General features: G+C 64.7%; 91 protein-coding genes, 1 tRNA gene and 1 pseudogene. 54 read left to right on the forward strand and 39 right to left on the reverse strand.

Going from position 1 to position 87,400, the window contains the following annotated elements; all coding sequences use genetic code 11:
* Window positions 1–131: 131 nt before the first annotated feature.
* Both O7A60_RS25475 and lepA read right to left on the reverse strand, forming a co-directional pair.
* The gene (locus tag O7A60_RS25475; protein ID WP_337108528.1) at window positions 132–644 is read right to left on the reverse strand and encodes a hypothetical protein; all 513 of its coding nucleotides are present in this window, start codon (window positions 642–644) and stop codon (window positions 132–134) included.
* 432 nt (window positions 645–1,076) lie between these two features.
* Window positions 1,077–2,882 carry a translation elongation factor 4 gene (gene lepA / locus O7A60_RS25480; RefSeq protein ID WP_337108529.1) on the reverse strand — a complete coding sequence of 602 codons (1,806 nt, stop codon included), beginning with the start codon at window positions 2,880–2,882 and terminating at the stop codon, window positions 1,077–1,079.
* Between the two features lie 207 nt (window positions 2,883–3,089).
* Here lepA and O7A60_RS25485 point away from each other — a divergent pair, with 207 nt between their 5' ends.
* The 5 genes from O7A60_RS25485 to msrA all read left to right on the forward strand — a co-directional run bounded on the left by O7A60_RS25485 (window position 3,090) and on the right by msrA (window position 7,030).
* A complete protein-coding gene (locus tag O7A60_RS25485; RefSeq protein ID WP_337108530.1) occupies window positions 3,090–4,172 on the forward strand; it encodes a TadE/TadG family type IV pilus assembly protein in 1,083 nt (360 codons plus the stop codon).
* A gap of 255 nt (window positions 4,173–4,427) precedes the next feature.
* Window positions 4,428–4,799 carry an endonuclease domain-containing protein gene (locus O7A60_RS25490; RefSeq protein WP_337108531.1) on the forward strand — a complete coding sequence of 124 codons (372 nt, stop codon included), beginning with the start codon at window positions 4,428–4,430 and terminating at the stop codon, window positions 4,797–4,799.
* Between the two features lie 156 nt (window positions 4,800–4,955).
* The gene (locus O7A60_RS25495) at window positions 4,956–5,660 is read left to right on the forward strand and encodes a DUF1223 domain-containing protein (protein WP_337108532.1); all 705 of its coding nucleotides are present in this window, start codon (window positions 4,956–4,958) and stop codon (window positions 5,658–5,660) included.
* 129 nt (window positions 5,661–5,789) lie between these two features.
* Window positions 5,790–6,059 carry a hypothetical protein gene (locus O7A60_RS25500; RefSeq protein WP_337108533.1) on the forward strand — a complete coding sequence of 90 codons (270 nt, stop codon included), beginning with the start codon at window positions 5,790–5,792 and terminating at the stop codon, window positions 6,057–6,059.
* Between the two features lie 245 nt (window positions 6,060–6,304).
* Window positions 6,305–7,030, forward strand: coding sequence for a peptide-methionine (S)-S-oxide reductase MsrA (gene msrA / locus O7A60_RS25505; RefSeq protein ID WP_337108534.1), 726 nt, complete (start codon window positions 6,305–6,307; stop codon window positions 7,028–7,030).
* Between the two features lie 235 nt (window positions 7,031–7,265).
* Here the strand turns inward: msrA and O7A60_RS25510 are convergent, their stop codons facing one another.
* Both O7A60_RS25510 and O7A60_RS25515 read right to left on the reverse strand, forming a co-directional pair.
* Window positions 7,266–8,270 (reverse strand): cytochrome d ubiquinol oxidase subunit II, encoded by a 1,005-nt coding sequence (locus tag O7A60_RS25510; RefSeq protein WP_337108535.1) that lies wholly within the window; start codon window positions 8,268–8,270, stop codon window positions 7,266–7,268.
* 4 nt (window positions 8,271–8,274) lie between these two features.
* Window positions 8,275–9,636: a cytochrome ubiquinol oxidase subunit I gene (locus O7A60_RS25515; protein ID WP_337108536.1), complete on the reverse strand. Its 1,362-nt coding sequence runs from the start codon at window positions 9,634–9,636 to the stop codon at window positions 8,275–8,277.
* A gap of 320 nt (window positions 9,637–9,956) precedes the next feature.
* On the opposite strand from O7A60_RS25515, the gene O7A60_RS25520 reads away from it, so the two are divergent.
* Together O7A60_RS25520 and O7A60_RS25525 are read left to right on the forward strand one after the other, a co-directional pair.
* Window positions 9,957–10,883: an ABC transporter ATP-binding protein gene (locus O7A60_RS25520; RefSeq protein WP_140715732.1), complete on the forward strand. Its 927-nt coding sequence runs from the start codon at window positions 9,957–9,959 to the stop codon at window positions 10,881–10,883.
* 14 nt (window positions 10,884–10,897) lie between these two features.
* Window positions 10,898–11,659, forward strand: coding sequence for an ABC transporter permease (locus O7A60_RS25525; protein WP_337108602.1), 762 nt, complete (start codon window positions 10,898–10,900; stop codon window positions 11,657–11,659).
* Between the two features lie 51 nt (window positions 11,660–11,710).
* Here O7A60_RS25525 and O7A60_RS25530 read toward each other — a convergent pair whose 3' ends face one another.
* Window positions 11,711–12,748: a phosphatidylglycerol lysyltransferase domain-containing protein gene (locus tag O7A60_RS25530; protein WP_337108537.1), complete on the reverse strand. Its 1,038-nt coding sequence runs from the start codon at window positions 12,746–12,748 to the stop codon at window positions 11,711–11,713.
* Between the two features lie 443 nt (window positions 12,749–13,191).
* On the opposite strand from O7A60_RS25530, the gene O7A60_RS25535 reads away from it, so the two are divergent.
* Window positions 13,192–14,376: a flavin-containing monooxygenase gene (locus O7A60_RS25535; protein WP_337108538.1), complete on the forward strand. Its 1,185-nt coding sequence runs from the start codon at window positions 13,192–13,194 to the stop codon at window positions 14,374–14,376.
* Here O7A60_RS25535 and O7A60_RS25540 read toward each other — a convergent pair.
* Window positions 14,368–14,592, reverse strand: coding sequence for a hypothetical protein (locus O7A60_RS25540; protein ID WP_337108539.1), 225 nt, complete (start codon window positions 14,590–14,592; stop codon window positions 14,368–14,370). The genes O7A60_RS25535 and O7A60_RS25540 overlap by 9 nt on opposite strands.
* Before the next feature lie 132 nt (window positions 14,593–14,724).
* The gene (locus tag O7A60_RS25545; RefSeq protein WP_337108540.1) at window positions 14,725–16,728 is read right to left on the reverse strand and encodes a PhoX family protein; all 2,004 of its coding nucleotides are present in this window, start codon (window positions 16,726–16,728) and stop codon (window positions 14,725–14,727) included.
* A gap of 278 nt (window positions 16,729–17,006) precedes the next feature.
* On the opposite strand from O7A60_RS25545, the gene O7A60_RS25550 reads away from it, so the two are divergent.
* Window positions 17,007–17,477, forward strand: a complete 471-nt coding sequence (locus O7A60_RS25550) for a hypothetical protein (RefSeq protein WP_337108541.1) — start codon at window positions 17,007–17,009, stop codon at window positions 17,475–17,477.
* A 191-nt stretch (window positions 17,478–17,668) separates the two neighbouring features.
* Here O7A60_RS25550 and O7A60_RS25555 read toward each other — a convergent pair whose 3' ends face one another.
* Window positions 17,669–18,331: a response regulator transcription factor gene (locus O7A60_RS25555; protein WP_337108603.1), complete on the reverse strand. Its 663-nt coding sequence runs from the start codon at window positions 18,329–18,331 to the stop codon at window positions 17,669–17,671.
* Complete coding sequence (locus O7A60_RS25560; protein WP_337108542.1) at window positions 18,328–19,719, reverse strand: sensor histidine kinase; 1,392 nt, start codon at window positions 19,717–19,719, stop codon at window positions 18,328–18,330. Before O7A60_RS25560 ends, O7A60_RS25555 begins: the two co-directional genes overlap by 4 nt.
* A 168-nt stretch (window positions 19,720–19,887) precedes the next feature.
* Here O7A60_RS25560 and O7A60_RS25565 point away from each other — a divergent pair, with 168 nt between their 5' ends.
* From O7A60_RS25565 to O7A60_RS25580, 4 genes are all read left to right on the forward strand, one after another.
* Entirely contained in the window at window positions 19,888–20,229 is a 342-nt protein-coding gene (locus O7A60_RS25565) for a hypothetical protein (RefSeq protein ID WP_337108543.1), read from the forward strand.
* Between the two features lie 8 nt (window positions 20,230–20,237).
* Entirely contained in the window at window positions 20,238–20,939 is a 702-nt protein-coding gene (locus O7A60_RS25570; RefSeq protein WP_337108544.1) for a phosphatase PAP2 family protein, read from the forward strand.
* 285 nt (window positions 20,940–21,224) lie between these two features.
* A complete protein-coding gene (locus O7A60_RS25575; protein WP_140715716.1) occupies window positions 21,225–21,488 on the forward strand; it encodes a helix-turn-helix domain-containing protein in 264 nt (87 codons plus the stop codon).
* An 83-nt stretch (window positions 21,489–21,571) separates the two neighbouring features.
* Window positions 21,572–23,314, forward strand: coding sequence for a SulP family inorganic anion transporter (locus O7A60_RS25580; RefSeq protein ID WP_337108545.1), 1,743 nt, complete (start codon window positions 21,572–21,574; stop codon window positions 23,312–23,314).
* Here O7A60_RS25580 and O7A60_RS25585 read toward each other — a convergent pair.
* The 3 genes from O7A60_RS25585 to O7A60_RS25595 all read right to left on the reverse strand — a co-directional run bounded on the left by O7A60_RS25585 (window position 23,304) and on the right by O7A60_RS25595 (window position 25,244).
* A complete protein-coding gene (locus O7A60_RS25585; RefSeq protein ID WP_337108546.1) occupies window positions 23,304–23,930 on the reverse strand; it encodes a DNA-3-methyladenine glycosylase in 627 nt (208 codons plus the stop codon). The two genes, O7A60_RS25580 and O7A60_RS25585, sit on opposite strands and share 11 nt — an antisense overlap.
* On the reverse strand, window positions 23,909–24,289 hold the full coding sequence (locus O7A60_RS25590) for a nuclear transport factor 2 family protein (protein ID WP_337108547.1): 381 nt from the start codon (window positions 24,287–24,289) through the stop codon (window positions 23,909–23,911). Before O7A60_RS25590 ends, O7A60_RS25585 begins: the two co-directional genes overlap by 22 nt.
* A 100-nt stretch (window positions 24,290–24,389) precedes the next feature.
* Window positions 24,390–25,244, reverse strand: coding sequence for an SMP-30/gluconolactonase/LRE family protein (locus O7A60_RS25595; protein ID WP_337108548.1), 855 nt, complete (start codon window positions 25,242–25,244; stop codon window positions 24,390–24,392).
* A gap of 113 nt (window positions 25,245–25,357) precedes the next feature.
* Between O7A60_RS25595 and O7A60_RS25600 the strand changes: the two genes are divergently transcribed.
* From O7A60_RS25600 to O7A60_RS25610, 3 genes are all read left to right on the forward strand, one after another.
* Window positions 25,358–25,555 carry a helix-turn-helix domain-containing protein gene (locus tag O7A60_RS25600; RefSeq protein ID WP_337108549.1) on the forward strand — a complete coding sequence of 66 codons (198 nt, stop codon included), beginning with the start codon at window positions 25,358–25,360 and terminating at the stop codon, window positions 25,553–25,555.
* Window positions 25,552–26,157 carry an XRE family transcriptional regulator gene (locus O7A60_RS25605; RefSeq protein ID WP_337108550.1) on the forward strand — a complete coding sequence of 202 codons (606 nt, stop codon included), beginning with the start codon at window positions 25,552–25,554 and terminating at the stop codon, window positions 26,155–26,157. Before O7A60_RS25600 ends, O7A60_RS25605 begins: the two co-directional genes overlap by 4 nt.
* A 357-nt stretch (window positions 26,158–26,514) precedes the next feature.
* On the forward strand, window positions 26,515–27,891 hold the full coding sequence (locus O7A60_RS25610) for an adenylate/guanylate cyclase domain-containing protein (RefSeq protein ID WP_337108551.1): 1,377 nt from the start codon (window positions 26,515–26,517) through the stop codon (window positions 27,889–27,891).
* Window positions 27,892–27,979: 88 nt separating this feature from the next.
* On the opposite strand, the pseudogene O7A60_RS25615 reads toward O7A60_RS25610, so the two are convergent.
* The 3 genes and pseudogenes from O7A60_RS25615 to O7A60_RS25625 all read right to left on the reverse strand — a co-directional run bounded on the left by O7A60_RS25615 (window position 27,980) and on the right by O7A60_RS25625 (window position 30,044).
* Window positions 27,980–28,573: pseudogene (locus O7A60_RS25615) on the reverse strand (hypothetical protein).
* Window positions 28,574–28,629: 56 nt separating this feature from the next.
* Window positions 28,630–29,574 carry a CHAD domain-containing protein gene (locus O7A60_RS25620; protein WP_337108552.1) on the reverse strand — a complete coding sequence of 315 codons (945 nt, stop codon included), beginning with the start codon at window positions 29,572–29,574 and terminating at the stop codon, window positions 28,630–28,632.
* The gene (locus O7A60_RS25625) at window positions 29,571–30,044 is read right to left on the reverse strand and encodes a CYTH domain-containing protein (RefSeq protein WP_337108553.1); all 474 of its coding nucleotides are present in this window, start codon (window positions 30,042–30,044) and stop codon (window positions 29,571–29,573) included. The genes O7A60_RS25620 and O7A60_RS25625 overlap by 4 nt, the downstream gene beginning before the upstream one ends.
* 91 nt (window positions 30,045–30,135) lie before the next feature.
* Between O7A60_RS25625 and O7A60_RS25630 the strand changes: the two genes are divergently transcribed.
* The 4 genes from O7A60_RS25630 to O7A60_RS25645 are packed head-to-tail and all read left to right on the forward strand — an operon-like array spanning window position 30,136 to window position 33,836.
* Window positions 30,136–30,819 (forward strand): CerR family C-terminal domain-containing protein, encoded by a 684-nt coding sequence (locus O7A60_RS25630; protein ID WP_337108554.1) that lies wholly within the window; start codon window positions 30,136–30,138, stop codon window positions 30,817–30,819.
* Window positions 30,820–30,832: 13 nt separating this feature from the next.
* On the forward strand, window positions 30,833–31,786 hold the full coding sequence (locus tag O7A60_RS25635) for an HlyD family secretion protein (RefSeq protein WP_337108555.1): 954 nt from the start codon (window positions 30,833–30,835) through the stop codon (window positions 31,784–31,786).
* On the forward strand, window positions 31,783–32,703 hold the full coding sequence (locus O7A60_RS25640) for an ABC transporter ATP-binding protein (protein WP_337108556.1): 921 nt from the start codon (window positions 31,783–31,785) through the stop codon (window positions 32,701–32,703). The genes O7A60_RS25635 and O7A60_RS25640 overlap by 4 nt, the downstream gene beginning before the upstream one ends.
* Complete coding sequence (locus O7A60_RS25645) at window positions 32,700–33,836, forward strand: ABC transporter permease (RefSeq protein ID WP_337108557.1); 1,137 nt, start codon at window positions 32,700–32,702, stop codon at window positions 33,834–33,836. The genes O7A60_RS25640 and O7A60_RS25645 overlap by 4 nt, the downstream gene beginning before the upstream one ends.
* Here the strand turns inward: O7A60_RS25645 and O7A60_RS25650 are convergent.
* A complete protein-coding gene (locus O7A60_RS25650; protein WP_337108558.1) occupies window positions 33,833–34,306 on the reverse strand; it encodes a MarR family winged helix-turn-helix transcriptional regulator in 474 nt (157 codons plus the stop codon). The genes O7A60_RS25645 and O7A60_RS25650 overlap by 4 nt on opposite strands.
* Window positions 34,307–34,464: 158 nt before the next feature.
* Here O7A60_RS25650 and O7A60_RS25655 point away from each other — a divergent pair, with 158 nt between their 5' ends.
* The gene (locus O7A60_RS25655; RefSeq protein WP_337108559.1) at window positions 34,465–34,959 is read left to right on the forward strand and encodes a methyltransferase family protein; all 495 of its coding nucleotides are present in this window, start codon (window positions 34,465–34,467) and stop codon (window positions 34,957–34,959) included.
* A 126-nt stretch (window positions 34,960–35,085) separates the two neighbouring features.
* Here O7A60_RS25655 and O7A60_RS25660 read toward each other — a convergent pair whose 3' ends face one another.
* Entirely contained in the window at window positions 35,086–36,063 is a 978-nt protein-coding gene (locus O7A60_RS25660) for a threonine/serine dehydratase (protein WP_337108560.1), read from the reverse strand.
* Window positions 36,064–36,207: 144 nt separating this feature from the next.
* The gene (locus tag O7A60_RS25665) at window positions 36,208–36,531 is read right to left on the reverse strand and encodes a hypothetical protein (protein ID WP_337108561.1); all 324 of its coding nucleotides are present in this window, start codon (window positions 36,529–36,531) and stop codon (window positions 36,208–36,210) included.
* A 173-nt stretch (window positions 36,532–36,704) separates the two neighbouring features.
* Between O7A60_RS25665 and mbfA the strand changes: the two genes are divergently transcribed.
* The gene (gene mbfA / locus O7A60_RS25670; protein WP_337108562.1) at window positions 36,705–37,688 is read left to right on the forward strand and encodes an iron exporter MbfA; all 984 of its coding nucleotides are present in this window, start codon (window positions 36,705–36,707) and stop codon (window positions 37,686–37,688) included.
* Between the two features lie 173 nt (window positions 37,689–37,861).
* On the opposite strand, the gene O7A60_RS25675 is transcribed toward mbfA, so the two are convergent.
* The 3 genes from O7A60_RS25675 to O7A60_RS25685 form a co-directional block, all read right to left on the reverse strand.
* Window positions 37,862–38,206: an antibiotic biosynthesis monooxygenase family protein gene (locus tag O7A60_RS25675; protein ID WP_337108563.1), complete on the reverse strand. Its 345-nt coding sequence runs from the start codon at window positions 38,204–38,206 to the stop codon at window positions 37,862–37,864.
* Window positions 38,203–38,535, reverse strand: a complete 333-nt coding sequence (locus tag O7A60_RS25680) for an NIPSNAP family protein (protein ID WP_140749876.1) — start codon at window positions 38,533–38,535, stop codon at window positions 38,203–38,205. The genes O7A60_RS25675 and O7A60_RS25680 overlap by 4 nt, the downstream gene beginning before the upstream one ends.
* Before the next feature lie 92 nt (window positions 38,536–38,627).
* Complete coding sequence (locus tag O7A60_RS25685; RefSeq protein WP_337108565.1) at window positions 38,628–38,843, reverse strand: DUF1127 domain-containing protein; 216 nt, start codon at window positions 38,841–38,843, stop codon at window positions 38,628–38,630.
* A 68-nt stretch (window positions 38,844–38,911) separates the two neighbouring features.
* Here O7A60_RS25685 and O7A60_RS25690 point away from each other — a divergent pair, with 68 nt between their 5' ends.
* Entirely contained in the window at window positions 38,912–39,586 is a 675-nt protein-coding gene (locus O7A60_RS25690) for an ArsR/SmtB family transcription factor (protein WP_337108566.1), read from the forward strand.
* A 209-nt stretch (window positions 39,587–39,795) separates the two neighbouring features.
* Here the strand turns inward: O7A60_RS25690 and ligD are convergent, their stop codons facing one another.
* The 3 genes from ligD to O7A60_RS25705 form a co-directional block, all read right to left on the reverse strand.
* Window positions 39,796–42,318, reverse strand: coding sequence for a DNA ligase D (ligD, locus tag O7A60_RS25695; protein WP_337108567.1), 2,523 nt, complete (start codon window positions 42,316–42,318; stop codon window positions 39,796–39,798).
* 9 nt (window positions 42,319–42,327) lie between these two features.
* Window positions 42,328–43,197 carry a non-homologous end joining protein Ku gene (ku, locus tag O7A60_RS25700; RefSeq protein WP_337108568.1) on the reverse strand — a complete coding sequence of 290 codons (870 nt, stop codon included), beginning with the start codon at window positions 43,195–43,197 and terminating at the stop codon, window positions 42,328–42,330.
* A 106-nt stretch (window positions 43,198–43,303) separates the two neighbouring features.
* The gene (locus O7A60_RS25705) at window positions 43,304–43,810 is read right to left on the reverse strand and encodes a YciE/YciF ferroxidase family protein (protein WP_027142569.1); all 507 of its coding nucleotides are present in this window, start codon (window positions 43,808–43,810) and stop codon (window positions 43,304–43,306) included.
* Between the two features lie 402 nt (window positions 43,811–44,212).
* On the opposite strand from O7A60_RS25705, the gene O7A60_RS25710 reads away from it, so the two are divergent.
* The 3 genes from O7A60_RS25710 to O7A60_RS25720 all read left to right on the forward strand — a co-directional run bounded on the left by O7A60_RS25710 (window position 44,213) and on the right by O7A60_RS25720 (window position 45,830).
* Window positions 44,213–44,353, forward strand: coding sequence for a hypothetical protein (locus O7A60_RS25710; protein ID WP_084636462.1), 141 nt, complete (start codon window positions 44,213–44,215; stop codon window positions 44,351–44,353).
* Between the two features lie 339 nt (window positions 44,354–44,692).
* A complete protein-coding gene (locus tag O7A60_RS25715; protein WP_337108569.1) occupies window positions 44,693–45,250 on the forward strand; it encodes a dihydrofolate reductase family protein in 558 nt (185 codons plus the stop codon).
* A 325-nt stretch (window positions 45,251–45,575) separates the two neighbouring features.
* The gene (locus O7A60_RS25720) at window positions 45,576–45,830 is read left to right on the forward strand and encodes a DUF4166 domain-containing protein (protein WP_337108570.1); all 255 of its coding nucleotides are present in this window, start codon (window positions 45,576–45,578) and stop codon (window positions 45,828–45,830) included.
* Here the strand turns inward: O7A60_RS25720 and O7A60_RS25725 are convergent.
* From O7A60_RS25725 to O7A60_RS25735, 3 genes are all read right to left on the reverse strand, one after another.
* Window positions 45,743–46,126 carry a DUF1850 domain-containing protein gene (locus tag O7A60_RS25725; protein ID WP_337108571.1) on the reverse strand — a complete coding sequence of 128 codons (384 nt, stop codon included), beginning with the start codon at window positions 46,124–46,126 and terminating at the stop codon, window positions 45,743–45,745. The genes O7A60_RS25720 and O7A60_RS25725 overlap by 88 nt on opposite strands.
* A 76-nt stretch (window positions 46,127–46,202) precedes the next feature.
* Entirely contained in the window at window positions 46,203–48,317 is a 2,115-nt protein-coding gene (locus O7A60_RS25730; protein ID WP_337108572.1) for a TRAP transporter permease, read from the reverse strand.
* Window positions 48,318–48,382: 65 nt separating this feature from the next.
* Window positions 48,383–49,342: a TAXI family TRAP transporter solute-binding subunit gene (locus O7A60_RS25735; RefSeq protein WP_337108573.1), complete on the reverse strand. Its 960-nt coding sequence runs from the start codon at window positions 49,340–49,342 to the stop codon at window positions 48,383–48,385.
* 257 nt (window positions 49,343–49,599) lie between these two features.
* Here O7A60_RS25735 and O7A60_RS25740 point away from each other — a divergent pair, with 257 nt between their 5' ends.
* Together O7A60_RS25740 and O7A60_RS25745 are read left to right on the forward strand one after the other, a co-directional pair.
* Window positions 49,600–49,968, forward strand: a complete 369-nt coding sequence (locus tag O7A60_RS25740; RefSeq protein WP_027142565.1) for a YciI family protein — start codon at window positions 49,600–49,602, stop codon at window positions 49,966–49,968.
* A 7-nt stretch (window positions 49,969–49,975) separates the two neighbouring features.
* Window positions 49,976–51,220: an RNA polymerase sigma factor gene (locus O7A60_RS25745; protein ID WP_337108574.1), complete on the forward strand. Its 1,245-nt coding sequence runs from the start codon at window positions 49,976–49,978 to the stop codon at window positions 51,218–51,220.
* A gap of 36 nt (window positions 51,221–51,256) precedes the next feature.
* Here O7A60_RS25745 and O7A60_RS25750 read toward each other — a convergent pair whose 3' ends face one another.
* From O7A60_RS25750 to hrcA, 6 genes are all read right to left on the reverse strand, one after another.
* Complete coding sequence (locus O7A60_RS25750; protein WP_337108575.1) at window positions 51,257–51,883, reverse strand: glutathione S-transferase family protein; 627 nt, start codon at window positions 51,881–51,883, stop codon at window positions 51,257–51,259.
* A gap of 289 nt (window positions 51,884–52,172) precedes the next feature.
* Entirely contained in the window at window positions 52,173–53,153 is a 981-nt protein-coding gene (cysK, locus tag O7A60_RS25755) for a cysteine synthase A (protein WP_337108576.1), read from the reverse strand.
* A gap of 177 nt (window positions 53,154–53,330) precedes the next feature.
* Window positions 53,331–53,948: a LysE family translocator gene (locus O7A60_RS25760; protein WP_337108577.1), complete on the reverse strand. Its 618-nt coding sequence runs from the start codon at window positions 53,946–53,948 to the stop codon at window positions 53,331–53,333.
* Window positions 53,949–54,077: 129 nt separating this feature from the next.
* Complete coding sequence (locus O7A60_RS25765) at window positions 54,078–55,424, reverse strand: PQQ-dependent sugar dehydrogenase (RefSeq protein WP_337108578.1); 1,347 nt, start codon at window positions 55,422–55,424, stop codon at window positions 54,078–54,080.
* An 83-nt stretch (window positions 55,425–55,507) separates the two neighbouring features.
* Entirely contained in the window at window positions 55,508–55,705 is a 198-nt protein-coding gene (locus tag O7A60_RS25770; protein ID WP_015314792.1) for a hypothetical protein, read from the reverse strand.
* Between the two features lie 140 nt (window positions 55,706–55,845).
* Entirely contained in the window at window positions 55,846–56,928 is a 1,083-nt protein-coding gene (gene hrcA, locus O7A60_RS25775) for a heat-inducible transcriptional repressor HrcA (RefSeq protein WP_337108579.1), read from the reverse strand.
* Between the two features lie 268 nt (window positions 56,929–57,196).
* Here hrcA and rph point away from each other — a divergent pair, with 268 nt between their 5' ends.
* From rph to O7A60_RS25800, 5 genes are all read left to right on the forward strand, one after another.
* Window positions 57,197–57,913: a ribonuclease PH gene (gene rph, locus O7A60_RS25780; RefSeq protein WP_027142558.1), complete on the forward strand. Its 717-nt coding sequence runs from the start codon at window positions 57,197–57,199 to the stop codon at window positions 57,911–57,913.
* Window positions 57,914–58,095: 182 nt separating this feature from the next.
* Window positions 58,096–58,506, forward strand: coding sequence for a VOC family protein (locus O7A60_RS25785; RefSeq protein ID WP_337108580.1), 411 nt, complete (start codon window positions 58,096–58,098; stop codon window positions 58,504–58,506).
* Window positions 58,506–59,183 (forward strand): RdgB/HAM1 family non-canonical purine NTP pyrophosphatase, encoded by a 678-nt coding sequence (rdgB, locus tag O7A60_RS25790; RefSeq protein WP_337108581.1) that lies wholly within the window; start codon window positions 58,506–58,508, stop codon window positions 59,181–59,183. The genes O7A60_RS25785 and rdgB overlap by 1 nt, the downstream gene beginning before the upstream one ends.
* Window positions 59,180–60,358 (forward strand): radical SAM family heme chaperone HemW, encoded by a 1,179-nt coding sequence (hemW, locus tag O7A60_RS25795; protein WP_337108582.1) that lies wholly within the window; start codon window positions 59,180–59,182, stop codon window positions 60,356–60,358. The genes rdgB and hemW overlap by 4 nt, the downstream gene beginning before the upstream one ends.
* Window positions 60,359–60,361: 3 nt before the next feature.
* Entirely contained in the window at window positions 60,362–60,685 is a 324-nt protein-coding gene (locus O7A60_RS25800; RefSeq protein ID WP_337108583.1) for a low molecular weight protein tyrosine phosphatase family protein, read from the forward strand.
* Window positions 60,686–60,743: 58 nt separating this feature from the next.
* Here the strand turns inward: O7A60_RS25800 and O7A60_RS25805 are convergent, their stop codons facing one another.
* A complete protein-coding gene (locus O7A60_RS25805; RefSeq protein WP_027142553.1) occupies window positions 60,744–60,932 on the reverse strand; it encodes a hypothetical protein in 189 nt (62 codons plus the stop codon).
* 7 nt (window positions 60,933–60,939) lie between these two features.
* Window positions 60,940–61,125, reverse strand: a complete 186-nt coding sequence (locus O7A60_RS25810) for a hypothetical protein (RefSeq protein WP_337108584.1) — start codon at window positions 61,123–61,125, stop codon at window positions 60,940–60,942.
* 168 nt (window positions 61,126–61,293) lie between these two features.
* On the opposite strand from O7A60_RS25810, the gene rsmI reads away from it, so the two are divergent.
* Entirely contained in the window at window positions 61,294–62,190 is an 897-nt protein-coding gene (gene rsmI, locus O7A60_RS25815) for a 16S rRNA (cytidine(1402)-2'-O)-methyltransferase (protein WP_337108585.1), read from the forward strand.
* 105 nt (window positions 62,191–62,295) lie between these two features.
* Complete coding sequence (locus tag O7A60_RS25820; RefSeq protein ID WP_027142550.1) at window positions 62,296–62,673, forward strand: YraN family protein; 378 nt, start codon at window positions 62,296–62,298, stop codon at window positions 62,671–62,673.
* A 59-nt stretch (window positions 62,674–62,732) separates the two neighbouring features.
* Here the strand turns inward: O7A60_RS25820 and O7A60_RS25825 are convergent, their stop codons facing one another.
* Complete coding sequence (locus O7A60_RS25825) at window positions 62,733–63,539, reverse strand: undecaprenyl-diphosphate phosphatase (protein ID WP_027142549.1); 807 nt, start codon at window positions 63,537–63,539, stop codon at window positions 62,733–62,735.
* 321 nt (window positions 63,540–63,860) lie between these two features.
* Here O7A60_RS25825 and O7A60_RS25830 point away from each other — a divergent pair, with 321 nt between their 5' ends.
* The 11 genes from O7A60_RS25830 (at window position 63,861) to O7A60_RS25880 (ending at window position 74,835) form a co-directional block, all read left to right on the forward strand.
* Window positions 63,861–64,553 carry a glutathione S-transferase family protein gene (locus O7A60_RS25830; RefSeq protein ID WP_015314714.1) on the forward strand — a complete coding sequence of 231 codons (693 nt, stop codon included), beginning with the start codon at window positions 63,861–63,863 and terminating at the stop codon, window positions 64,551–64,553.
* Window positions 64,534–65,688 (forward strand): tRNA epoxyqueuosine(34) reductase QueG, encoded by a 1,155-nt coding sequence (queG, locus tag O7A60_RS25835; RefSeq protein WP_337108586.1) that lies wholly within the window; start codon window positions 64,534–64,536, stop codon window positions 65,686–65,688. The genes O7A60_RS25830 and queG overlap by 20 nt, the downstream gene beginning before the upstream one ends.
* A complete protein-coding gene (locus O7A60_RS25840; RefSeq protein ID WP_337108587.1) occupies window positions 65,685–66,599 on the forward strand; it encodes an SDR family oxidoreductase in 915 nt (304 codons plus the stop codon). The genes queG and O7A60_RS25840 overlap by 4 nt, the downstream gene beginning before the upstream one ends.
* Window positions 66,600–66,658: 59 nt before the next feature.
* Complete coding sequence (gene mepA, locus O7A60_RS25845) at window positions 66,659–67,750, forward strand: penicillin-insensitive murein endopeptidase (RefSeq protein ID WP_337108588.1); 1,092 nt, start codon at window positions 66,659–66,661, stop codon at window positions 67,748–67,750.
* 187 nt (window positions 67,751–67,937) lie between these two features.
* Window positions 67,938–68,984, forward strand: a complete 1,047-nt coding sequence (locus O7A60_RS25850; RefSeq protein WP_337108589.1) for a glucokinase — start codon at window positions 67,938–67,940, stop codon at window positions 68,982–68,984.
* A 78-nt stretch (window positions 68,985–69,062) separates the two neighbouring features.
* Window positions 69,063–70,922, forward strand: a complete 1,860-nt coding sequence (locus O7A60_RS25855) for an ABC transporter ATP-binding protein (RefSeq protein ID WP_337108590.1) — start codon at window positions 69,063–69,065, stop codon at window positions 70,920–70,922.
* A complete protein-coding gene (dapB, locus tag O7A60_RS25860; protein WP_337108591.1) occupies window positions 70,919–71,764 on the forward strand; it encodes a 4-hydroxy-tetrahydrodipicolinate reductase in 846 nt (281 codons plus the stop codon). The genes O7A60_RS25855 and dapB overlap by 4 nt, the downstream gene beginning before the upstream one ends.
* A 91-nt stretch (window positions 71,765–71,855) precedes the next feature.
* Window positions 71,856–72,476, forward strand: a complete 621-nt coding sequence (locus O7A60_RS25865; protein ID WP_337108592.1) for a 2,3-bisphosphoglycerate-dependent phosphoglycerate mutase — start codon at window positions 71,856–71,858, stop codon at window positions 72,474–72,476.
* A 123-nt stretch (window positions 72,477–72,599) separates the two neighbouring features.
* Window positions 72,600–72,684, forward strand: a tRNA-Leu gene (locus tag O7A60_RS25870).
* A 151-nt stretch (window positions 72,685–72,835) separates the two neighbouring features.
* On the forward strand, window positions 72,836–74,527 hold the full coding sequence (locus O7A60_RS25875) for an FAD-dependent oxidoreductase (RefSeq protein WP_337108593.1): 1,692 nt from the start codon (window positions 72,836–72,838) through the stop codon (window positions 74,525–74,527).
* On the forward strand, window positions 74,527–74,835 hold the full coding sequence (locus O7A60_RS25880; RefSeq protein WP_140507000.1) for a UBP-type zinc finger domain-containing protein: 309 nt from the start codon (window positions 74,527–74,529) through the stop codon (window positions 74,833–74,835). Before O7A60_RS25875 ends, O7A60_RS25880 begins: the two co-directional genes overlap by 1 nt.
* Window positions 74,836–74,872: 37 nt before the next feature.
* On the opposite strand, the gene O7A60_RS25885 is transcribed toward O7A60_RS25880, so the two are convergent.
* Window positions 74,873–75,049, reverse strand: a complete 177-nt coding sequence (locus O7A60_RS25885; RefSeq protein ID WP_337108594.1) for a hypothetical protein — start codon at window positions 75,047–75,049, stop codon at window positions 74,873–74,875.
* 97 nt (window positions 75,050–75,146) lie between these two features.
* Complete coding sequence (locus O7A60_RS25890; protein ID WP_337108595.1) at window positions 75,147–77,147, reverse strand: transcriptional regulator; 2,001 nt, start codon at window positions 77,145–77,147, stop codon at window positions 75,147–75,149.
* Window positions 77,148–77,395: 248 nt separating this feature from the next.
* On the opposite strand from O7A60_RS25890, the gene O7A60_RS25895 reads away from it, so the two are divergent.
* The 3 genes from O7A60_RS25895 to O7A60_RS25905 are packed head-to-tail and all read left to right on the forward strand — an operon-like array spanning window position 77,396 to window position 80,390.
* Window positions 77,396–78,484 (forward strand): PLP-dependent cysteine synthase family protein, encoded by a 1,089-nt coding sequence (locus O7A60_RS25895; protein WP_337108596.1) that lies wholly within the window; start codon window positions 77,396–77,398, stop codon window positions 78,482–78,484.
* 11 nt (window positions 78,485–78,495) lie between these two features.
* Window positions 78,496–79,983 carry a pyridoxal phosphate-dependent decarboxylase family protein gene (locus O7A60_RS25900; protein ID WP_337108597.1) on the forward strand — a complete coding sequence of 496 codons (1,488 nt, stop codon included), beginning with the start codon at window positions 78,496–78,498 and terminating at the stop codon, window positions 79,981–79,983.
* A 50-nt stretch (window positions 79,984–80,033) separates the two neighbouring features.
* Window positions 80,034–80,390 (forward strand): hypothetical protein, encoded by a 357-nt coding sequence (locus tag O7A60_RS25905; protein ID WP_337108598.1) that lies wholly within the window; start codon window positions 80,034–80,036, stop codon window positions 80,388–80,390.
* Between the two features lie 34 nt (window positions 80,391–80,424).
* On the opposite strand, the gene O7A60_RS25910 is transcribed toward O7A60_RS25905, so the two are convergent.
* A complete protein-coding gene (locus tag O7A60_RS25910; protein ID WP_337108604.1) occupies window positions 80,425–81,945 on the reverse strand; it encodes a winged helix-turn-helix domain-containing tetratricopeptide repeat protein in 1,521 nt (506 codons plus the stop codon).
* A 221-nt stretch (window positions 81,946–82,166) separates the two neighbouring features.
* Here O7A60_RS25910 and O7A60_RS25915 point away from each other — a divergent pair, with 221 nt between their 5' ends.
* From O7A60_RS25915 to O7A60_RS25935, 5 genes are all read left to right on the forward strand, one after another.
* Complete coding sequence (locus O7A60_RS25915; protein ID WP_140506988.1) at window positions 82,167–82,406, forward strand: DUF1127 domain-containing protein; 240 nt, start codon at window positions 82,167–82,169, stop codon at window positions 82,404–82,406.
* A gap of 117 nt (window positions 82,407–82,523) precedes the next feature.
* Window positions 82,524–82,895, forward strand: a complete 372-nt coding sequence (locus O7A60_RS25920) for a hypothetical protein (RefSeq protein ID WP_140715639.1) — start codon at window positions 82,524–82,526, stop codon at window positions 82,893–82,895.
* A gap of 109 nt (window positions 82,896–83,004) precedes the next feature.
* The gene (locus tag O7A60_RS25925; RefSeq protein WP_337108599.1) at window positions 83,005–83,631 is read left to right on the forward strand and encodes a CDGSH iron-sulfur domain-containing protein; all 627 of its coding nucleotides are present in this window, start codon (window positions 83,005–83,007) and stop codon (window positions 83,629–83,631) included.
* Between the two features lie 191 nt (window positions 83,632–83,822).
* Entirely contained in the window at window positions 83,823–85,865 is a 2,043-nt protein-coding gene (locus tag O7A60_RS25930) for a hydantoinase/oxoprolinase family protein (RefSeq protein WP_337108600.1), read from the forward strand.
* 127 nt (window positions 85,866–85,992) lie between these two features.
* On the forward strand, window positions 85,993–87,400 hold a 1,408-nt coding region (locus O7A60_RS25935), incomplete at its 3' end, for a malate synthase G (RefSeq protein WP_337108601.1).

The raw sequence follows: 87,400 nt of genomic DNA on the forward strand, positions 1-87,400 counted from the left end.
CACGCGATGCGCGAAGCGAGTTCGCAAATGCAACTTGACACCTCAGATAGTCGCTCATCCGTCTCGGCGCTACGCGCCGATCCACCTTCCCTCACAAGGGGGGAAGGAAGAGGCGTCGCGCCCCTCCGCCCTCACCGTTCAGGCCTCAGCAGCGTCCAGATCCACCCGGCGAAGGTCGCCACCAGGAAGGGATAGCCTGCCGCCGGCAGCGGCGCCGAGGTCGGCAGCAAGGGCGCGCCCCACAGCACCATGCCCACCGACCCCAGGAACAGCACGGCGGCGATGAACGCGGTCAGCCGCATCCACAGCGCGAAAGTGTTCGGCACGCTGACCATGATCAGCGCCGCCGCCCAAAGCGAGATGCCGCCGACATAGGAAGGCACGCTGGCAGGCAAGCCCGCCGCATTGCCGGCCAGAAGCAGGCTCTCGCCCGCAAGAAAGGTCAGGAAGCCCGCAGCGACGCAATCATTGCCGAGGCGCTGGTACTTCATCGTCAGAAGTGCGGCCGCCACCACCAGCGCCACGCCATCGATCGCCCACAGCGTCTCGCGCAACGCATCGCTCGCCACGAAAGTGCCGACAAGGCCGAAGATGCCGCCGATGGCGAGGCCGATGGAGGCGGTGGTGTCTGGAGTGGTGCGCATTTGATGCCCCCAAGTTAGGAGGAGGATACGCCGGCAAAGGACGTTCTCAAAGGGTGCCCTTAGCCCTAGCCCGCCCGGCGGCGTGATGCGAATGGTCCCAGACCGCTTGCACGATGGTAACGTGCCACGCCGACAAACGGTGCGATTACCTAGAAAGCATTGCTGAATTTGCTGTCGCAGATTCCACGAGGGCGGAAGATGCACAAGGCGGAGGTTTCAGGATCGCCGCGGCAGCAGCATGAGGCAACATGTAGATTACTACTCCGATGCTGAGCCCGAATATCGCCTCTCAGATAGGGACAATCCCCACCGCGCAGCGTCAGCGCCGCGCTGGCGGGCGCCCGCTGCCTCCGGCAGCTCCCCCGGTTTCGAAGCCTGCCATCGATCCACTGGATCGACGTCTTGGGGCTATGCGCGCCAAGGCCGATCTTCTCAATCGCCCATTTTCAGCGCCTGGATAAACGCCTCCTGCGGGATATCCACCTTCCCAAATTGCCGCATCCGCTTCTTGCCCTCTTTCTGCTTGTCCAGCAGCTTGCGCTTGCGGCTCACGTCGCCGCCGTAGCATTTCGCCGTCACGTCCTTGCGCAGCGCCGAGATGGTTTCCCGGGCGATGACCTTGCCGCCGATCGCGGCCTGGATCGGGATCTTGAAGAGGTGGTGCGGGATCAGCTCCTTCAGCTTCTCGCACATCTGCCGGCCGCGCTTTTCGGCCGCCGTGCGGTGCACCAGCATCGACAGCGCGTCGACCGGCTCCTCATTCACCAGGATCGACATCTTCACCAGGTCGCCCTCGCGGTAGTCGGTCAGGTGGTAGTCGAAGGAGGCGTAGCCTTTTGAGATCGACTTCAGCCGGTCGTAGAAATCGAAGACGACTTCGTTGAGCGGCAGGTCGTAGGTCAGCATGGCGCGTTTGCCGACATAGGAGAGGTCGGCCTGGATGCCGCGCCGGTCCTGGCAGAGTTTCAATATGCCGCCGAGATAGTCGTCGGGCGTCAATATGGTGGCGCGGATCCACGGTTCCTCGATGGCCGAGATTTTCACCACGTCGGGCATGTCGGCCGGGTTGTGCAGTTCCTTCACCGAGCCGTCATTGAGGAGCAGCCGGTAGACGACTGATGGCGCGGTGGCGATCAGGTCGAGGTTGAACTCGCGCTCCAGCCGCTCCTGGATGATTTCCAGATGCAACAGGCCAAGGAAGCCGCAGCGATAGCCGAAGCCGAGCGCCGCGCTGGTTTCCATTTCATAGGAGAAGCTGGCGTCGTTGAGGCGCAACTTGCCGACGGCGGCGCGCAAATCCTCGAAATCGGCGGCGTCGACCGGGAACAGGCCGCAGAACACCACCGGCTGCGCCGGCTTGAAGCCGGGCAGGGCGTGCGCGGTCTGGCGCTTGTCCTCGGTGATGGTGTCGCCGACGCGGGTATCGGCCACTTCCTTGATCGAGCCGGTGAAGAAGCCGAACTCGCCGGGGCCGAGCTCCTCGACATTGATGCGGGCGGGCGTGAACACGCCGGTGCGCTCGACCAGGTATTTGGCGCCCGTGCCCATCATGCGGATGGTCTGGCCCTTCTTCAGCACGCCGTCGATGATGCGCACCAGCACGATGACGCCGAGATAAGCGTCGTACCAGCTGTCGACCAGCATCGCTTTGAGCGGGGCCGTGGCATCGCCCTCGCGCGGCGGCGGCAATTGGTGGACGATGGCCTCGAGCACGTCGGGAATGCCGAGGCCTGTCTTGGCCGAGATCAGCACGGCGCCCGAGGCGTCGATGCCGATCACCTCCTCGACCTGCTCGCGGATGCGCTCGGGCTCGGCGGCCGGCAGGTCGACCTTGTTCAGCACCACGACGATCTCGTGGTTGTTGTCGATCGCCTGGTAGACATTGGCCAGCGTCTGCGCCTCGACGCCCTGGGAGGCGTCGACGACCAGCAGCGAGCCCTCGCAGGCGGCGAGCGACCGCGACACTTCATAGGCGAAGTCGACATGGCCGGGCGTGTCGATCAGGTTGAGGACATAGTCCTCGCCATTGTTGGCGCGGTATTTCAGCCGCACCGTCTGCGCCTTGATGGTGATGCCGCGCTCGCGCTCGATGTCCATCGAGTCCAGCACCTGCTCCTTCATGTCGCGCAGCTCCAGCCCGCCGGTGGACTGGATCAGGCGGTCGGCAAGCGTGGATTTGCCATGGTCGATATGGGCGACGATGGAAAAATTGCGGATGTGGTCGAGGGGCGTGCTCATGCCGCGCGCTTTAGCAGGGGCGGCAATCGGCGGCAAGGCTTGCGGCGCAAGGGCTGCCTTGCGGGTCACAAAGCGGTGACATCGGCCAAAAAACCGGGAAAACCAGCCCGCGGGCCAAGAATGCGTAAACTTTGATCGATCACATTAGACCTTGGTTTGCCGGCTGTGTGGTAAATGCACGAACGCTAATGGCTGTTGGGGGTCGAAATGTTCAGGGTTTTGCGCGGCTTTGCCCGCTCCCGCAGCGGGTCGATGATGCCGCTCTTCCTGGTGATGCTGATGCCGCTGATCGCGGCCGTCGGCTTCTCGGTCGACTATACAAGCGCGGTCCAGACCAAGTCCAACCAGCAGCAGGCGCTGGATGCCGCGATCCTGACGATCACCACTATGGACACCACGGCGACGCTTTCGCAGCGCCAGACGATGCTGCAGGATTCCTTCATCGCCAACGGCGGACAAGGCACCGCGACGCTGACCAACTTCGTGGGCGGCACCGCCACCACCGCCACCACCGCGCGGGCCACGGCAAGTTTCGCCATGCCGACCGTCTTCATGACCATCGCCAGGATTGACACCGTACCGATCGCCGTGGCCTCGGCGGTCAGCAAGCCGCCGGCGCTGGTCAAGGCGGACTTCAAGGTCACCGGGGTGTCGGGTTACTGGAACAAGACGATGACGCTCTACGGCACGCAATTCGGCGCGACGCTGGCCAAGCCGCTGATGACGATCGCTTACGTCTATGGCGGTACTGGGGACCCGAAGGGCTATGGCACCACCACCACCAGCATCCTTACGACTGATTCAACCGGCAAGACTGTCAGCACGGTGGCCCAGACGCAGGTCTGCAAGCTCGCCGGCTCCAACCCGCCCGCCGGTGCGGTGATCCAGACCGACAAGTTTCTGACGAAATTTTACTGTGTCGACACGATGTATCCCGCCAATGGCACCGGCGCGTCCATCGATGTCAGCCAGATGGGTGGCCTCAGTTTGCAGATGTATGTGCCATCAGGGAACCCGCAATACCTCAAGACGAATGATCCGGCCACCTCCAACCGGCTCTACAGCGGGATCAAGGATCCACAGACCGGCACTGTCACCTATAATGAGACCGCGACCGGCCAGGTCGTCGATATCTTCGGCCTCGTGCCTTGCGGCTCGACAGCCTATCAGGCCTGGGAAGACGGCGGCAACCCGGTCCCGGCGCTTGTCGGCAACGCCGACTTCTTCTACAACGTCACCGGCAAATGCGACTTCAACAAGCGGCCCTCGGACACGGCGCTGACGCAGTGACGTGGACGCTTTTCCTTCTCCCCTTGTGGGAGAAGGTGTCGCCGAAGGCGACGGATGAGGGGTGTTCCAGGGAACGCCAGCGTCTCACTCCGCTGGAACACCCCTCATCCGTCTCGGCGCTGTCGCGCCGATCCACCTTCCCCCACAAGGGGGGGAAGGAAGACGCGCCTCGCCCGCCCTTCGGCCCAGAAGGAAATGCGTGCCTTTTGCCACCGGGGCTGTAGACGGACCGCGGCGTTCGACTAACCTCACGTCATGCCGCATCAACCCGTCCTCTCCGCCAAACGCAATTTTGCTCGTTCGCTTCGCCGTGCCATGACGGAGGCTGAAGACAGGCTCTGGCAAGAATTGCGCGACCGCAGGCTCGACGGGATAAAATTCCGGCGCCAACCGCCATTTGGAAAATACATCGCGGATTTCGTTTGCATCGAAGCCAGCCTGATCATCGAGATAGACGGGAGCCAGCACGCGGATTCGGATTCGGACCGCAGCCGTGACGCCGACCTGAAGGCGAGGGGCTTTCGCATCCTGCGCTTCTGGAATGACGACGTCCTGAGAGATATGAACGCCGTCTGCGACACGATCCTCGCCTATGTGCGGGATACCAGTCTGCAGCCCTGGCGGTAGCTAGCGGCGACGCTTCTTCCTTCTCCCACAAGGGGAGAAGGAAAAAGCGCTGGCGTTCTTCAATCACAAAGCGGTGAGCGCTGTAACGAAGCTCGTGGTGGCGGCGAAGTGGGGACATGACGGGCGCATCGTGGCGCCGTCCCACGGAGGAAGCCGATGTCGCCAGTCATATCCAGCAGGTTTCTCGCACTGTCCGGCCTCGCCGCGCTGGCGCTCGCCGCCTCGCTCGGCGCGGCAGCCGCCCAGCCGCTCACCGTGGTCGAGCTGTTCACCAGCCAGGGCTGCTCGTCCTGCCCGCCGGCCAATGCAAACCTCATCAAGGTCAAGGACCGGCCAGGCGTGCTGGCGCTGTCCTTCAACGTCACCTATTGGGACTATCTCGGCTGGAAGGACACGTTCGGAAAGCAGGAGTTCACCCAGCGCCAGGTTTCCTACGAGCGCCCGCTCGGCCATGACGGGCCGTTCACGCCGCAAGTGGTGGTCAACGGCCATGCCGACGTCGTCGGCGCCGCGCCCGGCCAGATCGAACATCTGATCGCCGCCACCGGCAAAACCGGCGGTCCCTCGCTGTCGCTCGAGGGCGGCAAGGTCGCGATCGGCGCCGGCTCAGCACCAGGCGGACACGCCGATGTCTGGCTGGTGCGCTACACCAAGGGTGTCGTCGAGGTGCCGGTGGCGCGCGGCGAAAACACCGGCCGCACCTTGCCGCACGCCAATGTCGTGCACGCGCTGACAAAACTCGGCAGCTGGACCGGCGAGGCCAAGGCGTTCGGTCTGCCGGCAGCGTCTGGCGGCCTCAGCACCGCCGTGCTGGTGCAGTCGCCCGGCGGCGGGCCGATCCTGGCCGCCGCCGCCAACTAGATCACGTCCAAGTAGAGATTTGCCGAGCAGGAATTTGCCAAGCAGAGATTTGCGCCGCCGCACGGGCAGCGACGCAACAGCCCGGCCGCCCAGAAAGGGCGCGCCACCAACCCCACAAGGAAGCCTATCATGACCAATTTCTCCCGCCTGACGCTGCCGGCGCTCGCTCTTGCTCTCTGCTCGACGGCGCTGTTTGCCGGCGGCATCGCGCGCGCCGATGACGCCATCAATGCGATGAAGCCCAACGCCATGGCGCCTGCCGCGGACGCCATGAAGCCGGCCGACCCGATGGCCACCAACGCCATGAAGCCCGCCGCCGATGCCATGAAGCCCGCGACGGACGCGATGAAACCGGCGACCGATGCGATGAAGCCGGCAACGGATGCCACGGCCAATTGATAGCCAATTGAGATTGGTGCCTGGCCTTCTGTCCCTGGCGGGCTCCCTGTCCAGCCGGGGACAGTTGCCGGAGCAATCCCGGAAATCTTGAAGCGGTTATGCGTCGGGAATGACGTCAAGGCAAAAGTCCGGACCGCACGCGAATGTGAGCCTCCGCCGCAACTCGCGCATCGCGCCACGGCAGCTGATCCAATAGACTGATCCCCAATGGACTGATCCCAGGGGAAGCCATGAGGAGTGCAACCATGACCAATATCAACAATCGTTCGACCGGCTTTGTCCGCGGCGGGCTCGCCGCACTCGCCCTTGCCGTCGCGGGCGCCGGCTTCTGGCTGACGCCCGCCATCTCCGCCGAGGACGCGGTGAAAATCCCGCCGCCGGCAATCGACGAAAAGGCGGCTCCAGGCAGCGAAAAGGCCATCTTCGCCGGCGGCTGCTTCTGGGGCGTGCAGGGCGTGTTCCAGCACGTCAAGGGCGTCAGCAAGGCGGTCTCGGGCTACACCGGCGGCGCCAAGGACGACGCCGTCTACGAGACGGTCGGCACCGGCCGCACCGGCCACGCCGAATCCGTCGAGATCACCTACGATCCGTCCAAGGTGACCTATGGCCAGCTGCTGCAGGTCTATTTCTCGGTCGCCCACAATCCGACCCAGCTCAACTACCAGGGTCCGGACTCGGGCACGCAGTACCGCTCGACGATCTTTGCCGAAAACGACGCCCAGAAGAAGATCGCGCAGAGCTATATCGCCCAGCTCGACAAGGCCAAGGTGTTTTCCGAACCCATCGTCACCACGCTGGAGACCGGCAAGACCTTCTACCCGGCCGAAAACTACCACCAGGATTTCCTGACGCTGAACCCGACCTACCCCTACATCGTCTACAACGACTTGCCCAAGGTGGCGAATTTGAAGACGCTGTTCCCGTCGCTGTACAGCGAAAAGCCGGTGCTGGTGCTGTCGGCGAGCAATTGAGGTTCTCGGCGGGGCGCGAGAGCGCGATAGGCCGGCGGGGCAGCGCCCCCCTCTGTCCTGCCGGACATCTCCCCCTCAAGGGGGGAGATTGGCAGCGTCGACCCCGCGCCTTTGCGACGTCGGAAATTGGCGAAAGCAATCATGACATCCGATCTCCCCCCTTGAGGGGGAGATGGCCGGCAGGCCAGAGGGGGGCGCCTCGCCGTGACCTCGAAATCAACCGCTCTACCCACCCTCAATCATAGGTCAGATCCGTCGCCTTGCCGCCGAACACGCGGTAGGCGTAGAACGAATAGAAGATGATCACCGGCAGCACCACCACGGTGCCGGCCAGGATGATGGCCAGGCTTTCGGTCGCCGACGCCGCCTGCCAGATGGTCAGGCGATCGGGCACCACATAGGGATAGAACGACCAGGCAAGGCCGGCAAAGCCGAGCGCGAAGATGGCGGCGAGCGTCAGGAACGGCGTCAGCGCATGGCGGTCGCCGGGCCGCGGCAGGTGGAAGGTCTGCCGCCACAGCCAGAGAAACAGCAGCGCCGACAGGATCGGCAGCGGCGACAAATAGAGCATCTGCGGCCAGTCGAACCATTTGGCGAAGATGCGCGGGCTGGCGAAGGGTGTCGCCAGCGACACGGCGGCCATGCCGAGCGCGGTCAGCACCAGCGCCGTGCGCAGCCAGAGCACCGCCTTCTTCTGCAACTCGCCCTCGGTCTTGTAGATCACCCAGGCAGCGCCCATCGCTGCATAAGCTGCAGCAAGACAGAACGCCACCAGCACGCCGAACGCCATGCCGCCCGGCCCGACATCGAGGCCGAGCACATAGACGCCCAGCATGTAGCCCTGCGCCAGCGAGGCGGTGAGCGAGCCCAGGAAGAAGATACGGTTCCAGCGGTGCTTGCGGCCGGCCGGCACCTTGGCGCGGAAATCGAAGGCGACGCCGCGCAGGATCAGTCCGACCAGCAGCACGAAGACCGGAATGTAGAGCGCGGTGAGGATGACGCCATGCGCCAGCGGAAAGGCGACCAGCAGCAGGCCGACGGCCAGCACCAGCCAGGTCTCGTTGGCGTCCCAGAACGGGCCGATCGCCGCGATCATCGTATCCTGCTCGGTGTCTTCGGCGGCGGCGAACAGCATGCCGATGCCGAGGTCGAAGCCGTCGAGAATGACGTAGATCAGAATGGCAAGGCCCATCAGGCCGGCGAAGATGAGGGGGAGCAGGGTTGGCCAGTCGTAGCTCATCTTTTCACTCCCCCGCCGCCGGTTGCGACATGGCCGTCCTCATCACGCCCGGCAGCGGTGAGGTGTCGCCATCCTTGGCCGCCTTCAGCGCCAGGTGCACCAGCACGCCGAGATAGGCGATCAGCAAAAGCACGTAGAGGAGAAGATAGACGGCGAGCGTCAGCGCGACATGGCTGCCGGCCACCGGACCGACGGCATCGGCGGTCTTCAGCACGCCGGTCACCAGCCAGGGCTGGCGGCCGATCTCGGTCGTGTACCAGCCGGCCAGTGTCGCCAGCCAGCCCGACAGCGCCATCGGCACCATCAGCAGCGCGAGCGGTTTGGGCAGCGAATGCCGGCGCTTGAGGAAGAAGGCGGCCGACCACGAGACGGCGAGCATCAAGAGCCCGGTGCCGACCATGATGCGGAAACTCCAGAAGAGCGGAAAGACCGGCGGGTGGTTGCCCGGAAAATCGTTCAGCCCCGGCACGACACCGTCGATGCTGTGCCGCAGGATAAGGCTGGCGCCGTCGGGAATCGCGACCTCGAACCTGTTTTCCCTGGCCGCCTCGTCGGGCAGCGCGAACAGCACCAGCGGCACGTTGGGGCCGGTGTTCCAGTTGGCCTCCATGGCGGCGATCTTCTGCGGCTGGTGCTCCAGCGTGTTCAGCCCGTGCTGGTCGCCGGCCAGGATCTGGATCGGGATCAGGATGGCGGCGGTGAAGACGCCGGTGCGCAGCGCCTTCCACATCGATTCCGAACGGTCGCCCTTGAGGTAGCGCAGCGCCGACAGGCCAGCGATCAGGAACGACACCGTCAGCCCCGAGGCGAGCAGCATGTGCACCAGCCGGTAGGGCATGGACGGGTTGAAGACGATGGCCCACCAGTCGACGGCGTGCGCGACGCCGTCGCGCATTTCGAAACCGGCCGGGGTCTGCATCCAGGAATTGAGCGCGATGATCCAGAAGGCCGATAGCGTGGTGCCGCCGGCGACCAGCACCGTCGCCAGCGTGTGGACGCGGTTGGAAACGCGGCGGAAGCCGAACAGCATGATGCCGAGGAAGGCCGCTTCAAGGAAGAAGGCGGTGAGGATTTCGTAGGCGAGCAGCGGTCCGGCGATGTTGCCGACATGCTGCATGTAGCCCGGCCAGTTGGTGCCGAACTGGAAGCTCATGGTCACGCCCGAAACCACGCCCATGGCAAAGGACAGCGCGAACACCTTCACCCAGGTGAAATAGGCGCGCATCCAGGCGGAATCATTGGTCGCGTTGTAGCGCAGCTTGAAGAACAGCAGCACCCAGCCAAGGGCAATGGTGATCGTCGGAAACAGGATATGGAACGAGATATTCGCGCCGAACTGCATGCGCGAGAGAATAAGCGGGTCCATGGCGGGCTCCGGCTGCTTATTTATTTTGACGCAATTCCCTAGGGAAAGCGTTATGCGTTTTTCCCGGGAAAACCGCTTCACACTTTTCCTGGAATTGCTCCAATACTGGCGAAGGATAGGCCCGAAGCCGGGTCAGGTCAAAGCGGCGTCCCGCCGCGAGGCTGAACGCCACAGGACAATTTTACCGAATAGAAGCCACCCATTTCCAACCGGCCCCCGGCTTCAATGTCGAGAACTGGCAGCAGGGCATTGACTTGCGGTTGCACTGGGCGACAACAGGCCTATATCAAGACACCTCTTTCAAGCAGCCGTTTTCAGCCATGCCCTCCATTCTTTCCATTTCCGGGGTCTCCAAGACCTACGCCACCGGCTTCACCGCGCTCAAGGAAGTCAGCCTCGACATAGCGCGCGGCGAGATCTTCGCGCTGCTCGGTCCCAACGGGGCCGGCAAGACGACGCTGATCTCGATCGTCTGCGGCATCGTCAACCGCTCGTCGGGCACCGTCACCGTCGACGGCCACGACATCAACAAGGACTACCGCGCCGCGCGCAGCCTGATCGGGCTGGTGCCGCAGGAACTCACCATCGACGCCTTCGAGAGCGTCTGGGCAACCGTCAATTACAGCCGCGGCCTGTTCGGCAGGCCGGCCAATCCGGCCTTTGTCGAGAAGGTGCTGCGCGATCTGTCGCTGTGGGACAAGAAGGACGCCAAGGCGATTACGCTCTCGGGCGGCATGAAGCGGCGGCTGATGATCGCCAAGGCGCTGTCGCACGAGCCGCGCGTCCTGTTCCTCGACGAGCCGACCGCCGGCGTCGACGTCGAACTGCGCCAGGACATGTGGGCGATGGTGCGCCGGCTGCGCGAGGATGGCGTCACCATCATCCTCACCACGCACTATATCGAGGAAGCCGAGGCCATGGCCGACCGCGTCGGCGTCATCAACCGCGGCGAGATCATCCTGGTCGAAGACAAGGCCGAACTGATGCTCAAGCTCGGCCGCAAGGAGATGAGGCTGGAGCTGCGCGCGCCGCTCGGCAGCGTGCCCGAGGGCCTCTCGAATTACGCGCTCGAACTGTCGCCGGACGGCAACCAGCTCACCTATACCTATGACAACCAGAGCGACCGGCCGGGCGTCGCCTCGCTGATCCGCGATCTCGAGGCGGCCGGCATTCAATTCCGCGATCTCGACACCAAGAACAGTTCGCTCGAAGAGATCTTCGTCAATCTCCTGAGGCAAGAGCCATGAACCCGCGCGCGGCCATGAATCTACGTGCGGTGTGGGCAATCTATCGGGTCGAGATGGCGCGTGCGTTCCGCACCGTGCTGCAGAGCATCATCTCGCCGGTCATCTCGACATCGCTCTATTTCGTCGTCTTCGGCTCGGCCATCGGCTCGCGCATCACCGAGATAGACGGCATCAGCTACGGCGCCTTCATCGTGCCGGGACTGATCATGCTGTCGCTCTTGACGCAGTCGATCTCCAATGCCTCCTTCGCCATCTATTTCCCGAAATTCGTCGGCTCCATCTACGAGCTTCTGTCGGCGCCGGTCTCCTATCTGGAGATCGTCATCGCCTATGTCGGCGGCGCGGCCACCAAGTCGATCATCCTCGGCCTGATCATCCTGGCCACGGCCTCGCTGTTCGTGCCGCTGCACATCGAACATCCGTTCTGGATGCTCGCCTTCCTGATCCTGACGGCGGTGACCTTCAGCCTGTTCGGCTTCATCATCGGCATCTGGGCGAAAAGCTTCGAGCAGCTGCAGCTGGTGCCGCTGCTGATCGTCACCCCGCTGACCTTCCTCGGCGGCAGCTTCTATTCGATCCACATGCTGCCCGGCATCTGGAAGACGATCACGCTGTTCAACCCGGCGGTCTACCTGATCAGCGGTTTCCGCTGGAGTTTCTACGGCAAGGCCGACGTCTCGGTCGGCATCAGCCTCGGCATGACGCTGGTGTTCCTGGCCGTCTGCATCGCGATCGTCGCCTGGATCTTCCGGACCGGCTACCGGCTGCGGAACTGATCGGCTGGGACTTGGTTGCTCCCCGCCGCGCGGGGCGAGAAAGGGCAGATCTCAAATCGCCTTGACCAGCCGCAGCAACCCCAGCATCTCGATGTAGGTCCCCTCGCGAAAGGCGATGTAGACCGGCTCCTCGGCGCCGTGGAAGCGGCGCTTGAATGCCGCCTGGCCCTGCAGGTTGAACCTGCGGCGGTTGACCCAGGGCGAATCGTAGGCGCGCTGGAAGGTGTTGCGCCAGAATTCACTTTCGGCAAATCCGCTGGGACCCACATCGACGAGCGGCGACAGGCCGAGCGTCACCACCGAGATACCCTCCTCGCGAAACCGGTCGACGGCGAATTTGGTCAGGGCGATCTCGGCATGCGGGGAGGCATCGATATGCTTGCGCTTGAAGGCAGTGGTGTAGCCGATCACCTTGCCGCCGGCGAACATCGGATCGAAGTCGAGCAGGGCGACCAGGTCGCCATCGGGACCGTGCAGCACGAAACGGCGCATGTCGCTGCCGAGCTGATCGTAAAACGGACGGTTGAGGAAACCCATCTCCCATCGCTTGACGATGCGGTCGCCGCGCCAATTCTGGGAGAGCCGGGAGATCTCGTCGAGGTTGATCGTGCGCTTGTCCTCCTCGAACGAAAAGCCTTTCTTCAGCAGCCAGCGCTCGGAATAGCGCACCGTCTCGTTTCGCTTGCCGGAGAAATCATGGTCGGGCAGCGGCAGGCGGGTATCGATGCCCAGCCGGTTGATCTTGTAGCCGAGGCCGGCAAGGACCTGGGCGGTCTGTTCGCCGATCTGCACGAACCATGGCCCGTCGGCACTCTCGACGAAGCGTCTGATATAATCGGGCCGCTGCGCCGGCGCCGCCACCGGATCGCCGAGCGCGAAATGATGCTTCATCTTGGTGCCGAAGGCGATGTAGCCGTCGGCGTCGCCAAAATAGGAAAGCTTGTGCTGCACGGCGGTGGAATAGGCGAGCGAGAAGTCGCCATGGCGGCGCACCAGCGCCAGCCGCTCGACATGTGTCAGCGCTCGGCGTTCGACCTTGGGCGAGGCCCCCTCGAGGATGTTGTCGAAATAGATCCGCAAGGAGGGCATGGTCGAGATTCCGCGTGCCGTTTGTGGCGCGACGTGCCGGTCGACACGCAAGACGCGCCACGGCGTCTTGATTTCTCGCGGGTAGTCGAAATCGGTTGCCGGTTTCGAATGCCCACGTCTGTGACGAGATCCCCAGCCCCCGGACCTCGAATCAATCACTTTGCCGCGACCTGATTATCGCCGATGCCGCCGATATGCCATATAGGGCTGGATGTATTCGGACAGAAGCGGGTAATCCGCTCCATGTCGTTGTTTTGGCCGCGGTGCCGCGACCGGCTGTTTCCACCGGGCGGTGGAATGCTCCGGAGCGAGATCGCGCCTCGGCGCGGGGCCTTCGAAGATCGGCATCGAGTTGCCGTTCGGGTCCTGCACGCGATCAAGCTGTTACAACGGCCTGCGAGCCTTTCGGGGTTGCCGCAAGGGCGAATGGGATTCGAGAGTGAATGGCTGATACGACACCCGGGACGATGATGGAGCAGATGGTGGCGGTCGAGCCGGCGATCGTCATTGGCGCTGGCGTCGCCGGGCTGGCTGTCGCGCGGGCTTTGATGAAGGCCGGCGTGGCGACGGCGGTCCTCGAGAAGGAAAGCCGGCTGGCCGAGCCCTGGCGCCGGCGCCACGAGCAGCTGCATCTCAACACCCACCGCGATCTCTCGGCGCTGCCCGGACTTGCCTATCCAAAGGGGACCCCCGCCTTTCCGCACCGGGATGTCGTCATCCGCCATATGAACGATTTCCATGAGGCGAACCGTTTGCCGGTGGAGTTTGGCGTTTCCGCCGAGGCCATCATGTTCGCGGGCGACCACTGGATCGTGCGCACCAGCGCCGGCTCGCGCCTGGCGCGTCACGTCGTTGTCGCCACCGGCCGCGACAGGGAGCCCTACACGCCGCAATGGAAGGGCATGCGGGCGTTCGCGGGCCGGATCATCCATTCGGCCGATTTCGGCGACGCCCGGGCCTATGCGGGCAAGAAGGTGCTGGTTGTCGGCGCCGGCAATTCGGGCTTCGACGCCCTCAATCACCTGGCGGGCGTCGACACCGCCGCTGTCTGGCTGTCGGCTCGCAACGGTCCCGCCCTTTTGCCCAAGCGCGTCGGCAAGATCGCCGTGCACCGCCTCTCGCCGCTCATGGCGCGCTTGCCGCTGCGCGTCGCCGATGCGGTTATGGCGGTGACGCAGCGCCTGGTTTTCGGCGATCTCACCAAATTCGGCATGCCGCCGGCACCCGCCGGCGGCGCCAGCCGCCTGACTTCGGACTATACCGCGATCGCCGCGGACGACGGCGCCGTCGATGCCATCAAATCGGGCAGGATCGTGGTCGTGCCGGCGATACGGGAGTTCACCCGCGATGGCGTCATCCTGGCCAATGGCAGCATGGTTGCTCCCGACATCGTCATTGCCGCGACGGGCTACCGTACCGGGCTGGAGCGCATGGTCGGCGATCTCGGCGTGCTCGACGAGAAGGGCGTTCCGCTCTTCAACGGCGGCCAGGCCGACCCGAAACTGCCCGGCCTGTGGTTCACCGGCATGCGGCCGAGCATCCGCGGCTGCTTCGCCAATGCCGCCATATTGGCCAGGGCGATCGCCAAGCGGATCGCCGGTCCCGGTCAGCCGGGCACCTCACGCTGATTTCGGCTCCAGCCGCCGGAAACCGACAGCCTCGGTCAGCATCTCCTCGTCGACCATGCCGGCATTGTAGAGGGCGAGCAAGGTGAGAGCCAATTCACGCGCCTCGGCGGATTCGGGATGCGCTTCGCGTCGGCGGCAGGCCTCATCGAAGACACGTTGCAAGGTGGCCACTTCGCCAGGTTTGAGCAGGCCACGGTCGTAGATCGACTTGGGCATGGCGATGATCTCCTAGGCGCGATCTAGGGCGCCACATGTAAATTGCCAATCTTTCCCGAGGCTTGAATACAATGCCACACAAAAAGAGGGGCTTCGGATGCCCGGAGCCTCTCTCGTTTGTCTCGCCCGACGTCAGACGGCGATCTTGCCGCCGCCCTGTTTGGTGATCGCCACGACCGCCGGCCGCACCGGCATGTCCGGCTTGAAATCGGGCCAGCGGGTCGACGGGTCTTCGTAGTAGGAGGGCCGGCCGAACGCATCCCAGTCCTCGCCGCCGTCACCCGGATGCTGGACGGCGACGAAGGCGGTCTGGTCGTCCGGCGCGAACAGCGGGCCGCACATTTCGGCGCCGATCGGCACCCGGAAGAACAGTTTCGAGGTCGCCCGCGCCGATCCTTCCGTGTCCACCGCCCACAGGCCGTCGGTGCGGCCGGTGGCCTTCGGGCCCTGGCCGTCGGTGGCGACCCACAGCCGCCCGGCCGAATCGATCGCGCAATTGTCGGGCATGCCGAACCAGCCATGGGCCGTCGTCGCGGTGGAGAAGGTGGCGCCGACATCGGCTACCGCCGGATCGCCGCATTTCAGCAGCACTTCCCATTTGCCCTTCGTGGCGGCGAAATCGCCGCCGTCCTCGACGATCTCGATGATGTGGCCGAAGGCATTCCCGGCGCGCGGGTTGGCGGCATCGACCTGATCGGCCTTGCGCTTGGAATTGTTGGTCAGCATGACATAGACCTTGCCGTTGCCGGCGTTGGGCTGGATGTCTTCCGGCCGGTCCATCTTGGTGGCGCCAAGCAGGTCGGCGGCGCGGCGCGTCTCGATCAGCACGTCGGCCTGGCCGGCAAAACCGTTTTCCGCCGTCAGCGGACCCTGCCCGAACACGATCGGCATCCATTCGACCGAGCCGTCCTCGGCGAATTTGGCGACATGCAGCGTGCCGTCGTCGAGCAGGTCCTTGTTGGCCGCGCGGTCGCCAGCGTTGAACATGCCCTTGGTGACGAACTTGTAGACATAGTCGAAGCGCTCGTCGTCGCCGAGATAGAAGACGACGCGGCCGTCCTTGGCGACGATCGATTCTGCACCCTCATGCTTGAAACGGCCCATGGCAGTACGCTTGAGCGGTACCGAATTCGGGTCGTTGACATCGACCTCGACGATCCAGCCGAAGCGGTTGGGCTCGTTCGGCTCCTTGGCGAGGTTGAAGCGGTCATAATGCGCGCCCCATTCATAGGCGCCTTCCGGTATGCCGAGGCGCTTGTAGTTGGCGGCTTCCTTGTGGCCCTCCGGCAGCTCGCCGGAGAAATAGCCGTGGATGTTCTCCTCGGCCATCACATAGGTGCCCCAGGGCGTGACGCCGCCGGCGCAGTTGTTGATCGTGCCGAAGACTTTCGTTCCGGACGGATCGGCATTGGTCTTGACGCGGTCATGGCCGGCGACCGGGCCGGACAGCGCCATCTCGGTGTTGGAGGTGATGCGGCGGTTGAGCTTGCCGTCACGCACCACCTGCCATTTGCCGCCGTCCTTGCGGATCTCGACGATGGTTCCGCCATGGGCGGCCATCTCGACATCGACCTGCTCCTTCGAGAGCGGCGCCACCTCGGCCGACTTCTTGCCGTCCTTCTCCACGATCTTGACGATGCCCGGGAACATCAGATGCGGGTTGGTGTATTCGTGGTTGACGACCAGCAGGCCGTGTTCCGCCGAGCCGTCGATCGCGATATAGCCGACATAGTCGTTGTTATAGCCGAACTGCCTGGCCTGGGCTTGCGCCGACTGCCTGATCGGGTCGAATTCCGGCGAATCGGCAAACAGCGGATCGCCCCAGCGCAACAACACGTCGGCGTCGTAGCCCGGCGCGACATGGTGCTTGTCGTCGATACCGGCCTCCAGCTCGTCGAATGTGAAGGCGGAGCCTTCCGCGGCGCGAGCATCGTCGGCGGCGATCATTGCCAGCGGGCTGACGGTGGCGGCGATCGCCGAGACGGCAAGCGAACCCTTGAGGAAGCCGCGGCGCGAGAACCGCGCGGCGATAATCTCGCCCATCGTGCGGTTATCGCTGGGATTGTTGGCCGGGCCTTCGTTTTCCTCGAGCAGGCTGGTGCGGAATCGGGCATCGGTGGGGCGATGTTCGGTCATGGGAACCTCTGGCTTGGATTTGGCTGGATTTTGTTGCCTGTTCGACCGCCTTACCGTCGACTGATCACATTTTCGTGACATCGTATCCGCGCTGCCGCTCCCTCACGATACCGGTTTTCACGCCGGGGCCTGGGACTTTAGTCCAATCTTGCGCCTGCAAAGGTCCTGGGGGACAAACGCAACGGTCGGAGGCCGCTTTCGGTCACCATGTCTTTCGGCGATGTTGGTTGCACTGCAACGTTGGGGTGAGCGCGCCGGCTCAATCGACGGAGATCAGTATGCACGGATCGATTACGGCCCGTTGTTGTCGCCTGGCTCTGAGATCGGCGGCGCTTCTGGCGCTGACCGTCGCTCCCTATGGAATTGCCTTCCATGGATTCGTGCCTGGAATCGATGCCGCGACCGCACATGCCGACAGGGGTGGTGGCAATGGTGGCGGTGGCAACGGCGGTAATGGCGGCAACGGCGGCGGTAACAGTGGCGGCAGCGGGAATAGCGGGAACAGTAACGGGAATAGCGGCGGCGGGAACAACGGAAATGGCAAGGGCCAGCGCGACAAGAGCAGCCATGTCAACGCCACCACTGGCGACGAGGTCGACGTGGACGGCAACAAGATTACAGTTCAGCACCCCGACGGTATGACGGAAAACATCGAGAACGGCCGTTTCAGGATGAAGGATGCGCTCGGCCGCACCATCATCGACCGCCCGGCCACACCGGCCGATGTCAGCCGTCTCAAGGCGCTGTGAATTTCGGCTCTGTGAATTCGGCCTTGTGAAGCTGGTCAACAGGCAACGACCAGTTTCACACGTCACCTCCGCCGCCCCCCGGCGGAGGTGACCTCCTTTGCGCGGCATTCCAAATGCCCCGAGGGCTTATTCCAGGAAAAAACGGTTTGCAGCGCTTTCTCCTGGCGGAATTACGCAGACGCTGAACCGCTCTATGAGCGGTCCGTCTCGCGGTCGCGAAACTCGCGCATCATGAGGGCTGCTTCCGTGCGGTTTCGCACGCTGAGTTTCGACAGCACCCCCGTCATGTGGTGCTTCACGGTCTTCTCCTGCAGTTCCAGGCGCAAGGCAACTTCCTTGTTGCTCAGTCCCTCCGCCACCAGCCGCAGGATTTCGGTCTGACGGCCGGTGAGTTGCCGCAGCCGGTCCGCCACGCCGTTGGCAGGCTGCAGGGACTGCACATCGGAAAGCAGCCGGGCCGACAACATCGGCGAAAGATAGCTTTCGCCGGCCGCCACGTTGCGCAGGATATCGGCAAGCGAGCGCGACCCGACGCCTTTGAGGACATACCCGCGCACGCCCGCGTTCAGGGCCTTGGTCACATCGCCATTGGCCTCTGAAACGGTCAATAGGACGATCTTCTGGGCGGGATGGTCGGCAAGGATGCTTGCAACCGCGGCCAGGCCGCCGCCCGGCATCGAAATATCGAGCAGCAATATGTCGGGCTGCATGGTCGAGACGATGCGTTCCGCGTCCTGCGCGGTCGCACCTTCTCCGGCCATCTCGAAGCCTCCGATCTCCGACAGGCTGCGGGTCACGCCTTCGCGGAACAGCGGATGGTCGTCGACAATGGCGATGCGAATGGCGTCCATTATGCTTGCTCCTCGACTGAAAGACGGATCACCAGCTTTGTGCCTTTCGGCCCGGTCAGGGTTTCGAATTGTCCGCCGATGCTTTCAACGCGCTCCCTGAGGCCGGCCAGCCCCAACCCCTCGGCCCGCGCCGGATCGAAGCCCGGCCCGCCATCCGACACTTCAACGAAAAGCCTGCCGTTTTTCATTCCTGCATGCACCGCCTGATCCTTGCCCCGCCCGTGGCGGTAGGCATTGTTCAGCCCCTCCTGCACGAAGCGATAGATGCTGATCTTCTCAGAAGCGCCGGGTTCGGGCAAATGTCCGGGCAGGGTGAGCCTCACCGACGTGCCCGTCCGGTGCTCATGTTCCTCGACGGCCAGCCGCAACACGTCCGCGGCCGCCGCCGTTTCTATCTGCGGCAGCACCAGGCCGGTGCAGATGCCGCGTATTTCGCGCATCGCGTCCTCGAGCGTCTTGCGGATCATGGCGACCTCGGTCGAGCGGCCTTCACTGCCATGGCCGTCGCCGGTGAACACCGGACTGTCCATGCGCAGCGCCGCCAGGGCCACGAGCTGGGCCGGGCCGTCATGCAGGTCGGCGCCGATCCGGCGCAGGTATCTTTCGTTGAGTGCGGTGGCGCGGCGGGACGCCCGCTGCACGCGTTGCCGCAAGGCGCTGTTCTGCGTCACCAGCCCTTGCAGCTCCGACACCTGGCGGCGCAGCGCCCCGCGCTGGTCGTCGATGGTGCGGCTGGCGCGCAGGACGATGCTCGACAGAAGCAGGAATGCCGTCAAGGTGGTGCCGGCAACCACCAGCCAGCTCGACAGCAGGGCGGAAGCCAGGGTGGCTTTGAAATCGCTGGCGATCTCGTAGAATTCGGTGACGGCGACCACGTCGCCGGACCAGGGTTCGCGCACGGGATTGTAGATCTCGAGCAACGGCACGCCCGCGGCCCGCTCCTTGTCTTCGTTCTCGTCGAACGTATCGAACTGGGCAACGACACTGCCCTGGAAGGCGGAACGCAGATTTTTGTTCAGGTCGAAGCGGCGGCCGATCAAATCCGCGTCCTTCGCGTAGAGCACCGTGCCGTCGCGGCGCCAAAGCCTGAACGATGCCAGGCGTTTGCCGAGAGCGCCCTGGCCGAGCGTCTCGTCGAGCGCCTGTTTGACGGATTCGCTGAGCTCCTCGCTCTTGCGCAGGTCGGGCAGTAGCGGCGCAATCACGCTATCGACATAAAGCGCCGTCGTGGCAGCCGAATTGCGAATGATGCCGTCCCGGATCTGCGTCGTCACCCAGGTCCCTACGACCAGCATGACGACCAGAAGCCCAAAGCCGCCGGCAACGACGAATTGCAGGGCAAGGGAAAGCTCGCTCCAGCGCCGCGCCAAGTTCTGAAGAATACGAATCATGGTCCCCTGACCGCCCTTCTATCGACATGCCGGGCGATTCCAGCACATTGAGCCTCAGTCTCGCCGTTGCCAAGACCTTCGTTGGAAACGACGTCGCTTGACGTCCCGGCGCGCTTCGGAAACATGGTCCGCGACATCAGGCGAAAGCCGCTTCGAGGGGGACGGACGTTGAGTTTTTCGGGACTGCTGCAGCTTGGCCTTTCGACGGTGATCTTCCTGCTGGCGGCGACCGCCGCCAAGCAATGGGGGCTGGCACCGAGCCTGGGCAGGATCCTGCTGACGCTGGCGCTCTATTCGCTGGGCAATCTGATCATGCTGCGGCTGATCCGCGAGTTCGGCATGTCGGTGTCTTTCAGCCTCTCGGCGGTGATCCAGCTGGTCTCGGTCAACGTCGTGGCGCTGGTGTTCTTCGGCGAGCGCGTCAACGCGCTGCAGGCCGCCGGCATCGCGCTGGCGATCGCCGCCGTGGCGCTGATCACGCTTGGACCCTATCTGCAAGGGCGGTTGTAACGGTGCCGATGAAGAACGCTGCGAAAGCTCTGCTCAACCGGGTCGAATTCCCGGTGCTGCTGGCCGGCCTGGTCATCGCCGGTGGGCTGTGGGCGTTCGAGGAATTGATGGAGGTGGCACGGGCCACCACGCCGCACGCCTTCGATACCGAAATCCTGCTTGCCTTCCGCCAGCCGGGCCAGCCCGGCGTTCCCATCGGCTCGCCATGGCTGGAAGGGGCGATGCGCGACATCACCAGCCTTGGCAGCACCAGCGTGCTGGTGCTGATCACCACGGCGACGATCATATATCTGCTGTTGATCCGCCGCCCGGCGACGGCGTTTCTCATCTTCGTTGCGGTGGCAGGCGGCCAGGTGCTGTCGAGCCTGCTGAAAGTCGGCGTCGACCGGCCACGCCCGGAACTGGTTTCGCATCTGGTCAACGAGACCTCGCTTTCCTTCCCGAGCGGCCATGCCATGCTGTCGGCGGTGACCTATCTCACGCTCGGTTCGCTCGCGGCGCGCTTCCTGCCGGGCCGGACGACCAAGGTCTACGTCTTGTTCCTGGCGGTGCTGACGACGGTGCTGGTCGGCGTCAGCCGCGTCTATCTCGGCGTCCACTGGCCGTCGGACGTGCTGGCGGGCTGGTGCGCCGGCTTCGCCTGGGCGATGCTATGCTGGTTGGTGGCGAGGCTTCTGCAACGGCGCCAGGCCGTGAGCGACGACGCCTGACCTCGCCGTCAGATCAATCTGTTGATGAGGTGCCCACCACAGCCCGCCAGCGCCAAAACCAGCGACAGCAAACCTGCCGATATCGTCAAAGTCTTGAAAATTCTCAACCGCGTATACCCCTGCCCCGGATGCACGCCACCCTAGCTTGAAATTCTCGCGGAGTATCGAAGAAAATGGGCTATCAGGCGACAACGATTATGTCTAACGCATTTACAATGATGCTTGAAACATCACAATGAGGGTATTACACATTATCTCCGCAGACTCAGACATGGGTTCCGGTCGATGATCACTGCCGCGCAAATGCGTGCCGCAAGGGCCTTGGCCGGCATCGACCAGAAGACGCTCGCCGAGCGCGCCGGCGTCTCGCTTCCGACCATCCAGCGTATGGAAGCGAGCGACGGCGTGGTCAGGGGCGTGGTCGACACGCTGATGAAGGTCATCCAGGCTCTCGATGGTGCCGGGGTGGAACTGATCGGCGAGAACCAGCCCAGCGAGCGCGGCGGCAGGGGCGTGCGCCTCAAGCCCGCCGTGCCGCCGGATCCCTAGGCTGAGCCGGCATAAGTCGCGACGGCGACCGCCGACAGCCCTGCCGACGATCCCGCCGCCTTTGCAGGTGCGGAAGGCAGCCCATGGATCAAGCGCGTCAGGCAGTGCATCAAGCGGCCCATCAGCCGGTGAAGCCGACATTTTCCGAATTGTTCACGCCGAAGCTGGTGACAGTCTGGCGCGAGGGCTACCACCTGCCGCAATTCAAGGCCGACTTCATGTCCGGCCTGACCGTCGCCATCGTCGCGCTGCCGCTGTCGATGGCAATCGCGATCGCGTCGGGCGTGACGCCGGAACGCGGCCTCTACACCTCCATCGTCGGCGGCTTCATCATTTCGGCCTTGGGCGGCAGCCGCTTCCAGATCGGCGGCCCGGCCGGCGCCTTCATCGTGCTGGTGGCGGCGACGGTCGCCCGCGTCGGCGTCGACGGCCTGCTGCTGGCGACGATGATGGCCGGCGTGTTCCTGCTTGCGATCGGGTACCTCCGCCTCGGCACCTACATCAAATTCATTCCCTATCCGGTCACCGTCGGCTTCACCGCCGGCATTGCCGTCATCATCTTCTCCGGCCAGATCGTCGAACTGTTCGGGCTGACCCTGCCGGGCAGGGAACCCGGACCGTTCGTGCCCAAGTTGATCGCGCTTGGCGAAGCGGCCCGCACGATCAACCCCGCCGCGACCTTGGTGGCGGTGTTGACCATCGCAACCATCGTTTTCCTGAAGCGCTGGCGGCCGAAATGGCCTTCCATGCTGATCGCCATCGGGCTTGCCTCGCTCGTCGTGGCGCTGTTTGCGCTGCCGGCCGAGACGATCGGCACGCGCTATGGCGGCATCCCGCGCAGCCTGCAATGGCCTGGCCTGCCCCCGGTCAGTCTCGGCAGGATGCTCGACGTCCTGCCGGACGCGACCGCCTTCGCGCTGCTTGGCGCCATCGAATCGCTGCTGTCGGCCGTTGTCGCCGACGGCATGACTGGCCGGCGGCACCGCTCGAATTGCGAGCTGGTGGCGCAAGGCTTCGCCAACATCGCGTCCGCCCTGTTCGGCGGCATCTGCGCCACCGGCACCATCGCCCGCACCGCCACCAACGTGCGGGCCGGCGCGCACGGCCCGGTTTCGGGCATCGTCCATTCGGCCATCCTGCTGGTGCTGATGCTGATGGCGGCGCCGCTAGCCAGCTACATCCCGCTCTCGGCCCTTGCCGGCGTGCTGGCGGTGGTCTGCTGGAACATGTTCGAGAAACAGGCCTTCGCCACGCTGCTCAGGGCGTCGCGCGGCGATGCGCTGGTGCTGCTGGCGACCTTCCTGATCGTCGTCTTCCGCGATTTGACCGAAGGCATCGTCGTCGGCTTCGCGCTCGGCTCGATCCTGTTCATCGACCGCATGGCGAAGTCCGTCGCCGTCGAGGCGGATCTGGCGCAGGACGATGTCGCCGACAGCGTCGACGGCGCCCGTGCCTATGATTCCAGCGAGGCCGCTGACGCCGACACCGTCGTCTACCGCATCTCGGGCGCCTTCTTCTTCGGCGCCGCCTCCACCGTCGGCAGCGTGCTCGACCGCATCGCCGACCAGCGCCGCAACTTCATCCTCGACTGTTCGGCCGTGCCGCTTTTTGATTCGACGGCGGCCAATGTCATCGAAAGCGCGGCCCGCAAGGCGAGGCGCGCTGGCGTGCGCTTCATCATTTCGGGCGCCTCGCCGCGGATACGGCGCATGCTGATCAACCACGGCGTCAAGCGGCCGCTGGTGACCTATGCCGCTTCGATCCGCGATGCGCGGGCGCAGCTGGCGGGAAAACATGAGGTGGAACAGCCGTCCGTCATCGATTGAGCGATCCCGGGCCGCTGACGAAAGGACTTGCCTTCAGGTAAAATCGCAGCAGGCGCTCGGCATCCTTCGAAATGCCGATCCTGATGCTCTGCCCGATCGCGCCGGTTTCAGTGCCATCCCGAGCGAGCCATAGCGGGCCTTCCCGGCAAAGGTCGAGCCCGTCGAGCGATCGATCGATCCGCAATGCCGCGGCCAGCCTTCCCGGCCCGCGCGCTAGGTCGCGCAGGCGCTCGACGCCGCGGTTCAGCCGCATGATCGCGATGCCTTCCAGCGGCTCCAGCGCCCGGATCAGCACGCCGGTCCCGGTGCCTTGCGTGTCGCTCGAAACGTTCAGCATGAACGAGATGCCATAGGCGAGATAGACATAGGCGTGCCCGCGCTCGAGAAACAGCGACCGGTTGCGCGGCGTCATTCCCCGAAAGCCATGGCCGGCGGCATCGCCGACGACATAGGCCTCGGTCTCGACGATGCGGCCGCTGACCCTGCCTTCAGGCAAGTCACGCACCACCAGCTTGCCGATGAGATAGCGGGCGAGGGCGGCCGTATCGTCGGGCAGTTCTTCTCGCGCGAGCGGCGGATGATCGTCGCTGTGGCTCACGATATCCGCTCGACCCATTGCGCGCGCGAAGGTCCGGGTTCGAACGGATCGCCGAAATACTGGGTCTCGCGGGCCACCTTGCCGTCGAGGAACTCCATGATGCTGACGGTATAGGATGGCCGGCCGTCATAGGTCAGGACATATTCGGTGACCCAGAGGTCACCGGTGCCGGTGATGCGGCGCACGGTGAAGCGCTTGCGGTTCGGCTGCGCGGCGCGCGATGACTTGATCTTGCGCCGCCCATTTATGCGCTCGCCCGATTGCGGATAGTCGAGCACCGCATCCTCCCGGTAGATCTGGTGCTCCATCTCGAAGTCGCTGGCGTCGGAGGCGGCCCAATGGCGATCCAGGGCCGCTCTGATCTCCCGGTCTTCCATGGCAAACCTCCTTGACCATCGCCGTGGATGGACCGTCCTACCACGGGCCATCCACGGCTGTCAGCGAAGGTCGCGCGGATCGGCCTCGGGACGCCGGCTCTCAGTCGAGCTTCAGCGCCGCCACTTCGCCCTCGTTCATCAGCGGCACATAGAGGATCGACTTGCCGTCGGTACCGATGTCGGCGCTGCCGGGCTTGAACCGCGCAACCGCTTCCGGCGTGCCGCCGGTCCTGTATCGGTAAAGCGTGCCGGTCATGTAGGCGGTGGCATAGATGGTGCCGCCAATGGCGATGACGCCATCGAGGTCGGCGAACCCTTGGGCGCCCGCCAGCGGCGTCACCGCCTTGCTGGCGAGGTCGACCGCCAGCAGCCCGCCCGGCTCGGCGGTGCCGAAGTCGGCCTTGATGCCCTTACCCCAGGAGGCCACGATCAGCCTGTCGCCATCGGCGAAGACGCCGTTGGGCGAAGCCAGCAACGCATCCCTCACGAACAGCTCCGGCCTGTCGCCATCGATGCCGTAGATCGTGTCGGCCAGCATGTCGGTGACATAGACCTTGCCGGACTGATCCGATGTCATGTCGTTCAGGAAGACCGCGTTCGGTACGGCGATGCTGGCGATGAGCTTGCCGCTGGCGAGGTCAACGACACGGACCTTGGTGATGTCGGCGACATAGAGCTTGCCGCCCGATATCGCCATACCCTTGGGCGCGTCCATGCCGTCGCTCCAGTGTTGCGTTACGATCTTGCCGTCGAGGGACAGCATACTGAGATAACCATTGCCGTCGGCGTCGCCCGGATTGCCGACGATGTTGGAAACGATGATGCGGTTATTGGCGGCGTCGAACAGCGCCGATTCCGGCTGTTCGAGGCCGCTTGCGCGCCAGAGCTCGCCGGCCTGGGCGGGAGCCGCGATGCCGATGGCGGCGACGAAGGCTGAGGTGATGATGCGTTTCATGTCCGGTCTCCTGTGATGACGACGGAGACCTATGGTTTTCGATACTTTTCGGAAAGAGTGATTGGCACTAGTATCGAATATCGATACGAAACTGCCGGAATGAGGTGCATGCCATGAACGGCCCGATCTTCGAGGCGCTGAAACGGACACTGAAGGCGAAGGGGGTCACCTATCGCGAGCTTGGCGAGCGGATGGGCGTTTCCGAGCCGACGGTGAAGCGCATCTTCCACGAGAAGAACTGCAAGCTCGACCGGCTGGTGGAGATCTGCGCCGCCGCCGGCGTCGAGCTGGAAACGTGCTCGGCTCGATGAACCGGGGGCCGGGGCCGGTCAACCACATCGCGCCGGAGATCGAGCGCAGGCTCGCCGGCCGGCCGGCGCTGCTCTTCGTCTTCGTCATGCTGTCGGAAAAGTTCACGCCGCAAGGCATCATGCGCTCGCAGGGACTGAGCGAGGCCTCGATGTTCCTCTATCTGCGCGACCTCGAGGAACTCGGCCTGATCGCGCTCGGTCGTGGCCTGTCGGCGAAATTGCTGGTCGAAACGCCCATCCAGTGGAATTTCGAGGGGCCGCTCAGGCCGCTGTTCGAGATGACCAACAAGAATTTCATCGGCTGGGCGATCACCCATCTCGAGCGGGAGGCGACCTTCGTCAGCTTTTCCAGGCGGATGCGGCCGGAAACGGCGGAGATGGTGCGGCGCGAGGCCGAGGAGCTGGCCGACCGCGCGAAACTGCTGGCCCATCACGACCAGCACACCACGCCCGAGGAAGGACTGGTCGGCTACAAATGGACGTTTGCCTTTGGCGCAACGCCGTTCGAGGCGATCATGCCGATTGGCCCACACCCGCGCGACGCCGGCGCGTTCGATCGGCCCGCCGCTCCTGCAAAGGGACGCCGCCCGTTACCGGCCTGACACGGCCAATCATCCCGAGCAGGATAGGGCGCGTTGGGATAGAACAGATCCGGCCCCAAACACGGTACAGCCCTCTGCAGCCAAGCGTTCCGCCATGCCGCCCAGCGCCGGCCGGGCCGAACGCATCCATGTGGAGAATGACGCCGGGCTGCGATTTTTTGGTGACCTGAAGAGAGAAGCCTCCGCCTGTCCTGCTTCGGTTTTCACCATGATCTTTTGTCTGGACATTTTTGCTCTTTGCAGCCGCGTTTCAAAAATGAACTCACATTCATGATATAGTTCGCGCACTGATTTGTCAGATTGGAGAAGGCGGTTTGCCGAATGCGTGACACGTCCTCGTGAAATCGAAGTGATCCTATGCCGACCGCGCCAACGCTTGAACTTCGCCGCTATTCGCGCCTGAAAAATTTGCGGGCGCGCGCAGAACGCCAGGGGGCTGCATTACAGTTCTGGGCGCGTACGGCATCGCTCGCCGTGATCTCCTGCTTTTTTTCATTGACCAGCCGCTGGGATGCTTCGCTGCTCTTCGTGCTGGCGGGCCTCGTGCTGTTCCAACTCGTCGGCCTGATCCAGTTTCTCTTTGCTCGCCGTCGCACGGCGCGATGGTGGATCGGTTACCTCGCCGGTACGCTGGACATCATTCTGTTGACCGTTCTGCTGGTAACGCCCAACCCGTTTTCCCTGGAGGTCGCGCCGGCCGCGATGCAACTGCGCGAGGGCAGCTTTAAATTCCTGCTGATTTTCGTATGCCTTGGCGCTCTGACCCTTTCGACACGATTGGCACTCTATCTCGGCGCGCTCGCGGCCCTGACGTGGGCGATCGGGGTGGGATGGGTGATTTCTCATCCGGGAACCGTAATTCCGGCGACGAACCTCTATTCGCTGCCAATGACAGAGCGACTGAACCTCTATCTCAACCCCAATTTCGTCGATACATTTGCGCAGGCGACCAACGTGTTGGTTGTGCTGATTATCGGCGCTATCATGGCGCTGGTCGTCTTTCGCTCCCGACATCTGTCGGAAGACTATGTCAAGGCAGAGCGCGCCCGCGCCAATCTCGCCCGGCATTTTTCGCCCAATGTCGTCGACCAGCTCGCCACCGATGACGAGCCCTTCGGCCCGGTCCGCCGGCAGGATATCGCGGTGCTGTTCGCCGACATCGTCGGCTTCACACACTATTCCGAGGATCATCCGGCCGAAGCAGTGTTCGAACTTCTGCGTCAGTTCCACCGTCGCATGGAACAAGTCGTTTTCGACCACCATGGCACCGTCGATAACTATATCGGCGATTGCATCATGGCGACATTCGGGGTTCCGCAAGCCAGCCATGACGACGCGACTCGGGCCATCCAATGCGCTGAAGCGATGATCGCCGCTCTCGAAGACTGGAATGTACAGCGGGTGTCCAGGGGATACCCGCCGCTGGACGTTCGGATCGGTGCACAATATGGTGCAGTGGTCATCGGCGCGGTCGGCAGCGAGCGCAATCTGTCCTTCGCGGTGGTGGGCGACACCGTCAACGTCGCCAGCCGTTTGCAATCGCTCTGCCGTGAGCTTCAGGCGAATATTTGCTTTGGGTCACGACTGATTGAGGCCGCGAAGGCGGAATCGCCCACGACACCGTTGAATGCGCGCGATCATGGACCGATGAGCATCCGCGGCCGGGACGAACCGGTCCATGTCTGGGTCGAACACAGAGCCGAAAACCAGGGTGCTATTGCGGTTCCGGCGTGATATAGGCCGCCATGTGAAACGTCTGCACCTCGGCGGGATAGCGGTAGGCCGCGCCATAGGGGCATGTCCTGACCTAGGCTGAATGCCATCACGTGTCCGTCGCGGTTGCGACAGCCTTTGCGGCTGCGGCGTCTGTGCTTGCCTTGTCGTCCCAGATCATTTGCCGGTAGCCGAAACCATATTCCAGCGTCGGCTTGACGATGGCGACAGGTCGAAATCGCGCGACGTGTAGAGCGAGTGGTGACGAATGTGCAGGATTTCCTTGGGCATATAGGTCGACTGCCCGAAGCACGGCCGGGGGCGCCGGTGATCTCGGGCAGGATCGGGTAGCGGATCTGGCCGTAAGCCTCGGCAATAAGCGTCGAGCAGATCCCCCGCGTCAGGTCACCGGAGCCGAAGGCCAGCATGCGGCGGCGCCAGCGCACCGGCACCGACGGCGTCGGCATGAAATAGCGCAGCATGTCGAAGATGTTCTTGAGATCGTATCTCAGGCCGAGTTTGCCGATCATGAAGGGGACGACCTTGTCGCGGTCTTCGGGCGCCAGGCCGCTCGCCCCAGCGTGCGGCGCAGTGTTTCGCCGTCGGAACGCGTGTAGGGCTCGTATCCCGAGCATTCTTCCTGCAGCCGACCGGCAAGCCAGCGGCCCAGTCGATCCAGAAGCATGTCGCCAGGCTCGGTCATCGGCTATGGTGATTACCACAGGCCGGTGCCTGAGGGCAAAGCATGCTCGGTCCGGATCAGCCGGTAACCGCAAGTGCGCCGGCGTCTTCGGCCGAGCCGGCGAGATCGTCGCGGGCCTTGCGGGCAAGCCTCTTCGTCGAGCGCTTCGGGCTGTCGCCGAACAGTTCGGCCGCATCGGCAAGGCACGCCTTCCTCAGGCTCTTTTCCGAGCGCTTGAGCAGCTTGCCGAGAAGTTTCGTGTCCTCGGGCGGCCCAAGCGGCTCGCTGTCCGCCTCGAGCAGCGCGCGCATGACGAACACGTCATGCAGTTCGCCAAGCTGCTCGCCCAGTTCATCGACGGCCTTGCGCCGCGCCTTGATCGGGGTCGGCCACAGTTTGCCCAGCAGCGACAGGTGCATGCCATGCGTCTTGGCCGCCTTGCGCAGGTCATGGAAATCGTCGGCCTTGCCGTGCGCGCCGGCCTTGTCGAGCGCCTTCCTGGCACGGCGCAAGGTGGCTCGCGCGCCTTCGGCGAGCACGTCTGCGGCCTGTTCCGGCTGGTCGGGCAAGGCAAGGGCTTCGATGCGCTTCATGCCGTCCTCGCACGCGGCGGTCGCCGCGCCGATCGCCGCCTGCAGCCCGGCGCCTTCGTGCAAATCATGCTGGCGCGCGATCAGCCTGTCGCGCACGGCATCGAGCCCGCCATCGGCGCACTCCTTCGCGAAACGCGCCGCCAGCCGGTCGATGGTCTCGATCAGCGCCGTCGCCTCACGCGGGCCGGCTAGCAGCGCCGCCACGTTGCGGTAGCATCGATTCTCGGTCGTGCAGAATGTTTCGTCGCCGGAACGAACGAGGCGCAGCAAGGCACGCGTGCTCTTCAGCCGCTTGCGGCACTTGTGCAGTCCCTGTTCCGGCCGGGCGCGTGCCGCATCCAGATGCAGCAGGGCCTTGCCGATTTCCTCGGCAAGGATGCGTCTGACCTCGCCGGTCAGCGGCATGCGCGGGTCTATGCGAAAGCTCATGCGGCGATCTCCGGTATCCCCCCGAGGGCGAGCGACGCGTTGTAGAACTTCTGATCGCCGGTGACTTCATGGCCGAGCCAGTCCGGCAGCATTTCATCCGGAACGTCTTCCGGAGTCTCGAGTTCGGCCACCACAAGTCCCGCCAGTGCACCGCCAAAGACATCGATTTCATAGAGATAGCCGCGATCCCTAACATGGTGACGTGTCTTCTCGATGACACGTCCGATGGCGAAGTCCAGCATCTCCACCGCCTCCGCGAGCGGGATCGGATATTCGAATTCGTCGCGCTCGCGCGCGCTGCTGCCGAATTTAAGCGTCAGCTTGGCCGAGGCTCCGTCTCTGATGCGGATGCGGACGGTTCGTCCGGGTGCCATGGCGAGATAGAACTGGAGAATGCGGATATCCGCTTCCACCAGATCCCGCCATGCGGTGCTGGAGACCAGGAATTTACGCTCGACTTCCTTGCCCATGGCCGCGCACTAAAGCGTCTGCCGCGCGCGATGGCAAGACGGAGCCGCGCGCAAGTTGACTTTAATCAATCGATTGATTAATATCTTCGACATGATCAAATCGCCAGATGCCAAGACGCCCCGCCGCGAGACATCCCCGGCAGAGCTGACGCGCGCCGCACTCGTCCGGGCGGCGCTGAAACTGTTCGGGCGGCAAGGCTTCGACGGCACCTCGACGCGCGAGATCGCGGCCGAAGCGGGGGCCAATATCGGCTCGATCGCCTATCATTTCGGCGGCAAGGAAGGTCTTCGCGCCGCTGCCGCCGACTTTATCGTCGAGACCATTCAGGCCGTCGCCGGTGAGGCGCTCAATGAACAGGTCGCGACGGCTGGCGATCCGGAGGCGGCGCGCGCGCAGCTCTTCGCGGCCCTGGAACGGATGGTCGGCTTTGTCGTTGCCAGTCCGCAGGCCGGAGAGATCGTGCAGTTCGTGCTGCGCGAGCTGTCGTATCCGACGGCAGCGCTCGACCGCATCTATGAAGGCGTCTTCGATCCGGCGCATCGTCGTTTGTGTCTGCTCTGGGAGCAGGCCACCGGCGAGCTGGCCGAGAGCGAACGGACCCGGCTCACCGTGTTCACGTTGATCGGCCAGGTCATCTATTTCCGCATCGGCCGCGAGGCGGTGATGCGCCGCATGGGCTGGCACGAAATCGGTGCCGCCGAGGCCGCCAAGGTGGTGGCGGTCACCACGGACAACCTCGGCGCCATGCTGGCCGCCCGAAAGAGGCAGGGATGAAGGGATCAAGACAATGAGCATTTTGTGTTCGCTGCCGCTCGCTGCCCAACTGTTCGCTGCCTGCGCCCCGGCGACACCGCTCGCCGTCGGCTATGTCGAGGGCGATTATGTGCTCCTGGCGCCGATCGAGGTGGCGCAGGTCGAGACGGTGACCGTGAAGCGTGGCGATCGCGTCACGCCGGGAGCCACCGTGGTGACACTCGAAAATGCCGACGCCAAGATCGCGGTGGCGCAAGCGCAGGCGGCCCTTGCACAGGCGCAGGCGCAGTTTGCCGACCTCCAGGTCGGCAAACGGCCGGAAGAGATCGCCGTGCTGAAGGCCGAGGTCGACATGGCCAAGGCACAGGCCGCCGACGCCAAGCGAAAAAACGACCGCGCCTCCGATCTGTTCAAGCGCGGTACCGGCACCCAAGCGGACTATGACACCGCCTCGGCGACGCTGGAAACCGCCAATGCCCAGGTTGGCCAGGCCGAGGCCAATCTCGCCGTCGGCGGCCTGCCGGCGCGGCCCGAGACGATCAAGGCCGCCGACAACCAAGTCAAGCAGGCGCAGGCGGAACTGGAACAGGCGCAATGGCGCCTGTCCAAGCGCACGCTCGCCGCCCCTTCGCCCGGCCGCGTTAACGACGTCATCCGCAATCCCGGCGACACGGCAGGCCCGACCGCGCCTGTCATCTCGGTGCTTCCCGATGGCGCGGTGAAGCTCAGCGTCTATATTCCGGAAAGCGCGTTCTCCTCGGTCAAGGTCGGCAGCCTGCTCAGCGTCCGTTGCGACGGCTGCGGCCCGGACGTGAAGGCGCGCGTCAGTTACGTTTCGCCCGATCCCGAATTCACCCCGCCGGTGATCTATTCGCTCGAGAACCGGCAGAAGCTGGTCTACCTCGTCGAGGCGCGGCCGGAGGGCGATGCGGGGCCGCTTCAGCCCGGCCAGATCGTCGATGTCGATCTCGCGGATATGGGAAAATGAACGCCATCGACGTTCACGGCCTGGTCAAGCGCTTCGGCGACAAGACCGTCGTCGATCATGTGACGATGTCGGTCGCCGAGGGCGAGATCGTCGGCTTCCTCGGCCCCAACGGCTCGGGCAAGACCACCACCATCCGCATCATGTGCGGCCTGCTGACGCCGGACGAGGGCGAAGGCACGGTGCTGGGCTTCAACATCCGCACCGATGCGCTCAGGATCAAGCGTGAAGTCGGCTACATGACGCAGAAATTCTCGTTCTACGAGGATCTGACGATCGGCGAGAACCTGGAATTCGTGGCGCGGCTCTACCGGCTGAAGCCGGTCGAGGAATATGTCTCGCGCACGCTGGAGGATCTCGGCCTGGCGACGCGCCGCAACCAGCTGGCCGGCACCTTGTCCGGCGGCTGGAAGCAGCGTCTGGCGCTGGCCGCCTGCATCATGCACAAGCCGAAACTGCTTCTGCTCGACGAGCCGACGGCCGGCGTCGACCCGAAGGCGCGGCGCGAGTTCTGGGACGAGATCCATCGCCTGGCCAGCGGCGGGCTCACCGTGCTGGTTTCCACTCATTACATGGACGAGGCCGAGCGCTGCCACCGCATCAGCTACATCTCCTACGGCAAGATGCTGGCCACCGGCACCGTCGCCGAGGTGGTGAAGAATGCGGGCCTGACCACCTTCGTGCTGCAGGGTCCGCGGCTCGACGAGGTGGCGCAAGCGCTGCAAGGCCGCCCCGGCGTCGACCAGGTGGCCCCGTTCGGGGCCACGCTGCATGTCGTCGGTTCCGACCGCAAGAAGCTTGAGGCTGCCCTTGCCGATGTCGAGAGAGAGCACAAAGGGGTAACCGCGAAACCCGGCGAAACCAGCCTGGAGGACGTCTTCATCCAGTTCATGTCGGGATCGAAGGACAATATGGCATGAACAGCGTCTTTTCCTTCGCCAGGCTCGGCGCCCTGCTGATCAAGGAGTTCATCCAGATGCGGCGCGACCGCATCACCTTCGCCATGATGCTCGGCGTGCCGTTGATACAGCTCGTCCTGTTCGGCTACGCCATCAACAACGACCCGAAAAGCCTGCCGGCGGCCCTGGTGGCGACAAGCAGCGATCCCTACACCCGCGCCATGGTCTCGGCGCTGCAGACCACCGGCTACTACCGCTTCGACAATGTCGCGCAAAGCGCTGACGAGGCCGAGTTCCTGATGGCGCGCGGCGACGTCGCCTTCGTCGTCACCATCCCCGCCGATTTCGCCCGGCGCGTCGAGCGCGGCGACAAGCCGCAGATCCTGATCGAGGCCGACGCCACCGATCCGGCGGTCGCCAGCGGCGCGATATCGACGCTCGGCACCATCGCCGGCCAGGCGCTGCTGAGAGCGCAGGGCATGCAGGAAGCCGCCGCCGAGGCCGCGCGGGGACAGCTCGATGTCGTGGTCCACCGGCGCTACAATCCCGAAGGCATCTCGCAATACAACATCGTGCCCGGCCTGCTCGGCGTCATCCTGCAGATGACCATGGTGATGATGACCTCGATCGCGCTGACGCGCGAGACCGAGCGTGGCACGATGGAGAATCTCCTGGCGATGCCGTCGAGCCCGCTGGAGATCATGATGGGCAAGGTGCTGCCCTATCTGGCGGTCGGCGCGGTGCAGGTGGTGGTGGTGCTGGCGGCGTCGAAGCTTCTGTTCGCCATCCCCTTCACCGGCTCGATGACGCTGCTTTTGTCGGCGGTGCTGGTGTTCGTGCTGTCCCTGGTGCTGCTCGGCTACACGATCTCGACGATCGCGCGGACGCAGATGCAGGCGCTTCAGCTCACCTTCTTCTTCTTCCTGCCCTCGATCATGCTGTCGGGCTTCATGTTTCCCTATCGCGGCATGCCGGGCTGGGCGCAGACCTTCGGCGAGATTTTTCCGCTGACGCATTTCCTGCGCATCACCCGCGCGGTGATGTTGAAGGGCGCCCAACTGCCGGCGGTGGCGACCGAGATCGGCTGGCTGGCGGCGTTCGTGGCGCTGTTCGCCGGCGTGGCGCTGGTACGGTTCAGGCGCACGCTGGATTAAAGTTTCGAGCGCCCTCTCACATCATCGCTCAGCCGCCGCACGATCTCGGTCGTCCTGCGAATATCCGGTTCGCTGAGCGCGACGCCCATGGTGGTTGCGATCGAAAGGAGCTGGGTGTTGAGTTCGCGGTAGCGCGCGTCGCCCATGGGCGTCAGCTGCACGAGCTTGGAGCGCCGGTGCTTCGGATTGTGGGCGAATTTGACGAGCCCCTCGGCCGCAAGCTCATCCGCCAGCCGCTGCATCCGCTGGCGGCTGGTGGGTCGCATCTGAGCGATCTGCGGCACGGTCAGCGGACCAAGCAGCGCGAGACTTCGCATGAAGCCGAACGCACCGCCGCCCCAGCTGGTGATGAGCCCCGTTTTCTGACCGAGGGCCCGTATTCTGAAGAAGCACTGGGCCACTTCGAGCATCAGCTCGGCGATTGCCTCGCCCTTGCTGTCGACGATTGGTCCGATCCCGTCCTTCGGCATGCCTCGGTCCTGTGTCGTGCCGCTGCCATGCGCATCCATTCCGCTGACCTCGCCTGTCTCCTGATTGACACGCCGATTGTCAAGTATAGAATGACACCTTAGTTGTCATTTTGAAGGCGACCTCCCCTGCGTAGCCTCCAGGATCTGCAGGAGCAGCCATGGGTATGGACACAGATGGGCAACAAGTGGCCGCGACAGCAGGCGTCGCTGGGCGACCGATCCTTTTCTTTCCTGCCGCTGTTCTGGTCGGTCTCACCTTGGATCGGGTGCTGCCTTTGCCGTTCCCGGTGCCGGGGATCGACCTGGTCCACCGGATCATTGGCGGGTCGCTGATCCTGATAGGTTTGGCGCTTTTTGCCGCGGGGGTCCGCCGCTTCTCCAGCGCTGCGACGCCTTTGCCCACGAACCAGCCAGCCCGCGTGCTCGTGACGACAGGCATTTACCGCTGGACCCGCAATCCCATCTATCTTGGGTTTTTTCTCATGTACGGCGGCATCGGCGTCGCGACACAAAGCTCGTGGGTTCTGATCCTAACACTGCCGCTTGTGTTCATGGTCCGCTATGGCGTCGTCGCGCGCGAGGAGGCTTACCTGGAAAGGCGGTTCGGCGACGTCTATCGGGGCTACAAGGCCCGCGTGCGCCGCTGGCTGTGACAGTTGGACAAGAGCGCCGGCCTGCAGCGCCGGCGCCATTTGCGGCAGCCAACTGATTTGGCTTTGACCCTGGAGTGCCGCGCGTCCAATTGGCCAGCGCATGATCCCGCAGATCAATTGCAACCTTTATGCGGCCCCCATGATTTCCGCATAGGTGCCGAAATCGACATTGCCGCCGGACAGCACCACGGCCACGCATCTGGCGGACAGCTCGATCTCGCCCGATGACAGCGCCGCCAGTGCGACGCAGCCGCCGGGCTCGACCACCAGCTTGAGATGGGCCATGGCGTCGCGCATCGCCTGCGCGGTCGCCTGGTCGGAAACCGCGATTGCGCCTGTGAGGTTGCGGCGGTTGATCTCGAAGGTGATGACGCCCGGCTCGGCGGTCAGGATGGCGTCGCAGATCGAACTGTGGCCCGGCTCGTTCGAAACCCTGGCGCCCGCCGCCAGCGAGCGGCGGGTGTCGTCGAAATGCTCGGGCTCGACCGCCCAGATCGCGGTGCCGGGCGAGGCATCCTTGACCGCGACGGAAATGCCGCTGGTCAGGCCGCCGCCGCCACAGGGGATGACGACCGCGTCGAGGCTGACGCCGAGCGCCTTTGCCTGGCGCATCAATTCCAGACCGATCGTGCCCTGGCCGGCGATGATGGCCGGGTCGTCGAAGGGCGGCACCAACGCCATGCCCTTGTCGAGGTAGGGGCGAACCACCGTCATGCGGTCGTCCTTGAAACGATCGAAGGGTACCACCTCGGCGCCCAACTTGCGGACATTGGCGATCTTCATGTCGGGCGCATCCGCCGGCATGGCGATGACCGCCTTGACGCCGAACATGGCGGCCGAAGCCGCCACGCCTTGCGCATGGTTGCCCGAGGAGAAAGCGACGACGCCACGGCTGCGTTCCGCCTCGCTCAGCGAGGACAGCTTGTTGTAGGCGCCGCGGAACTTGAACGAGCCGGTGCGCTGCAGTGTCTCCGGCTTGAACAGGATGCGGCCGCCGAAGCGCCTGTTCAGCTCCTGCGATTCGATCAGCGGTGTCTCGACGGTCAGCCCCGAAAGGCGCGCGGCGGCGGCGTGGATATCGGCGATGCCGGGAGGGGTGGTCATGGCGGGTCCTGTGGCGATGCGATCCGGCCATGGTGCACGCAAAGGCTCGCGCGAGGCCAACGAAAAGATGTGACCGGGACAAAGTTAGTGATTGTGATCAAGATACAAATGTATCCAGCGATGCGGCCGCCGGCATATCGCAATTCACCCCAGCAGCGTCCGCTGCCGCTTGGTCCCGCCCAGCTTGCGCCAGCTGTTGAACCGATGCGTGGCGGCGGCGAACGAGATCTTCATCTGCTGGGCCACCGAATAGCGCGACTTGCCTTCGTCGAACATGCGGTAGCAGCACTCGACGCCTTCCTCGGTCAGCTTGCCGTCGGGCGCCTTGTTGTGCGGATTGGCGGGGTCGAATCTCTCGACCTGCTGCTCGACAAGGCCTTTCAGGCGCTGCAGGTCGGCCTCGATGCTGGCGATGAGATCGAGCACCGGTTTCGGGTCATAGGCGTGCGGAGGCTTCTTGGCCGTCATCAACTCGTTCCTTTTCTTTGGCTTGGTGCCACATATAGGTGAACATTCGGCAATACTGAAGGGCGATGCCCAAGGCCGGGCTTCAACTATTGTTGACGGCGGCCAAGCGCGCGATTGACCACGGGCGCCGTAAACCCTAGTTTAGAACAATTCTAAACTAGGGTGATTTCCTCATGCTTTCCAGTGTTTTCGGCTTCGGCCGCCGCTCCTTCGAATCACTCTCCGAACAGGAGATCCTGGCGCTGGCCATTTCATCGGAGGAAGATGATGGGCGCATCTACCGGGCCTATGCGGACGGATTGGCCGAGAATTTCCCGCAATCGGCCAAACTGTTCGAGGCAATGGCCGAGGAGGAAGATGGCCATCGCGACTCGCTGATCGAGCTCTTCCGCAAGCGTTTCGGCGAGCGCATTCCATTGATCCGCCGTGAACATGTGAGAGGCTATTTCGAGCGCAAGCCCGACTGGCTGGTGCGGCCGCTTGGCATCGAGGCCGTGCGCCGCCAGGCCGAGGCGATGGAGCGGCAGGCCTACCTGTTCTATGTCGAGGCGGCCAAGCGCACCACCGACGCCTCGACCCGCAAACTGCTCGACGACCTGGCCGCGGCCGAACAGGGCCATGAAAGCTCGGCGCATGCCCTGGAGCAGAAACATGTTCCGGGCGAAGTCAGGGTCGAGGAGGCGACCGCCGAGCAGCGCCAGTTCATTCTCACCTATGTGCAGCCGGGCCTGGCCGGGCTGATGGACGGATCGGTATCGACGCTGGCGCCGATCTTCGCCGCCGCCTTTGCCACGCATGACACGTGGCAGACGCTTCTGGTCGGTCTCGCCGCCTCGATCGGTGCCGGCATCTCGATGGGGTTCACCGAAGTGGCCTCCGACGACGGCAAACTGTCGGGCAGGGGCTCGCCGATCAAGCGCGGCCTGACCGTCGGCGTCATGACGACGCTGGGCGGCCTCGGCCACGCGCTGCCCTACCTCATCCCGCATTTCTGGACGGCGACCGGCGTTGCCGCCGTGGTGGTGTTCTTCGAACTGTGGGCCATCGCCTTCGTCCAGAACCGCTACATGCAGACCCCGTTCCTGCGCGCCGCCTTCCAGGTGGTTCTCGGCGGTGCCCTGGTGTTCGCGGCGGGTGTGCTGATCGGAAATGCGTAGAACGCCTCTTCCTTCCCCCCGGGAAGGTGGCCTCGCGCAGCGAGGTCGGATGAGGGGTGCTCCAGGGAAAGCCAGCGTCTCACTCCGCTGGAACACCCCTCAACCGTCTCGGCGCTGCGCGCCGATCCACCTTCTCCCACAAGGGGAGAAGGGAAAAGCGTCGCGCTAATCTCTCACCCATTCACCGCCCGGCTGTCCGCCGGCGCCTCGTCTCTTTCCGTCAGCCCATAATCCCGCACCACATGCGCGATCCGCAATCTATAGCCGGCAAAGATGCCGCCCCGCCCTGCCTTCTGCGCCTGTCGGTGTTCTTCGGTATTGCGCCAGGCCTTGACCGCCTCCTCGTCACGCCAGAACGACAGCGACAGGATCCGGTTCGGGTCGGCCAGGCTCTGGAAGCGCTCGATGGAGATGAACCCATCGATGCCGTCGAGCAGCGGCCGCAACTCGGCGGCGATGCTCAGATAAGCCTCGCGCCGGCCCTGTGCGGGCTGCACCTCGAAGATGACGGCGATCATAGCTTCACCAGTGGCGCGTGCGGGCCGGAAGCCAGTTTCAGGAACATGCGGTCCTCCCTAAGGATGAAGCGTTCACGGCGGGCGAACTCGTAGTTTGCCTTGCCGGCGGGGTCGGCGGCAAGCCGGGCCCGATAGGCTTCGTAGGCGGCCAGATTCTCGATGTTGTAGGCGGCATAGGCCGTCGTGGCCGAGCCCTCATGCGGCGCGAAATAACCGATCAGATCGGCGCCGCAGCGCGGAATGGCCTGGCCCCAGTTGCGGGCATACTCCTCGAAGGCGGCCTTGCCGAACGGGTCGATCTCATAGCGGATGAAGCAGGTGATGGTCATCTCGGTCTCTCCTTGAAGAGTGTTTTCGCGTCGATAATTCGAGCGGCGTCGAACCGTTGTATCGTCCGATCTGCTAGGCAAATGTCCTGACCTCAAGCCTGCCAGAAGGACTTCGCGCATTCGCGGCGCACATCTTCCCGTGTCAGGCCAAGGTCGCGCAGCAGATGGTCGTCGATCTCGCGAAGGTCGCGGCGCTGCAAATGGCGGTCATACCAGCGGGCCGGCAGCCGCGAGCGGACCCAGACGATGAACGGGAACGATTGGCGGCGGGGCAACGGTGCGGGGGTGAAAGCGATTCTTGCGGCCATCGTCGTCTCCTTGATCTGGTCGGAGAATAATGTTTACCTGACGAGAATGCTTCGATAAGGATCAAACCATGCGTGAAGGACCCGACATTGCCCGCATCGCCAGCCTTGTCGGCGATCCGGCCCGCGCCAACATGCTGAACGCCCTGATGGGCGGCACGGCATTGACCGCGAGCGAACTGGCGCTGGAGGCCGGCGTGTCGCTGCCGACCGCCTCCTCGCATCTGTCCAAACTGATGGAGGGCGGGTTGCTGACCTTGGCCAGCCAGGGCCGGCATCGTTATTACGGGCTGGCTGGCCCGCAAGTGGCCGGCATGATCGAAGCCATCACCGGCGTGGCCGAAGCCGTTGGCCCCAAGCGCGTGCGGCCGGGCCCTCGCGACGGCGCGATGCGCGTCGCGCGCGTCTGCTACGATCACCTTGCCGGCGAGCAGGCCGTTGCGATGCTGGATCGCCTTGTCGAGAAAAACATCCTGGTCCGCGACGACAAGGAGATCAGGCTCGGACCCTCCGCCGCATCGCACTTCGCGGCGATAGGCATCGATGTCTACACCAAGCCGCGGCGGCCGGTGTGCCGCGCCTGCCTCGACTGGAGCGTGCGGCGCTCGCACCTCGCCGGGACGCTGGGCGCCGCCATCCTCGACAAGATCCTTGCCGAGAAATGGGCGCGCCGCGAGAAGGACAGCCGGGCGGTGATTTTCTCGCCGCCCGGCAAGCAGGCGTTCGAGAGGGTGTTTTTGGCGTGACGGATTGCGGAGACCTCGGCGGGGCAGCGCCCCCCTCTGCCCTGCCGGGCATCTCCCCCTCAAGGGGGGAGATCGGCAGTTCGATGCCCGGCACCTTCTTTCCGATGTTGGAAATTAGCGAAAGCCGTCGTGACATCAATCTCCCCCCTTGAGGGGGAGATGGCCGGCAGGCCAGAGGGGGGTGGTGCCCCACGGCGTCGAAAGTCGAGTTAGCCCCGCTTCAACACCTTGCCCTTTTTGAAGAAATCCGCCCACGGATCGGCTTCCGAAAGCCGCTTCAGCGTCGTCTTGTCGCCGATCGGGAAGGCGTTTGGCGGCAGGCTGGCCTCGATCTCGGCCCAGGTCACCGGCATCGACACCGTCGCGCCCTTCTTGGCCCGCGACGAATATGGTGCGACGGTGGTCGCGCCGCTGCCGTTGCGCAGATAGTCGACGAAGATCTTTCCGGTGCGCGCCTTCTTTGACAGCGTCGCCGTGTAGCGGTCCGGCGCGCCTTGCTCAAGCGCCCTGGCGAAATCATGGGCGAAGCCTTTGACTTCGGCCCAATCCGCCGCCGGTTTCAGCGGCACGACGACATGAAAGCCCTTGCCGCCCGATGTCTTGACGAAATTGGGCAGCGACAGCTCGTCGAGCTTGCCCCTGATATCGAGCGCCGCCTCGCGAACCGCTTTCACATCGACGCCTTCGTCGGGGTCGAGGTCGAAGACGATCTGGTCCGGCTGTTCAAGCTTGTCGATCGTGCAGCCCCAGATGTGGATCTCGACCACGCCGAGCTGGACCAGCGCCGCGATGCCGTCGAAATCGCGGATGAACAGGATTTCCTCGCCATCCGTGGGATCCCTGGTCTTCTCGATCTTCGCATGCATGCCGGCCGAGGCATGCTTCTGGAAGAAGCGCTGGCCGCCGACACCATCCGGCGCCCTGACCAGGCTGAGCGGGCGCTCGACCACGAACTGCTTCATGCGCGGCCATACCAGCGCGTAATGATCGAGCAGGGCCTGCTTCGAGATCTTTTCGTCGGGCCACAGAAGCTTGTCCGGGTGGGACAGCTTCACGGTGGTTTTCGCCGCCGTTCCGGCCGTATTGGCGTTTGCCGCCGGCTTGGCCTTGGCTGGGACCTTGCCTGTCGCTGCCTTATCTGTCGCTGGCTTCGGCTTTTCCTGCACGACTTCCTCCGCCGGCTTATCCTCGCGCAGCCCCTGGAACGAAGCATGGCGTATTATACGGTCCGACGTCCAGCTGCGAAATTCCACTTCGCCGACCAGCTCCGGCTTGACCCAGACCAGGCCCTTGCCCTTCGGCACGGCCGCATCGAAAGGCGAGGCGTCTGCCTTCAGCGCATCGAGCTTCTTCTTCAGGTCGTTGGCGCCCTTGGTGGAGAAGCCGGTGCCGACACGGCCGGCATAGTGCAAGTTGCCGTCTTCGAAATAGCCGACCAGCAGCGAGCGCAGGCCGCGTCCGGTCTTGTCCGACGGCAGATAGCCGCCGATAACGAATTCCTGGCGTGCCGTGCATTTCGATTTGACCCATGTCGGACCGCGTCCACCGCGGTATGGCGCATCGGCGCGTTTCGAGACGACGCCTTCCAGCCCCATGCGGCAGGCATGTTCCAGCATGATCTTGCCGGGTTCGGTAAAATGGTCGGAGAAACGCACCGCCGCATTGTCGGCCTGCTCGCCGAGCAGGTCCTGCAAGGCGTGCTTGCGCTCGACCAGGGGTTCACGGCGCAAATCCTTGCCGTCGAGCCGCATCAGGTCGAAGACATAGTAGAGGAAGCGGTTTGTCCGCTTCGCCGACAGATCCTGCTGCAGCAGCGCGAAGGACGACACGCCACTGTCGGCCAGCACGACGATCTCGCCGTCGATGATGGCATCGCTGCATTTCAGCCCAGCGAGTTCGGCCGCGATCTCGCCGCTGAATTTTTCCGTCCAGTCGAGGCCGGTGCGGGTCAAGAGCCGCACCTCGGTGCCGGCGATCTGCGCCTGCATGCGATAGCCGTCGAACTTCACCTCATGCAGCCAGTCCTGGCCGGGCGGCGCGTCCCGCTCCAGCGTGGCCAGCTGCGGCTCGATGAAGTCGAGTTTCCTGGCCGTGCCTTTCGCCTTGCTGGCGGCCGGCTTGTTCGAGTGCCAGACCTTCGGTTTCTCGCCCTTGGCCGCCTTGCCTTCGCCGACCTCCTCGATCGTCAGGCCTGATTTCACCGACTTCGGCTCGTCCTTCAGAATGTCCTCGCCGGGGCGTGCGGCGGCATCGTCGGACTTGATCAGCAGCCAGTTGTCCCGTTTCTCGCCGGGGCGCGGCCGCAGCCGCACCAGATGCCATTTGCCACGCAGCTTATGGCCCTCGAGCTCGAAATTGATATGGCCCTTCTTCATCGCCTGGGCCGCATCGCCCTCCGGCGTCCAGGTGCCCTCGTCCCAGACGAGGACCGAGCCGCCGCCATATTCGCCTTTGGGGATGGTGCCTTCGAAGCCGGCATAGTCGATGGGGTGATCCTCGACATGCACGGCCAGCCGCTTTTCGTGGGGGTCGAGGCTGGGGCCGCGCGTCACCGCCCAGCTCCACAGCACGCCGTCATGCTCGAGGCGAAAATCATAATGCAGCCTTGTGGCGGCGTGCTTCTGGATGACGAAGATGCCGCCGTGCTTCTTCCCGCGCGCAACCTTGCCGGCCGGCTCGGCCGTCTTCTTGAAGTCGCGCTTCGAATGGTACTGTTCGAGGCTGCTGGCCATCTCGTATCCTCAGGCCGATTTGCGCTTCGGCGCGACGCTTTTCGCCTTGACGCGTTTGGCCGCCGGCTTGGCTTTCGCCGAGGATGGCTTCGTTGATCCTGAATCCGACGACAGGCTCTTCTTCAGCGCGTCGAACAGGTTGACGACATTGGAGGGTTTGGGCGCCGCCTTGGCTTTCGGCGCCTTGTGCCCCGCCTTCTTGGCGCGGATCAGTTCGAGCAGGGCTTCCTCATATTTGTCCTCGAATTTCGAGGGATCGAACTTCGTCTTCTTCTTGTCGATGATGAGCTCGGCAAGGTCGGTCATCTCCTGGTCGGTCTTCACCGCCTCGATGTCGCCGAAGACCGTCTCCGGCTGGCGCACCGTATTGTCGTAGCGCAGCGTGGTCAGCACCATGCCCTTGCCGAGCGGCTCGATGACCACCGGACGCTCACGGCGGTAGAGGACGATGCGCGCCAGCCCGGCCATCTTCTTGCCCGCCATGGCGTCGCGGATGACAGCGAAGGCGTCTTGCGAAACCTTGTCGGCCGGCGCGACATAGTAGGGCGTGTCGAGATAGATCTGCCGGATCGAGGATTTGTCAACGAAGCCGTCGAGGCTCATCGTGTGCGAGGTTTCGATCTGCACCGCCTCGATCTCGTCCTCCTCTATATGGACGAAATCGCCCTTGTCGATCTCGTACCCCTTGATCTCGTCGCCCTCCTCGATCGGCTTGCCGGTCTCGGCGTCGACATAGATACGCTTCACCGTGTTGCCGGTCTTGCGGTTCAGGATGTGGAACGAGACCTTATCGGCATGGGTGACGACATTGGTCAGTTCGATGGCGCAGGTGACCAGCGAGAGCTTCAGATAGCCTTTCCAGGCCGGGCGCGGCGCCATGATGATTTCCCTTGACAAAGATCAGCTGCAACGGACGACCACCCGGATGGGTTCCAATCCTGCCCGGCTGGAGCCGGCGGTTGCCGCCGGCCCCCGCTGTCAGCCCCTATTCGGCGGCTTGCAGGTTGATCTTGCTTTCCGCTATTTCGGTCAGCTTGCGATCCGTCGCCTGCTCTTCCCTAAGGTTCTTGGCCAGCACATTGGCGCAGTCGCTGCGGCCGAGCTGCTTGGCCCAGGCGATCAGGGTGCCGTAGCGGGTCATCTCATAGTGCTCCACCGCCTGCGCGGAGGCGATCAGCGCGGCGTCGAGAACATCCTTGTCGTCGACATCACCACTGACATCGTCGGCCTCCTCGAGAATGCCGTCGATGGCCGGGCAGTTCACCTGCTTGGCCTTTACGCCATGCAGCTCGAACACCTCTTCGACGCGTTCGATATGGCCCTTGGTTTGTTCGAGGTGTTTTTCGAAGCCGGCCTTCAATTGCGGATCGGTTGCCTTGCCGACCATCTTCGGCAGCGCCTTCTCGATCTGCTTCTCGGCATAATAGATGTCGCGCAGCGTGTGCACGAAGAGATCGTCCAGCGTTTTGATGTCCTTCGAAAAGAAACCCATGATTTCAGCCTTTCCATTGCTCTTGCTTGTGTCGAGAGTTGCGGCTTGCCAGTGGCAATGCCTCTGAGCCGGCAATGCCGGTCCTGTGATCCCAACGTCCGCTGCGCGGGGCGGTTCCGGGCCTGCCGGCCAACCGGCAAGGAAATTCCAAGGGCGGCACGAAAGCTGAAACACAAGCGCGCCAAGGCGACATTCAAACGAAACATATGTGATGCAAAAGTCACACCGGACGAAATGGCGACAAAAGGCACCGAAACACCCCGAATCAGCCGCATTCCGGCCACGAAGCGACGGGTTTTCGACCAGAAATTAACATCACGTACACTGAGTATTCACGCCTCGATGCTATCGTTCTCGCAATTCGGAAGGGACATCCGAAAATCGGGACAGGGACCAGGTAAAATGAACTTCCTCACGCACCTCATCGGCTATGTCGCCGCCATCCGCGAATTCGTCGCGCCGACCTATCGGCCCGAGCGCTATTACATGCGCGGCCCGGGTCCGGCCTGCGCCCGTCGCGGCACGTCGCTGGGCGCGCACTGACCATGACCTTCGAAAGCCGCCACAACAGCCGCATCTGCAGGCCGGGCATCGACACCCGCGCCACCGCCTATCGCCCGACTTTCACCGACAGACGGCGGGTCCCGCACGCAAGCGCGCTCTAGCATGCGCGATGGGCCTAACCTGTCGTGAACTTGGTATGTCCGCAACGGGTCGTAAAGGGAACTTGGCTCACTTCCGGAGAGCGGACGTTACGAGCCCCTTGACCTATGTCCGCTTGCGGGCACGAACATAAAGGCCGGTTTCGACCATTGCGGAATTTAACATCAACCGCGAGCAATCGGCCTAGGTGTTCTCCATTGTATGGCTTAGACTCGCCGCATGGGACTATTGACCTTCAGTATCAACGTTACCCTGGATGGCTGCGTCGACCACCAGGAGGGCATTGCCGACGACGAGACGCACGCCTTCTTTACCCGCCTTATGGACGAGGTCGGGGCGATGCTGTGGGGTCGCGTCACCTACGAGATGATGGAGAGCTACTGGCCGGCAGTCGCCCGCGGCGACGAGGAGGCGCCGCCGGCGATACGCGAGTGGGCGGTCAAGCTGGAGGCCAAGCCGAAATACGTAGTGTCGTCGACGCGAAAGTCCTTCCCGTGGACCAACAGCCACCACATCGCCGGCGACCTCCGCAGGGGCGTGCAGAGGCTCAAGGACGCGACCCCGGCGGGCGTGCTCCTCGGTAGCGGCAAGCTTGCGACCGAGCTGGACCGGCTGGATCTAATCGACGAGTACAAGCTCCTCGTCCACCCTAGCATAGCCGGCCACGGTCCGATCCTCTACCAGAGCGGGCTGCCCAGCACACGACGGCTCGAACTGATCTCGGCCAAGCCGCTCCGCAACGGCGCGGTCGCCATGCATTACCGGCGCGCGCGCTGACTTATAGCAGCTTCTTCCCGCCCAGCTCACGGCCTGCGCGTCCTAGGAAGCCTTCTCGCCGCGCAACACGGCACACCCCTGTGTCTGCCGTGGGAGCTCGGTTGATCAGGCCGGAGACTTTGTGGGCAATGGCGGCTTTCCACCCCGAACGGTATCTCACGAGGTCCGCTTTTGGGCAGCGACCCCATCGAAGGCTTGGTCACGGCTTGCACAGCCCGTTCCCCAACCCTGAACCGCGCCCTGATCGGCCTTGCCTGGCTGGCGCGCATCGGCTTGGTCCGCTCGCTGTCGCCGCTCGCCCCGCTGATGCATTGGGCGTCCAATCGTGTCCGAAGGCGACAAGCTGAAGCTGATCCTGCGGCGCTGGAGCATTCTCGGCCTGCCATCGCCGATGTGGCTCTGCCCGCGCTCGACCTCCTTCGAGACCGTCGAGGACGGAAAATTCCGCTTCCATGTCGAGATTTCACACCCGCTCACCGGCCTGATCGTGCGCTATCGCGGCTGGCTGAAGCCGGTGGGTTCACAGGGCTCGAGCGAGATCGTGTCGCCCCCCGTCTTGCCGAGTTCCAGGCAGCCCTGAACCGTGCACAGCGTCCAGCCATCGCCGGTCGCGCCGGAGGCGGCGAGCAGGATTCGACGCTGCGCGCCCATCTTGGGCGCATAGAGCCACCAGCCGTTTTTCAATATCGCACCTTCAGGCGGCTCCATGCCGGCCCCCGAGCCCTTGATGCGGGCTTCTATCACCTGCAGGCCGGACGGCGTCACCTTCCAGTCCTCCTCCCAGCGCGTCCGTTCCACCGAATGCGTCCAGGCCAGCGTGAAGGCGGCTATGCCAAGCGTCACCGTCTTGCCGGCGGCGAGGATGCACAGGCTCATGCGATTCCTCGTTTGAGCAGGATCTCCTGCGAAAACCGGGTCCCGTTTTTTGCGTTCGCTGACCTTTGGTTCGGGATCATGCCGGCGCCTGCCGCGCACGCCAGATATGCCAGCCGATCCAGGCCAGCGACAGCGCCCAGCCGGTCTCGTCGGTCAACGGCACCGCCGCCACCAGCAGCACGCCGGCGGCGAAGGCGACGAGCCGCTCCCACCAGGCCATGCGCGCGGCAAGGAAGCCGACGGCGGCAGCGCCCCACAGCACGATGCCCATGCACGCCTTGAGAACGATGTAGGCGACCTCGACGGGATAGCCGAACTGCGCGGCGATCGGCCCGGCGTCCTGCAGCATCAAAGCCGGCGTATAGACCGCCATGAACGGCACGACGAAGCCGGCAATGGCAAGCTTGGTCGCCTGGATGCCGATCTTGAGGCCGCTCTCCCTGGCCATCGGCGCTGCGGCGAAGGCGGCCAACGCCACCGGCGGCGTCAGGTCGGCCATGATGCCGAAATAGAAGACGAACATGTGGCTGACGACCAGCGGCACGCCGAGCGACAGCAGCGCCGGCCCGGCCAGCGACGAGGTGATGATGTAGTTGGGGATGGTCGGGATGCCCATGCCCAGCACCAGACAGGTCAACATGGTCAACACCAGGGACAGAAACAGATTATTCTCGCCGATCGAGATGATCCAGCCGATGAAGGTGGAGGCCACGCCGGTCAGCGTCAGCGTACCGATGACGATGCCGACGATGGCGCAGGCGATGCCCACCGGCAGCGCGTTCTTTGCGCCTTCAGCAAGAGAGTCGATGCAGATTTGCAGCGTCTCGCGGCCGCCCTTGAAGGCAAGGCAGGCAATGACGAGGGCCGCGATGACAAGGCTAAGGATGTTGACGCCGAATTTCATGAAGGAGGCGGCGGCAAGCCCGAGCGCCAACCAGAAGACGACGCGGAAGGCGAGCGGCCCGATCAGCGCCGCCAGCGGCGTACCGAGGATCAGCACGATGGTCAGCGCGAGGCCCATCGTGCCGGCGAAGACCGGCGTGTAGCCGGCGAACAGCAGGTAGATCAGTGCCGCGAGCGGCAGCACCAGCGGCCAGTGTTGTCGCACCGCGTCCCACGGGTTTGGCAGGTCCGCCTTGGCCATGCCGCGCAGGCCTGCCTTGCCGGCCTCCAAATGCACCTGCCAGAAGCAGGCGCCGAAATAGAGCAGCGCCGGGATGATCGCCGCCTTGACCACGTCGGCATAGGGGATGTTCAGCGTCTCGGCCATGATGAAGGCGACCGCGCCCATCACCGGCGGCATGATCTGGCCACCCATCGAGGACGTCGCTTCGACGGCGCCGGCGAAGGCCGAGCGGAAGCCGAAGCGCTTCATCAGCGGGATGGTGAACTGGCCGCTCGCAACCACATTGGCGACGCCGGAGCCGGAAATGGTCCCCATCAGCGCCGAAGACAGCACGCAGACCTGCGCCGGGCCGCCGCGCCAGGTGCCGACCAGCCCGAGAGCGAAATCGTTGAACAGCGCGATCATGCCGGCGCGTTCGAGGAAGGCGGCGAAGACGACGAAGATGAAGATATAGGCGGCCGAAACGTAGATCGGCGTGCCGTAAATGCCTTCGGTGCCGTAGGCGAAGGTGTCGACGAGCTGGGCGAAATCATAGCCGCGATGGATGAAGGGCGGCGGCAGATGATTGCCGACGAAGCAATAGGCGAGAAAGATGAAGGCGATGACCGCCAGCGGCAGCCCCATCAGCCGCCTGGCCGCCTCGAACACCAGCACCACCAGCACCGCGCCGACGATCAGGTCCGGCGTGGTCAGAAAGCCGGAGCGCCGGATGAGGTCGGTATAAAACACCCAGTTATAAAGGCCGGTGCCGAAGCCGAGCAGGCCGAGTGCCCAGAAGAAGGCTTTTGCCGGCAGGCTGGTGGCGCGCAGATTGGCAATCAGGGCGAAGCCGAGCAGCAGCAGGAAGCCGACATGCATGGCCCGCACCACCTGGCTCGGAAGGCTGCCATAGGCGGCGATGTAGATCTGGAAGGCGGAAAAGGCGACCGCGATGGCGAAGGCCGCCTTGCCGGCGATGCCGTCGCCGAAGCCCGGCGGCAACCCTTCGACCTGCTCTTCGCCCGGGGGGAGATGGGCGAGGGACGATTTGCCGTCGGCTATCGCCCCAGACGGTGTTTCGCTCATTGGATGCGCTCCCAAGCAGGCGAATTGCAGTGCCTCGCTAAGACATGTCGGATTGCCGCGATACCTTACTTCAACAGCCCCTTTTCCTTGTAATAGCGCTCGGCTCCCGGATGCAGCGGCACCGGCATGCCGTCGAGCGCCTTGGCCGGATCGATCGCCTTGGCGGCGGCGTGCGCGGCGGCAAGCTGGTCGAGATGCTCGAACAGCTGCTTGGTCATCTGGTAGGCGGTCTCATCCGAGACATCGGCACGGGTGATGAGGAAATTGCCGACGGCGGCCGTGGCGACATCCTCGCTTTGGCCTTCATACGTGCCCTTGGGGATGACCACCGACAGATAGGGCGAGCCGATCTTGGCGACGTCTTCGGGCGGCACGGCAACGACATTGATCGGCACAGAGGTGCCGAGGTCGCGGATCGAGGCGACGCCCAGCCCGGCCGATTGCAGCGTGGCATCGAGCTGGCGGTTCTTGATCAGCTCCACCGATTCGGCGAAGGGCAGGTATTCGACGCGGCCGAGGTCCTCATATTTCAGCCCGGCGGCTGCGAAGATGGCGCGCGCGTTGAGTTCGGTGCCGGAGGCCGGCGCACCGACCGACAGGCTCTTGCCCTTGAGGTCGGCGAGCGTCTTGATGCCGGACTCCTGGCTGGCGACGATCTGGATATAGTTGGGATAGATGGCGGCGATGCCGCGCAGCTTGTCGAGCTTGCCGGGGAAGCCGGCCTCGGCGTTGCCTTCGGCGGCCATCTTGACGGAATCGCCGAGCGCGAACGCGATCTCGCCCTTGCCTTGCTGCAGGAGGTTGAGGTTCTCGACCGAGGCCTTGGTCGCCTGCACCTGCGTGCGGGCACCCTCGATGCCCTTGCCGTAGATTTCCGACAGCGCCACGCCGAGCGGATAGTAGACGCCCGAAGTGCCGCCGGTCAGCACATTGATGAATTCCTGCGCCTTGGCCGACGCCGCACCAAGGACAAGGGAAAGCGCCATCGCGCCGGCGGCAACGAATTTCGTTCTGAAATTCAACATCTGGGTTCCTCCCTGAAATAGTGGCCGCATCACCTCCCTGATGCGAAGAGAGGCGAGTTTAGACAGCGAAAGAGAAATGCCAACCCGCAATTCCACGCGTTAGACGAATGGTTGAGAGGTCGCCAAACACATACCTGCTTGCGCAAGGCGCGGCCGGAGCCGAAAGTTTTTTCCGCAACCTGTCGAAATCGGTCGCCGACGCGCGACATACGTTCGGCCCGCAACGAAGCGGCCTTCCAAACCACGGGAGAAGACCCATGCGATACATGCTTTTGATCAACAACGATGAAGCCGCGCTGGCGAACACGCCGGTCGAGAAAGCCCAGCAGATGAGCGCGGCCTATGCCGCCTATACAGAAGCGTTGAAGAAGTCCGGCGCGTGGCTGGCCGGCGAAAGGCTGCGCCCGACCCAGGCGACGACCTCGGTGCGGATCGCCGACGGCAAAACCAACGTGATCGACGGTCCCTATGCCGACACCAAGGAGCAGCTTGCCGGCTTCTACATGATCGAGGCGGCCGATATCGATACCGCCATCGACTGGGCGGCGCGCTGCCCGGCGGCCAGCACCGGCACGGTCGAGTTGCGGCCGATCTGGGAAATGGCCGACTATATGCCCAAGAAATGACGGCGTGATGGACAGTCGCCCGGATATCGCCCGGGCGGCCGCCGAGGCCGCCGCCCGGGAAAGCTATGGCAAGCTGGTCGCCTGGCTCGCCGCGCGCACGCGCGACGTCGCCGCCGCGGAGGATGCGCTGGCCGACGCCTTTGCGGCGGCGCTCGAACGCTGGCCGCGCACCGGCGTGCCGGAAAAGCCGGAAGCCTGGTTGCTCGCCGTAGCCAGGCGGCGGCGTGTCGATGCGGTGCGGCGGCGGCTGACCAGCGAAGCCGGCCGTGACCATCTCAAGCTGATTGCCGAGGAAGCGGAGGCACGCATGACCGACGAGGACCTGCCGGACGAACGATTGCGGCTGATGTTCGCCTGCGCCCATCCGGCGATCGAATCCGGCGTGCGGGCACCGCTGATCCTGCAGACCATACTCGGTTTCGATGCCGCGACGATCGCTTCCGCCTTCCTGCTCTCGCCGGCCACGATGGGCCAGCGCCTGGTGCGCGCAAAGAGTCGCATCCGCGAGACCGGCATTCCGTTCCGCGTGCCGGAGCGGACCGAACTCGGTGAAAGGCTGGACGCGGTGCTGGAGGCGATCTACGCCGCTTTCACGGAGGGCTGGTCCGATCCGGCCGGTACCGAGACGCGGCGCCGCAACCTCGCCACCGAAGGGATCTGGCTCGGCCGACTGGTTGCCTCGCTGCTGCCGGACGAACCCGAGGCGCTGGGCCTGCTGTCGCTGATGCTGTTCGCGGAGGCGCGCCGCGCGGCGCGGCGCGACCCGGCCGGAGATTATGTGCCGCTTGCCGAGCAGGATCATGCATTGTGGGACCATGCCCTGGTCGACGAGGCCGAAGCATGTCTTCGCGGCGCCGCGACCAAGGGCGTCATCGGCCGCTACCAGCTGGAGGCGGCGGTACAGTCCGTCCATGCGGCGCGGCGGCTGACTGGCCGCACCGACTGGATCGCGATCCGCGAGCTCTACGACGCGCTGTTTTCGATCGCGGGGTCGCCGGTGGTGGCAATCAACCGCGCGGTTGCGATCGCCGAGACCGAGGGAGCGGTGGCGGGATTGGCGGCCCTTTACGTGCTGGGTGACGACAAGCGGCTCAATGACTACCAGCCCTACTGGGCCGCGCGTGCCGGCCTGCTGGCCAGGCTCGGCCAGGGACCGCAGGCGGTCGAAGCCTATGATCGAGCGATCGGCCTCGAGCGCGATCCGGCTGTGCGCCGCTTCCTGCAGGAAAAACGCACCGCGCTAACACAGTGATATCCTGGAGCGCGGGCGTCTTTTCGGTCCGTCCGTTCAGGCCGGCCACATCTCGTGCGATGTGTTGAGCGTCTTCATAAGCGGATGCTCCCGCAATCGCGCCCAGAGGCGCTCGATATCAGGCCAGGCGGCTCGCGCTCTGTCGATGTCGGGATGCCAGGCCACCAGCATGACGAGATAGATGTCGGCCACCGACATCTTGTCGCCGGCGAGCCAGTCACGGCTGCGCAAGGCGGCATCGACGACGGCAAAACCGCGGTCCATCTCGGCGACCGCCGCCTGTTTCACCGCCTTCGTACCTTCGGCATCCGCCGTGTAGCGATGGGCATAGTAGAACCGCAGGATCGCCGGGTAGAGCACCGAGGACATGAACGCCATCCAGCGCAGGAACTCGGCGCGCGCCGGTTCATCGGCCGCCGGCGCCAGGCCGGCCAGCGGGTGGCGTTCGGCGAGCAGGATGCAGATCGCCGCCGATTCGGTGATCGAGCGTCCGTCCGGCAAGGTCAGCACCGGCACCTGGTTCAACGGGCTGATGGCGAGGAAGGCCGGATCGGGCGCCTCGGTCTTCGGCACGTCGATCTGTTCGAAATGCACATCGATCAGCGCCAGCGCCGCCTCGACGACGAAGCCGCCGCTGCCGGGACGTGTATAAAGCTTGTACATGGAATCCTCCCCTCGGGCCGTCTTGCACGGGCCGGGAGGTGATATGACCCGGAAGCAGGGTCTGCTCAAGCTGCGCGCCGGCGGCCACGAGGCGTTTTTCAGCGGGCCAGGCGCTCGCGGGACCTTTCCTTCTCCCCTTGTGGGAGAAGGTGGCCTCGCGAAGCGAGGTCGGATGAGGGGTGTTCCGGGGAACACCAACGCCTCACTCCGCTGGAACACCCCTCAACCGTCTCAACGCTACGCGCCGATCCACCTTCTCCACAAGGGGAGAAGGGAAGAATGCGAAGGGTTAAGCCCCCAGTCCCTCGAACAGGATCGTCGACAAATACCGCTCGGCGAAGTCGGGGATGACCACCACCAGCGTCTTGCCCTTGTTTTCGGGCCGCGAGCCGACGACGATTGCCGCCTGCAGGGCCGCGCCCGACGAGATGCCGACCGGCACGCCCTCGAGGCGGGCAATCAGGCGCGCATTGGCGACGGAATCCTCGTTGGAGACCTTGACGATCTCGTCATAGACCGTGGTGTCGAGGATCTTCGGCGCGAAGCCGGCGCCGATGCCCTGGATCTTGTGCGGGCCGGGCTGGCCGCCCGACAGCACCGGTGAGGCATCCGGCTCGACGGCGACGACATGCAGCGCGGGCTTGCGCTTCTTCAAGACCTGGCCGACGCCGGTGATCGTGCCGCCAGTGCCGATGCCGGCGACGAAGATGTCGATCTCGCCCTGGGTATCGTTCCAGATTTCCTCCGCTGTCGTCTTGCGGTGGATTTCCGGATTGGCCGGGTTTTCGAACTGCTGCGGAATGATGGCGTTGGGGATCGTCGCGGCCAGTTCGTCGGCCTTGGCGATGGCACCCTTCATGCCTTTCGGGCCTTCGGTCAGCACCAGCTCGGCGCCGAGCAGCGCCAGCATCTTGCGGCGCTCGACCGACATCGTCTCCGGCATGGTCAGGATCAGCTTGTAGCCCTTGGCGGCGGCGGCGAAGGCAAGGGCAATGCCGGTATTGCCGGATGTCGGTTCGATCAGCGTCGTCGTGCCGGGCGTAATCTTGCCGGCGGCCTCCAGCGCCTCGATCATCGACACGCCGATACGGTCCTTGACCGAGGCGATCGGATTGAAGAATTCGAGCTTGGCGACCAGATTGGCGACGATGCCCTTCTCCTTGGCGAACTTGTCGAGCCGTACCAGGGGCGTATCGCCGATCGTGTCGGTGATGGAATCATAGATACGGCCACGGCCGGGCACGCGGGCTGAAGTGACGGGCTTGTTCATTGGTTTCGCTCCCTGGATTTCAGGCAATTGGCAGTAGCCGACAGAATAGGGCTTTCAGCCGCGCAAGATAGGCTGCGGCTGGAAAATATCCGAGTGGGGCCTGTGCTGAAAACGCCTGGCCCCCGGAAAAGCATTTCTTGAAACAGCCGGGCCAGGGAATGGTTTGGCAGAAACGCCCTACTGGCGAGCAGCGATCGCCGCCGCCGCGCCTACCATGAAGGCGCCGGCGGTGCGGTTCAGCACCTTGAGCGCGCGCGGCGACTTCAGGAACCAGCGCGCCTTGGCCGCCAGCGCCAGGTAAGGCACCAGCACGACGAACAGGACGACGAGCGTCAGCGCGACGAGAATGCCGTAGTCGGCAAGCGTGATGGTCTTCAGGTCGACGATGGTCGGCGTGATGGCGAGATAGAAGATCATCGTCTTGGGATTGCCGAGCGTCACGGTGAGGCCGGCGATGAAGCTCGACAGCAAGCCGCCCTTGCCCTTCCTGGCTTCGATGGTTTCGGGCGTGATGCCGGCGGTCCAGAAGCGCCAGCCGAGGAAAGCGAGATAGGCGACGCCGGCCCATTTGATCGCCAGGAAAACCATGCCGAACTCCTGCGCGACGAAGGCCAGGCCCAGCACCACGGCGGTCAAATAAGTGAGATCGCCAAGCATCAGGCCGAAGGACATGGCGAGCGACGAGCGAAAGCCCGAGCCCAGTGCACGTGCGACGAGCGCCGTGACGCCGGGGCCCGGGATGGCGGCGGCGACGCCAAGCGCGGCGCTGTAGGCAAGAAATCCGGTGAGGGTCATGGATTCGGTCTCGGATGAGGGCGCTTCATCGCATATATCTGAATGGAATTGAATTTACTGAGGACTGGATTCGATTGCACCAGCTCCCTGTGAGACCTGGTGAGGGGGCCGGCGCTGCCAATAGACGGATCAGGACCGGCCGTCACTATAGGTCACGCGCCAGATTGTGCCGTTGCCGTCTTCGGTGACGATCAGCGCCCCGTCCTTGGCCACCGCGACGCCAACCGGCCGGCCCCAGACCTCGCCGTTGGAGACGACAAAGCCGGTCATGAAGTCCTCATATTCACCGGTCGGCTTGCCGTCCTTGAACTTGAGCCGCACCACCTTGTAGCCGGTCCTGTTGCCGCGGTTCCAGGAGCCATGCAGGGCCACGAAGGCGTCGCCTTGGTACTCGGCCGGAAAGCTTTTGCCATCATAGAAAGCGATGTTGAGCGGCGCCGAATGCGCCTGCATCAGCACGTCGGGAATATCAGCCTTGCCGGCGAGGTCGGGACGCTCGCCCTTGTGGCGCGGGTCCTCATTGTTGCCGATGTAATACCACGGCCAGCCATAGAAGGCACCTTCCCTGACCGTCGTCGCGTATTCCGCCGGCGTATTGTCGCCAAGTGCGTCGCGCTCGTTGACGACGCACCACAGCGCGCCGGTCGCCGGCTGCACGGTCATGCCCGAACAATTGCGCAGCCCGGTGGCGACGATGCGCCCATTCCTGCCGTCGGGGTCGAAAGCCCGCACCTCGGCCCGGCCCGCCTCGGAACCCCAACTGGCGCCGAGCGGCTTCGACTTGACCCAGGCGTCGAGCCCGCCTCTGGGTCTTTTGCCCATGTCCTCCGCGATATTCGAGCCGGAGCCGACGGAGAGGTAAAGTGTCTTGCCGTCGGGGGAAAAGGCGATGTCGCGGGTCCAGTGGTGGCTCGAGGGGATGTCGTCGACAATGGTTTGCGGTTCGCCCGAGGCCTTCAGATCGCCATTGCGGTAGGCAAAGCGCACGATGCTGTCGCTGTTGGCGACATAGACCCATTGCGGGTCATTGCCGGGTGGATGGAAGGCGATGCCATAGGGCTGGTTGAGGCCGCCGGCGAAGATGCTTTTCTCCGCGGCTTTCGCGCTTCCGTTCGTCAGCCGGTAGACACGGACCTGGTTGGCTTCGCTGTCGGCGACGAACAGGTCGCCGTTCGGCGCGACACGCACGACACGCGGATTGTCGATGCCGGACGCAACGAGTTCCGCCGAAAAGCCGGGCGGCAGTTGTGGCTTGGCGCCTTGCGGCCTCTCCGTGAGGCCGGCGCCGTTCGAGGCGGATTTGGTGACATAGGGTCTCGGCAGGTCTTCCGGCTTGATCAGCCGGCGCACGCCGGGCTTATCGGCGCGCCAGTCGCCGAAGGCTGCCGGGCCTTTGAGCACGGGCCGGTCGGTCTGCTGGGCGAGAGCCGCGGTCGTGAGAAACAGTGCCGACATCGCCAGTCCGGCCAATCGCATCACTTCCTCCGCTCGGTCGTGAAGGAAATTAACGATCGGCTTGTCCGTGGGTTCCGTCACGCACGGTGAGCAAACTTCCGGGATCAGGTCCCGGCAGCGTAGAAATCGTCGTCCAGACGCTTTTCCAGTTCCACGAGATCGGCCGGCAACGGCAGGCCCATAGCGCGCATTTCCCGCAGTTTTTCGCGCAGCTGTTCCTGAATTTCGTGCTGGTCCTCCGGCTGGTTGACCATCTCTTCGAGCAGCAGGCTGATCTGGGCCTTGAATGATTCCAGCGCCATTCTTTTTCTCCTTTGCAGCCGGTCCTTCGGTGTCGCACCAAAGGTATGTCGAGATTCGGGTCAGGCCGAGTCGAAAACGGTGGCACCGGACGCGCAGGTATCAGCCGTTTGCAGGCCGGCATCACCTGAATATCAATGCCTTAGCGCAGCATACGGGAAATCAGCTGCGCCGTATAATCAACCATCGGCACGATGCGGGCATAGTTGAGCCGGGTCGGGCCGATGACGCCGAGCGCGCCGACGACGCGGGCGTCCTTGTCGCGATAGGGCGCCACCACCAGCGACGAGCCCGACAACGAGAACAGCTTGTTTTCCGAACCGATGAAGATGCGGACGCCCGATCCCTCCTCGGCTAAGTCGAGCAGCTGGATCAATCCATCCTGCGTCTCCATGTCCTCGAAGAGATGGCGCAGCAATTCGATGTCGGCCTGGGCGGTGACGTTTTCGAGCAGATTGGCGCGGCCGCGCACGATAAGCCGGGCCGGCAGGCCGCTTTCGGCGCCCGCCCACACCGCCAGTCCCTTCTCGACGAGGTCCTGCGACAGCGTGTCGAGCGCCGCCCTCGTCTCTTCCTTGATGCGCGCGATCTCGGTGCGCGCCTCGGCCAGCGTGCGGCCGCGAATATGTGCGTTGAGGAAATTCGAGGCTTCGTGCAGCTGCGAGACGGTGATGCCGGCGGGCAGCTCGACGACGCGGTTCTCGACATCGCCATTCTGCGACACCAGCACGGCAAGCGCCTTGGTCGGCTCGAGCTGGATGAACTCGATATGCTTCAGCGCCACCTCGTTCTTGGCGGCCAGCACCAGGCCGGCGCCGCGCGACATGCCCGACAGCATCTGGCTGGCCTCGATCAGCATGTGCTCCAGCGTCGCCCCCGAGCCGGAGGCCCGCACCTGCGCCTCGATGGCGCGGCGCTCCTCGTCGGAGAGGTCGCCAAGCTCCATGAAGGCATCGACGAAGAAACGCAGGCCAGCCTGCGTCGGCAGACGGCCGGCCGAAATATGCGGCGCGTAGATCAGCCCGAGATGCTCGAGGTCGCTCATCACGTTGCGGATGGTAGCCGGCGACAGTGAGGACGGCAGGATGCGCGACAGGCTGCGCGAGCCCACGGGCTCGCCGTCCCTCAGATAGGAATCGACGATGCGCCGGAAGATGTCGCGCGAGCGCATGTCGAGCGATTGAAGCGCGGGCGACTGCGACGCGGGATCGACTGGCTTGGTCATTTGGCCAAAAACCTCCGGTTTAAGGATATAGACTTCGTTAGGCCGCGCGCAACCGGTGTCTGTTCCGGATCACCCCGGGCTGTCTGTGTCGGATCACCTCGGGGTCTGTGCCAGATCACCTCGGTGTCTGTGCCAGATCACCTCGGTGTCTGTGCCAGATCACCTCGGTGTCTGTGTCAGATCGCCGGTCCGTTTTCCTTTGCGCGCTGCCCCCCTTGCGTCTAAAAGCCGGCCACGATTTCAAGAAACTGACAAGAAAGCAGGCCGAATGCGCCCCTCCAAACGCCAATTCGACGAAATGCGCGCCATCTCTTTCGAGCGCGGCGTCTCCAAACACGCCGAAGGCTCCTGCCTCGTGAAGTTCGGCGACACGCATGTCCTGTGCACCGCGAGCCTCGAGGAAAAGGTGCCGGGCTGGATGCGCAATTCCGGCAAGGGCTGGGTCACGGCGGAATACGGCATGCTGCCGCGCTCGACCGGCGAGCGCATGCGTCGCGAGGCCTCCGCCGGCAAGCAGGGCGGCCGCACGCTGGAGATTCAGCGCCTGATCGGCCGCTCCTTGCGCGCCGTGGTCGACCTGCAGGCGCTGGGTGAACAGCAGATCACCGTCGACTGCGATGTCATCCAGGCCGACGGCGGCACCCGCACCGCTTCGATCACCGGCGGCTGGGTGGCGCTCTATGATTGCCTGCGCTGGATGGAAGCCCGGCAGATGGCCAGCGTTTCGAAAGTGCTGAAAGACCATGTCGCGGCGATTTCCTGCGGCATCCATGACGGCCAGCCGGTCATCGACCTCGATTATGTCGAGGATTCCTCGGCCGGCACCGACGCCAATTTCGTCATGACCGGCAAGGGTGGCATCGTCGAGATCCAGGGCACCGCCGAGGGCGAACCTTTCTCCGAGGACCAGTTCGCGACGCTTATGGGCCTGGCCAAGAAGGGCATTTCCCGGCTGGTCAGCCTGCAGCAGATGGCGGTGGCGTAGGGTTTAATGCCGAGCTTGAACGCCCCCCTCTGGCCTGCCGGCCATCTCCCCCTCAAGGGGGGAGATCGGATACGGTCTCGGCCTTCGCTGGTTTTCAGCGTTGCTGGGTGTGCGACAACATCGAAATTGCCAATCTCCCCCGTTGAGGGGGAGATGCCCGGCAGGGCAGAGGGGGGCGCCTCGTGATACCCTCCGCCATCCTGGAATCCGCCCTCTACGTCACCGATCTCAATGCCGCTGAACACTTCTACACCGACGTCCTCGGCCTCACCCTGCTCGGCAAGGTCGACGGCCGCCACCTTTTCTTCCGCTGCGGCCCTGGCGTCCTGCTCGTCTTCAACGCCGAGGCGACCAAAATTCCGCCCGCACCGGACGCGAAGCTGAAAGTGCCGCCGCATGGCGCGGTCGGCGAGGGTCATCTGTGCTTTGCCGCCAGCGCCGCTGAAATCGACGGCTGGAGAACACATCTTCAGGCGAAGAAAATCGCCATCGAAAGCGAATTCGAATGGCCGCAAGGTGGCCGTTCGATCTATATACGCGACCCCTCGGGCAATTCGATCGAGTTCGCCGAGCCAAGAATCTGGGGCCTTTGATGCATTCACCAAACCTCCATGCGCTAGATGGCAAGAAGATCGTCGTTGCCAGCCACAACGCCGGTAAGCTGCGCGAATTCGCCGACCTGATGGGTCCATTCGGCTTCGAGGCGAAGTCGGCCAAGGAGTATGGCCTGCCCGAACCGGACGAAACCGGCACCACCTTCGAGGAGAACGCCTACATCAAGGCCTTCGCCGCCGCAAAGGCGACCGGCCTGCCGGCGCTGTCGGACGATTCCGGCCTCTGCGTCGACGCGCTCGACGGCGCGCCCGGCGTCTATACCGCCAACTGGGCCGAGACGCCGGAGGGATCGCGCGATTTCGCCATGGCCATGCAGCGCACCGAAGTCGCGTTGCAGGAAGTCGGCGCCGCCACGCCCGAACAGCGCACGGGCCGCTTCGTCGCCGTCATCTGCCTCGCCTTTCCCGACGGCGAAGCCGAATACTATCGCGGCGAGGCCGAGGGCACGCTGGTCTGGCCGCCGCGCGGCGAGCTCGGCTTCGGCTACGATCCGGTGTTCTTGCCCAATGGCTTCGACAAAACCTTCGGCGAGATGAGTGCCGAGGAAAAGCACGGCTGGAAGCCAGGCCAGGCGACGGCGCTGTCGCACCGCGCCCGCGCCTTCCAGAAATTCGCCCAAGCTCGGCTTGATTCGGTCAGGCTTGGCTCCGCATGATCGGACCCGCAACCACCATGGCGCTCGACCGCGGTCCCGGCTTCGGCGTCTACGTGCATTGGCCATTCTGCGCGGCCAAGTGCCCCTATTGCGACTTCAACAGCCATGTCCGCCACCAGCCGGTCGACCAGGAGCGCTTTGCCGCCGCCTTCGAGGCCGAGTTGGCGACGATGCGCCAGCGCACCGGGCCGCGCGACGTGACCAGCATTTTTCTCGGAGGCGGCACGCCGTCGCTGATGAAGCCGGAAACGGTGGCCAGGGTTCTGGATGCGGTGGCCAGGAACTGGACGGTGCCTGATGGCATCGAGGTGACGCTCGAGGCCAACCCGTCCTCGGTCGAGGCGGAGCGTTTCCGTGGCTACCGGGCGGCGGGGGTCAACCGCGTCTCACTCGGCGTGCAGGCGCTGAATGACAAGGATTTGCGCTTTCTCGGCAGGCTGCACAATGTCGAGGAAGCCTTGCACGCCATCGGGCTCGCGCGCGAAATCTTTCCGCGCCTGTCCTTCGACCTGATCTATGCGCGCCCCGGGCAGACGCCGCAGGATTGGCAGGCGGAACTCGAACAGGCGATCGGCCATGCCGCCGACCATCTGTCGCTTTACCAGCTGACCATCGAGGAAGGCACGCCCTTCCATGCGCTGCACGCGGCGAAGAAATTCGTCATTCCCGACAACGACCACGCCGCCGATCTCTACGCGTTGACGCAGGAAATCACATCGGCGCACGGCCTGCCGGCCTACGAGATTTCCAACCACGCCAGGCCGGGCGCCGAGAGCCGGCACAATCTGACCTACTGGCGCTACGGCGAATATGTCGGCGTCGGTCCAGGCGCGCATGGCCGCTTCATCGAGAACGGCCATCGCGTGGTGACGATTGCCGAGAGAATGCCGGAGACCTGGGCCAATCTGGTCGAGGCCAAGGGCCATGGCATCACCGGCGGCGAACTCCTGACGCGCTCCGAGGAGGCCGACGAGTTTCTTTTGATGGGGCTCAGGCTCGCCGAAGGCATTGACCTCTCCCGCTACGAGGCGTTTTCCGGACGCGGCCTATCGAGCGCGCGGCTGTCGGTGCTGCAGGGTGAGGGGCTGGTGGCGCCGATCGGCAATGCGCGGCTGCGCGCCACGCCGGCCGGCATGATCGTGCTCGACGCCGTGGTGGCGGACCTGGCGCGCTAACCCTTGAAAAACGTCCTCTTCGTCTGCGGCCAGAACCGCTTGCGCAGCCCTACCGCCGAGCAGGTGTTTTCCACGCGGCGCGACATAGAAGTCGCCTCGGCCGGCACCAATCTTGATGCCGACACTCCGCTGACGCACGAACTTGTCGCCTGGGCCGACATCATCTTTGTCATGGAGAAAATCCACCGGACGAAACTGCAGAAGAAATTCAAGGCCAACCTGAAGGCGGCCAAGGTGATCTGCCTCGACATCCCGGACGACTACGAATTCATGGACCCGGAGCTGATAGCGCTTCTGAAGGCGCGCGTTTCACGATATCTGGACTGAGCGCCTGGCCGGCGTTCGCCCCTCCGCCTTCGCGGCCGCCTCGCCGATCTGAGCCAGATCAGGCGTCGTGTTTGTGGCGGTGCTTTCCGCGCTCCTTCTCTGCATGCGTCTCGCCGCTCCGGACCGGCTTGGCGCCGTCTTTGTCGCGGCGGCCACGGTGCTGGTCGCCTATCGGAGATTGCGGTACGCCGTTGCGGGCGGTTTTCGTTTCAAGACGGGTGATGAAGATATCGAAGCGATTGGGCATCGTCCGGTCAGTGCTCCGTCGTGCTGTCGGGTTTGTTGTCGGAAAGCCTGACGTCTGTTGGCAAGGCACTCGCGGCCTGCTTGGTCAGGCTGGTGTCGTTCCGAGGTGGCAGCCGTTTGTCCTGGCGTGCGGCACTCCGGCTGCGGCCGGCATAGTAAGGCTCGAAAGCGTCCTGTATCGTCAGGCTGTCCATCCTGTCCTCCCTTGGGAATCAGGGGCTAAATCTGCCAAACCCGGTTTCGTTCCCTACTGTGGCGAAGGAATGGCGATTGCCTTACACCGGTGCGAGTTTTGCAAGCCGGCGCCAGCCATGCCAAACAAGATTTGGCGGGCCAGATAGGCCTGAACGGAGACGGCATTGGTGACTGGCGAGACAGGCAAGCGCAGCTATGTGGTCGGGCAGGCCGAGATCGCGGCTCGTCCGCTCGATCCGGCGCTCTATCTGGTGGCGACGCCGATCGGCAACCTCGCCGACATCACGCTGCGCGCGCTGGAGACGCTGGCTGCCGCCGACATCGTTGCCTGCGAGGACACGCGTGTGTCGCGCGTGCTGCTCGACCGCTACGGCATTCGCCGCCGCACCACCGCCTATCACGAACACAATGCCGGCGAGGCCGGGCCGAAGCTGATCGCGGCACTCGAAGCCGGCCAGAGCGTGGCGCTGATTTCGGATGCCGGCACGCCGCTGGTCTCCGATCCCGGCTACAGGCTGGTCGGCGAGGCGCTCGACCAGGGCATTCGCGTCGTGCCGATCCCCGGCCCGTCGGCGCCGCTTGCCGCGCTGACGGCGTCGGGCCTGCCGTCCGACGCCTTCCTGTTCGCCGGCTTTTTGCCGGTCAAGGTTGGCCAGCGGCTGTCGCGGCTGGAGGCACTGAAGGCGGTGCCGGCGACGCTGATCTTCTTCGAGTCACCGCGCCGGCTGGCTGAGTCGCTCGGCGCCATGGTCGAGGCGCTGGGCGGCGAACGCAAAGCCGCCATCGGCCGGGAATTGACCAAGACGTTCGAGGAAATGCGCACCGGCACGCTGCAAGTGCTGGCCGACCATTATGCGGCGGCCGATACGCCGAAGGGCGAGATCGTCGTTTGCATCGGCCCCGCCGAGGCCAAGGCCGACGAACCCGAAGACATCGATCGTCTGCTTTTGTCGCTCGCCGCCGAAATGCCGGCCTCCAAGGCGGCGGCGGAAGCCGCTAAAATGACCGGCGGCCAGAAGCAGGCGCTCTATCGGCGGCTGCTCGAGATCAAGGACAGACCATGATCCCGAACCGAAGGTCAGCGAATGCAAAAAGTGGAAGCCGGTTTTCTCGGACAAACGGTTTCGTTTGTCCAGAGATCATGGTCGAGCAAAGTTCCGGAGCCGGCAGTGGCTGAGCGCCCGAGCGCCAGCCGCCAAAAAGCCTACCGGCGCGGCCATCGCGGCGAATGGCTGGCGGCTGCCGCGCTGATGCTGAAGGGCTACCGCATCCTGGCGCGCCGCCACCGCACGCGCTTTGGCGAGATCGACCTGATCGCGCGGCGCGGCGACCTGGTGCTGTTCGTCGAGGTCAAGGCGCGCCGCACGCTGATCGAAGCCATGGACGCGATCGGCCACGAATCGGAGCGCCGCATCGAGGGTGCGGCCGACATCTGGCTGTCGCGCCAGCCGGACTATGGCAGGCTGTCGATGCGCTTCGACATGGTCGCCGTGCTGCCCTGGCGCTGGCCCGTGCATGTCCCGAATGCGTTTTATGGGAGGAGTTGAGGCGGGGCATTCCTTGCTCCGCCCGTAGATGACGAAGGCGCGGAGGTGCGGACCGCTCCTCACCCCCAGATCATCAACGTCACCAGCCCGACAACACCCACCACCAGCCGCCACCAGCCGAACAGCGAGTAGCCGTTGCGCGAGACGTAGTCGAGCAGGAAGCGCACCACGAACAGTGCGGTGACGAAGGCGGCGACGAAGCCGATGGCGATGATCGGCAGGTCCGCAGAAGTCAGCACGTTGCGGTTCTTGAACAGGTCGAAGGCGAAGGCGCCGACCATGGTCGGGATGGCGAGGAAGAAGGAAAATTCCGCCGCCGCCCGCTTGTCGACACCCAGGAGCAGCGCGCCGACGATGGTCGAGCCGGAGCGCGATGTGCCGGGGATCAACGACAGGCACTGGAAAAGCCCAATCTGCAGGTAAAGCCTGGTCGGAAACCGCTCGACGTCGCGATAGACCGGCTTGAGGTTCATGCGGTCGACGACCAGCAGCACCACGCCGCCGATGATCAGCATGATGCAGATCAGTCTTGGCGATTCGAACAGCACCGTCTTGATGAAGTCGTGCGCCAACGCGCCGATGACCGCGGCCGGCAGGAAGGCAATGAGGATCCCGATGACGAAATGCCGCGTCAGCCGGTCATGCGGCAGGTCGAGCAGCATCTGCCACAGGCGCCGGAAATAGACGCTGAGGATCGCCAGGATGGCGCCGAGCTGGATCAGGATCTCGAAGGCCTTGCCGGTTGACTGGAAGCCGAGAAAATGGCCGGCGAGCAGGATATGGCCGGTCGAGGACACCGGGATGAATTCGGTCAAGCCTTCCAGCAGGCCAAGCAGCAGGGCTTCGACGATGGTCTGGCTTTCCATTTCTACCTCGGCGTTGGCGTGACGGCTAACAGAATGGCTTGCTTGTCATGGCGCCGAAGTCCCCCTATAGGTCGCAACACCCCTGACGGCCCGCTAACCGGGCGGCCAAGACTTACCGGTGCGCCCTGCGATTCGCCAGTGTGGCAATCCGGAATTCGCCACACCCGGGACGAGCGCGATGCGCGAATTCCGGATTCTGAGCCACACTGTCAACTTTGAGTTCTAATGTGGTTTGGATTTGAAGTTCCTGAACGCGGATGCCATTGAGGGGCAGGAACTTCAAATCCAAACCACATTAGTGCGCTTTATCATCGCGGAACCATGCTGACGCTTTTCCACCATCCCATGTTCGCCACCTGCCGCTTCGTCCGCCTCGCCTTTGGCGAGTATGGCGAGGAGCTGGCGCTGATCGAGGAAAAGCCGTGGACGCGGCGCAAGGAATTCTTGGCGCTGAATCCGGCCGGCACGCTGCCGATCCTGCTGGCCGAGGGCGACGTGCCGATCATCGGTGCGACGGTGATCTCGGAATATCTCGACGAGACGCGCGGTGTGCTCAAGCGCGACAAGCGGCTGTTCGCCGAGGACCCGATGCAGCGCGCCGAAATCCGCAGGCTGATCGACTGGTATCTCAACAAGGCCGAAAGCGAAGTGACGCGCCATCTGGTGCGCGAGCGCGTGCTGAAGCCGGTGATGCCGGAAACGGCGGGCGGCGGCTCGCCCGATTCGGGCGCCATCCGCGCCGCGCGCGCCAACATCCGCCAGCACATGAAATACACCAACTGGCTGGCCGGCACCCGTCACTGGCTGGCCGGCGGCAGGGTCACCTATGCCGATCTGGCGGCCGCCGCGACGCTGTCGGTGCTCGACTATCTCGGCGAGATCGATTGGCGCGAACACCCCGCCGCGCGCGAATGGTACACGCGGGTGAAATCGCGGCCTTCGTTCCGGCCGCTTTTGACCGACCGCGTGCGCGGCCTGTCGCCGGTATCGCACTATGCGGATCTCGACTTCTGACGCGTCAAAACTGCGTGCGCTGATCGACGCGGAGGCGCGGCGCGCCGGCTTCGATGCCGTTGCCGTCACCACTCCCGATGCGATCCCGCTGGCGCCGGCCCGGCTGGCCGAATTCGTCGCCGACGGCTTTCACGGCACCATGGACTGGATCGCCGAAACGGTTGCGCGCCGTAGCGAGCCTTCCACGCTGTGGCCCGACGTGCGCTCGATCGTCGTGCTGGCGATGAATTATGGGCCTGACCATGATCCGCGCGACGTGCTGGCCCGGCGCGACCGCGGCGCGATCTCGGTCTACGCGAAAAACCGCGACTATCACGAGGTGATGAAAGGCCGGCTGAAGGAAATCGCCGGCAAGATCGTCGCGCGGGCGGGCGGCGACGTCAAAGTATTCGTAGACACCGCGCCCGTCATGGAAAAGCCGCTGGCGGAAGCAGCAGGGCTGGGCTGGCAAGGCAAGCACACCAATCTGGTCAGCCGCGAGCACGGCTCCTGGCTGTTCCTCGGCACCATCTTCACCACGGCCGAGCTCGCACCCGACGCGGCCGAGATCGATCATTGCGGCTCCTGCCGCGCCTGCCTCGACGCCTGCCCGACCGACGCGTTTCCGGCGCCTTATCGGCTCGATGCGCGGCGCTGCATCTCCTATCTCACCATCGAGAACAAGGGGCCGATCCCGCATGAATTCCGCGAGGCGATCGGCAACCGCATCTATGGCTGCGACGACTGCCTCGCGGCATGCCCGTGGAACAAGTTCGCAAGTGCGGCTTCGGAGGCCAAGCTCGCTGCGCGCGACGATTTGCGCGAGCCTGAACTCGCCAACCTTTTGGCCCTCGACGATGCTGCCTTCCGCGCCTTCTTTTCCGGCTCGCCGATCAAACGCATCGGCCGCGACCGATTTGTCCGCAACGTGCTGATCGCCGCCGGCAATTCTGGCGAGGCCGCGCTTGCCGATAGCGTCCGGGACCTGCTCGGCGATGCCTCGCCGCTGGTGCGGGGCGCGGCAATATGGGCGCTGGCGCGGCTGGTGCCGGAAACCGAATATGCCGAACGGGCCGCGAACGGCCTGAAGAGCGAGGGCGATGGCGCCGTCCGAGAGGAATGGCGCCTGGCGCGGCCAAACAGGACGCATGCATGAACGAAAAGCGGATCCTCATCTTCGGTGCCGGCTATTCGGGCAAGGCCTTTGGCCGCGCCAACAGGGGAGCCGCCCCGATCTTCGGCACGACGCGCTCCGAGGAAAAATTCGAAGCGCTGCGCCAAGCCGGCATCGCCCCGCTGCTGTTCGATGGCGCGCTAACCGGCGAAATCGGCGAAGCGCTCGAGAAAACCACCCATCTGGTGATTTCCGTCGCTCCGGAGGAAGCCGGCGATCCCGTGCTGAATGCCGCCCGCGAGGCGATCGCAGGGATGCCTGACCTGAAATGGATCGGCTATCTCTCGACCGTCGGGGTCTATGGCGATCATGGCGGTGCCTGGGTCGATGAAACGGCCGCGTGCCGGCCGGTTTCGAAGCGCTCGACGATGCGGGTCGAGGCCGAGCAGGACTGGTTGAAGCTTGGCGAGGACATCGACCGGCCGGTGGCGATCCTGCGGCTGTCGGGCATTTACGGTCCGGGCCGCAACGCGCTGGTCAATCTGGAAAACGGCACGGCCAGGCGGCTGGTCAAGCCGGACCAGGTCTTCAACCGCATCCATTGCGACGACATATCGGGCGCGCTCTGGCATCTGATCGGCGGCAATACGGGCGGCATCTTCAACCTCACCGACGATGAGCCGGCGCCGCCGCAGGATGTAGTAGCTTATGCCGCTTCGCTGATGGGTGTCGCACCGCCGCCTGAAATTCCCTTCGAGACCGCCCAACTTTCGCCCATGGCGCGGTCCTTCTATGGCGAGAACAAGCGGGTCGCCAATGCGGCGATCAAGGCGGCGGGCTATCGGTTTCGCTTTCCCGACTATCGCGCCGCCTTCGACCATATGTGGGCAAGCGGCGACTGGCGCGACGGCGCGCCGCGCAGTCCGATGAAGGCCGCGAAGGGGTTAGGATGATCGAAGCGCGGCGCTTGGCGTGGTATGATTCGGCGTTGGAGGCACGGGGGGTGCGGTTCATGAAATCATCGACGCGATCGCCTGGCGCCAGAAATTCGGTATTGGCGGCGGCGCTGGCCCTGGCAGGTCTCGCCGCGCAGCCCGCAGCGGCCGAGGAACGGGCAAAAGACCTGTTCGGCGCCGAGAAACTGCCGACGGCTACCGCGGCGCAATCCTTCGGCTTCTATTCCAAGGGCTGCTTTTCCGGCGGCGTCGCCATCCCCATGGATGGTCCGACCTGGCAGGTAATGCGGCCATCGCGCAACCGCCGCTGGGGCCATCCGGCGCTGATCGCGCTGATCGAGAGATTGTCGCGCGATGCCGTCGCCGACGGTTGGCCCGGCCTGCTGATCGGCGACATCGCGCAGCCGCGCGGCGGCCCGATGCTGACCGGCCATGCCTCGCACCAGATCGGGCTCGACGCCGATATCTGGCTGACGCCGATGCCCGACCGCACGATGACCAGGGCGCAGCGCGAGACCATGAGCGCCACGCTGATGGTCGACGAGAAGACGCATCTGGTGAAGGATGCGCTGTGGACGCCGCAACATACGGCGTTGCTGAAGCGCGCGGCGAGCTATCCGCAGGTCGAGCGCATCCTGGTCAATCCGGGCATCAAGAAGAAGCTCTGCGACACGGTCAAGGGTGACCGCTCCTGGCTGCGCAAGATCAGGCCGTTCTGGGGCCACGACTATCATTTCCACATGCGCGTCGGCTGCCAGCCGGGTTCGCCCAACTGCAAGGCACAGGAAGCGACGCCGGATGATGACGGTTGCGGCAAGCCGCTGGCCTGGTGGTTCACGCAGGAGCCGTGGCGGCCCAACAAGAACCCGGATGCGCCCAAGGCTCGCGACCTGATGATGATGGCCAACCTGCCCAAGGAATGCCGCGCGGTGCTCGACGCGCCGGGGCCTGCCTCGGCCGAGGCCGCGACCTATCACGGCGACACGGTGCCGATCGCAGTGGCGGCACCCGCGCCCGAGCCCGAAGCGCCGTCGCTGCCCGCCGTCACGGCCAGCAGTGCGGCCGGCCTGCCAAGCGCGTTGAACGCCTTCACGGCGACACCCGAGGTAGGCGTGCCGGTGCCGCGTCCACGCCCGCCCGCGAAGTGATTGTCGGGCGCCGTCGGCAAGCTCAATCGGTTTAGCTGCCTGCTTTCATGAAACAGTGGCCGTTTGGCCGCAGAACCTCTCCCTGTGCGTCGCCGGGTCCGAAAACCGTTTCCCTTTTCAAACTCATGCGCTAGTCAACGGAAGAACGGCGAAACGCCATCGAGGGCGCCGGGGGACGGACGAGAGCATGCCAGGCGCAGGCGACGACGAGACTTTGCTGCGGTTTCCGATCCTGATCGGCGATATCGGCGGCACCAATGCGCGCTTTTCGATCGTGCTCGACGCCAATTCCGAGGCCGGCGAGCCGACCATCGTCCAGACCGCCAATTACAGCACCATCGACGAGGCGATCCAGTCGGCCGTGCTCGATCGCTCCTCGGTCCGACCCAATTCGGCTGTGCTGGCGGTGGCCGGTCCGGTCGATGGCGACGAGATCGAACTCACCAACTGTCCCTGGGTCGTCAAGCCCCGGCAGATGTTCGCCAGCCTCGGCCTGAGCGACATCGTCGTGCTCAACGATTTCGAGGCGCAGGCGCTGGCCGTCGTCGCGCTCGGCGAAGAGCAGATGGAAAAGATCGGCGGCGGCACGCCGGAGCCCAATGCCGGCCGCGTCGTGCTGGGACCGGGAACCGGGCTCGGCGTCGCCGGGCTGGTCCACGCGCTGCATCACTGGATACCGGTGCCCGGCGAAGGCGGCCATATGGACATCGGGCCGCGTTCGGCCCGCGATTTCCAGGTATTCCCGCACATCGAGAAGCTCGACGGCCGCATTTCGGGCGAGCAGATCCTGTCCGGGCGAGGCCTCGTCAACGTCTACCGGGCGGTGGCCAGGGCGGACGGCAAGCCATCGCCCTTCACCACGCCGGCCGAGGTCACCGCTGCGGCGCTGGCCAAGACCGATCCCGTGGCGCAGGAAGCGCTGGAGACTTTTGTCACCTGCCTGGGCCGCACCGCCGGCGACCTTGCCTTGGTGTTCATGAGCCGGGGCGGGGTTTTCCTCACCGGCGGCATCGCGCAAAAGATCGTACCGGCGCTGAAGGAGGGCAATTTCCGCGCCGCCTTCGAGGACAAGGCGCCGCACGGCGCGCTGATGCGCACCATGCCGGTCTATGTCATCACCCATCCGCTGGCGGCGCTCCTCGGCCTTGCCGCCTATGCCAGGAACCCCTCGCTGTTCGGTGTCCAGACATCGGGCCGGCGCTGGCGCGACGAAGTTAGTCACCCCAAGGCATAGGCAAGCCGGCTGCTTGGCGTTAATAGGGGTGCCGAATTGCCCGGCCACGGGAAGCCGAAACCGACAAAGCCCTCTGATTTGACACTTCAAACTCCAAACAAGCTGAAAGCCCGGCCCGGCGAGGTCACAGCGGTGCTGCGCCGCATTCTCGCTGAGAACAGCCATGACTATCGCTGGACCTATGTGATGGTCATCACCTGCTCGCTGATCGTTTCGGGCACGACCGCCTTCACGGCCTGGATCATGGCCCCGATGGTCAACCAGATCTTCTACGAACGGCGAGGCGATGCGATCGTCTGGATCTGCGCCGGCTTCATGGCGGCCTTCCTGCTGCGCGGCTTCGCCGGCTATGGCCAGGCGGTGGCGCTGGCCAAGATCGGCAACAATCTGGTGGCGCGCTACCAGAAGCGCATCTTCGATCACCTGATGAAGCTCGGCGTGGGCTTCTTCAACGACACACGCTCCGGCCGGCTGGCGGCGCAGGTCAACGAAAACGTCGGCGGCATCCGCGACCTGCTGTCGTTGACGCTGACCTCGATTACCCGTGACGCCGTGACGCTGATCGGGCTTCTCGGCGTCATGGTCTACCAGGATCCGGTCCTGTCGCTCAGTTCGCTGCTGATCGGGCCGCCGCTGATCTGGGCCGTCGTCTACCTCACCCGCCGCGTACGGCGCATAACCCGGGAATCGGTGCTCATCAATTCGCGGCTGATCGGCGCGGTTCAGGAAGCCACGCAAGGCATCGCCATCGTCAAGGCCTTCACCATGGAGGACGAGCTGTCGGGCCGCATCGGCAAGCTCGCCAACGACGCCGAACAGCGCTCCAACAAGATTGCCCGCGTCTCCGAACGGCTGTCGCCGATCTCCGACATGCTGGCTGGTCTCGCCGTCACCTCCGTCATCGCTTATTCCGGTTACCGGGCGCTGGTTCTGGGCCAGCCGCCGGGCGCGGTCTTTTCGTTCATCACCGCGCTGATCCTGGCCTATGATCCGGCGCGGCGCCTGGCGCGCATGCAGGTCGGCATGGAACGGGCACTGGTCAACGCGCGCATGATCTACGAACTGCTCGACCTCGAGCCGAAGCAGGGCGACGCTCCAGGCGCCACACAGGCACATTTCACCACCGGCGAAGTGCGCTTCAACAACGTGTCCTTCCGCTATGTCGAGGAGGCGCCTGTCCTTCAGGGTCTGAGCTTCGTCGCCGCCGCCGGCAAGATGACCGCCGTCATCGGTGCATCCGGCGCCGGCAAGACGACGCTGGTGGCGCTGCTGCAGCGCTTCTACGATGTCGAGAGCGGCACGATCGAGATCGACGGCCAGGACATTTCCAAGGTCACCAAACAGTCGCTGCGCGGCTCGATCGCCTATGTCTCGCAGGCGCCCTACCTGTTCGAAGGCACCATCCGCGACAACATCCGCTATGGCCGCCCCTCGGCGACCGACGCCGAGATCGAACAGGCCGCGCGACTGGCCGCGGCCGACGAGTTCATCCGCCAGCAGCCGCAAGGCTATGACACGCCGGTCGGCGAGAATGGCGCCACGCTTTCCGGCGGCCAGCGCCAGCGTGTGTCGATCGCCCGCGCCATCGTGCGCCAGGCACCGATCCTGCTGCTCGACGAGGCGACATCGGCGCTCGACAACGAAGCCGAAGCCCGTGTCCAGCAGGCGCTCACCAAGGTCATGGAAGGGCGCACCACCATCGTCATCGCGCACCGCCTGTCGACCGTGGTCAATGCCGACCACATCATCGTGCTGGAACAGGGCCATCTGGTCGAAGAGGGCACGCACGCCTCGCTGATGGCCGACCCGCACAGCGTCTATGCCCGTTTCCACCGCATACAGGGCGTCAAGGGCCTGGGGCTTGTCGACGACAGCGTGCCGGCCGAGACTTCGGTTCGGGAATTAGAGACCGAGAACATCGCCGGGAGCACGGCATGAGCGAAACATCGGCAACATCAGGCGAGCCGGCCAGCGATATGGGACTTGTGGTGGTCGGCGCGGCCGGCCGCATGGGCCAGACGCTGATCCGCGCCATCCATGCCATTCCGGGCGCCCGCGTCATCGGCGCGGTCGAGCGCGCGGATTCGCCTCATCTGGGAAAGGATGCGGGCGAACTGGCAGGCGTCGGCCGCATCGATGTGCCGATAGGCAGCGATCCGCTGCCGGTCTTCGCCAGGGCCGACGGCGTGCTCGATTTCACCACCCCGGCCTCGACGGTCGAGTTCGCCGGCTACGCGGCGCAGGCGCGCATCGTCCATGTCATCGGCACGACCGGCTGTTCGGTCGACGACAATGCGAAAATCGCTGCCGCCGCGCGCCACGCGACCATCGTCAAGTCGGGCAATATGAGCCTCGGCGTCAACCTGCTGGCGGTGCTGGTCGAACAGGCGGCGCGCGCGCTCGATGCCGATGATTTCGACATCGAAATCCTCGAAATGCACCACAGGCACAAGGTCGACGCGCCTTCGGGCACCGCGCTTCTGCTCGGCGAGGCCGCCGCCGCCGGGCGCGGCATTGCACTGGCCGGCAACGACGTGCGTTCACGCGACGGCCATACGGGTGTGCGAAAAACCGGCTCGATCGGCTTCGCCGCGCTGCGCGGCGGCTCGGTGGTCGGCGACCACAGCGTGATCCTGGCCGGCACCGGCGAGCGCATCACGCTGTCCCACCATGCCGAGGACCGCGCCATCTTCGCCCGCGGCGCGGTCAAGGCCGCACTTTGGGCGCGCGGCAGGAAGCCGGGCCTTTACTCAATGCGGGACGTGCTCGGGCTTGCCTGAAACGACCCTGAACCATCTTCGTTCTTACGCAAGTTCGGACGGAAAACCGCTACACACTTTCCTGGAATGCTCAGACCCCAGAGGAGCAAAAATGTCGAGAACTCTCGTGCTCGTGCGCCACGGCCAGAGCGAATGGAATTTGAAAAACCTGTTCACCGGCTGGCGTGACGTCGACCTGACCGAGCAGGGCCACGCCGAGGCCAAGGCCGCCGGCCTGAAGCTCAAGGCGCGCGGCCTGAAATTCGACATTGCCTTCACCTCGGCGCTGGTCCGGGCGCAGAAGACTTGCCAGCACATTCTCGACGCCGTCGGCCAGAGCGACCTGAAGACCATTCGCGACCAGGCGCTGAACGAGCGCGACTATGGCGACCTTTCCGGCCTCAACAAGGACGATGCGCGCCAGAAATGGGGCGAGGAGCAGGTGCATGTCTGGCGTCGCTCCTACGACGTACCGCCGCCCGCCGGTGAAAGCCTGAAGGACACCGGCGCCCGCGTCTGGCCCTACTACCTGCACGATCTGCAGCCGCACGTGCTGCGCGGCGGCACCGTGCTGGTCGCCGCCCACGGCAACTCGCTGCGCGCGCTGATCATGGCGCTGGACGGCAAGTCGGGCGAGGAGATCGTCAAGCTGGAACTCGGCACTGGCGTGCCTGTCATCTACCAGCTCAACGCCGATTCGACCGTGGCCTCGAAGGAAGTGCTGGAAGGCTGACGGCTGGCGAGTTGCGGCGGCGGGCCTCCACCAGCTTTGCTAAAGCGACTTCCCAGCTTTTGGCGTCCTGTTCCAAAAAGCGCGTTGACAGCAATCGCTTGCCCGCTTATTGAGCCCGCACCAGCCCAGATGGCGGAATTGGTAGACGCGCACGGTTCAGGTCCGTGTTCCGCAAGGAGTGGAGGTTCGAGTCCTCTTCTGGGCACCAAATTCCCGTTTCGAACCATTCGATCGGTTCAGAAGCTCAAGAAAAAAGCCCGGTTCGTCCGGGCTTTTTTCTTGCCCAATGACCTCCCCTCCTGGCCAGTCCCCACACAAACCGCTTCAAACCGCGCTCCCGCTTCGCTACGCTCGCTCCCATGTCTCAATCCGCCACCACGATCTTCGGCGCCCGCCGCGATCAGGCCTTCCCGACGCTGGCCGAGGCCGACATCGAGCGCATGCGCCGGTTCGGTGAGGCCAGCGCCTATGCCGCCGGCGAGCACATATTCGAGGCCGGCGATGTGTCCCCGGGGCTGATCGTCGTCCTGTCGGGCAAGGTGGACATCACGCAGGACGGCAAGCTCGGCCGGCGCGAGACGATCGTCACCCATGGTCCAGGCAGCTTCGTCGGCGAACTGGCGCAGCTTTCGGCCCGTCCCTCGCTGGTCAATGCGCAGGCCGCCGAGCCGGTCGAGGCGTTCGTCATCTCCTCGCAGAGGCTGCGCGACCTGATGGTGCAGGAGGCCAATCTCGGCGAGCGCATCATGCGGGCGCTGATCCTGCGCCGCGTCGGGCTGCTCGAGAGCGGCACGATCGGTCCGATCATCGTCGGGCCGGCCGACAATGGCGATGTCCTTCGCCTGCAGGGATTTCTCGCCCGCAGCGGCCAGCCCCACCGCGTGCTCGATTCCAAAACCGATCCTTGCGCGAAGACCCTGTTCGAGCACTTCCATGTCGATCCCCACCATTTGCCGGTCGTGCTGTGCCCGAACGGCAGGCTGCTGCTCAATCCCGCGGAAAAAGACCTCGCCCGCTGCATCGGCCTGCTGCGGCCGGTCGACGCCAGCAAGGTCTATGACGTCGCCATTGTCGGCGCCGGGCCGGCCGGGCTGGCGGCGGCGGTCTACGCGGCCTCCGAAGGCTTGTCGACCATCGTGCTCGATTGCCGTGCCTTCGGCGGGCAGGCGGGCGCCTCGGCGCGCATCGAGAACTATCTCGGCTTCCCCACGGGCATTACCGGCATGGCGCTGATGGCGCGCGCCTACAACCAGGCGCAGAAATTCGGCGTCGAGATGGTCATTCCCGACGAGGTGAAGCTGCTCGGCGCCGCCACCGACGGCGCGCGCTACCAGCTTGCGGTCGGCGACGACGAGACGGTGCGCACGCGCTCGGTGGTGATCGCCAGCGGCGCGCGCTATCGCCGCCTCGATGTCGCCAATCTCGCCGAGTTCGAGGGCACATGCGTGCATTATTGGGCCTCGCCCATCGAGGCACGGCTTTGCGGCGGCCAGGAAGTGGCACTGGTCGGCGCCGGCAATTCGGCTGGCCAGGCGGCCGTCTTCCTGGCCAGCCATGTCAGGAAAGTGGCGCTGCTGGCGCGTGGCGGCAGTCTCGAAGCCTCGATGTCGCGTTACCTCGTCGAGCGCATCAGGGCGCAGCCGAACATCGAGGTGCTGACCGGCACCGAGGTCGAGGCGCTGGACGGCGAGGAAGGCAATCTTGCCACGGTCCGCTGGCGCGACCGCTCGAGCGGCGCCTTAACGACGCGGCCGATCCGCCATCTCTTCCTGTTCATCGGCGCCGACCCGAACACCGACTGGCTCGCCCAATCCGACGTGGCGCTGGATGCCAGGGGTTTCATCCGCACCGGATCGGACATAGCATCGGCGCATGGCCTGATGGAGACGAGCCGCAGCGGCGTGTTCGCCATCGGCGACGTGCGCTCCGGCTCCGTCAAACGCGTCGCGGCGGCTGTCGGCGAAGGCGCCCAGGTGGTGGCCGCATTGCATGCATTTCTTGGGCGGGAAGGCAGCCATGCCGACGCGCCTCAACTGGTCGGGGGAGTGTGATGGCGGACGAGTGCAGACACGCGGCTGGGATCAAGGACGTGACGCCGAGCGCGCTTGGCTGCGAGGAATGCCTGAAGAGCGGCTCGTGGTGGGTGCATCTGCGGCTCTGCCGCACCTGCGGCCATGTCGGTTGCTGCGACGATTCCCCCAACCGCCACGCCACCAAGCATTTTCATGCCACCAGCCATCCCGTCATAGAGGGCTATGACCCCCCGGAAGGCTGGGGCTGGTGCTATGTCGACGAGATCTTTCTCGACCTCGGCGACCGTACCACCCCGCAGAACGGCCCGATCCCGCGATTTTACTGAGTGCTTCGGCGAGCTGGGAAAAGCGGGCCGGTCTGATCTATCGCACCGAACCGGTGATGGTCCGGTCAACATCGGGAACGGACTTGCGATCGTTGCCGGCAAGCGCGGCGATGAGCAGCAGGCTGGCCACGACCGGAACGAACAGCACGGCGACGCGGGCCTGTACATGAAGGATGGCGCGCCATTCGCTGCGCTTGTCGGGGCTGTTGCTCATCATACTCACTTTGCCATGGCCCCCCGGAGGTCACATAGCCGTGAACGGTTAAGCAACTCCTGCCGACTTCGTTAACGCAGGCGATTCAAACCTAAAATCAGCCGAGCCCGATCCGCCTGGCGCCTTGCCGGAACAACGCTTCGGCGTCGGGCTCGAAGCGGAACGTGCCGATGAAATCGTCGGCGCGGTAATCCGGCAACGTCTTGCGGATCGCGGCTGCAAAGCCGCGCGCCTCGTCGAGCCGCCCCGCCAGCGCCAGGCAATGTGCCGCGATCGCCAGAATGATGGCGTGCGCGTTCGGCCGCGCCGCCGCCTTCAGCGCCCATACGGCTGCCTCCTCGAACTGGCCGAGTCGGACATGCGACATCGCCCGCGCGCCCAGCATGCCGAACAGCAGCGGGTCGAACGGGCTGAGATGGCGCGAATGGTCTGAGGAGCTTATTGCCGCCTTCGGGTCGCCCGATTGCGAGTGGACGAAGGACAGCGCGTAATGGCCGAGTGCGAAATTGGGGCTGAGTTTCACCGCCTGTTCCAGTTCGCCGAGCGAGCCTTCCTGTTCGCCGCGCAGCCACAGCGCCCGCCCCATTGCCCAGTGCGCGGCCGGATTGTGGTCGTCGACCAGCAGGCTCTGGCCGGCGCTCTCGAAGGCCAGCGCGCTTTCCCGGTCGCGGTCGCCCCAGCGCTGGAAGGCGTTCTGCCAGTGGGTGAAGGACAGGCCGGCATAGGCGCGGGCGAAGGTCGGATCGAGCTGCAAGGCCCTGGCAAAGAAATGCCGCGCCGTTTCGTTCTCGGCCTGGGTGAAGCGATACATGTGCCAGAGGCCGCGGTGGTAGGCCTCCCAGGCGTTGAGCGAGTTGGGCGCCTTCAGCAGGGCTCGGTTACGCTCGACGGTCTCGACCTCCACCGAGATCGACGACACGATGCTGTCGCCGACGTCGTCGAGCACGGCAAAAATGTCGTCCGGACGGCGCTCGAAGGTCTCGGCCCAGACGATCCTGGCGGTACGCACCTCGACGAGTTCGACGCTGACGATCAGGCGGCCGGCCATGCTGCGCACCGTGCCGGTGGCGACATAGTCGACCTTCAGCCGGCGACCGGCCTCCTCGGGTGCGATGCCCTTGTCGGCCAGTGCGAAGACCGATCCGCGCGCGATGACGAAGAAATCCCGCAGCTTGGCGAGACGGGTGATGATGTCGTGGGTAAGGCCATCGGCCAGCCCGCCGCGCAGGCCGGATTCCTCAATAAACGGCATCACCGCCAGCGACGTATGGCTCGGCTCGAGTGGACCGGAGTCGAGTGGACCAAGGTCTAGTGTTGCCCCCAATTGCGATGCTGTGGATAGGCAGGCCGGCTGCGGCCGCGGCGAGGCAGACGACTGCTGGTCGCGGATCACCCGCCAGGCTGTCCGGAGCGGGGCGAAATCCAGGTCTTCCGACTGGAACAGCTGTGCCGCCACCGCCAGATGCTTCTCGGCCGCGGTGATCTCGCCGCGCCGGGCGAGGCTCGCCAGCAGCGTCGTATGCGCGCGCCCGTCGAAAGGCGCGAGTTCCACCCATCTGTCGAGATGGGCGGTCGCTTCGTCGCAGTCCGTGGGCAGGCTCGCGACGAGCCGTTCCAGCACCGCCGCGTGGACGGACCGGAAGCGGCGGCGCTGGCCGATCAGCCAGCTGTTGAAGTGCGGATTGCGTTCGAATTCCAGCCCGTCGAGAAAATCGCCGGCGAAGAGTTCTGCCAGCGCTCGCAACCGCTCGGCATCGAGCGTGTCGATCCCGTGCGTGGCCGCATGGCTGATCTCCAACGCATCGACAAGGCAACCGCCGAGATCGAGCGCGACCGTATCGTCCTGCGTGCGGACACGGCGCTGGTCCGGCGTGTCGAGAGCGCCGCGCAACTTGCTCAGGCACCAGCGCAGCTCGCCTCGCGGATCGTTGGGCACGTCCCACAGAAGTTCACACAGGCGGCTGCGCCCCACCGGGTGCGGCGCCAGCGCCAGATAGGCAAGCAGCGCCCGCAGCTTGCGCGAGGCCGGCAGTGCCATCGGCACACCGTTACGCGTGATCGCTAATTGGCCGAGCAGGCGCACGGACAGGCCCGGCATTCCGCCGTCCTGGCTCGATGGTGCGGATTCCACGTCCGTTTCCACGCCTGCTCCCACGCTGGCCTGTCGGCCCCTGCTTTATCACCAAACACGATCTGGCGCATCCTGCGGCGAATTTCGCGCCGGCAGCGGTCATTGCCGCATCGCCGGCACATTACTCCTAGCGCGGCAAGGTCTCGAAAGCTCGCCGCCCGGGCCGCCGGTTTGTAACCGGTCCGTGAAAATGAACACGATCGAGGAGATCAACGATGTTGAACAAACAGAAAATCAGGACCACCGCCGGGCGCGGCCGCCTGTTCGACAGCATTCTCGACACTGTCGGCGACACGCCGGCGGTGCGCATCAACAATCTCGCGCCGGCCCATGCGACCATCTACGTCAAGGCCGAGTTCTTCAACCCGGGCGCCTCGGTGAAGGACCGGCTGGCGCTCAACATCATCGAGGAGGGCGAACGTAGCGGCGCGCTGAAGCCTGGCCAGACCGTGGTCGAGGCGACCAGCGGCAACACCGGCATCGGCCTCGCCATGGTCTGTGCGCAAAAGGCCTATCCGCTGGTCGTCACCATGGCCGACAGCTTTTCGGTCGAGCGCCGCAAGCTGATGCGCATGCTCGGCGCCAAGGTGGTGCTGACGCCGCGCGCCGAAAAGGGTTTTGGCATGTACAAGAAGGCGGTCGAGCTGGCCGAGGCCAATGGCTGGTTCCTCGCCCGCCAGTTCGAGACGGCCGCCAATGCCGCCATCCACGAGGCGACGACCGCGCGCGAAATCATCAACGATTTCGCCGGCTCGCGGCTGGATTGCTTCGTCACCGGCTATGGCACCGGCGGCACCGTCGTCGGCGTGGCGCGAGTCTTGCGCCGCGAACGGCCCGATACCCGCATCGTGCTCTCCGAGCCGGCCAATGCGCAACTGATCGGCAGCGGCAAGGCGCAGCAGCGCGCTGCCGATGGCGCCCCCGCCGCCAGCCACCCGGCCTTCGAGCCGCACCCGATCCAGGGCTGGACGCCGGACTTCATCCCCAATGTCCTGCAGGAAGCGATCGAAGCCAGCCTCTATGACGAGGTGATGCCGATCGCAGGGCCAGAGGGCATCAAATGGGCGCGGGCGCTAGCCCAGAAGGAAGGCATCTTCACCGGCATTTCCGGCGGCGCCACCTTCGCCGTGGCGCGGCAGGTCGCGGAGAAGGCGCCGGCGGGATCGGTGATCCTGTGCATGTTGCCCGACACTGGCGAGCGCTACATGTCGACACCGCTGTTCGACGGCATCGAGGCCGAAATGGATGCCGACGAGTTGGCGCTGTCGCGCTCGACGCCCGGCTGCCAGTTTCCGGCGGCTTGACGGAGGCAGTCATGGACATCGCGCGAGACACCGTCGGCATGGTGGCCGAGGAAACGCTTGACCCCGCCGACTGGGCCGATGTGCAGGCCTTGTCGCACCGGGTCGTCGACGATGCCGTCGATTATCTGCGCGACGTGCGCGACCGCCCGGTGTGGCGGGAGATGCCGGCCGATGTGCGGGACTTCTTCACCGCCCCGTTGCCGCGCTCGCCGGCACCGCTTGCCGCCGTCTACGGCGAGGTCTCGCGCACCGTGATGTCCTATCCCATGGGCAACATCCATCCGCGCTTCTGGTCCTGGTACATGGGGTCGAGCAACTTCACCGGCGCGCTCGGCGATTTCCTGGCGGCGATCCAGGGCTCCAATCTCGGCGGCGGCAACCACGCCGCCGGGCTGATGGACAACCAGGTGGTGAACTGGTGCAAGCAGATGCTGGGCTTTCCGGCATCGGCCTCCGGCACGCTGGTCAGCGGCGGCTCGATGGCCAATATCATCGGGCTGACCGTGGCGCGCAATGTCAAGGCCGGCATCGATGTGCGCGAACACGGCGTCGCCGCCATCGAAAAACCGCTGCGCTTCTACGGCTCGGACCAGATCCATTCCTGCCATCGCAAGGCGATGGAAGCGCTCGGGCTCGGCAACCGGGCGCTGCGCCGGATCGCGACGGATGCCGGGCTGCGCATCGACACATCGGCCTTGCGCGCGGCGATCGCCGAGGACCGGGCAGCCGGCGTCACGCCGGCCTGCGTCATCGGCAATGCCGGTACGGTCAACACCGGTGCGATCGACGATCTCAGGGCGCTTGCCAAACTCGCGCACGAGGAAAGACTCTGGTTTCATGTCGATGGCTGTATTGGCGCGCTGATCGCGATCGCGCCGCAAAACGCCCACCGCATTGCCGGCATCGAATGGGCCGATTCGATCGCACTCGATCCGCACAAATGGCTGCACGCGCCGTTCGAGGTCGGCTGTGCCCTGGTCAGGGATGCCACAGCGCACCGCCGGACCTTCGCGGTGACGCCGGAATACCTGGAATCGACGCCGCGCGGCCTCGCATCCGGCGAATGGCTGCACGACTATGGCCTGCAGACCTCGCGCGGCTTTCGCGCCCTGAAAGTGTGGATGGCGCTGAAGGAGCATGGCGTCGAAAAATTCGGCCGCCTGATCGACCAGAACATCGCGCAGGTCTCCTATCTGGCCGGGCTGATCGAGGCCGAGCCTTTGCTGGAACTGGCGGCAGCGCCGACCATCAACATCGTCTGCTTCCGCTACCAGCCCGGTTTGGCGGGCGAAGCACTGAAGGCGCTCAACACCGAGATCATGCTGCGGCTGCAGGAGCAAGGCATCGCGGCACTCTCCGATACCACCGTGCATGGCGAGCACTGGCTGCGTGTGGCGATCACCAATCATCGCACCCGCCGCGACGATCTCGATCTGCTGGCGCGTGAAGTGGTCAGGCTGGGGCGTGAGATCACTGCGGAGGGCCGCGTGTCTTCCTAGTTCCGGGCGGCCGTGCGAACCTGCTCGCGAATGATTCGGGGAGGTCGGCGGTGACGCTGTTTCGCATGGTTGCGCTGGCGGCACTGGTCCTGGCCAATTCGGCCGATGCCGCCGACATGGCCTTTTTCGTCAAGAACCTGCGCAAGGAGGCGGTCGCGGTCGAGCTGTTCAGCCGCGACCGTGAGACCGTCTGGCCTGGCAATGACAAGGTGTTCCTTGTCGAGCCGGGCTCGCAGAAATCGGTGCCGCTTTCGTGCAACCAGGGTGAGCACATCTGCTATGGCGCCTGGGTCGATGGGAACGACAAGATTTCCGCCGGCGTCGGGCCAGACAACGACCAGCCCTGCGATACCTGCTGTTTCATCTGCGTGGAGCACACGACCGAGACGATCGACCTGGTGCCGTGATCGGGGATCCAGTGCAGGCGGTCATTCCGGCGCGTCAGTCCGGAAGGCCGGCCTTGTGGAAGCCCTCGATGAAATGCTCACGCGTCGCGTCGTCGCGGAACGGCTCGGTCATCACCCAGTGGCGGGTCGTGAAATGCGGGTTGCCGACGAGGAACAGCTCGACCTCCGCGCGCGCTTCGTCGAGCCGGCCAAGTTGCGCAAGGCTTGCCGCAAGGAAGCGGCGTGAGCTGGTGCGGTAGGTCTCGTCCCGGCGCAGCGTCTCGACGGCGGCAGCGTAGTCGCGCGCCGCATATTGCGCCTGGCCGAGCGTCAGATAGTACCAGCTTGCCGGGAACGGGTTCAGCCGGAACGCCTTGCGGATCTGCTGCAGGCCCTCCTCCACCCGCCCGGCGAGCGTCGTTATGTCGGACAATGTCGCCCAGGCATCGGCCTCGTTGGGGTCGAGTTCGAACGCCCTGGCGAATTCGGCATCCGACTCGGCGAAATCATGCTCATAGGCAAGCAAATTGCCGAGCACCCAGTGGCAGCCGGCATCGTTCGGATCGATCGCGACCGCCTTGCGCGCCAGGTCCAGGGCAATGCGGCGGTTGGGGTCGATCGGCTCGCCCCAGTGCACCCATCCCATCCAGTGGTTCATGGCGAGCCAGCGATAGGCCTCGGCGTAGTCGGGGTCGAGCGCAACCGCGCGCGTCAGCATCAGATGCGCTTCCCGTGCCGTCTGCGGCGAATCGTCGATCAGCTTGCGCGCCCGCACGCACAGATCGTAGGCATCGAGATTGGTGGGCCGGTTGCGTGGCGGCGGCGCGCGCAGCCGGCCGAGCAACGCCTCCACGATCTTGGCGGTCACCTCGTCCTGGACGGCGAAGATATCGTCCAGGCCGCGGTCGAAGCGTTCCGCCCAGAGATGGTCGCCGCTCGCCGCGTCGACCAGCTGTGCGTTGATGCGCACGCGCCCCGCGTCACGCCGCGCAATGCCCTCCAGCAGGTAGCGGACGCCAAGTTCCCTGGCGATCTCGCGCACATCCATCGCCCTTCCCTTGTAGGCAAAGGTCGAATTGCGCGCGATGACGAACAGGCCGGAGATCCTCGACAGGTCGGTGATCAGGTCTTCGGTCAAGCCGTCGCAGAAAGCGTCCTGCCCGGCATCGTTGCTGAAATTGACGAAGGGCAGCACCGCGATCGATGGTTTGTCAGGCAGCGGCAACGGTTTTCGCTTGGCGCCGGCGAGCTGTTCGACGGCTCCCGTGAAGCGGTAGCCGACGCGTGGAACAGTGGCGATCCATTCGCCGCCCCCTTCACCCGCAATGCCGGGCGGACCGAGCAGCTTGCGCAATTGCGCGATCTGGACGGTGAGGTTGCCTTCCTCGACGGCCGTGCCGGGCCACGCAGCATCCATGAGTTCGGCCTTCTCAAGGATTTCGCCGGCCCTTGCGACCAGCGCCGCGAGCAGCTTCAGCCCGCGATAGCCGATGGCCACGGGGACGTCGTTCCGGAGCAGCGTTCCCGCACCGGCATCGAGCACGAACGGGCCAAAGGCAAAGCGCTCTCCCTGCATGGCGCATCTATAGAGCAATTCCAGGAAAAGTGCGAAGCGGTTTGCCCCGGAGAAGCGCACAGCGCTTTCCCTGGAGGAATTGCGTGAAAACAAAGAGTTAGACGCCGTTTGGAACTTTTGAGAACTATTTGGCGGGCCTTAATTACGGCGGCGTTCGCGTCCCGCAGAATGCAACCTCTTTCAGCTCGAGGGCCTAGAAGTCCGGCCCCACGGAGGTTGTCATGAACCATATCCTTGTTTCGGTTCCGCCGGCAGTGCGGCAGCCCGCAAGTCCCAAGCAAGCGCCGCGTCGGCGCCTGGCGGTCTTGCGAAACACCATAGCGGCCTGGCGCGAGCGGACACGCTTTCGCTGGGACCTCAAGCGAATGTCGGAGGTCAGTCCGCATCTGATCGACGACATCGGTTTGACGACGCCACAGGTCGAGGAAGAAATCGCCAAACTGCCCTTCTGGCAGCGATAAGGCGAAATGCCGCGATGATTTGGACGGGATTTGCCGGCATCATCCCTTTAGTGCCCGCCCGCGTCATGTCATGATCCCCCATCGGCCGTGGGGGCCGATTCTACATCGGGGGTTTTCATGTCTTTCACATCAGCGCGCCGGCTCGCCGCCGCGTTTTCGCTTGCCGTCCTGTTTGTATCGACCGCCCAAGCCGGCGACGTCACCTTCGCCGTCAAGAACAGCCATCCCAACGCCATGCGCCTCGAGCTCTACAGCCAGGACCGCGACTATGTCTGGCCCGGCGATGGCAAGGATTTCTATCTCGATGACGGCGAGACCAAGCAGCTGCCGATATCCTGCAATGAAGGCGAATCGATCTGCTACGGCGCCTGGGTCGACGGCGACGAAGGCACCTATTGGGGCGTCGGCCCCGGCAACAAGGAAAAATGCGAGGATTGCTGCTATACCTGCAGCGGCGGCGAGACCGAGGAGATCGATCTGGTCCCTTGACCGGTTTGCCAGCTTGACGGGTTTCCCGCTGGGGACCATAGCCCAAACACCCAAGGCACGCCGCGTGCATTCAGGCGCGGTGTGCTCCAGGCACACAGGGAGCACGCCAATGGCCGGTATGGTCGAAAGCGACAAGATCGACGTCGGATTTTCCGGCAAACGCTGCATCCACTCGCGCAATTGCGTGCTCGGCGACCCAAATGTCTTCGTGCCCAACGCGCCGGGACAATGGATCCATCCCGAGGCGGCCAGCGTCGAAAAGATCGTCGCGCTGGCCGAGAATTGCCCCTCGGGCGCCATCACCTATATGCGCAAGGATGGCGGACCGCAGGAAAAACCGCCTGTGGTCAACACCGTGCGGTTGCGCGAAAACGGTCCGCTGGCGGTGCATGCCGAGATCGTGCTTGGCGACGAGACATTCTTCCGCGCCACGCTCTGCCGCTGCGGCGCCTCGCAGAACAAGCCGTTCTGCGACAACAGCCACATCAGGGCGGGCTTTGCCGCCACCGGCGAACCGGCGCTGAAGGACACGCCCGCACTGGAGGCCCGTGACGGCCCACTGAAGGCGACGCCTACCACCAACGGCCCGCTCAAGCTCGAAGGCAATGTCGAGATCGTCACCGGCACCGGCCACACGGTCGACCGCGCCACCAAGGTCTTCCTGTGCCGCTGCGGCCACTCGGCGAACAAACCGTTCTGCGATGGCAGTCATAAGAAGGTTGGGTTTGTCGGATAAGGCGGCGCGTCGACGCTGCCAATCTCCCCCCTCGTGGCGACGAGGAACCCCACATACGTTGGCGGGACGGCGCACCGACCTTCCGGTGGGTTCACGACACCGTGGCCCATCTCACGCTGCTTTATCGGCCGGCCCGTTTCGGCTAAGGGCAGGGGTGAAAAGAACGCCTCCCGTCCCGGATCCACCAAAGAATGACCGCCAAGACCAAGCCCGCCCCTCTCTTCCTCGGCATAGACACCGGCGGCACCTACACCGATGCCGTGCTGTGGTCCGAGACCGAAGGTCCGCAAGAGGGGCCGAACAAGGGCAAGGTGCTGGCCAAGGCCAAGGCGCTGACCACGCGGCATGATCTGGCCGTCGGCATTTCGGGTGCCGTCGACGCGGTGTTGGAAAAGGCGGCCACCGATCCGGCTGACATCAAGCTGGTCTCGATGTCGACGACGCTCGCCACCAACGCGCTGGTCGAGGGGCAGGGCGGCCGGGTGGCGCTGGTCATGATCGGCTTTTCCGAGGCCGATCTTGCCCGCGATGGGCTGAAGACGGCACTCGGCACCGACCCGGTGGTGTTTTGTCCGGGCGGCCATGATGTGCACGGCAACGCGGCAAAACTCGACCTGTCCGGGCTGGAGGCGATGCTGCCGGAACTCGGCGCGTCGGTGTCCGGTTTCGCCGTCTGCGCCTATTTCGCCACCCGCAATCCCGCGCATGAGATCGCAGCCCGCGAGCTGATCCGCGACAGGACCGGCCTGCCGGTCACATCAAGCCACGAATTGTCGGCCAAGCTCGGCGGGCCACGCCGTGCGCTCACCACGCTGCTCAATGCCAGGCTGATCTCGATGGTCGACCGGCTGGTGGCGGCGACCGAGGGGTTCCTTCAGGCGCGCAACATTGCCGCTCCCCTGATGGTGGTGCGCGGCGATGGGGCGCTGGTTTCGGCGGCGTTTGCCCGCCAGCGGCCGATCGAGACGATCCTCTCCGGTCCCGCCGCCAGCCTGGTCGGCGCCCGCCACATGACCGGGCTCGACAACGCGGTGGTCTCCGATATCGGCGGCACCACCACGGATGTCGCCGTGCTCGATGGCGGCCGGCCGCGGCTCGATCCGGAAGGCGCCACCGTCGGCGGCTTCCGCACCATGGTCGAGGCGGTGGCCATGCGCACCTTCGGCCTCGGCGGCGATTCCGAGGTGACGCTGGAGGATGGCGCGCTCAATCCGAAGATCCTGCTCGGGCCGCGCCGCCTGGTGCCGCTGGCGCTGGCCGGCATGGCGCATGGCGAGGCGGTGACGGCAGAACTCGAACGCCAGTTGCGCGCCCCCAACACCGGCCGCATGGACGGCCGCTTCGCGGTCCGCACCGGCGTGCCGGACCGGCTCGCCGCGGGGCTGACCGCACCGGAGGCGAAGCTCTACGAGGCGATTGGCGCGACGCCGCTTGCCCTCGACAGGCTGCTGACCTCGAATGCCCAGAATGCCACGCTGAACCGGCTGGTCTCGCGCGGGCTGGTGCATATCTCAGGCTTCACGCCGTCGGACGCCGCGCATGTGCTTGGCAAGCAGGCGAACTGGGATGCCGCCGCTGCCCGCCTTGGCGCCGAACTGTTCGCCCGCAGGCGCGATGGCCGTGGCCAGGCGATCGCGCCCTCCCCGGAAGCGATCTCGGAGCGGGTGCTGGTGACGCTGACGCGCTGGTCGGCCGAATACATCCTGGAAACCGCCTTTGCCGAGGACGGGCTCGATGGCGCGGCGACCGTGGCGCACGCGCTGGTGCAGCGCGCCGTCGACGCCCATCCCGGCATCGCCCGCCTCAGCGTCGCGCTCGACCGTCCGGTCATCGGGCTCGGCGCTTCGGCTCCCCTGCATTACGCCGGCCTGGCGCCCTTGGTCGGCAACGATTGCGTGGTGCCCCGGGATACCGATGTCGCCAACGCGCTTGGCGCCGTCGTCGGCCAGGTCAGGGTCTCGGCCGAGGCGCGTGTCAGCCAGCCCAAGGAGGGTTTGTTTCGCCTGGCTTCGGGTGAGACCGTGCGCGATTTCCTCGACGAGGCGGCGGCCATAGCAGCCGCCGAGGCCGACGTGCGCGCCATTGTCGCCCAGCGGGCCCTTGATGCCGGCACCGACAGCGCCGAGATCGACGTGGCGACCGAGTTCCGGGTCTCGACGGTGGAGGCCCAGCGTATGTTCATCGAAGCGCATGTCGTGGCGGTGGCGTCGGGCAGGCCAAGGATCGCGGTTTGAGGGCGCATTCTTCCCTTCTCCCACAGGGAGAGAAGGGAAGACGCGCCCACCTTCACCCTAAGCTGAATTGACCCCGCAACCCCAAACATGCCAAACGCCCCGCAAAGCTTTCATCTGGAGTAGCCTGATGACCGATCGCATCGAGATCGCCGGATTGCGCATTGCCCGCGAGCTGCATGACTTCGTCGTCGACGAAGCGCTGCCCGGCACCGGCATCGAAGCGGCGCGCTTCTGGAACGGCTTCTCGGCCATTGTCCATGATCTCGCGCCGAAGAACCGGGCGCTGCTGGCAAAACGCGATGCCATGCAGGAAAAGCTCGACGGCTGGTATCGCGACAATGGCGCGCCAATCGACATGGACGCTTACAAGGTGTTCCTGAAGGAGATCGGCTATCTCGTTCCGGAAGGGCCGGCCTTCAGCGTGTCGACCGACAATGTCGACCCGGAAATCGCCGTCGTCGCCGGGCCGCAGCTCGTCGTGCCGGTGATGAACGCGCGCTATGCGCTGAATGCCGCCAATGCGCGCTGGGGCTCGCTCTATGACGCTCTCTATGGCACCGACGCCATCCCTGAAACGGACGGCGCTGAGAAGGGCAAGACCTTCAACCCGGCGCGCGGCGCCAAGGTGATCGCCTGGGCCAAGGATTTTCTCGACCAGTCGGTGCCACTCACCACTGGCAAATGGGCAGGGGTGAACGGGCTGTCGGTGGCCAACGGCGCGCTGAAGGTCGGCGAAGGCGCCGGCTCGACGACGCTGGCCGATCCCAGGCAATTCGTCGGCTATCGCGGCGACGCCGCCAATCCACAAGCCGTGCTCCTGATCAAAAACGGGCTGCACGTCGAGATCCTGATCGACCGCGCCAACCAGATCGGCCGCACCGATCCGGCCGGCATCGCCGACGTCATCCTGGAATCGGCGTTGACTACGATCCAGGACTGCGAGGATTCGGTCGCGGCTGTGGATGCGCAGGACAAGGTCGTCGTCTACCGCAACTGGCTCGGCCTGATGAAGGGCGACCTAGCCGAGGAGATCAGCAAGGGCGGCAAGAGTTTTATTCGCAAGCTCAACCCCGACCGCGCCTGGACCGCGCCCGCCGGCGGCATGCTCGCCGTGCCTGGCCGCTCGTTGATGCTGGTGCGCAATGTCGGCCACCTCATGACCAATCCGGCGATCCTGGACCGCGACGGCAGCGAGGTGCCGGAAGGCATCATGGACGCGGCGATGACGGCCTTGATCGCGCTTCACGACGTCGGGCCGGAGGGGCGGCGGATGAACTCCCGCGCCGGCTCGATGTATGTGGTGAAGCCGAAGATGCACGGGCCGGAGGAGGTCGCCTTCGCTGTCGAGATCTTCGAGCGTGTCGAAGCCCTGCTCGGTATGGCCCAAAACACCATCAAGATGGGCATCATGGACGAGGAGCGGCGCACCACGATCAATCTCAAGGAGGCGATCCGCGCCGCGAGGGAGCGCGTTGTCTTCATCAACACCGGCTTCCTCGACCGCACTGGCGACGAGATCCACACCTCGATGGAAG

The organism is Mesorhizobium salmacidum (SeqCode), from assembly GCF_037179605.1.
Taxonomy (GTDB): domain Bacteria; phylum Pseudomonadota; class Alphaproteobacteria; order Rhizobiales; family Rhizobiaceae; genus Mesorhizobium; species Mesorhizobium salmacidum.

Coding starts and splice junctions, on each gene's coding strand:
- O7A60_RS25475 (WP_337108528.1), bottom strand. CDS start 644: ATGCGCACCACTCCAGACACCACCGCCTCCATCGGCCTCGCCATCGGC.
- lepA (WP_337108529.1), bottom strand. CDS start 2,882: ATGAGCACGCCCCTCGACCACATCCGCAATTTTTCCATCGTCGCCCAT.
- O7A60_RS25485 (WP_337108530.1), top strand. CDS start 3,090: ATGTTCAGGGTTTTGCGCGGCTTTGCCCGCTCCCGCAGCGGGTCGATG.
- O7A60_RS25490 (WP_337108531.1), top strand. CDS start 4,428: ATGCCGCATCAACCCGTCCTCTCCGCCAAACGCAATTTTGCTCGTTCG.
- O7A60_RS25495 (WP_337108532.1), top strand. CDS start 4,956: ATGTCGCCAGTCATATCCAGCAGGTTTCTCGCACTGTCCGGCCTCGCC.
- O7A60_RS25500 (WP_337108533.1), top strand. CDS start 5,790: ATGACCAATTTCTCCCGCCTGACGCTGCCGGCGCTCGCTCTTGCTCTC.
- msrA (WP_337108534.1), top strand. CDS start 6,305: ATGACCAATATCAACAATCGTTCGACCGGCTTTGTCCGCGGCGGGCTC.
- O7A60_RS25510 (WP_337108535.1), bottom strand. CDS start 8,270: ATGAGCTACGACTGGCCAACCCTGCTCCCCCTCATCTTCGCCGGCCTG.
- O7A60_RS25515 (WP_337108536.1), bottom strand. CDS start 9,636: ATGGACCCGCTTATTCTCTCGCGCATGCAGTTCGGCGCGAATATCTCG.
- O7A60_RS25520 (WP_140715732.1), top strand. CDS start 9,957: ATGCCCTCCATTCTTTCCATTTCCGGGGTCTCCAAGACCTACGCCACC.
- O7A60_RS25525 (WP_337108602.1), top strand. CDS start 10,898: ATGAATCTACGTGCGGTGTGGGCAATCTATCGGGTCGAGATGGCGCGT.
- O7A60_RS25530 (WP_337108537.1), bottom strand. CDS start 12,748: ATGCCCTCCTTGCGGATCTATTTCGACAACATCCTCGAGGGGGCCTCG.
- O7A60_RS25535 (WP_337108538.1), top strand. CDS start 13,192: ATGGCTGATACGACACCCGGGACGATGATGGAGCAGATGGTGGCGGTC.
- O7A60_RS25540 (WP_337108539.1), bottom strand. CDS start 14,592: ATGCCCAAGTCGATCTACGACCGTGGCCTGCTCAAACCTGGCGAAGTG.
- O7A60_RS25545 (WP_337108540.1), bottom strand. CDS start 16,728: ATGACCGAACATCGCCCCACCGATGCCCGATTCCGCACCAGCCTGCTC.
- O7A60_RS25550 (WP_337108541.1), top strand. CDS start 17,007: ATGCACGGATCGATTACGGCCCGTTGTTGTCGCCTGGCTCTGAGATCG.
- O7A60_RS25560 (WP_337108542.1), bottom strand. CDS start 19,719: ATGATTCGTATTCTTCAGAACTTGGCGCGGCGCTGGAGCGAGCTTTCC.
- O7A60_RS25570 (WP_337108544.1), top strand. CDS start 20,238: ATGAAGAACGCTGCGAAAGCTCTGCTCAACCGGGTCGAATTCCCGGTG.
- O7A60_RS25575 (WP_140715716.1), top strand. CDS start 21,225: ATGATCACTGCCGCGCAAATGCGTGCCGCAAGGGCCTTGGCCGGCATC.
- O7A60_RS25580 (WP_337108545.1), top strand. CDS start 21,572: ATGGATCAAGCGCGTCAGGCAGTGCATCAAGCGGCCCATCAGCCGGTG.
- O7A60_RS25585 (WP_337108546.1), bottom strand. CDS start 23,930: ATGGGTCGAGCGGATATCGTGAGCCACAGCGACGATCATCCGCCGCTC.
- O7A60_RS25590 (WP_337108547.1), bottom strand. CDS start 24,289: ATGGAAGACCGGGAGATCAGAGCGGCCCTGGATCGCCATTGGGCCGCC.
- O7A60_RS25595 (WP_337108548.1), bottom strand. CDS start 25,244: ATGAAACGCATCATCACCTCAGCCTTCGTCGCCGCCATCGGCATCGCG.
- O7A60_RS25600 (WP_337108549.1), top strand. CDS start 25,358: ATGAACGGCCCGATCTTCGAGGCGCTGAAACGGACACTGAAGGCGAAG.
- O7A60_RS25605 (WP_337108550.1), top strand. CDS start 25,552: ATGAACCGGGGGCCGGGGCCGGTCAACCACATCGCGCCGGAGATCGAG.
- O7A60_RS25610 (WP_337108551.1), top strand. CDS start 26,515: ATGCCGACCGCGCCAACGCTTGAACTTCGCCGCTATTCGCGCCTGAAA.
- O7A60_RS25620 (WP_337108552.1), bottom strand. CDS start 29,574: ATGAGCTTTCGCATAGACCCGCGCATGCCGCTGACCGGCGAGGTCAGA.
- O7A60_RS25625 (WP_337108553.1), bottom strand. CDS start 30,044: ATGGGCAAGGAAGTCGAGCGTAAATTCCTGGTCTCCAGCACCGCATGG.
- O7A60_RS25630 (WP_337108554.1), top strand. CDS start 30,136: ATGATCAAATCGCCAGATGCCAAGACGCCCCGCCGCGAGACATCCCCG.
- O7A60_RS25635 (WP_337108555.1), top strand. CDS start 30,833: ATGAGCATTTTGTGTTCGCTGCCGCTCGCTGCCCAACTGTTCGCTGCC.
- O7A60_RS25640 (WP_337108556.1), top strand. CDS start 31,783: ATGAACGCCATCGACGTTCACGGCCTGGTCAAGCGCTTCGGCGACAAG.
- O7A60_RS25645 (WP_337108557.1), top strand. CDS start 32,700: ATGAACAGCGTCTTTTCCTTCGCCAGGCTCGGCGCCCTGCTGATCAAG.
- O7A60_RS25650 (WP_337108558.1), bottom strand. CDS start 34,306: ATGCCGAAGGACGGGATCGGACCAATCGTCGACAGCAAGGGCGAGGCA.
- O7A60_RS25655 (WP_337108559.1), top strand. CDS start 34,465: ATGGGTATGGACACAGATGGGCAACAAGTGGCCGCGACAGCAGGCGTC.
- O7A60_RS25660 (WP_337108560.1), bottom strand. CDS start 36,063: ATGACCACCCCTCCCGGCATCGCCGATATCCACGCCGCCGCCGCGCGC.
- O7A60_RS25665 (WP_337108561.1), bottom strand. CDS start 36,531: ATGACGGCCAAGAAGCCTCCGCACGCCTATGACCCGAAACCGGTGCTC.
- mbfA (WP_337108562.1), top strand. CDS start 36,705: ATGCTTTCCAGTGTTTTCGGCTTCGGCCGCCGCTCCTTCGAATCACTC.
- O7A60_RS25675 (WP_337108563.1), bottom strand. CDS start 38,206: ATGATCGCCGTCATCTTCGAGGTGCAGCCCGCACAGGGCCGGCGCGAG.
- O7A60_RS25680 (WP_140749876.1), bottom strand. CDS start 38,535: ATGACCATCACCTGCTTCATCCGCTATGAGATCGACCCGTTCGGCAAG.
- O7A60_RS25685 (WP_337108565.1), bottom strand. CDS start 38,843: ATGGCCGCAAGAATCGCTTTCACCCCCGCACCGTTGCCCCGCCGCCAA.
- O7A60_RS25690 (WP_337108566.1), top strand. CDS start 38,912: ATGCGTGAAGGACCCGACATTGCCCGCATCGCCAGCCTTGTCGGCGAT.
- ligD (WP_337108567.1), bottom strand. CDS start 42,318: ATGGCCAGCAGCCTCGAACAGTACCATTCGAAGCGCGACTTCAAGAAG.
- ku (WP_337108568.1), bottom strand. CDS start 43,197: ATGGCGCCGCGCCCGGCCTGGAAAGGCTATCTGAAGCTCTCGCTGGTC.
- O7A60_RS25705 (WP_027142569.1), bottom strand. CDS start 43,810: ATGGGTTTCTTTTCGAAGGACATCAAAACGCTGGACGATCTCTTCGTG.
- O7A60_RS25710 (WP_084636462.1), top strand. CDS start 44,213: ATGAACTTCCTCACGCACCTCATCGGCTATGTCGCCGCCATCCGCGAA.
- O7A60_RS25715 (WP_337108569.1), top strand. CDS start 44,693: ATGGGACTATTGACCTTCAGTATCAACGTTACCCTGGATGGCTGCGTC.
- O7A60_RS25725 (WP_337108571.1), bottom strand. CDS start 46,126: ATGAGCCTGTGCATCCTCGCCGCCGGCAAGACGGTGACGCTTGGCATA.
- O7A60_RS25730 (WP_337108572.1), bottom strand. CDS start 48,317: ATGAGCGAAACACCGTCTGGGGCGATAGCCGACGGCAAATCGTCCCTC.
- O7A60_RS25735 (WP_337108573.1), bottom strand. CDS start 49,342: ATGTTGAATTTCAGAACGAAATTCGTTGCCGCCGGCGCGATGGCGCTT.
- O7A60_RS25740 (WP_027142565.1), top strand. CDS start 49,600: ATGCGATACATGCTTTTGATCAACAACGATGAAGCCGCGCTGGCGAAC.
- O7A60_RS25745 (WP_337108574.1), top strand. CDS start 49,976: ATGGACAGTCGCCCGGATATCGCCCGGGCGGCCGCCGAGGCCGCCGCC.
- O7A60_RS25750 (WP_337108575.1), bottom strand. CDS start 51,883: ATGTACAAGCTTTATACACGTCCCGGCAGCGGCGGCTTCGTCGTCGAG.
- cysK (WP_337108576.1), bottom strand. CDS start 53,153: ATGAACAAGCCCGTCACTTCAGCCCGCGTGCCCGGCCGTGGCCGTATC.
- O7A60_RS25760 (WP_337108577.1), bottom strand. CDS start 53,948: ATGACCCTCACCGGATTTCTTGCCTACAGCGCCGCGCTTGGCGTCGCC.
- O7A60_RS25765 (WP_337108578.1), bottom strand. CDS start 55,424: ATGCGATTGGCCGGACTGGCGATGTCGGCACTGTTTCTCACGACCGCG.
- O7A60_RS25770 (WP_015314792.1), bottom strand. CDS start 55,705: ATGGCGCTGGAATCATTCAAGGCCCAGATCAGCCTGCTGCTCGAAGAG.
- hrcA (WP_337108579.1), bottom strand. CDS start 56,928: ATGACCAAGCCAGTCGATCCCGCGTCGCAGTCGCCCGCGCTTCAATCG.
- rph (WP_027142558.1), top strand. CDS start 57,197: ATGCGCCCCTCCAAACGCCAATTCGACGAAATGCGCGCCATCTCTTTC.
- rdgB (WP_337108581.1), top strand. CDS start 58,506: ATGCATTCACCAAACCTCCATGCGCTAGATGGCAAGAAGATCGTCGTT.
- hemW (WP_337108582.1), top strand. CDS start 59,180: ATGATCGGACCCGCAACCACCATGGCGCTCGACCGCGGTCCCGGCTTC.
- O7A60_RS25805 (WP_027142553.1), bottom strand. CDS start 60,932: ATGCCCAATCGCTTCGATATCTTCATCACCCGTCTTGAAACGAAAACC.
- O7A60_RS25810 (WP_337108584.1), bottom strand. CDS start 61,125: ATGGACAGCCTGACGATACAGGACGCTTTCGAGCCTTACTATGCCGGC.
- O7A60_RS25825 (WP_027142549.1), bottom strand. CDS start 63,539: ATGGAAAGCCAGACCATCGTCGAAGCCCTGCTGCTTGGCCTGCTGGAA.
- O7A60_RS25830 (WP_015314714.1), top strand. CDS start 63,861: ATGCTGACGCTTTTCCACCATCCCATGTTCGCCACCTGCCGCTTCGTC.
- queG (WP_337108586.1), top strand. CDS start 64,534: ATGCGGATCTCGACTTCTGACGCGTCAAAACTGCGTGCGCTGATCGAC.
- O7A60_RS25840 (WP_337108587.1), top strand. CDS start 65,685: ATGAACGAAAAGCGGATCCTCATCTTCGGTGCCGGCTATTCGGGCAAG.
- mepA (WP_337108588.1), top strand. CDS start 66,659: ATGAAATCATCGACGCGATCGCCTGGCGCCAGAAATTCGGTATTGGCG.
- O7A60_RS25850 (WP_337108589.1), top strand. CDS start 67,938: ATGCCAGGCGCAGGCGACGACGAGACTTTGCTGCGGTTTCCGATCCTG.
- dapB (WP_337108591.1), top strand. CDS start 70,919: ATGAGCGAAACATCGGCAACATCAGGCGAGCCGGCCAGCGATATGGGA.
- O7A60_RS25865 (WP_337108592.1), top strand. CDS start 71,856: ATGTCGAGAACTCTCGTGCTCGTGCGCCACGGCCAGAGCGAATGGAAT.
- O7A60_RS25875 (WP_337108593.1), top strand. CDS start 72,836: ATGTCTCAATCCGCCACCACGATCTTCGGCGCCCGCCGCGATCAGGCC.
- O7A60_RS25880 (WP_140507000.1), top strand. CDS start 74,527: ATGGCGGACGAGTGCAGACACGCGGCTGGGATCAAGGACGTGACGCCG.
- O7A60_RS25885 (WP_337108594.1), bottom strand. CDS start 75,049: ATGAGCAACAGCCCCGACAAGCGCAGCGAATGGCGCGCCATCCTTCAT.
- O7A60_RS25890 (WP_337108595.1), bottom strand. CDS start 77,147: ATGCCGGGCCTGTCCGTGCGCCTGCTCGGCCAATTAGCGATCACGCGT.
- O7A60_RS25895 (WP_337108596.1), top strand. CDS start 77,396: ATGTTGAACAAACAGAAAATCAGGACCACCGCCGGGCGCGGCCGCCTG.
- O7A60_RS25900 (WP_337108597.1), top strand. CDS start 78,496: ATGGACATCGCGCGAGACACCGTCGGCATGGTGGCCGAGGAAACGCTT.
- O7A60_RS25910 (WP_337108604.1), bottom strand. CDS start 81,945: ATGCAGGGAGAGCGCTTTGCCTTTGGCCCGTTCGTGCTCGATGCCGGT.
- O7A60_RS25915 (WP_140506988.1), top strand. CDS start 82,167: ATGAACCATATCCTTGTTTCGGTTCCGCCGGCAGTGCGGCAGCCCGCA.
- O7A60_RS25920 (WP_140715639.1), top strand. CDS start 82,524: ATGTCTTTCACATCAGCGCGCCGGCTCGCCGCCGCGTTTTCGCTTGCC.
- O7A60_RS25925 (WP_337108599.1), top strand. CDS start 83,005: ATGGCCGGTATGGTCGAAAGCGACAAGATCGACGTCGGATTTTCCGGC.
- O7A60_RS25930 (WP_337108600.1), top strand. CDS start 83,823: ATGACCGCCAAGACCAAGCCCGCCCCTCTCTTCCTCGGCATAGACACC.